Here is a 115,343-nt window from a genome sequence, read left to right as displayed (position 1 = left end):
TCTACAGGGCATGGCAACATTTTTTCCCCTGTTTTTTCCCCCTGGACGCTTGCGCGGCTGGGTGCTGCTGGGCGGGCTCGCGGCCACGCTGGTCGGGGCGTCGGCCCATGCGCAGGCCTTTGATTTCGATGAACTGACCCGGCTGGCCCAGACCCGCGCTGGCGAGCCCTTTCGCGCAAACAGCGACAAGCTCCCCCCCGCACTTGCCAACATCACTTACGACCAGCTGCGCGACATCCGCTTCAAAACCGACCGCTCCGTCTGGCGCGCTGAAAAGCTGCCCTTTGAAGCCCAGTTCTTCCATCTGGGCCTGTACCAGACCGAGCCGGTCCGCATCCACGAGATCACCCCGAACGGCACCGTGCGCCACCTGCCTTACAGCGGCGCCGATTTCGACTACGGCAAGAACACCTTTGACCCGAAGCCCTGGGGCGATCTGGGCCACGCGGGCTTCCGGCTGCACTACCCGCTCAACAACAATGCCTACAAAGACGAACTGATCGTCTTTCAGGGCGCCAGCTACTTCCGCGCCCTGGGTGCGGGCCAGCAGTACGGCCTGTCGGCCCGCGGCCTGGCCATCGACACCGTGGGCGGCACCGGCGAGGAGTTTCCGCGGTTCACCGAATTCTGGATCCAGCGCCCCGCTGTCAACGCCAGCGAAGTGACCGTGCTGGCCCTGCTGGAATCGCCGCGCGCCACCGGCGCTTACCGGTTCGTGGTGCGCCCGGGCCAGCAGACGACCACCACGGTGAACGCCCGCGTGTTCCTGCGCAAGGGCGCCAACGCAGTCAACACGCTGGGCATCGCGCCGCTGACCAGCATGTTCCTCTCGGGCGAGAACCAGCCCATGGCGGGCGATTTCCGTCCTGAAGTGCACGACTCCGACGGCCTGATGATGGTCACCGGCCAGGGTGAGTGGCTATGGCGCCCACTGCAGCGCCCCCAAGCGCCGGTGGTGAGCTCTTTCAGCATGACCGATCCGCGCGGTTTCGGCCTGATGCAGCGCGACCGCCGTTTTGCCAGCTACGAGGACGTGGAAGCGCACTACGAGCGCCGCCCCAGCGCCTGGATCAAGCCCCTGGGGCAGTGGGGTGCCGGCCGAGTGGAGCTGGTGCAGTTGCCCACGCCGGACGAAACCCACGACAACATCGTCGCGTACTGGGTGCCGGCGAGGTTGCCCGCGCCCGGCCAACCGCTGGAGCTGAGCTATGAACTGGCCTGGCAAGGCGAAGCGCAACAACGCCCACCATCGTCCTGGGTCACCCAAACGCGCCGGGGCTATGGCTACACCAAGCTCACACCCGAAGAACAGAAGGCCCAGCCCCAGTACGTGCTCGATTTCGCCGGACCCGCGCTGGATGCCCTACCAGCCGACGCCGAGGTGCGTGCGATGGTCAGCGCCGATGCCAACGGCCGCCTGCTCGAAACCCTCGCCTACCCCAACCCCGCCACGCGCTCATGGCGCGTGAGCCTGCGTGTGCAACGCATCGACCCCACCAAGCCGGTCGAACTGCGCGCCTTCCTCCAACACCAGAACGACACAGTGAGCGAAACATGGACACATCTGCTGCTACCCGAATGAGCGCCGCGCCGGGCCGCCCCCAAGCAAGCTCGCACCAGAACGCGTCACATGGAGGCACATCAATGAATGCCGAACCCATCTCGATCCTCCCGGCGCGCAGCCTGCTGCGCGAAGACCGCCACCCCAACGCATTCACCGCACCGCCGCTGAATCGCGGCTCCATGGTGCCCCGACCCTGGCGTGGCTTCTGGAACAGCGTCGGCACCTCCCTGCTCAGCACGGCCAGCCGACTGCTCCCGCCCCGCACACCAGCGGTGCCAGACACCACCGTTCCAGAAAGCTGGGAGCGCGCCGCCAACCGTCGCCGCGGTGTGTTCGCGCTGCTCACGCTGCTCACCACCGCCTTCGCCACGGTCTTGTTCGCACAATCCCAACCCGTGCACGACAACGCCTGGCTGCAATACGGTCAACTGGCGTTGTTCGCGGTGCTCTCGGCCTGGGTGGTCACCGGCTTCGTCACCGCCGTCATGGGTTTCTGGGTCACGCTGCGCGGCGACGCGCACACGCTCACTGCGGCGTCGGTGCGCGACCACGCCATGAACCCCGATGCCCGCACCGCGATCATCATGCCCATCTGCAACGAAGATGTGGCCACGGTGTTTGCCGGCCTGCGCGCCACCTGTGAGTCGCTCGCGGCCACAGGGCACAACAAGCAGTTTGATGTGTTTGTGCTGTCGGACAGCTACGATCCCGCCATCGCTGCCGCCGAGCGCGCCGCCTGGGAACGCCTGCGTGGCGACCTGGCAGCACAAACCGATCTGCCGCCCATCGAGGTCTACTACCGCCTGCGCACGCGCCGCACCCACCGCAAGGCCGGTAACGTGGCCGATTTCTGCCGCCGCTGGGGCAAGGACTACCGCTACATGGTGGTGCTCGATGCCGACAGTGTCATGAGCGGAAGTTGCCTGGTCTCGATGGTCAAGCTGATGGAAGCCAACCCCAAGGCCGGCATCGTGCAGACGGCCACGCAGGCCATTGGCCACGCCACTCTGCACGCCCGCGCGCAGCAGTTCGCCTCCCGCGTCACCGGTCGCCTCTTCACGCTGGGCATGCAGTTCTGGCAACTCGGAGAGTCGCACTACTGGGGCCACAACGCCATCATCCGCGTCGAACCCTTCATGAAGCACTGTGCCCTCGCGCCCATCAAGGGCACGGGTGGCATGTCGGGCGGCATCATGTCGCACGATTTCGTTGAGGCCGCGCTGATGCGCCGCGCCGGTTACCACGTGTGGCTGGTGTCCGACCTCACCGGCAGCTACGAGCAGCAGCCGCCTGATCTGCTGAGCGAACTGCAGCGTGACCGCCGCTGGTGCCAGGGCAACCTGCAGAACTCGCGCCTGATGGCCGAACCCGGTATCCATCGCGTGCACCGCGCCATGTTCGTCATTGGCGCCATGTCCTACCTGTCCGCTCCCATCTGGCTGGCCTTCATGACATTCGGCACAGCCCTCTGGGTGAGCAACACCAGCGTGGTGCCGCAGTGGAGCGCCATCCCCGCCGAGATTCGTACGCTGTGGGTCTGGACACTGTGCATGCTGTTCATGCCTCGCGTGCTGGGTTTGCTGGCGGTGTTCCTCAAAGGCGGCCAGAAGGCGTTTGGCGGCACGGGCGCCCTGCTGGGCAGCGCTGCCATGGAAACCGTGCTGGCCATGCTGCAGGCCCCTGTGCGCATGCTCGCTCATTCGCTCTTCGTGCTCACGGCCATCACCGGCATCAAGCTCGACTGGAAATCGCCACCCCGCGAAGCCTCCGGCATTTCATGGGGAACCGCCGTCACCCGCCTCGCGCCCATGACCTTGATCGTCGTTCTGTTGGGCGTTGGTGTGGCCCTGCTCAACGTCTACGCCTTGCTGTGGCTGGTGCCCATCGCGCTGCCGCTGTTGCTGGCGGTGCCGATCACGGTGATGACCAGCCATGTGACGCTGGGAGAGCGCATGCGTTCGCTGGGCGTGCTGCTGATTCCTGAAGAGTCGTGGTCCCCCGCCGTGCTGCGCCGGGCCTGGCGCCATGCCGCTCGGTTGGCCATGCCCCAGGTCGCCTGAACGCTGAGCACTGCGACCTGAGCGAGATACCGACCCGCTGAGGCAGCGGGCGGCTTCAGAGATTGGGCGTTTTTCGGAGGAACGAAAGACGCTCAGCCTCTCAGATAGCGTTCGTCCGACCAGGTGGCCAGGTATTTCGGCGCAAACGCTACGCCAATGGCAGCGAACATGCCCGTGAGAAAAGCGTCGCCCCAGGCCATCAGCCAGCGGGCCACCAGCGCCTGTTCCAGGGCCACGCCGTCCACCTGATGGTGGGTCCACTCAAACAGCGCACCGGCCAGAAACACCACCAGCGCGGTGCCCAGAAAGCCGCGGCCCAAGGTATAGACAAAAATATTCGAAGGCAACCAGCGCCGGATCAAAGCGCCCAGGCCCAGGGCCAGCGTGGCAGGCAACAGCCCCACCCACACCCATTGCGTCAATGCAGCGTACCCGTCCGACGGACCCAGCCCCCACACCACAAGCGCGACCACGGCCAGCACGGGCACAGCCAGTGGCCAGCCCAGGGCCAGCACCAGCAAGCAGGCGCCAGAGAACTGGACCGGCAAGCCATTCGGCAGGAACTGCGGCAGCAGCCACAACATGGGCAGCAGCACCACGGCCGCCAGGGCGGGTGTCAGCAGCGGGCCCTGCAACATGCGCCAGGGCCGCAATGCCAGCGCAGTGGCCATGCACAGCAGGCCAATGGCAATTTCGAGGATCATCAGCATGGTGGGCCCATTTTCGCCACCCTCAGTAGATCCGGCCTGCGAAAGATCAAGCCATGATCCTGGGAACTGACGCTTCCAGGCGGATCACCCCATGCCGGGCAGCTTGGGCATGCCTTTCATGCCCCCCATGCGCTTGATCATCTTCATCATGCCACCGCCCTTCATCTTCCTCATCATGCCCTGCATCTGCTCGAACTCCTTGAGCAGGCGGTTGACTTCCTGAACGTGCACGCCGGCGCCGGCAGCGATGCGGCGCTTGCGTGTGGCTTTGATGATGTCCGGGCGGGTGCGCTCCTTGAGCGTCATGCTGCAGATGATGCCTTCCTTGCGCTTGATGTCTTTCTCGGCGCGGTTCATGTCGACCTCGCTGGCCTTGGCCGCCATGGCGCCTGGCAGCTTGTCCATCAGGCTGGAGAGGCCCCCCATCTGTTTCATCTGGCGGATCTGATCCAGAAAGTCGTTCAGGTCGAAGCCCTCACCGCTCTTGACCTTGGCGGCCAGCTTCTGCGCGGCAGCCATGTCCACGCCGGCCGTGACCTGTTCGACCAGGGCCACGATGTCGCCCATGCCCAGGATGCGCCCCGCATGGCGTTCGGCATCAAACACCTCCAGTCCGTCGATCTTTTCGGAGATACCGGCAAACTTGATCGGCGCACCCGTGATGGCCCTCACCGACAAGGCGGCACCACCTCGCGAGTCGCCGTCGGTCTTGGTCAGGATGATGCCGGTGAGAGGCAGGGCTTCCTTGAACGCCTTCGCGGTGTTGATCGCATCCTGACCCTGCATGGCGTCGACCACAAACAAGGTCTCCACCGGATCCAGCGCGGCGTGCAGCTCCTTGATCTCGCGCATCAGCGCCTCGTCGATCGCAAGGCGACCGGCGGTGTCAACCAGCAGCACATCAAAATAGTGCTTGCGGGCGTAGTCGATGGCTGCGCGGGCAATGTCCACCGGCTTCTGATCCGCGGTGCTGGGGAACCATTCCGCCCCCGCCTGCGCGCTCACCATTTTGAGCTGTTCGATGGCCGCCGGACGGTAGACGTCGCCCGAGACGGTGAGCACCTTTTTCTTGCGCTTCTCGATCAGGTGTTTGGCCAGCTTGGCGGTGGTGGTCGTCTTGCCCGCGCCCTGCAGGCCCGCCATCAGGATCACCGCCGGTGGTTGCGCGGCCAGATTGATGTCTGCCACGCCAGCGCCCATGAGAGCCGCCAACTCGCGGTTGACGATGCCCACCATGGCCTGCCCAGGCGTCAGCGAACCCACCACCTCCTGTCCCAAGGCCTTCTCCTTGACCTTGGCAATGAAGTCGCGCACCACGGGCAGTGCCACATCGGCTTCCAGCAGTGCCATGCGCACCTCGCGCATCATGTCGGTGACATTGCTTTCGGTGATGCGGGCCTGGCCGCGCATTTCCTTGACGATGCGTGAGAGACGTTCGGAGAGGGCTGATGCCATGGTGCACTCGGGTGAGGGGGACAGACGCACCGCAAGAGCGGCTGGAAATGGGGCAGATTGACCAGTATTTCTCACAAACAGGTGTACCGGCCGGCAACGGCATTCGTAACAAGGCCGTTAAACTGTGCGGATGATTTTAGCTGTGCAACCCGCACGCGCGCGGGTGGTGGTGCCCGGTTCATGAACCTGCTGCCCACCCTCATGTCGAACCCGTCCGCCGCCCTGCTCTCGTCGGTGGCGGCCTTGTCGTACGCCGTGCTGGCCTGGGCCCACCAGAGAATGACACCGGCACAGGTGCGCGGCCTGCTGGCCACCGCATGGCTTCTTCACCTGGTGGTGCTGGTGCAGGGCTTGTTCACTCAACCCGTTCGATTTGGTTTTGCTCCGGCCATCTCCATCACCGCCTGGCTGGTGCTGACCGTCTACGTGGTGGAAAGCCGACTCTATCCACAATTGCGTGCGCGATGGACCCTGGCCGCCCTCGGTACCCTGGCGGTGCTGCTGGCCTTGATCTTCCCCGGTTCGCCTTACCCTGCCCTTCGTTCCGCCTGGCTGCCCCTGCACTGGGCCCTGGGCATCGCCTCCTATGGCCTGATTGCCGCCGCCGTGGTCCACGCCTGGCTGATGCAACGCGCGGAGGCCGCCATGCGTCAGGGCCACGCCACCGAGTCCACCATGCCCCTGCTGATGCTGGAGCGACTCACCTTCCGGTTCGTCGCAGCGGGTTTTGCCCTGCTGAGCGCCACCCTGCTCGCCGGGGGATGGTTCTCTGCCATGTTGCACCACGAATGGGTATGGGAGCACAAGACGGTGTTCTCCGTGCTGGCGTGGCTGACCATGGGTGTCTTGCTCCTGGGACGCTGGCGCCTGGGCTGGCGCGGGCGAACCGCCGTTCGGACCATCTACCTGGGCGCCGGTTTTCTGCTGCTGGGCTATGTCGGATCCCGCTTCGTGCTTGAAGTGGTGCTCCACCGCGCCTGAAACATCCCTTCCATGAAATACCTGCTCGTTCTGGCCGTGGTCCTGGTCGCCATCTACATCTGGCGGAACAACCGGCTCAAGGGCGACGATCCTCCAATCGCACAGCCGGAAAAACGATCGCGCAAGCTCGCGCCCCCCACCGTGATGGTCGCCTGCCTGCACTGCGGCACCCATCTCCCTGAGAGCGAAGCCGTCAAGGGTCGGCGCGGGGCCTATTGCTGCACCGAGCATCGCCAGTTAAGCGAAAGCAGTCAGGCATGACACCCTTGGGCCCAGGCTAGGATGAACAGCCCCCACGCTCACTTGGTTCGCTACCCCCCCGAGGGGGCGCGTCAATGCCTTCGGGCGGCCGGGCCTCACTGAAATGAAACGCCCCTGCGCCGCTTCGCGTCACCCCCTCAAGCGGGCGGCACTGGCCGTCCGGCAAAGCCGGTCCGGCGGTGTCCCTGAATGGGACCGTTTCATGCGTCGCGGGTCGCGCGCTGCACGGTGGAGCAACTGACATGGCACGGAACACCCATTCCCATTTCGCGCCGTCCTGGTTTTCGGTTTTCGAAACCGGCAGTTCGCATGGGCGCGAGCAGCAACTGAGGGCCTTCGTCCGGCTGTGGAGCGCGTTCATGCGCGCACGTGTCTTCATTGCTGGGGTGTTGCTGGCGCTGCAAGCGTTCGTGCTGCTCACCAAAGCAGGCGGCCCGGACTGGCTGGTGGCACTGTGTGCCGCGTACCTTTGCGCCACCCTGGCGGTGTTGCTCTGGTCACGGCCGATCGATCATGGCCAGGTGTTTCGTCTGCAATGGGTATTGACCATCGGTGTCGATATGGTGGTGTTTGCACTGCTGCAATACTTCCAGCAAGCCAGCCTCAACTACACGCCGCTGTTTGCCCTGCCGGTGCTGCTGGCATCCATCCTGGGGCCTTTGACGCTGGGCCTGGCCACCGCCGCCAGCGTGGCCTTGTACCTGCTCGGTGAAGCTTGGCTCAGCGCACCTTTGCTCAGCGAAGTTTCCACAGCGCGCTTTCTCCAGGCAGGCCTGACAGGCACCGGGTTCTTCCTTGTCGCGGTGCTGGCCAATCAGCTCGCCATCCGGCTGGCGAAGGAAGAGGCCCTGGCGCAAAGCAGCCAGGTGGCCGCCCGCAACCAGGCCGAGGTCAACGAACTGATCATCGAAAGCCTGACCGAGGGCGTGCTGGTGGCCGATCCGCATGGCGTCGTGCGCAGCGCCAATCCCGCCGCGCTGGCGATGCTGCTGGGCGAGGGACATTCCAGTGCCACGCGACTCCTGCTCTCCGTGAAAGAGAGCTGGGCGGGGTTGTCCCATCTGGTGAACGAGACCTTCGTGCTGGGTCAGCCGCTTCAATCGGAGATCACGCTTGACATCGACGAACTCACGACGCACCGACTGTATGCGCGCACACGACTCACTGTGCAGGGGGGCCGGGGCCGAGGCCTTTGCGTCGTGTTTCTTGAGGATCTGCGTGAGGTGGAAGCGCGCGTGCGAACCGAAAAGCTGGCGTCGATGGGCCGGATGTCGGCCGCGGTTGCACACGAGATCCGCAACCCGCTGTCGGCCATCACGCAGGCCAATGCCTTGCTCGACGAAGAGGTGCAAGGCCCGAGTCAGAAGAAGCTCACGCAGATGATCGAGCACAACGCCCAACGGCTTTCCCGCATCGTCGATGACATTCTCAATGTCGCACGGGCCCAGCCCAGTCAGATCGAAGGCCTGATCCCTTCGCTCCCGCTGGACGCCTCCATCCGCTACATCACACAGGAATGGTCGCGCCAGAACCCCTCGCGCGGCGTGCTGGGCGTGCATACCCACGCGCCGGCAGCCCACGTGGGCTTTGACCCCGAGCATCTGCGCAGGCTGTTGGTCAACCTGCTCGACAACGCGATGCGGCACGCCAGCGGCCAGCCCTCGTCGATCCGCGTCATTTCGCAACCCAGTGGCAACGACCGCGTGCGCCTGTCGGTCTGGAGCGACGGCGCACCGCTGGAGGCCGGGGTGCTCAAACATCTGTTCGAGCCTTTCTTCTCTTCAGAGAGCCGGTCCAGCGGACTGGGGCTCTACATCTGCCGCGAGCTCTGCGAGCGGTACGGTGCGCACATCGCCTACCAGCGCACGCGGCTCGACCAGCGCGATGGCAACGAGTTCTATGTGATCATAGCCGCCTCGAATGGACAGACCCGCCAACCTGTCCAACAGAACCTGGCCTATGCGCCGGGGGACTCCATTCCGTCCATGACAAGGCCCGGGCCGCTTCGCGGTGCCACCTGACAGGCCCACCCACCCTACCGCCCAGAATGACTGCGCCACCCATTGCTTCGGTCCTCGTTGTGGACGATGAGCCCGACCTTCGGACCCTCTACGAACTGACCCTGCTGCGCGAAGGTCATGAGGTGACTTCGGCGCCCGACCTGGAGCAGGCCCGAGAGTGGCTGGCGCAGAAGCACTTCGACGTGCTGATCACCGACATGCGCCTGCCCGACGGCCTGGGACTGGAGCTGTTGCGCGAGCTGGCAGCGTCTCAGCGCACCGAAAAGAGCATCGTCATCACGGCACATGGGTCTGCCGAGAATGCGGTGGAGGCACTGAAGCTCGGCGCCTTCGACTACCTGACGAAACCGGTGGATCTCAAGCAGTTGCGGGCCGCCGTGACCGCCGCCCTGCAAAGCCAGCGCCACCCGCCGGCCGCGATGCTCGATCGCACCGCAGCCGCCCGGCACCCGGACGACAGGCTGAATGCCCTGGCACTCTCGAGTTCGCCGCTGCCACCCGCAGGCGTGCGTTCTTTGCAGCGCATCGTCGGCAGCGCACCCAGCATCGTGCAGATCAAGTCGCGCATTGAAAAGGTGGCCACCAGCATGGCGCCCGTGCTCATCATGGGCGAGTCCGGCACCGGCAAGGAACTGGTGGCGCGCGCCGTGCACGAATGCAGCCACCGCGCAAGCGGCCCCTTTGTGGCGGTCAATTGCGGCGCCATCCCTGAAAACCTCATCGAAGCCGAGTTCTTTGGCGCACGCAAGGGCGCCTACACCGGCGCCACGCAAGACCGCGAGGGCTACTTTCAGGCCGCCAAAGGAGGCACACTTTTTCTCGATGAAATCGGCGACCTGCCCATCGCCATGCAGGCCAAGCTGCTGCGCGTCATTCAGGAGCGCCGCGTGCGTCCGCTGGGTGGCGTGCAGGAAAGCGCCGTGGATGTGCGTCTGGTGAGTGCGACCCATCGCGACCTCTCGGCACTGGTCCAGACCAGTCAGTTCCGACAGGATCTTTTCTACCGGCTGAACGTCATCGAGTTGCGCACGCCAGCCTTGCGTGAACGCCGCGAAGACTTGCCCGATCTGGCCCGTGCACTGATGAGGCGCATTTGCAAGGAGAGTGGACAACCAGCGCCCGAGCTGTCGGACCGTGCCCTGTCGTGGCTGCAAACAAGGGCCTTGCCCGGCAACGTGCGTGAACTGGAAAACCTGCTGCAGCGCGCCCTGGCGCTCAGCAGCGGCGATGCCATCGAACCCAGCGATTTTGGTGATCTTGAATCGGCCCCGCCCGATGTGCCGGCCGATACCGCGACACAAACCCTTTCGGCGCAACCCGCTTCTTCACCAGACACATCGCCGCCACCGGTCGACATCCCCAACGATCTGCAGACCTACCTGGACGAACAGGAGCGACAGGTGTTGCTCAAGGCTTTGAGAGAGTGCGACTACAACCGCACGGCGGCCGCTGCGCGCCTGGGTCTGAACCTGCGGCAGATGCGCTACCGCATCCAGCGCCTGGGACTCAACATCTCCGACGACAACGATGGTGCTTGAGACGCCGATCAGCGGGCGATGGCAAGGCGGCTGGCTTGAGGGCGTCCGCCACTGCCCTTCGCCCAACTTCGGTCCACGTCCCGCCCATGCGCTGATCGATCTGATCGTTGTGCATTCGATCAGCCTGCCGCCTGGCCAGTACGGCGGCCCCGAAGTGGAGCAGCTGTTCACCAACCAACTTGACTGGCAGGCCCACCCCTACTTTGAACAGATCCGGGGCGCCGAGGTATCGGCACATTTTTTCATTCGACGCGACGGCACACTGGTGCAGTTTGTCGATACCGATCAGCGCGCCTGGCATGCTGGTGCGTCCCACTGGTGCGGGCGCGACAACCGCAACGACGACTCGATCGGCGTCGAGCTCGAAGGGCTCGAAGGCGACATGTTCGAGGCACCTCAGTACGCTGCACTGACCGAGCTGTGCCAGGCCCTGGCCCAGCGCTACCCGATCGCCCACGTGGCAGGGCATGAACACATTGCCCCCGGCCGCAAATGCGACCCAGGGCCGGGCTTTGACTGGGCGCAACTCCAGCAGGGACTTGGCTGGCCCATCGGGTGTTTCCCTGATGTCACACTCGGCGGATCCGGCACACAGGGCTGAACGGAAAAGCCACACCACTTCTTTGACGCGGTCACCACGTCAACAACCGCGCGGTCTTTGAAGGCCTTTTGCGCTGAGAGCCGCAGTTCAGCAGGGCTTCAGTTGAGAAGTTCAAGCCCGTGAGGCGCCTGCGGCGGCTTGGGAAAATCGTCCCGTCGCTGGTCGAAGCCTGGTGCCCCCGCCGAAGAAAGGGAGACAGGGGACGAACGAACAAAAAAACCACCGAACACTACCGGTAGTGGCTTGAACCACACCCGCACACCAGATATAGTGTGCGCTGCGCCACGCCAGCCGAGTTGTTTTACACCACTTCGCATCCACCGCCGCACATTCCGCAGCTGGGCAGCGCACCGAACCGGACCAGGAACCGGCATGCCGCTACCGCTCGACCAGAACGGGCGCCCCAGCGCCCGGACACACAAAACAATCGAAAGAGGAACCATGCAGACCACATCATCTTCCACCACCCAGCCTTCCATCTCTGCCAGCCTGGCTGCACCGGTTTCACCCAAACCTTCAACGGGCTCGGCCAATGCCGCCTACAGCCATTACCAGATCATTCGCCGCAACGGCGCTGTGGTGTCCTTTGAACCCAGCAAGATCGCCGTGGCGCTGATGAAGGCTTTCCTGGCCGTGCATGGCACCCAGGGCGCGGCGTCTGCCAGCGTGCGCGAGACGGTCGACGCCCTCACCCAAACCGTGGTGAAGGCCCTGGTTCGTTCGCGTCCGGGCGGTGGCACCTTTCATATTGAAGATGTGCAAGACCACGTGGAACTCGGCCTGATGCGCAGCGGCCACCATGAAGTGGCCCGTGCCTACGTGCTGTACCGCGAGCGCCGCACGCAGGAGCGCGCCCACCAGGCGAAACCGGCCGTCGCAGAGGTGGAACTGCACGTGATCGATGGTGGCCAGCGCGTGCCGCTGGACCTGAACCGCCTTCAGCACCTGATCGAAGACGCCTGCAAGGGCCTGGGCAACGACGTCAAGGCAGACCCCATCGTCGCCGAAACCAAGCGCAACCTGTACGACGGCGTGCCGATCGAAGAGGTCTACAAGGCCTCGATCCTGGCCGCGCGCACGCTGATCGAAAAAGACCCCGACTACACCTACGCCACCGCGCGCCTGTTGCTGCACACCATCGTCAAGGAAGTGATCGGTGAAGAAGTGCCGTCCAGCGAAATGGGTGCGCGCTACGCCGAATACTTTCCGCAGTTCATCAAAAAAGGTGTGCAGAACGAACTGCTCGACGAGAAGCTGCAGCAGTTCGACCTGGCACGACTGGGCGCCGCACTCAAGCCCGAGCGCGACCTGCAGTTCGACTACCTCGGTCTGCAGACCCTGTACGACCGCTATTTCCTGCACGTGCGCAAGAGCCGCATCGAATTGCCACAGGCCTTCTTCATGCGCGTGGCCATGGGCCTGTCGCTCAATGAGATCGACCGCGAAGCCCGCGCCATCGAGTTCTACGAAGTGCTCTCCTCGTTCGACTTCATGTCGTCCACCCCCACGCTGTTCAACAGCGGCACGCTGCGCTCGCAGCTCTCCAGCTGCTACCTCACCACCGTGCCCGACGATCTCGACGGCATCTACGAGTCCATCAAGGAAAACGCGCTGCTGTCCAAATTCGCCGGCGGCCTGGGCAACGACTGGACCCGCGTGCGCGCGCTCGGCGCCCACATCAAGGGCACCAACGGCGAGTCGCAAGGCGTGGTGCCGTTCCTGAAGGTGGTCAACGACACCGCTGTGGCGGTGAACCAGGGCGGCAAGCGCAAGGGCGCGGTCTGCACCTACCTGGAAACCTGGCACCTCGACATCGAAGAGTTCCTGGAGCTGCGCAAGAACACTGGCGACGACCGCCGCCGCACGCACGACATGAACACGGCGAACTGGATCCCCGACCTGTTCATGAAGCGCGTGATGGAGAAGGGCGAGTGGAGCCTGTTCTCGCCCAACGACGTGCCCGACCTGCACGACCGCTTCGGTGCCGACTTCGAACGCGCCTACGTGGCCTATGAAGAAAGGGCCGCACGCGGCGAGATCAAGCCCTACCGCAAGGTGCCCGCCACCGACCTGTGGCGGAAGATGCTCTCGATGCTGTTCGAGACCGGCCACCCCTGGATCACGTTCAAGGACGCCTGCAACGTGCGCTCACCGCAGCAGCACGCGGGCGTGGTGCACAGCTCCAACCTCTGCACCGAAATCACGCTCAACACCAGCGACACCGAAACCGCCGTCTGCAACCTGGGCTCGATCAATCTGCTGCAGCACGTCAAGGACGGTGACATCGACCGCGAGAAGCTGCAGAAGACGATCACCACGGCGATGCGCATGCTCGACAACGTGATCGACATCAACTACTACGCGGTGAAGAAGGCGCGTGACTCCAACATGCGCCACCGTCCGGTGGGCCTGGGTGTGATGGGCTTCCAGGATGCACTCTACGAACTGCGCATTCCTTATGCTTCCAGCGAGGCGGTGGCCTTTGCCGACCGTTCCATGGAAGCCGTCTGCTACTACGCCTACTGGGCGTCGACCGAACTGGCGCGCGAGCGCGGCAAGTACGCCAGCTTCAAGGGCTCGTTGTGGGACCAGGGCATCCTGCCGCTGGACACCCTGCAGATGTTGAGCACCGAGCGCGGTGGCTATGTCGATGTGGACCGCTCCAGCACCATGGACTGGAATGCGCTGCGCGACAAGATCGCTGTCGACGGCATGCGCAACTCCAACTGCGTGGCCATCGCCCCCACCGCCACCATCTCCAACATCATCGGCGTGGACGCTTCCATCGAGCCCTGCTTCGGCAACCTCTCGGTCAAGTCCAACCTCTCCGGCGAGTTCACCGTGATCAACGGCTACCTCGTGAAAGACCTGAAGCGCCTCGGCCTTTGGGACGACGTGATGGTCATGGACCTCAAGCACTTCGACGGATCGCTGCGCCCCATCGACCGCGTACCGCAAGACGTGAAGGCGTTGTATGCCACCGCATTCGAAGTCGAACCGCTGTGGCTGGTGGAAGCCGCGGCGCGTCGTCAGAAGTGGATCGACCAGGCACAGAGCCTGAACATCTACATGGCGGGCGCATCGGGCAAGAAACTCGACGACACCTACAAACTCGCATGGTTGCGTGGCCTCAAGACCACCTACTACCTGCGCACCACCTCGGCCACACAGGCAGAGAAATCAACGGGCCGCACGGGTCAACTCAACGCAGTGGCAGTGGGCGGAAGCGATGCATCGATGCACGCACCTGAAGCGACCTATGCACCTGTTGAAGCTGCGACCGATGTGAAGTTCTGTGCGATTGACGATCCCGGATGTGAAGCCTGCCAGTGATTGCGCTGCGCATTGCGCGATGCTTTGCGGTGTCGAACATCGCGCATTCGATGCGACACCGCAACACAAAACCATCAATGAGTGCATGAGTCCTTTGCTTTTCATGCTGACACTTCGATAATCCGATGAATTGGACACCACTATGTTGACCTGGGACGAACAAGTCACTCCCTCCTCGAAGCCCGCCCCTCTTCCACTTGCATCTGCTGTGCCGGGTGTGCAAGCGTCACTGTCAGGTGCGGTCCCCTCCTCTTCCCCTTCCGAAGTCAAGGCCTCACCGGCTTCTGGCGCGCGTCGTGTCAACGCGGCCGACAAACGCATCATCAACGGCCAGACCGACGTCAACCAGCTGGTGCCGTTCAAGTACAAGTGGGCCTGGGAAAAATACCTCGCCACCTGCGCCAACCACTGGATGCCGCAGGAAGTGAACATGAGCCGGGACATTGCACTCTGGAAAGACCCGAACGGTCTGACCGAAGACGAGCGCCGCATCGTCAAACGCAACCTCGGCTTCTTCGTCACCGCCGACTCGCTGGCCGCCAACAACATCGTGCTGGGTACCTACCGCCACATCACCGCGCCCGAGTGCCGTCAATTTCTGTTGCGCCAGGCGTTCGAAGAAGCGATCCACACGCACGCGTACCAGTACATCGTGGAGTCGCTCGGTCTGGACGAGTCCGAGATCTTCAACGCCTACAACGAAGTCCAGTCGATCCGCGACAAGGACCAGTTCCTGATCCCCTTCATCGAAGCGATCATGGACCCGAACTTCCACACCGGCACGCCCGAGACCGACCAGCGCCTGCTCAAGAGCCTGATCGTTTTTGCCTGCCTGATGGAAGGCCTGTTCTTCTATGTGGGCTTCACGCAGATCCTGGCGCTGGGTCGCCAGAACAAGATGACCGGTGCCGCCGAGCAGTACCAGTACATCCTGCGCGATGAATCCATGCACTGCAACTTCGGCATCGACCTGATCAATGCGATCAAGATGGAGAACCCGTTGCTGTGGACGGCCGAGTTCAAGGCCGAGATCAAAGAACTGTTCCTCAAGGCCGTGGAGCTGGAATACCGCTATGCCGAAGACACCATGCCGCGCGGCGTGCTGGGCATGAACGCTTCCATGTTCAAGGGCTACCTGCGCTACATCGCCAACCGGCGCGCCACGCAGATTGGCCTCGAGCCCATGTTCCCCAACGAAGAAAATCCGTTCCCCTGGATGAGCGAGATGATCGACCTCAAGAAGGAACGCAATTTTTTCGAAACCCGTGTCATTGAGTACCAGACAGGCGGCGCCCTGTCCTGGGACTGAACCCCTTCCACCGGGGCTTAACGCAGTCACTCACCATCACATGTGTCTTCAACATTCAAAACCCTGCACTCGGCGCACTGGCGTCCGCGGCAGGGTTTTGTCACTGAATTCAGCGCCTTGGCGTCGTTCGTGGATGCATCCACTGGACCCCAGGGCTTTGAATCATTTCGTGGGCGAACGTGCTCATGAAGTGCTCTTTGCAACTTGATCAAGGAGAAAATAATGGCAACTGCGAAAAAAGCCCCGGCCAAAAAGGCCGTCGTGAAGAAAGCCGCACCGGCTAAGAAAGCTGCACCAGCGAAGAAAGCTGCACCGGCTAAGAAGGCTGCACCAGCGAAGAAAGCTGCACCGGCTAAGAAGGCTGCACCAGCGAAGAAAGCCGCACCGGCTAAGAAGGCTGCACCAGCGAAGAAAGCCGCACCGGCTAAGAAGGCCGCACCGGCTAAGAAGGCTGCACCGGCGAAGAAAGCCGCACCGGCTAAGAAGGCTGCACCAGCGAAGAAAGCTGCACCAGCGAAGAAGGCCGCACCGGCTAAGAAGGCCGCACCGGCTAAGAAGGCTGCACCAGCGAAGAAGGCTGCACCTGCCAAGAAAGCTGCGCCCGCCAAGAAGGCCGCACCTGTGAAAAAGGCAGCCCCAGCAAAAAAAGCTGAGCCGGCCAAGAAGCCGGCAGCCCCTGCGGCCCCTCCAGCACAAACGAAGCTGAACCCTCAGGCTGCCTGGCCGTTTCCTACGTCCAGCAAGCCCTGAAGATCTTCATCTGAAGTGCAATGGCCCGGCGCGCAAGCGTCGGGCTTTTTTTGTTTATAGGCTGTAGTTCTGGCCACCCCTGCTGGCGATCTTCAGCGCCCCCATGCGGTTGCCCAGTTCAACGCACTGCTGCATCGACCAGCCCTGTTCAATGCCGTGCAGCAGCGCCGCACGGAACGCGTCGCCGCAACCCGTGGGGTCGAGCACCGCGGTCGCCTTCACCCCTGGCACCAGCGTTTTCTGACCATCCGCCCAGACTTCGCAACCCTGTTCGCCCAGCGTGACCACAAGTCCCCGAACCTGTTCGGCAATGCCCTCCAGACTGAGTCCGGTGCGATCGGTCAGCATCTTGGCTTCGTAGTCGTTCACCGTGACCCAGCTCGCCAGCTCAATGAAACCCCGCAGCTCTTCGCCATTGAACATGGGCAGGCCCTGGCCTGGATCAAACACAAAAGGAATGCCCGCATCGTGCAACTGCCTGGAATGAACCAGCATCGCGTCGCGGCCATCCGGTGCGACGATGGCCACGGCAATGTCGGTGCGGGATGGCACCGGGTTCAGGTGCGCGCTGGACATTGCCCCGGGATGAAAGGCGGTGATCTGATTGTTGTCGAGATCGGTCATGATCATCGCTTGCGCGGTGTAGCTGTCTTCCACGCGCTGCACATGGGCCGTGTCGACGCCCAGCCCCGCCAGCCGCTCCAGATAGTCTTGCCCGTCGCTGCCCATGGCTGCCAAGGGCACCGCCTGCGCGCCGAGCTGGCGAAGACCATAGGCGATGTTGCCGGCACAACCACCGAATTCGCGACGCAAACCGGGCACCAGAAAGGACACATTGAGGATGTGCAACTGGCTGGGCAGTATCTGTTCGGCAAAGCGCCCTTCATAGGTCATGATGGTGTCGAACGCGAGAGAGCCGCAAACAAGAATGGCCATGAGGAATTCCAGATTCAGGGATAAAAAACCAGTGCGCGGTAGCCCGCCATTGGCAACGAATCGCCAACGGCGATGGACAGGCGCAGGCTGACGGACAAGGAACTGCCTGCGGCCAGCAATTCGGGTACCGCCGGCAAATCTTTCGGCAGAAACACCCGGCGAGAAATGACGTTGTCGCCAGCGTCGGTCAGACTCAGTTCCAGCGCCGGCGTGGCCACGCTGATGGGCGCGGTGTTCTTGAGCACCAGATCAAAGGAATAGAAGTTGCCCAGCCGCCGAACCAGCGCCGTACTATCGATCACGATCGCATCGATGCGTTGGACCGGTGCCAGCGTGCAACCCAGTGCGCTACACAAGGCCTGGAAGGTGGGCTGCAGTCCTGGCTTCCAGGCCACCAGGCGGTTGCGTTCAAACAAGGCCCACTGCGCTACCAGCAGGCTGGCCAGCAACAACACCGAACCGGCGAGCAGGGCACGCATGCCGGGTGTTTGCCAATAGGCACGACGCCGTGCCTGCAGGATGAACTCCGGTTCCGCAGGCGGCGGTGGCTCCACCTCTTCTTTTTCTTTTTCTTTTTCTGCTTCGCCCACCACTGCCGCAGGCGGCACAGGGGTTTTTGACACCGCGGGCGACAGAACCGGCTCGCCGCCGTCGGTTGAAGGCGACTGCGAAGGAGCAGGTGAAGGCGGTGCAGCAGGCGGCGCTTCTTGCCCCTTGGCTTTCACCATGGAGCGTTTCAACCTGAAGTCAGGTTGCGCAGCTTCTGATTTCGGCTCTTCGCCGCTTGCCTTGGCGGCAAAGCGCTGCAGCTCCGTCAAAAAATCGGCTTCTCCCGCCTCCGGGTTGTCCTGCACAGCACCCGATGAAACTGGGGGATCACTCGGTCCCACCATGGTGGACGTCGGCCCACGCCTGGGTGGCGAACCGGGCACCCTTCTGGGCGCTGCGCCTGCGGAGGGCGGCGGCATCTGTTCAGAGGTTTTGGCGGTTCCCCCCTCCAGGGGCGCTGGCATGGTGACATCAAATGGGTCGCCGCCACCGGCAGGCGACTTGATCGGGTCATCCGCACGAAGGCCGTTTGCTGGCGGTCTTGCCGCCGGCGGGTCGATCGGTGATCGGCGCTGGATCAGCCCTGCCTTCGAGGGCGTGGCATCACCCGAAACACCTGTGGCAACGCCGACCTGGGTCCGCTGCTCTCGCCGGATGAATCGATCCGTTCTCAGCGTTGAGGGCGCTTCGGGCAATTCCACATCCACGCCCGTACCATCCGTGGCAGACGGTGCACTGGGCGGCGTGGCCGGCGGTGGGGGTGGCGCGGAAACGGGCGGTCGAGCGAGGTCCGGCGCGCTGGCGGGAGGCACCCAGGTTTCGAGGTGCAAGGTGGCGTCAAAGACATCGGCGCAGTGGCCACAACGCACCCAGCCATCGGAAATCTTGAGTTGGTCAGGGACGACCCGGAACATCGTTCCGCAAGCAGGACAGCGAGTGGTGTAACTCATGCTCCGATTATTGCAGCCGGCTGCGGCCTGACCAGGTCAACCGGGGCAGCCACTGCTTTCAGCGTTTGGCTGCGGTCATGAGGATCCAGCCCTCTTCCTCGTCACTGACTTCAAGCGCCACCCAAGGCGCGTACGCGTCGCGCAGCTCATCGGCCTGGCGAGCAAGAATGCCGGCCAGCACAAGCTGACCGCCCCCCTCAGCCACATGGGCACAGAGCAAGGGGGCCAGCACTTTGAGCGGGGTGGCCAGAATGTTGGCCAGTACCAGATCAAACACGCCATGGGCCAGGTCCGGCAGACCCGCTTGCAGTGTCACATGGTTGGCGGCTGCATTGAGTCGGGTGGCTTCCACGGCAGCCGGATCGATGTCAACCGCCACGATGTCACTTGCACCAAACTTGGCGGCACCGATGGCCAGAATGCCAGAGCCACAGCCGTAGTCCAGCACACGGCGCGCGGTCTGGTCGCGTTGCGCGGTCCAGCGCAGGCACATGCGGGTGGTGGGGTGCGTTCCCGTCCCAAACGCCAGCCCTGGATCGAGGCGAATCACTTGCTGCGCCGCGGCCGGAGGTTCATGCCAGCTCGGCACGATCCAGAACGTGGGCGTGATTTCAACCGGTTCAAACTGGGATTGCGTCAGACGCACCCAGTCCTGTTCGGCGACGCTTTGCACGCCCAGCGTCTGGCAACCGACAAAGAAGTCCTGCAGGGCCAACAGTCGGGCGGCATCGCGGGCCGCCGCTTCCTCGGAGAACAAGGCAACCACGCGGGATCGTTGCCAACCGTCCTTGGGTGGCGGCATGCCCGGCTCTCCGAACAAGGCCGACTCTGCGGGCGTCAGGGCATCTGCGTCTTCGACCGATACGCTGAGCGCGTCGAGCGCGTCCAGTGCATCGCTGACAGACTCGACCGCCGATTCCGGGACCAGCAAAACCAGTTCAAACAGGGACGCCATGAATCAAGCTCGAGGAAGATGTCAAATCAGGCGAGCTGCCATTCCAGCTGGCAAAGCGCCACGGGCACGTCACCAGACATCTCAGCGATCACGCTGAGACAACCACTCTTCCAAATAATGGATGTTGGTTCCGCCGGTCACGAAATTGGCGTCCACCATCAATTCCCTGTGCAGGGGAATGTTGGTCTTGATGCCTTCGATCACGGTTTCCGCCAACGCGGTGCGCATGCGCGCCAGGGCCTGCTCCCGGGTGTCGCCGTGCACGATGATCTTGCCGATCATGGAGTCGTAGTTCGGCGGCACGAAGTAGTTGGTGTAGGCATGCGAATCCACACGCACGCCCGGACCGCCCGGTGCATGCCAGGTGGTGATGCGACCCGGTGAAGGCGTGAACTTGTACGCGTCCTCGGCATTGATCCGGCATTCAATGGCATGGCCACGCAGCTGGATCTGACGCTGGGTGAACGGCAGCTTCTCGCCCGCGGCCACGGCGATCTGCGTGCGCACGATGTCCACGCCGGAAATCCACTCGGTGACGGGGTGCTCCACCTGGACGCGCGTGTTCATCTCGATGAAATAGAACTCGCCGTTCTCGTAGAGGAATTCGAAAGTGCCCGCTCCCCGGTAGCCGATCTTCTTGCAGGCCGTGGCGCAACGGTCACCGATCTTCTCGATCAGGCGGCGCGGAATGCCGGGTGCGGGTGCTTCTTCGATGACCTTCTGGTGACGCCGCTGCATGGAGCAGTCGCGCTCGCCCAGGTACACCGCGTTGCGGTGCGTGTCGGCCAGGATCTGGATCTCGATGTGGCGAGGGTTCTGGAGAAACTTCTCCATGTACACCTCGGGGTTGCCGAACGCAGCACCGGCCTCGGCCTTGGTGGTCTGCACGGCGTGCAACAGCGCGGCTTCGGTGTGCACCACGCGCATGCCGCGCCCACCGCCGCCGCCAGCGGCCTTGATGATCACCGGGTAGCCCACCGCTTTGGCGGTGCGCTTGATCACCACGGGATCGTCCGGCAGGGCGCCTTCGGAGCCGGGCACACAGGGCACGCCGGCGCGGATCATGGCCTGCTTGGCCGAAACCTTGTCGCCCATCAGGCGAATGGACTCAGGGGTGGGTCCGATGAAGGTGAACCCGCTGCGCTCCACCCGCTCGGCAAAGTCGGCGTTTTCAGACAGGAAGCCGTAGCCCGGGTGAATGGCTTCGGCATCGGTCACCTCGGCCGCCGAGATGATGGCAGGCATGTTGAGGTAGCTGTGCGTGCTCGATGCCGGACCAATGCAGACCGCCTCGTCGGCCAGACGCACGTACTTGGCATCACGGTCGGCTTCGGAATACACCATCACCGCCTTGATGCCCATTTCCCGGCAGGCACGCTGCACCCTCAAGGCGATTTCGCCACGGTTGGCGATCAGGATTTTCTTGAACATGGGCTCCCAGCCGGTTATTCGATCACGTAAAGAGGCTGGCCGTATTCGACAGCTTGCCCGTTTTCCACCAGGATCTGGGTCACGGTGCCAGACTTGTCGGCCTCGATTTCGTTGAGGATCTTCATCGCTTCAACAATGCAGATGGTCTCGCCTTCCTTGATCGAATCGCCGATTTCGACAAACGGCTTGGCACCGGGGCTGGAAGCGCGGTAAAAGGTACCCACCATGGGCGACTTGACGGTGTGGCCCTGCGGCTGGACAGGGGGTGCCGCCACTTCAACAGCGGGTGCCGCCGGCACGGGTGCGCTGGGTGCTGTGGCTGGGGCAGGCGCCATGGTGTAGGTCACGGGGGCCGCGGCACTGGCAGGCGGACTCTTCACAATCCTGACCTTGCCTTCGGCTTCGGTAATCTCAAGCTCGGACACGTTCGATTCCGACACCAGATCGATCAGGGTCTTGAGTTTTCTTAAATCCATGGTATCTCCAACGAAAATCGCTCAAGTCGACTTAAGTTCTCCTATTTACCAACGGAAAAACCTGCCAACCCGAAAAAGGTGTCGCAGTGTACACGATGACACAATGATCGGCACCATCTGAATCGACCGGGCGTCGGACGACGCCCTCCAAGGCAAAGCTCAATATTTCAGCACTTTTCGCCCGGTTTCACCGACTTTCACAGCAAGTTGATGAAAAACTGGCATCTGGGCACAAAGCCCTGGCTCACATCAGTTGCGCCCACAGCTTCAGGTCCGCCTGCGACACCTGACCGATCTTGCGATGGGCAACCTGCCCCGCTTCATCAAACACCACGGTAAAAGGCAGGCCGCCCGTCAGGTTGCCCAGCGAACGGCTGAGTTCCGTGCCCGCGAACCCGGCCATGCCGACGGGGAAACTCAGCGGCAGCTGTTGAAGGAATTTGCGCACCGCGCCGGCTTGGTCCACCGCCAGACCAAGCACCTGCCAGCCCTTGGCCGCCTGATTGGCATGGAAGGCATTCAGCAGCGGCAGTTCCTCCACACAGGGCGGACACCACGTGGCCCAGAAATTCACGAGCAGGGGGCGACCACGCCAATCCGCCAGCCGCACAGTCTCGCCCGAAGGCCCATCGAACTGGGCACCCCAGAACGCCACCTCAGCATCTGACGCCACCGCCGCTGGATGGAACCGCCACCAGGCCACACCTGCGCCCGCGCCCAGCGCCCCTACCCCCACCGCTGCGGTCAACAAGTATCTGCGTCGCAGGCTCATGGGACCATCCTCGCCAAGCGGTCCAACCTTGGAGTGCTCTGGAGCTGCGCTCATGCTTCGACCTCACCCGACGGCGTGGCCAACAGGCTGCGCACCGCCGCAGCGTCACCACGCGGTTTTCTGCCTTCCGTATCGGGGCGCAACGCACCGCGCAGGTCATCAAGATCGTGCACCATCAGATGCACCAGCACCCACTGCGCCAATGCGTCGCACCGGGTGCGCAAAGTGAGCGCCTGCACCGGTTCACCGCTTCGGCCGGTGGCCATGCCCGGGTGGTAGTCCACCCGATGGTCAAGCAGCGCCCATTCGGCCTCCTTGGGGTCGTCGCAAAAAAGGTGCAGGTGGATGTCGCTGTGGCGTGTCGCCCAGCCATGCCAGGCCGCCCCCGACAAGTGGGGGCGAAAACGGGACAACCGATCCATCCAAACCAAGGCGGTTTCGCGCAATGCCCGCAGTTCTTCGGCCTGTGATTCCGAGCAGAACACGGCAATGTACTCGCGCACGGCCGCCTCCATGCTCGCGTTGTCGGGCATGGCCGTGCGCACGCCCAAGCCCATCTGCTTGATCGCCCGGCGTTTGGCCGCCGCAAAGTCCAGCCCTTCTTCCACCACCATGCGCGCGGCCACGGCTGCAATTTCTTCGAGGGGATCTGCTCGATGAATGTTCATGGGTCCATTGTGCCCGCTGATGGATTCAGGACGTGCCGATCCGACCACAGGCCCTATTGAAGGCGCGCCCTAGAATCTCGCCCATGCATATACATATCCTGGGCATTTGCGGCACTTTCATGGGCGGCCTGGCCGCTCTGGCGCGGGAGGCCGGGCATCGCGTCACTGGCTGTGACAGCGCGGTCTACCCCCCCATGAGTGACCAGCTTCAGGCCCTGGGCATCGATCTGATGGAAGGCTATGGCGCCGATCAACTGGCCCTGCAGCCTGACATGTACGTGGTGGGCAATGTGGTCAGCAGAGCCCGTCTGCCAGACGGTACGCCGAAATTCCCCTTGATGGAAGCCATTCTGGAGAGCGGAGCACCTTACACCAGCGGGCCACAGTGGCTGGCAGACCACGTGCTGCAGGGCAGGCACGTGCTGGCGGTGGCCGGCACGCATGGCAAGACCACCACCACAGCCATGTTGACATGGATACTGGAATGTGCCGGACTTGAGCCGGGCTTTCTCGTGGGTGGCGTGCCACTGAATTTCGGCGTATCGGCCAGGCTGGGGGATGTGGCCCCCACGCTCCCCGCTACGCGTGGTTCGCTGCCCCCCGAGGGGGCTGTTTCGCCTTGGGGCGGCCCGGCGGCGAAACGTGCCTCCATGCCGCTGTTCGTGATCGAGGCAGACGAATACGACACGGCCTTCTTCGACAAACGCAGCAAATTTGTCCACTACCGGCCGCGAACCGCCATCCTGAACAACCTAGAGTTCGATCATGCAGACATCTTCGACGATCTGACGGCAATCGAACGGCAATTCCACCACTTGGTGCGCACTGTGCCAGGCTCCGGGATGCTGGTGGTGAACGGGCTGGAGGAAAGCCTGGACCGCGTGCTGCACATGGGCCACTGGAGCAGGGTTCACACCTTCGGCTCCACCGTCAGCGACTTCACGGCCCAGGGCGAACCGCATGCTTTTGACGTGCTGCTCCGGGGAAAGAAAGTGGCCCGGGTGGAGTGGGGCCTCACTGGCGTGCACAACCAGCTCAATGCGCTGGCCGCCATCGCGGCAGCCAGTCATGTGGGCGTGGCACCAGACGCTGCGGCCCTTGCCTTGCACCGATTCGAGAACGTGCGCCGTCGCATGGAAGTGCGCGGCTCAGTGGTCTGCCCAGGTGGTGGTGCCATCACCGTCTATGACGACTTCGCCCACCACCCCACCGCCATCAGGACGACCCTGGATGGTCTGCGCCGCCACCTGGGAGAAAGCCAGGCCGGCGGTGGCCGCATCCTTGCCGTGTTCGAGCCGCGCAGCAACACCATGAAACTGGGCACCATCAAGTCGCAGTTGCCGTGGAGCCTGGAACAGGCCGATCTGGCCTTCTGTCATGCGGGGGGGCTCGACTGGAACGCCGCCGACACCCTGCTTCCCTTGGGAAGTCGTGCTCAAGTGGCTTCAGACATTCCCACCCTGGTGAGCCAGATTGTCGCCTCGGCCCAGCCGGGCGATCACATCGTCTGCATGAGCAACGGCGGGTTTGGCGGCGTGCACCAATTGCTGCTGAATGCGCTGGCGAAGAAGACCTGACCCAGACAGTTCCACTCTGGGCTCTGCCTGATCACCCTTCAACAGGCTCAGGAAGGACCAATGGCGTCGCCCCATCGAGCGGGAGCCAAAACACCGCGGGGAGATCCCAAAGCCCTTCCGAAGCGTAGTGCTCCCGTCCAGAGATACCGTCGGGCCGGCTTTGCCGGACGACTGGTATCGCCCCCTTCAGGGGGTAGCGCGAAGCGCTGCGGGGGTGTCTCTAGTCAGTACGCCAGCGCCTGTGCTTTCACGTCCACCGTGACCGCTGGCTTGCCCAGTGCGGCACTTGCCGCGCGGGCAAACGCCATGGCCCAGGCCCGATGCGCCATGTCACGGAACCGTTCTTCCCCGGCGGCCTGCGCCACACACAGAATCTTGTCAGCCGTGAGCACTTTGCCGGTCGGCCGAATGGGATCGCAACCAAAGAAGTTGAATTGATCGTCGAGCCAGGTGCGCGCCAGCTCATGGGGCATCGGCTGCACCTCATCCAGATCGAAACGGTAGGTGGCGGGCTCGCCCCAGGTCACTGTGAATTGACTTCGCATGCTGATGCTCCTCGAAAAAGTGCCTTGGCGTTCGACCACCTGCTCATGGATTGTGACGCCGGTCGGGCCCCATGCCAATCCTGGACCCACAGACCATGCACAGCCACCCTGCAGGCCGGATGGCAATCGTGTCGCGCTACCCCGATGCGACGCTGATCAGGCTGAACGTCACCCTAATACGGCATCTTCAGGTACCGATGCTCGTTCGGACCTGGCGCCACCGCGCGCAGAGGCGAATGTCTCGTGTCCTTCAATATGCTGGACAAAGCGGCCATCTCCGAAATTTCCGGACGCGAGTGCGCCACGGTTTCGGGAGAGCTCTTGTCAAAATGCAGCGCCACCAGAGCCCGCCGCGCTGTGAGCTCGGCACGACGCGCACTCTCCGGATCGGTGGTCAGCCCGCCACCGTAGTAGAGGGCGGTGGCGCATTGCTCGATCTCCACATCCTTCACATCCATGCGAGCCCGCATCTCCTCCAGGGTGCCGGGCCTGACCATCAGCTCACGCATGAAGCGAAGGTGAGATTCTTCAAACCACCGGGCCGGTACACGGGGAACCCGACGCAGGTAGATCGTGCGTTCGCGATAGCGCGCTGGCAGCACCTGGCGCACCGTGCGCACGGCAAACGTCCACAACACCCGGTGCAGCGACAAGCGCATGAATGAAGGAGGAATGTCATGCGAGGGGGTCGCGGCCGCCACCCAACGCACCATGTCCAGGTCGATCGGTCTGGCGGGCGTGTGGAGACCCACCAGACCTCGATCCATGTCGATCACCGCGATCAGTTTTTCTTCCTGCAGGAGGTGCACAACGCCTCTGGGAAACTCGCGCATGCGCTCGACCAGCAGCGCGCCCAAGGCGAACTGGGTACGCAGCGGGCGCAGCCAGGCTTCGAACCGCTGCAACCGCTGGCGCACACTGCCTTCATCGGAAGCATCAAAAAACTCGGCGGACGCAAAGCCTTCGGGCAACGGGGTGGAAAAGGCCAGCGGCCGGTCAACTTCAGCCCGATTCAGGGTGAACTGCTGCCCAGACTCGTGAGCGTGATTGATCACCAGAGCGTCTCTCCCCAGCACCTCCACCGACTGGCCACAGATCATCCATGCATCGGCGCTGTGCGGATCGCACACGGACCACAGCGGCCAGCCTGGCTGATGCTGCGCTATCCAGCGCTTCATGCGCTCAATATCTGCCCCGGAGAAGCCAAGCAATCCGAGCCGAAGTACCGGCTGTTCCACATCCACTCCAAAAAACGATAGCCTATTGACGCACAAGCTCTCAGCGTCCTGGAAGGACACAGAGCACGCCTCAGGATAACGACTTCAACCGGTTCCCAACACACATTTCGACACATCCGATCCATTGATCGTGAAATTCCGCACGTTCATGCAGCGCGACAAACCGTCCCCATTTCATCCCTTGTTCTGCCGGGCAGTCTGCACCGATTTTGAGAGCACGTCGAGCGCTTGCAATGAGTCTTCCCAGCCCAGGCAGGCGTCGGTGATGCTCTGCCCATAGGTCAGCTTGGCCATATCGTCCTTGCCGGGCGTGAACTTCTGCGCCCCTGCCTCGATGTGGCTTTCAATCATCACGCCGAACACGCTGCGTGACCCTGCAGCGATCTGCCCGGCGATGTCGCGCGCCACCTCCAACTGCTTCTCGTGCTGCTTGCTGCTGTTGGCATGGCTGCAGTCCACCATCAGGCGGGTGGGCAACTTGGCCGCTTCCAGTTCCTTGACCGACGCAGCCACGCTCGCCGCATCGTAATTGGGCGATTTGCCCCCGCGCAAGATCACGTGGCAGTCTTTGTTGCCACTGGTCTGGACGATGGCCACCTGACCATTCTTGTGCACCGACAGGAAATGGTGCCCGCGCGCAGCCGCCTGAATCGCGTCGGTGGCGATTTTGATGTTGCCATCGGTGCCATTCTTGAAGCCGATCGGTGCCGACAGGCCCGAGGCCAGCTCACGGTGAACCTGGCTTTCGGTGGTGCGGGCGCCAATGGCTCCCCAGGAGATCAGGTCACCGATGTACTGGGGCGAGATCACGTCCAGGAACTCACTGCCGGCAGGCAAGCCCTGACGGTTGATCTCGATCAGCAACTGGCGTGCGATGCGCAGACCCTCGTCAATGCGGAAACTCTCATCGAGGTAGGGGTCGTTGATCAGCCCTTTCCAGCCGACGGTGGTCCGGGGCTTTTCAAAGTACACCCGCATGACGATTTCCAGCGTGTCGGCGTACTTGTCGCGCAGCGGTTTCAGGCGGCGCGCGTAGTCGAGGGCTGCAGCGGGATCGTGAATGGAGCACGGGCCGATCACCACCAGAAGGCGATCGTCCTTGCCATGGAGCATGTCGTGAATGCGGCGCCGGGTCCGGCTGATCAGGCCTTCCACCGGGGTACCGCCAATCGGGAAGAAGCGGATCAAATGTTCGGGAGGGGGCAGCACGGTGATGTCCTTGATGCGTTCGTCGTCGGTCTGGCTGGTTTTGTCGACTGGACGGGCATGCCAGGCATCGCTGCTGACGGGGGCATTTTTTGCGGTCATCAATGGGCTCCTGAGGTCGGTTGGGCTGAAAAACAGGTGGCGAAAAAAAACCGCCGGGCTTGGTGCTCCGGCGGTTTGATCGAGATTCGGTGATGCGCTTACAGCCTCGCCTCTCGTCCGCCGGGGACTGAGAACCAAAAGTAAAAGGCAAAAAAGGCGAAACGCGAAGTCATGGGGTCGAAATGTAGCACAGGCAGGCACAAGCTCCGCAGAACCGGCTTGCAAGGCCTGCCTCCGGCGCGAGGTGCCTCATTCCAGAGATACCGTGGAACCGGCTATGCCGGGCCACTGGTGTCGCCCCCTTGAGGGGGTGACGCGCTGCAAGCGCGGCGCGGGGGTGGGCCACAGGTTATGCGGTTCCGCCCACAGTAAGCCCGTCGATGCGCAAGGTTGGCTGACCCACGCCCACCGGCACGCTTTGACCTTCTTTGCCGCAGGTGCCCACGCCGCTGTCCAGGCGCATGTCGTTGCCGATCATGCTCACGCGGGTGAGCGAATCAGGCCCGTTGCCCACCAGCGTGGCTCCCTTGACCGGGTACTGGATCTGACCGTTTTCTACCCAATAAGCCTGACTGGCGGAGAACACGAACTTGCCGGAGGTGATGTCCACCTGTCCACCGCCGAAGTTGGTGGCATAAAGGCCTTTCTTGATGCTGGCCACGATTTCTTCGGGGGCCTTGTCACCGCCGAGCATGTAGGTGTTGGTCATGCGAGGCATGGGCACATGGGCATAGCTCTCGCGGCGGCCGTTGCCGGTGGGCTTCACACCCATCAGGCGCGCGTTCATGGCGTCCTGGATATAGCCCCGCAGAATGCCATCCTCGATCAGCACATTCTTCTGCGAGGTGTGACCTTCGTCGTCCACATTGAGCGAACCGCGTCGGTCGGCGATGGTGCCGTCGTCGAGCACGGTCACGCCCTTGGCGGCCACGCGCTGGCCGATGCGGCCTGCAAAAGCGCTGGAACCCTTGCGATTGAAGTCGCCTTCCAGGCCATGCCCCACGGCCTCATGCAACAGAATGCCCGGCCAGCCGGAACCCAGCACCACCACCATTTCCCCGGCCGGCGCAGGGCGCGCATCAAGGTTGGTGAGCGCATTGGCCACGGCTTCGTCCACATAGGACTGCACCATGGCATCGTCAAAATAGTCCAGCCCGAAGCGACCACCGCCACCCGAGGAGCCGACTTCGCGGCGCCCCTTTTGTTCGGCGATCACCGTGACCGACAGGCGGATCAGCGGGCGCACGTCGGCGGCCAGGGTGCCGTCGGCCCGGGCCACCAGCACCACATCGTGCTCGGCTGCCAGGCCGGCCATGACCTGCACAACGCGGGGATCCTTCGCCTTGGCCAGGCGCTCGACTTTCTCCAGCAGCGCGACCTTGGCGGTGCTGTCCATGGTGCCGATCGGGTCCAGGCCGGGGTAAAGCGAGCGCGATTTCGACACCTTGACCGCAGGCACGCGCACCTTGCGACCCTGGCCCTGAGCAGAGATGGTGCGCACGGTGTGCGCCGCATCAATCAGGGAATCCCAGGACAGGTCGTCGGAATAGGCAAAAGCGGTCTTTTCGCCGCTGACCGCACGCACGCCCACGCCCTGGTCGATGCTGAAGCTGCCGGTCTTGACGATGCCCTCCTCCAGGCTCCAGCCCTCGCTGCGGGTGGTCTGGAAATAGAGGTCGGCGTCATCCACCCCGTGAGACATGATCTCCCCCAGCGCTCGCTGCAGGTGAGAGGGCGTCAGGCCAAACGGATCCAGCAGGGCGCTCTGGGCGGTGGCAAGGCGGGCAAGGGTGGGTTCGCGTGAAATCATGCGCCCATTGTAAGAAGGACCTGCTGTGCGCATCGCAAACATGGTTTTGTCGATGGCGCCTCGCAAGGTCACTCTCAGCTCAATCGCCTGGACCCGATTTCGCTGCCTGTCGCAGCCACTGCAGCAAGGCAGCATCGTCCAGCCCCCCAAGTCCGGCGGCACTGGCCTGGGCAAATACAGCAGCGGCTTTTGCCCCCAGCGGCCCCGCGAAGCCGACATGCTGAGCGGCCCGCACCGCCAGGCGGGTGTCTTTCTCCAGCAGCGTGACATGGGCCCTGGGGGCCAGATCATCAGCAATGGCGCGGCGCATGCGGTCGGTGCCGATCCAGCTCTGTCCGCTCGACTGCTCGATCACATCCAGCGTCAGCGAGGCATCCAGGCCCATGCGCTCTGCCAGTGCGAGGGCTTCGGCCGCACCCACCAGGTTGATGCCTGCCAGCAGATTGTTGACCAGCTTGGTGCGAGCCGCATCGCCCACCCGCTCGCTGATGCGAAATACCCTGGAAGACAAGGCGCTCAGCAACGGCTCATGCTGCTTCAACAAGGCGTCCTTGCCGGCGACCATGAGGCTCATGCTGCCGTCACGCGCCCGCGCGGGGCCCCCTGACATCGGCGCATCAATGCAGGCGATGCCCAGTGCCCCCAGCTGCTGGGCGAACGCCTCGACATCATCGGGGGCAAGGGTGGGGCACATCAGGACCACCTGCCCTGGTCGCATGGCCCTCGCAGCGCCGGTCGGGCTAAACAGCACCGCATTCGTCTGCACGGCGTCAACCACGCAGACGATCAGAACGCCGTCTTCTTCCAGCAGGGTCGCCGCCGCATGCGGGCTGCCGGCCCCTTGTGCACCGGTCTTCAAGGCCCGCTGCTGCCTGTCCGGATCAATGTCGCATGCCACGACGGGCCAGGACTGGTCACAAAGGCGGCCCACCATGCCGCCACCCATGTTGCCAGCGCCGATCACCGCCACCCTGGGCTGGACAAGGCTCATGGGCACGCTCACGTCTGCATCAGCCGCTTGGAGCGGGCAATCGACATCAGCATGCCCAAGCCGACGCCCAACGTGACCATGGCCGTGCCGCCGTAGCTCACGAAGGGCAGCGGCACCCCCACGACCGGCAGGATGCCACTGACCATGCCCATGTTGACGAAGGCATAGACGAAGATGTTGAGGGTGAGCGCCCCCGCCAACAAACGGGTGAACAGCGTGGGGGCATCCAGCGCAATCATCAAGCCGCGCACGATCAGGAAGATGAACCCGGTCATCAGCGCCAACGTGCCCAAAAGACCAAACTCTTCGGAAAAAGCGGCATAGATGAAATCTGTGGTGCGCTCCGGGATGAACTCCAGGTGGGTCTGTGTGCCCTGCATGAAGCCTTTGCCCCAGATGCCTCCGGAACCAATGGCGATCATGCCCTGGATGATGTGAAAACCTTTGCCCAACGGGTCCTGGAAAGGGTCGAGCAATGTGCAGACGCGAATGCGCTGGTATTCCCGGAGCACCTTCCAGTCCACGCCTGGCGCGCACCACTGCTCCTCCATCAGGATCAGCGTCACCACGCCTACAGCCCCCAGGACCAGCGGGGGCAGGATCAGCTTCCAGCTCAGCCCGGCGAAAAAAATCACGAAGATGCCGGAGGCCACGACCAGCAGTGCCGTGCCCAGATCGGGCTGCTTCAGGATCAAGGCCGCTGGCACGCCGAGCAGGACAAACGCCACCAGGAAGTCGATCGGCTTGAGCTGCCCTTCGCGGCGCTGGAACCACCAAGCCAGCATCAGCGGCATGGCAATTTTCAGCAGCTCGCTGGGCTGGATCACCACACCCACATTGAGCCAGCGCTGCGCGCCCTTGCGTTCAATGCCGAACAGTTCCACACCCACCAGAAGTGCCAGACCGATAAAGTACAGCGGGATGGCCAGCGACATCAGACGCTGTGGAGGCACCTGAGCCACCAGGAACAGCACGCCCATCGCAATCAGCATGTTGCGACCATGTGCGGCAAAGCGTTCACCATGGTCGAAACCCACCGAGTACATCGTGACCAGTCCCGCGCCTGCCATGATCAGAATGCCCAGCAGCAGCGGCATGTCAAAGCCCTGAAAAATCGGCGCAATGCGCTGAAGCAGGGAAGGTTTGTCGAATACGGCGGCCATGGTCTGCCATTATCCTTTGCCCGATGAGCCCAAGCACCGCCCCCACCACACATCTGCTCTACCTTCACGGTTTTCGGTCGTCGCCCCTGTCCATGAAAGCGACCAAGGTGGGCAACCGGGTGCAAAACGAGCACCCGGAGGTCGTCTGGTGGTGCCCTCAATTGCCCCCTTCCCCCAAGGACGCCATGGCTTTGGTGATGGACGGCACCAGTTCATGGCCACGCCAGCGCACAGCGGTGGTGGGATCTTCGCTGGGTGGCTTTTATGCCCGATGGTTTGCCTTGCAAGCCGGCTGCCGGGCCGCGTTGCTCAATCCGGCCGCCTTTCCCGCACGCGACCTGGCCAGGTACATCGGTGAACAAACCACTTGGCAAAACCCGGAAGAGCGGTTTTTCTTTCAGCCGGGCTACATCGACGAGCTGGTCAGCCTCGAAGCCGACATCCATCGCCTCGCGTCCTTGCAACCGCAGCAATTCGCCCTCGTTGCCAAGGGCGACGAGGTGCTGGACTGGCGGGAAATGCAGGCTTTCTGCGCTGGCGGCGCCATTCACTTGCTCGAAGGCGGCGACCACGCCGTCAGCGATTTCGACGATCACATCGATGCGCTGTTCGGCTTCCTGAACCTGTTGCGCCCTGGGCAGGCCTTGGCTGGCACGCCCCCCTTGGCAGACTGAATGAGCGGCGCCAACGCTTCACGGGCTCTTCATTTCCTCGTGGGACAATCGCCGGATGCATATTCTGTTCGACGAGGCCGGCAAACTTCTGACCGGTCGCCTGCTCTCTGAAGCAGAGAGTTCCCTGCAGGTAGAGCTGGATTCGGGCAAGCGGGTCAAGGTCAAGACCGCCAACGCGCTGCTCCGCTTCGAGAAGCCTGCGCCCACGCAGTTGATGGCCGCTGCCGGTTCCCTGGCTGACAGCATGGAGCTGGAGCTGGCCTATGAGTTCGCCCCGGAAGACGAATTTGGCTTCGCCGATCTGGCACGGGAGTATTTCAGCGCCAGCGCGGGCACTTCCGAACAGGTCGCTGCCCTGCTCTGCCTGCAAGCGGCGCCCCACTATTTCCGCCGGGCTGGCAAAGGGCGCTACAAGAAGGCGGCGCCAGAAATCGTGGCCCAGGCCCTTGCCGCCATTGAGAAAAAGAAACAGGTGCAGGCGCAGATCGAGGCTTGGGCGGGCGAACTCGCCGCCGGCACCTGCCCGGCGCCGGTGCGCCAGCAGCTCTACAAGATCCTCTTCAAACCCGACAAGAACGCACCCGAGTACAAGGCCGTGGTCGACGCTGCCCGCAGCACCCACACCGCACCCCTGACCTTGCTGCACAACGCAGGTGCCATAGAAAGCGCGTACCAGTTCCACTGGCAGCGTTTCCTGTTTGACCAGTTTCCAAAAGGCACCGGCTTCCCCCAGCTGCAGGCACCCGCCATCGCCGATGAACTGCCCCTGGCCACCGTGCAGGCCTTTTCCATCGACGACTCGCACACCACCGAGATCGACGACGCGCTGTCGCTGCAGGGCCTGGGCAGCGGATCGGTGACGCTGGGCATTCACATCGCGGCGCCGGGCCTGGCCGTTCTGCCCGAGAGCGCCATCGACCAGGTCGCCCGCTCGCGCCTGTCGACCGTCTACATGCCAGGGCACAAGATCACCATGCTGCCCGACGACGTGGTGCAGGCCTACACCCTGATGGCCGGGCGGGATTGTCCGGCGGTGTCGCTCTACGTGACGCTGGATGAAGCCACGCTGGAGGTTCGCGAAAGCCGCACCGCGCTCGAACGCGTGCCGATTGCATTGAACCTGCGTCACGACCAGCTCGACGATGTGATCACCGAGGCCTGGCTGGGCGGTGAAACGCCTGTGCATGCGCCGCCGACGGAGATTGCCGCACTGCAGCCCACCCTGGCCTTCCTGTTCCGACTGGCCCGTCACCTCAAGGCGCAGCGCGAGGTGGTGCGTGGCAAACCCGAAAACTTCAACCGCCCCGACTACACCTTCCGCCTCGAAGGCGTGACCGGTGACGAACCCAGAGGCGATGAGCGCGTACAGATCGGCACCCGAAAGCGCGGTGCGCCGCTGGACCTGATGGTGGCCGAAGCCATGATTCTGGCCAACAGCACCTGGGGCCAGTGGCTGGCCGAATGCGGTGTGCCGGGCATCTACCGGAGCCAGGCCAGCCTGATGCCGGGCGTGAAGGTGCGCATGGGCACCAAGGCGCAACCGCACGCCGGCATTGGCGTGAAGAGCTATGCCTGGAGCACGTCCCCCCTGCGCCGCTACGTCGATCTGGTCAACCAGTGGCAGATCATTGCCTGCGCCCGGCACGGTCGCACCGCTGCGCTGGCGGCCCCCTTCAAGCCCAAGGACGCCAATCTCTTTTCCATCATCAGTGGATTCGACGCCGCCTATTCGGCCTACAACGGCTTTCAGAACGGTATGGAGCGCTACTGGACACTGAAGTACCTGCAGCAGAACAACCAGAGCGAACTCACGGCCACGCTGGTTCGCGACAACCTGGTTCGCGCGGACACCCTGCCCCTGGTTTTCCCGGCGATGGGTACCGAGAACCTGCCGCGCGGCGCCCATGTGCGCGTTCGCCTGGGGGCGGTCGATGAGATCTCCCTGGAAGTCTCTGGCACCGTGATCGAACGCCTGGATCTGCCGGTGGACGAACTGGATGACGCCGCCAGCGACGAGTCCGACGGTGACGACGAGGGTCTGGCCGCGCCCTTGGCGCTGGCGATCAGCGTGGACGAAGCGGACACGGAAGAAACCACGATTGCAAGCGCAACGGCATCGCCGCCCGTCGGCGACGGACATTGAGCGAACACCCCCACAGCTTGCGGATAATGGCCCCGTGAAAACCGCGTTGACGTTCCTGAAGCAACTCAGCACACTGCAGGTGGCACTGGCGGTGTCTGTCGCGGTGCATGCCGCATTGCTGACCGTTCGCTTTGTGAACCCGGAAGGCTTCAATCGGGTGTTCCAGGACACGCCGCTCGAGGTCATTCTGGTCAATGCCCGCAGCGATGAGCGCCCCGAGAAAGCCACGGCCATTGCCCAGGCCTCTCTGGCCGGTGGCGGCGACGCCGAGCGCGGTCGGGCCACATCACCTTTGCCCCCTTCCACTGTGGCCCGGCTCGGTGACAACCCCGACGAAGACGAGCGGCGCATCGAAGCGCTCAAGCAGCAACAGAACCAGATCCTGGCCCAGGTTCGCAAACAGCTCGCCAGCATGCCGCCGCCCGACCTCCAGGCCGTCAACACGAGCCAGGAGTCGATCGAGCGCGAGCAAAAGCGCCGCGCGCTGATCAAGATCCTGGCTGAAATCGAGAAGCGCATCAGCGAAGAGAATGCGCGGCCCAAGAAGCGCTACATCAGCCCGGCCACGCGGGAAGAGGTCTATGCGATCTACTACGACGAGCTGCGCCGCAAGATCGAGGACCGTGGTACCACCAATTTCCCCGTGGCTGCAGGGCGCAAACTCTATGGCGAACTGACCATGGTCATCACGGTCAACCACACGGGCGACGTGCTGGACACGGAGGTGGCGCAGGGTTCAGGCAACAGCACCCTGGACCGCAGGGCCGAAGCCATTGTGCGAAGTCTGGCTTTTGGCCGTTTCAACGATGCCATGCGCCGCCAGGCCGATCAGATCGTCGTGGTCTCCCGTTTTCGTTTCACACGCGACGAAACGCTGAGAACCCAGATGTCCAGCCAGTGAGCGCCTGCCCATGAAGCCGGTTCTGCGCTGGTTGATGTGGGTGCTGCTCGCAGGCGTGGCGCTGCAGCTCTTTTTCGTCCTGCGCATCGCCCTCATGGTCGTGATCGATCCGCAAAGCACCGCCTTCATGCGCTCGGAAGCCTGGCGCATCGGCACAACCAGCCTGCGCGATGACAAAAAGCACTGGCGCTGGTCCCAACGCTGGGTCGATGGTGACCAGATCAGCACCAACCTCAAACGCGCGGTGATCGCGTCGGAAGACGCGGGGTTCCTGGAGCATGGCGGGGTCGACTGGGCCGCCATCGAGTCGGCCTGGCGAAAGAACGCGCGTCGCCAGCAACAAGCCGCTCAACGCAAGACGCCGTCACCACGGGCACCCAAGGTCATCGGCGGCTCGACCATCACCCAGCAACTCGCCAAGAACCTGCTGCTTTCGGGTGAGCGACAGATGCTGCGCAAGGGTCAGGAACTGGTGCTGGCGCTGATGCTGGAAACCTTCCTGAGCAAAGAACGCATCCTGGAGATCTACCTCAACAGCGTGGAATGGGGTGAAGGCGTGTTCGGTGCCGAAGCCGCGGCACAGCGTTACTTCAAGAAGCCGGCAAGCAAGCTCAGTGCGCACGAGGCCGCGCGCCTGGCCGTCATGCTGCCCTCACCCAAGTTCTTTGAAACCCGACAAGGTTCGGCCTACCTCGCTGGTCGCACATCGACGATCGTGGCGCGGATGGGCGCGGTGGGCCTACCATGACCCCCCTGGACATGCGCCCCCCTGCGCCGCCATGCGGCTTCCCCCCAGGGCGACGACACTTGAGAACGTATTCACGGGTTCCGTGGGGTCGCGCAAGTGACCGGGCGGGATGGGCTGCAAGGCGCAAAACGCAGCCGGGCTGGTGGCCCGGCGAGGCTTTGCAACGCCGCAGACCGCCCGCTCGGGCACTTGCCCTTCGGGTTGGGACGAAATCGGGCGATTTGCCCACCAAACCCCTTGCATGGGCAGCAGCCCATGCGGCGTGGTGTTGGCGGTCAACTCATCCCGATTGCGTCCCAACGCGACCCCACGGAACCCGTGAATACGTTCTTGAGCCGGGCAAAGCCCTTTCCTCGGTGTCTCTGGATTTGGCTCTCCCGCACTCGCTGGGCTTCCTCTACGTCGAGTCGCTCCCTACCGGGAATCCCCTATGAAGTTCGGGGCTGGCGTCATGAGTGTTTTTCTGCTGGGCCTGGTGCGTCTGCTCACGGGGGCCCAGGCGCGTTGGCATGGGTGCCCGCCCAAGGCGGAACAGCGCATTTATTTCGCCAACCACCAGAGCCATGCCGATCTGGTGCTGATCTGGGCGGCGCTGCCACAGGAGTTGCGCAGCATCACACGACCGATTGCCGCCAAGGATTACTGGACAGGGTCCCGGTTCAAGCGCTGGATCACGACCGAGGTGTTCAATGCGGTGTATGTGGAGCGCGAACGCAAGGGTGAAGAAGATCCGCTGCAGCCGCTGATCAACGCGCTGGAAAGTGGTGACTCCCTGATTCTGTTTCCCGAAGGCACACGGGGTTTTGCCGAGGACCCCCAGCCGTTCAAGTCGGGCATTTACAACCTCGCTAAGCGCTTTCCCGACGTGGTGCTGGTGCCCGCCTGGATCCACAACGTGCAGCGCGTGATGCCCAAGGGGGAGGTCGTGCCTGTGCCGGTGTTGTGCTCGGTCACCTTCGGTGAACCAATCCGGCTGGAAGCGGACGAAGACCGTCCGGCCTTTCTGGTGCGCGCACGGGAGGCGGTCGTGGCGCTGAGGGAGGTCTGATGGGCAGCTTTCTGCGCAGTCTGTCACCGGAACAGCAGGTCAGCCTGCTTTTTGTGGTGTTGTTTGGCTTGCTGATGCTCGCCAGCGCCGTGAGCGTGCTGCTCTCCCTTCGCGAGCGTCGCGCCACTTCGCCGCTCAGCGATGACCGCCTCTACCAGCATCGCGACAACCAGGCCTTGTTGCGCAGCTCCTGGCTGATGATGCTGGTGTTCTGGGTGGCCTGGGCGGCCGGCGACGGGGTGGCCATTGTGCTGTTTGGCCTGGTGTCGTTTCTGATCCTGCGCGAGTTCATCAGCCTCTCGCCCACGCGGCGCGGCGATCATCGCAGCCTGGTAATGGCTTTTTTCCTGGTCCTGCCGATGCAGTACGGTCTGGTCTGGACCGAGCACTTCAATCTGTTCACCGTGTTTGTGCCGGTGTACGTGTTCCTGGCGATTCCGGTGGTGAGCGCGCTGGGCAACGACCCCGAACGGTTCCTGGAGCGCAACGCGAAGCTGCAATGGGGCATCATGGTGTGCGTCTACGGCATGAGCCACGTGCCCGCGCTGATGCTGCTGAACTTCCCGCGTTTCGAAGGCAAGAATGCGTTTCTGGTGTTGTTCCTGGTGCTCGTGGTGCAGACCTGTATGCTGGTGCAGCATGTGGCCGCCCGCCGCCAGGGCACGCCCGCGGCGCCGGCCATCAGCGAGACCTTTCGCTGGAGCAGCTGGGGCATCGGCCTGCTGGCGGGCGGCCTGCTGGGGGCTGCACTGGCCGGGTTCACGCCCTTCAAACCGCTCGCTGCCATGGGCATGGCTCTGGTGGCCTGCGTGGCCGGCTCGTTGGGGCACCTGGTCATGAAGGCCATCAAGCGCGACCGCGGCGTCACCCACTGGGGTTCTGCCGGACGCTCCGTCACGGGCGCCAGCGGCCTGCTCGATCGTGTGGATGCGCTGTGCTTTGCGGCACCGGTGTTCTTCCACTCGGTGCGCTGGACCTTCGGTCTCTAAGAACATGCGAATTCTTGGCATCGACCCTGGCCTGCAGTGCACCGGTTTCGGCGTGATCGACACCGACGGCGCCAACCTGCACTACGTGGCCAGCGGCACCATACAGACCAGCCCCAAGGATGGTGCCTTGTTGCCTGCGCGACTGAAAGTGCTGTTCGACGGCATCTCCGAGGTGGTGGCGCGCTACCAGCCTGAAGTGTCGGCCTGCGAAATCGTGTTCGTGAACGTCAACCCCCAGGCCACCCTGCTGCTGGGTCAGGCGCGTGGTGCCTGTCTGACCGCCCTGGTGGCCAACCACCTGCCCGTGGCCGAGTACACCGCCCTGCAGCTCAAGAAGGCCGTGGTGGGCTACGGCAAGGCGGCCAAACCGCAGGTGCAGGAAATGGTGAAGCGGCTGCTGAAGCTGCCGGGCCTGCCCGGCAAGGATGCGGCCGATGCATTGGGCCTGGCCATCACACACGCCCAGGTCAGCCGCACCATGCTGGCGATCAACAAGGTTTCGCCGCTGCAGGCGCGTACGCATGCTGCCTACCGCGACGGAAGGAGCTATTGACCCTCCCCCCGCGCCGCCTTCGGCGTCACCCCCACCCCCTGAGGGGGGCGATACCAGAGGCCCGGCAAAGCCGGTTCCTCGGTATCTCTGGATAGAGGCATTTCGCGCCGGAGGCTTTGGCCCACCCCCGCGCCGCTTCGCGTCACCCCCTTGTAGGGGGCGATACCAGAGGCCCGGCAAAGCCGGTTCCTCGGTATCTCTGGATAGAAGCATTTCGCGCCGGAAAAGGATCCCTACACCAGCCGTTCCAGTATCAGGACGCCGAAGAAGCCGAGCGCGGCGATGACTGTCCACTTCAGGATCACCAGGCCCCACTGGCGGAATTTCGCCTGACCTGTGCCCATGTAGAACGCGAAGCACACGCCTGCCGCGATCAGCAGCAGGAAAACGGTGACCCGGAACAGCAGCATCAGAAAACCTCAGGGCGCATGCCCGAGGTCACCATGCCGGAGCCAACTGGGCGAAGCCCGACGGGGCTTCGCGCTCGCGTTCGAAGCTCACCACCTCGTAGGCGTCGGGTTGTTTCAGCAGTTCGCGCAGCAACAGGTTGTTCATGGCATGGCCGCTGCGGAACGCGCTGTAGGCGGCCAGCAGGGGCTTGCCGATGACGTACAGGTCGCCGATCGCATCCAGGATCTTGTGCTTAACGAACTCGTCCTGGTAACGCAGGCCGTCTGAATTGAGCACCTTCACATCGTCCATGACGATCGCGTTGTCCAGGCCACCGCCCAGGCCCAAGCCACGCGAACGCATCATTTCCACCTCTTTTGTGAACCCGAAGGTGCGCGCTCGTGCGATTTCCCGGGTGTAGCGACCACTGCCAAAATCGAATTCGAAGCTCTGTCCCGTGGAAGTGATGGCCGGGTGATCGAACTCGATCTCGAAACGCAATTTGTAGCCATGAAAGGGGTCGAATCGCGCCCACTTGCCGGTTCGGCCTTCACCTTCACGCACTTCGACCGGTTTGATCACGCGAATGAATCGCTTGGGCGCGTTCTGCATCACGATGCCGGCGCTCTGTAGCAGGTATACGAAAGACGCCGACGACCCGTCCAGAATGGGCACTTCTTCGGCCGTGATGTCGACATACAGGTTGTCCAGCCCCAGACCGGAGCAGGCACTCATCAGATGCTCAATCGTCTGGACTTTTGCTCCGCCTTTGGAGATGGTCGAGGCCAGGCGCGTGTCGGTCACCGATTCAGCATTCACCGGAATGTCCACCGGTTCCGGCAAGTCGACACGGCGAAACACGATGCCGGTGTCGGGCGCTGCTGGCCGAAGGGTGAGTTCCACCCGCTGGCCGCTGTGCAGGCCGACACCCACCGCCTTGGTGAGGGATTTGAGGGTGCGTTGCGCAATCATCCTGCGATTTTAGTTTTCATGGCGGTTTCGTGCTCACCAGGAAAGCTATCCCGGCAATATGCATGCCCAAAACGGGGACACCTGGATTGATGGGATGGAAAGCGTAGCGAGCAGCCCGTCCTCAGGCGCGAGATTTCAAATCCAGAACACCGCGGAACCGGCTTTGCCGGGCCGCAGGTGTTGCCCCCCTGGGGGAGGCGCCGCAGGCGCTTCGGGGGGAGTCGATCAATCGGCTTGTTTGCGCAGGAAGGCCGGGATCTCGAAATCGTCCATGCCACCCGATGCCAGCGCGTCCACCTTGGCGGCCGCCTGGGTGCGGTTGGTGCGCCACACGCTGGGCACCGCCATGGAGTGGTAGTCGGGCTGGCCGTGAGCGCCTGGGCCGTCCACCGCTGCGTTGACGGTGGGTACGTGGAACGGCACGTTGTCGGTACCGGTGCGCAACACCTGCAGCGGAGGGGCCGTGCGGCGCGCGCCCTGGCGGGACAGGCCAGTGGCCACCACGGTGACGCGCATTTCGTCGCCCAGGCTGTCGTCGTAGGCAGCACCATAGATCACATGCGCTTCGGGCGAAGCGTAGGCGCGGATGGTGTTCATGGCCAGCTTGGATTCCGACAGCTTGAGCGAGCCCTTGGCTGCGGTCACCAACACCAGCACGCCCTTGGCGCCGGAAAGGTCGATGCCTTCGAGCAGCGGGCAGGCCACGGCCTGTTCGGCAGCAATGCGGGCCCGGTCCGGGCCAGCGGCGGTGGCCGTGCCCATCATGGCTTTGCCGGGTTCGCCCATCACCGTGCGCACGTCTTCGAAGTCGACGTTGACGTTGCCGTACTCGTTGATGATTTCGGCAATGCCGCCCACGGCGTTTTTGAGCACGTCGTTGGCGTGGGCGAAGGCTTCGTCCTGGGTGACTTCGTCGCCCAGCACTTCCTGCAGCTTCTCGTTGAGCACCACGATCAGACTGTCCACGTTGGCTTCGAGTTCGGCCAGGCCGTTGTCGGCGTTGGTCATTCGGCGGCCGCCTTCCCAATCAAACGGCTTGGTGACCACCCCCACGGTCAGGATGCCCATTTCCTTGGCCACGCGGGCGATCACGGGGGCCGCGCCGGTGCCGGTACCGCCACCCATGCCGGCGGTGATGAAGAGCATGTGCGCACCGGCGATGGCGGAGCGGATGTCGTCCACCGCCTGCTCGGCCGCGTCACGACCCTTTTCAGGCTTGCTGCCGGCGCCCAGACCGCTGGTGCCCAGCTGGATGGTCTTGTGGGCCGCGCTGCGCGTGAGGGCTTGCGCATCGGTGTTGGCGCAGATGAATTCCACGCCCTGAACGGTACGCGAAATCATGTGCTCGACTGCGTTGCCGCCGCCGCCACCGACGCCGATCACCTTGATCTGGGTGCCCTGGTTGAATTCTTCGACTTCGATCATTTCGATGCTCATGGTGTGCTCCTGGTGCAGTTGCTTTTCGGGTTGCCGCCGGGGCGGCGATTTCTGAATCTGGAAATACAAGGGAAAGGGGTTGGTCTCATCCTGGGGGGCCCGTGTGTTTGACGCAGCGTTGTCGTCGCCGTCGTCGAGTGCCCGGGTCGCCCCGTGGGGGGTCGCGCGGAGCGTGGCGGGGGATATTCATCAGAAGGTCCCCACAAACCAGTTCTTCACCCGTTCCAGTGCGCTTTGCACGGAACCCGCTTTTTGTGCCACTTTGTGCCCGCGCACGCGGGCCAGGCGGGCTTCTTCCAACAGTCCCATCACCGTGGCGGCGCGTGTCTGCATCACCATGTCGGACAACGCGCTGGCGTAATTCGGTACACCACGGCGAACCGGCTTGAGGAAAATGTCTTCGCCAAGTTCCACCATGCCCGGCATGACGGCGCTTCCGCCGGTGAGCACGATGCCTGAGGACAACACCTCTTCATGGCCTGAATCGCGCACCACCTGCTGCACCAGCGAGAAGATTTCTTCCACACGCGGTTCGATGACGCCGGCCAAGGCCTGCCGACTCAGCATGCGCGGCCCGCGATCGCCCAGCCCGGGCACCTCCACCTGGGTGTCGGGATCGGCCAGCAGTTGTTTGGCGCAACCGGACTCGACCTTGATGTCTTCGGCGTCCTTGGTGGGCGTGCGCAAGGCCATGGCGATGTCGCTGGTGATCAGGTCCCCCGCAATCGGAATCACCGCCGTGTGACGAATGGCACCGCCGGCAAAGATGGCCACGTCGGTGGTGCCCGCGCCGATGTCCACCAACGCCACGCCCAGTTCCTTTTCATCGTCGGTGAGGATGGCCTGGCTGGACGCCAGCGGATTGAGCATGAGCTGATCCACTTCCAGCCCGCAGCGGCGCACACACTTGATGATGTTCTCGGCCGCGCTCTGCGCACCGGTGACGATGTGCACCTTGGCTTCCAGGCGGATGCCACTCATGCCGATCGGCTCTTTCACTTCCTGGCCGTCGATCACGAACTCCTGCGGCTCCACCAGCAGCAGGCGCTGGTCGGTGGAGATGTTGATGGCCTTGGCGGTTTCGATGACGCGCGCCACATCGGCGGCCGTGACCTCGCGGTCCTTGATGGCGACCATGCCACTGCTGTTGATGCCCCGGATGTGGCTGCCGGTGATGCCGGTGTAGACCCGCGCGATGCGGCAGTCGGCCATCAGCTCGGCCTCTTTCAGCGCGGCCTGGATGCTTTGCACCGTGGCGTCGATGTTCACCACCACGCCGCGCTTGAGCCCGTGGCTGGCCGATACCCCGAGCCCGGCGAGCTTGAGTTGGCCATTGGACTGAACCTCGGCGACCACCACCATGATTTTGGCGGTGCCGATGTCGAGTCCGACCACCAGATCCTTGTATTCCTTGGCCATGATTGCTACTTGGTTACCTTGTGTTTTGTGTTGAGCCAGGGGCGCCGCCGTCCAACGTGGTGACGCCTCGCAGCCGCAGCGCATAACCATTGGGGTAACGCAGGTCCACCGCCTGCAATTCACCCGGGTAGCGCTGGGTCAGTTGATTGAGCGTGCCGGTGAAGCGGCGTGTGCGTTCGATAAGGTTGTCCGGCGTGCCGCGCCCCAGCTCCATCCGGGCGCCGTTGTCGAGATGGGCACTCCAGTTGCCGCGTTCGTTGAGTTCGAGCCGCTCCAGGCTCAGTTCCATGCGGGCAAGTTCATTGTTGAGCTTCTGGTAAAGCCCCCACACCAGGGCCGCCTGAGGCAGAGGCCCGGCAAGCTCGGGCAGGTTGTCGCTGTCGTCCGGACTGGCTTCGAACACCTCGCCGTGCAGATTGACCAGTTGACCCGAGCCGGCTTGGCCCCACCAGGCAACGGCTTGGTGTTCTTCCAGAGTGACACGAAGGCGGTTGGGGAATTCACGCTGAACGATCGCCGTTCGCACCCATGGCACCGATTCGAACAACTGGCGCACCTGCTGCAGGTCCACCGTGAGGAAACTGGTGTTCACCCGCGACCGCAGGGCGTTGGTCAACTGCGCCTTCAGCGACACGGCGTTCTGGTGCGCCACATCTCCGTGCACCGAAATGCCCTGAATCGTCCAGCCAGGGTGACGAACGACCCAGTTGCCCACCATGACCAGGCACAGGACAGCAAACACCACCGCCATGGCGCGGGTGGCCATTTGCATGAGTTTGATGTCGAGTGGCAGGTCGGTTTTCACTCAGGTCTCCTGGGTGGGCGCCGGGTTGTCGAGTGCGGCGTTGGCCAGCACCGACACGCACAGGTCTTCGTAGGACATGCCGGTGGCACGGGCCGACATGGGCACCAGGGAATGGCCCGTCATGCCCGGCGAGGTGTTGATTTCAAGCAGATAGGGTTTGCGCGTGGCCGCATCGATCATCACGTCGGCACGTGCCCAGCCACGGCAGTCCAGCGCGAGGTAGGCCTTGAGCACCAGCGCCTGAATCGCGGCTTCTTCGGCCTCGGGCAGACCACTGGGCACCAGGTACTGGGTGTCGTCGGTGAAGTACTTGTTCTGGTAGTCGTAGTTGCCTTCTGGCGCCACGATGCGGATCACGGGCAGGGCCCTGGCCTGCGCGCCGGTACCCAGCACCGGGCAGGTGACCTCGTCCCCAGCCACGAACTGTTCGCACATCACATGGGGGTCCTGCTTCGCAGCCAGCGCGTAAGCGGCAGCACATTGGGCCGCATCGGTGACCTTGGTCAGGCCCAGCGTGGAGCCCTCGCGCACCGGCTTGACGATCATGGGCGAACCCAGCGCTTTGAACGCCGCTTCGGCTTCTGCGGCACTGTGCACCTGGCGCCAGACCGGGGTGGGCAGGCCTTCGGCCAGCCAGATGCGCTTGGTCATGAGCTTGTCCATGGCCACGGCGGACGCCATCACACCCGGGCCGGTGTAGGGAATGCCCAGCAATTCGAGTGCGCCCTGCACCGTGCCGTCTTCGCCCAGTCGCCCATGCAACGCAATGAAACAGCGCGCAAAACCTTCGCGACGCAGGTCGTCCATCGCTCGCTCGGCCGGATCGAAGCCGTGTGCGTCCACGCCCTTGGACTGCAGCGCAGCCAGCACGCCCGTACCCGACATCAACGACACCTCGCGCTCGGCCGAGCGGCCACCCATCAACACGGCCACCTTGCCCAATGACTTCGGGTCTATCGACATGTTTTCCTTTGTGCTCATGTGCTTTGCTCCCCGGCCAGTTCGATCACCCGACCCGCCACCGTCCCCACCGTGCCCGCACCCATGCACAGGACCACATCGCCATCGCGTGCGTTGTCGAGCACTGCCTGGGGCATGGCGGCGATGTCGTCCACAAACACCGGCTCCAGCTTGCCGGCCACGCGCAGGGCGCGAGCCAGTGAGCGGCCATCTGCGGCCACGATGGGCGCTTCGCCTGCGGCGTACACCTCGGCCAGCAGCACCGCATCGGCCTGGTTGATCACCTTCACAAAATCTTCGAAGCAGTCGCGGGTGCGGGTGTAGCGGTGTGGCTGAAAGGCCAGCACCAGGCGACGACCCGGGTAAGCACCTCGCGCCGCTGCGAGCGTGGCGGCCATCTCCACCGGGTGATGCCCGTAGTCGTCGACCACGGTGCAACTGCCACCGAAAGGCAACACCGCCTCGCCGTGGCGCTGGAAGCGGCGACCCACACCCTTGAATTCCGCCAGCGCCTTCAGCATGGCGGCATCTTCCACGCCAAGCTCCACGGCAATGCCGATGGCCGCCAGCGCATTGAGCACGTTGTGGTCACCGGGGAGGTTGAGCACCACATCGAGGTCCGGCAACTCCACACCGTTGCGGCGTTGAACCGTGAAATGCATCTGGGTGCCGACCGCGCGCACATTGAGGGCCCTCACCTGGGCATCCTCGGAAAATCCGTAGCTGGTGATGGGGCGCGCAATCTGGGGCAGCAGTTCGCGGATGGTGGGGTCGTCCACGCACACCACGGCGGCGCCGTAAAACGGCATGCGGTGCAGGAACTCCACAAACGCGGCCTTCAGCCGACCAAAATCATGGCCGTAGGTGTCCATGTGGTCGGCGTCGATGTTGGTGACCACCGAAATCACGGGCAACAGGTTGAGGAACGATGCGTCCGACTCGTCGGCCTCGACCACGATGTACTCGCCTGAACCCAGCTGCGCGTTGGCACCTGCGCTGTTGAGGCGGCCACCGATCACGAAGGTTGGGTCCATGTTGGCGGCGGCCAGCACGCTGGCCACCAGGCTGGTGGTGGTGGTCTTGCCATGCGTGCCCGCAATGGCCACGCCCTTTTTCATGCGCATGAGTTCGGCCAGCATGACAGCACGCGGCACCACCGGCACCAGCTTGGCGTGCGCGGCCACCACTTCGGGGTTGTCTTCTTTCACCGCCGTGGAAGTCACGATGGCGTCTGCGCCTTCGATGTGTGCCGCCTCATGGCCTATGAACACCTGGGCGCCCAGCGCCACCAGCCGACGCGTGACCGTGCTCTCGCCCAGATCGCTGCCTGAGATCTGGTAACCCTGGTTCAGCAGCACCTCGGCAATGCCGCTCATGCCGGCACCGCCGATGCCGACAAAGTGGATATGGCGAATGGCATGTTTCATGTTTTTTGCCCTTTCACCAAGGACTCACAGGCGGCCACCACGGCCGCCACTGCATCGGTCTTTTCCATCTGTTTCGCTTTGTTGGCCATCTCCATCAACTGCGACCGTGTCGCGGTCTGAAGGGTCTGGGCCAGAGATTGAGGCGTGAACTGAGGTTGCGGCACCAGCCATGCGGCGCCTGCATCCACAAGGAACCTGGCGTTGGTGGTCTGGTGGTCGTCCACCGCTGCGGGAAAGGGCACAAAGAGGGCCGCGGCGCCGACCGCAGCGATTTCTGTCACGGTGCTGGCGCCGGCCCGACAGACCACCAGGTCGGCGTCGGCAATGGCTTGTGCGGTGTCGTCGATGAAGGGCGTGAGTTCGGCCAGAACGCCTGCAGCAATGTAGTTCGCGCGCAGTTCGTCAATCTGCTTTTCGCCGCTTTGGTGAAGCACTTGCGGGCGTTTGCTGAGGGGCAGCAAAGCCAAGGCCTTGGGCACGGTGTCGTTGAGCGCTTTGGCACCTAGGCTGCCACCCACGACCAGCAGGCGCAGCGGGCCGCTGCGCTCCCCGAATCGCTGAGCCGGTGCAGGCTGTTGCAGAAACGGCGTGCGCAGCGGATTGCCCACCCACTGTGCCTTGGTGAGCACGCCCGGAAAGGCGGTGAAGATGCGGTCGGCCACGGAGGCGAGCACCTTGTTGGCCATGCCGGCCACAGAGTTTTGTTCGTGCAGCACCAGCGGCTTGCCGGCCAGCACGGCCATCATGCCCCCAGGGAAGCTGATGTAGCCACCCAGGCCCAGCACCACGTCGGGCTTGACCCGCCGCACCACCGCCAGCGCTTGCCAGAAGGCACGCAGCAATCGCAGGGGCAGCAGCGCGAGCGTGATCACGCCCTTGCCCCGCACACCGCCGAAGTCGATGGTCTCCACAGGGAATCCGCGCGGCGGCACGAGGCGGCTTTCCATGCTCCCGGGCGATCCGAGCCAATGCACGCGCCAGCCCTTCTCGCGCAGGGCTTCTGCCACCGCCAGACCGGGAAAGATGTGCCCGCCGGTACCACCAGCCATGACCAGAGCGCAAGGTTGGCCACTCATGTCCTGCCTCCCCGCATCATCTGGCGGTTCTCGTAGTCAACCCGCAGCACGATGGCAATGGCCACAAGGTTCATCAGTACAGCCGATCCGCCGTAGCTCATCAGCGGCAGCGTCAGGCCCTTGGTCGGCAAGGCGCCCAGGTTCACGCCGATGTTGATGAAGGCCTGGAAGCCGATCCACAGGCCCACGCCTTGTGCGACCAACCCTGCGAAGACCTGATCGAGCGCGATCGCCTGGCGGCCGATGTGCATGATCCGGCGGGTGAGCCACATGAACAGGCCGATCACGATCAGCACGCCCAGCAAGCCGAATTCTTCGCCGAGCACCGCCAGGAGAAAGTCGGTGTGCGCTTCGGGCAGCCAGTGCAGCTTCTCCACGCTGCCACCGAGGCCGACACCGAAAATTTCTCCCCGGCCGAATGCGATCAGGGAATGCGACAACTGGTAGCCCTTGCTCAGCGCGTGCTCAACGCTCCACGGGTCGAGGTAGGCAAAGATGCGCTCACGCCGCCAGTCGCTCATCATGACCATCAGCGCAAACGCCCCCACCACCACCAGCGCGATCAGGAAGAACATGCGCGCGTTCACGCCCCCCAGGAACAGGATGCCCATGGCGATGACCACGATCACCATGAAGGCGCCCATGTCCGGTTCGGCCAACAGCAGCATGCCCACCACCGCCACCGCCACCGCCATGGGCGCAACGGCACGGAAGAACCGCTCTTTCACCTCCATGCGCCGCACCATGTAGTCGGCGGCATACAGCAGCACCGCCAGCTTGGCCAACTCGGAGGGCTGAAAGTTCATGATGCCCACCGAAATCCAGCGGCGTGCCCCATTGACCCCTTTGCCAACGAATGGGAACAGCACCAGCACGAGCAACACCAGCGCAAACGCGAACAGCCAAGGTGCCGCACGCTCCCATGTCTTCATGGGGAACTGGAAGGCCATGATGGCGGCCACCACGCCGATCATCATGAACAGGCCGTGCCTGGCCACAAAGTGGGTGTGGGTGTAGTTGGAAAAGCGGGGGTTGTCCGGCAGCGCGATCGATGCCGAATACACCATGACCAGGCCCCAGGCCAGCAGGCTCACCACCACCCACAGCAGTGGCTGATCAAAACCCAGTTCGCGGACCGCCAGGTTGCGCGAGCCCGAGTAGGTGCGGTTGGACAGACGCACCGGGATGCCATCGGTCGATCCGCCGCCCGCCAACGCTCCGGCCAGGTCGCGACCCAGCAGACGACCCAGCAGGGAAGGCTTTTCGATTGGCTTGGCGGTAGAGCGCTTGCGTGAGGTGGCCATCAGGGGTTGCCCTCCAGGCTCACACCTTGTTCATGGGCAAGGTCGGTCACGGCGTCCACGAACACGCGGGCCCGGTGGATGTAGTTGTCGAACATGTCCAGGCTGGCACAGGCTGGCGACATCAGCACCGCATCCCCTGGGCGGGCATGCGCCGCAGCCAGGCGAACCGCTTCGGGCAGCGTGGAGGCGTCCAGCACAGGCAACTGGGCCTGTGCCATGGCGTCGCCCATCTGCGCACGGATCAGGGGTGCATCGCGCCCGATCAGCACCACCGCACGGGCATGGCGGGCCAGGGGTGCGGCCAGCGGTGCAAAGTTCTGACCCTTGCCATCGCCGCCCAGGATCACCACCAGGGTTCTTTCTGCGCCCAGCCCCACCACCGCAGCGAGGGTGGCACCTACGTTGGTGCCTTTGCTGTCGTCGAAGTACTCGATGTCATGGATGATGGCCACCGCCTCCACCCGGTGGGGTTCGCCCCGGTACTCACGCAGGCCGTGCAACATGGGCCCCAGGGCTGCACCTGCGGAGGTGGCGAGGGCCAGGGCGGCCAGGGCATTGGATGCGTTGTGTCTGCCCCGGATGCGCAGCGCTTCCACGGGCATCAGCCGCTGGAAGTAGATCTCTTCGGCTTCGTCTGCCGCGCGGCCGCGTTTGCGTGTTTCATCCAGGGCGAGCGCACGCACCAGCCACTCCATGCCGTTGACCGATTCAATGCCCCAATCCATCGGTCGCGTGGGGGCGTCTGTGCCAAAGGTGGCAAACGGACGCGCTGGCTGCTGGCGGTTGCGTCCGCCCACCTTCACGGTCACAAGGCCCGGCTGCATGGCCATGACCTGCGCGTCGTTCCGGTTGAGCAGCATGAGGGCATGGGTGCCGAACACGTTGGCCTTGGCCTGCCCATAGGCGGCTTGTGAGCCGTGCCAGTCGAGGTGGTCTTCGCTCAGATTGAGCACCGTGCCCGCGGTGGGCACGCTGTCCCACGCGCCGCCGGACACGCCGTCCAGTTGGAAGCTGGAGAGTTCGATCACCCAGACAGCTGGCAGGTGTTTCGGTTGCTCGGGTTCGATCGGCGGCGGTTCCAGCTGGGTCGGTCCATCGTCTTCTTCGTCGGGCTCGTCGGATGGCGCGTCTTCGCTGGCTTCGGCGTTTTCGTCCTCAGCTTGCTCGGGCAACCCATCCGTCTGCAACTCAGCGTCCGGTGCATCGGGCGTTTGTACCGACGAGGCTTGATCCCCTTGCGCCTCTTCGGCCGCGCTGGCGTCTTCTTCGGCCTGCGCCACCGCTTCCTTGTCGATGGCCGTAGACAGCACGTCCAGCAGGCTGGGCCCGATGTTGCCGGCGGTGGCCACCTGCACGCCCGCGCGTTGCAACAACAGGCTGGTCAGCGCCGTCACAGTGGTTTTGCCGTTGGTGCCGGTGATGGCCAGCACCTTGGGGCGGTAGGGCAGGCGCTCCCGTTGGGACAAGGCTTGCAGCGCCTGAGCAAACAGATCGAGTTCGCCCACCACGGGCACGCCTCGGGTTTCGGCCCACTCGCGCACCGTCTGCAACTGACCGGGCGCCAGGCCCGGGCTGCGCGCCACCAGGGTCCATTCGCCACGGGCCAGCAGGCTCTCATCCAGCGCACCCCATACGAAGTTTGCTTGCGGGCATTCGCTGGTCAAGATTTCAAGCTGAGGCGGTTGCTCACGGGTGTCGGCCACCGTCACGCGCGCACCCTGGCGCAGGCACCAGCGCGCCATCGCCAGGCCGGAAAGGCCCAGGCCCAGGACGAGCACGTGTTGGTCTTGAAGGTGGTTCATCGCAACTTCAGGGTGGACAGACCCACCAGACACAGGAGCATGGTGATGATCCAGAAACGAACGACGACCTGCGTCTCCTTCCAGCCCTTTTTCTCGAAGTGGTGGTGCAGCGGCGCCATCTGGAACAGACGGCGGCCCTGTCCAAAGCGGCGTTTGGTGTACTTGAAGTACGACACCTGCAACATGACCGAAAGCGCTTCCACCACGAAGATGCCGCCCATGATGGCCAGCACGATTTCCTGGCGCACGATGACCGCGATCGTGCCCAGCGCGCCGCCCAGTGCCAGGGCACCCACGTCGCCCATGAACACCTGGGCCGGATGTGTGTTGAACCAGAGGAAGGCCAGGCCGGCGCCGGCCATGGCAGCACAGAAGATCAGCAACTCGCCTGCGCCCGGAATGTGTGGCACCAGCAGGTAGCGCGAGAACACGGCATTGCCGGTCACGTAGGCGAAGATGCCGAGCGCCGAGCCCACCATGACCACTGGCATGATGGCCAGGCCGTCCAGGCCATCGGTGAGGTTGACCGCGTTGCTGGAGCCCACGATCACGAGGTAGGTCATGACCACGAAACCGAACACGCCCAGCGGGTAGCTGATTTCCTTGAAGAACGGCACCAGCAAACCGGCCTGGGGCGGCAGGTCCACCGTGAAGCCCGAGGCCACCCAGTTGTAGGCAAGCTGCAGCACCCGCAGGTTGTTCGTCTCCGACACGCTGAACACCAGGTAGAACGCCGCCACCAGCCCGATCACCGACTGCCAGAAATACTTCTCACGCGACCGCATGCCTTCCGGGTCCTTGCGCACCACCTTGCGCCAGTCGTCCACCCAGCCAATGGCGCCAAAACCAAGGGTGACCACCAGCACGATCCAGACGAACCGGTTCGACAGGTCAAACCAGAGCAAGGTCGACAAGGCAATGGAGAAAAGAATGAGGACGCCGCCCATGGTGGGTGTGCCGCCTTTGCTGAGGTGGGTCTGCATCGCGTATTCGCGAATCGGTTGCCCGATCTTCAGCGCGGCGAGGCGTCGAATCACAAACGGCCCGGCCACCAGACCCACCAGCAACGCCGTCATGGCCGCCATCACGGCGCGGAAGGTCAGGTACTGGAACACGCGCAAGAACCCGAATTCCGGCGAGAGGGTCTGAAGCCATGTGGACAGACTAAGCAGCATGGGGGTTGTCCTTGTTGTTGTGTTGCGCTTTCTCGTCCATCGCTGCCAGGGCATGGACCACCCGCTCCATGCCCATGAACCTGGAACCCTTGACCAGTACGCTGCGCAGCCCCGGTGAGCCGGCACCCGGATTCACCAACTCGACCACGTGCGCCGCCAGTTGAGCCACATCCGGCCAAAGTGTGGGAGCCGATTCGCCCGCAGCGTTCAAGGCGGCCGCAGCCTGCGCCATCCATTCACCCACCACGTGCACCTTGTCCACACCGCGCGAGGCGGCGTAGCGCAGCACTTCGGTATGGAATGCCAGCCCCTGGTCGCCCACTTCGCCCATGTCGCCCAGCACCAGCAGACGCGGGCCAGGCAGTTCTGCCAGCACATCCACCGCCGCGCGCATGGAATCCGGGTTGGCGTTGTAGGTGTCGTCGATCAGCGTGACTGCGCCGGCAGGCAATTGCAGTGACAGCGCGCGCGAGCGGCCGCCCACGGGCTCGAAGACGCTCAAGCCTTTGGCGATGGTGGGCAGGTCCACCCCGGCGGCGAAGGCGCAGGCTGCCGCGGCCAGGGCATTGCGTACGTTGTGCCGCCCGGCAATGCGCAAGCTGCACGACGCCACGCTGCCATCAATCGCGATCGAAAGCTGCCAGGCGCCCTCTTCCCACACCACGCTCTGAACTTGCACGTCAGCCGCTGCATCGTTGTCGCTGAAAGTGAGGGTGCGCCTTGCACCAGCCAGACCACGCCACAGCGGCGTGAACGCATCGTCGGACGGAAAGACCGCCACCCCGCTGGCAGGCAGTGAGGACAACACGCTGCCGTTCTCCCGGGCCACGGCTTCCACGCTGGACATGAACTCCAGATGCTCACGCTGCGCGTTGTTGACCAGGGCCACGGTGGGTTGTGCGATGGCGGCGAGTTCGGCGATTTCCCCGGGATGGTTCATGCCCAGCTCGACAACCGACAAACGGTGACCTGCATGGAGTCGCAGCAGCGTGAGCGGTACGCCGATGTCGTTGTTGAAGTTGCCCTGCGTGGCGTGTGCCGCATCGCCTGCTGCCGCTCGCAGGATGGCCGCGATCATCTGCGTGACGGTGGTCTTGCCGTTGCTGCCTGTCACGGCGATCAGGGGCAAGGGGAACTGGGCGCGCCACAGTCGCGCCAGCTCACCCAGCGCGCGTCGCGTGTCGGGCACTTCCACACCGGGCAGGCCGGCGCTGGCAAGCCCTTGATGCGCCAGCGCCGCCACCGCGCCGGCGGCCTTGGCCTGGGGGAGAAAATCGTGCGCATCGAAACGCTCGCCCTTGAGCGCCACGAACAGGTCGCCGGCGCGCAGACTGCGCGTGTCCGAGTGCACGCGAGCGATGGGCACATCGACAAGGCCCACGGCACGTGCATCGGAGAGCTGCGTCAGGAGCTGTGCCACCGTCTTCATGCCTGGCTCCCTTCGATGCAGCGGAGCCGATCGTTCAGCGCCAGCCGTGCGTGGCTCACATCGGAAAACGGGCGCTTGACACCTTGCACATCCTGGTAGTCCTCATGACCCTTGCCCGCCACCAGCACCACGTCCTGGGGCCGAGCTTGAGCGACGGCGTGGGCAATGGCCTGGGAGCGATCGACCAGCAGCGAAGCGTCTTGTGGACGGGAGAGCCCTGCGGCCATGTCGCGCAGAATGCGTTCAGGGTTTTCGCTGCGCGGGTTGTCGCTGGTCAGCACCGCGTGCTGCGCCTCGCGCTCTGCCACCGCAGCCATCAGCGGACGCTTGCTGCGGTCGCGGTCGCCACCACAGCCGATCACCACCCAGAGCGCACCGTTCCGCTGCTGCACCACCGGCTGGAGCGCCTGCAGGGCCTTTTCAAGTGCATCGGGTGTGTGGGCATAGTCCACCAGCACCCAGGGAAGCAGCGAAGCGTCACCGTCTGGTGCCACGGGTTGCATGCGCCCAGGCACCGGGGAAAGAACCGCGCAGGCAGCGACAGCACGGGCCAAAGGCACACCCAGCGCCCGGGCCGAAGCGAGCACACCCAGCAGGTTGCTCACGTTGTATTCACCCACCACTGGCAGACTGAGCTGGTGCGCAGCGATTTCGTTGCCAGACACATCCCTTTCCACCACTTCCCACTGCATTCCATGGCGGGTATGCACCAGGTCTCTGGCAAACAGTCTGGCCGTGTCGGCAACAGGCCCGGAGCCGACGGCGATCGTCCACAAATCGAGAGAGCGCTGACCCAGCGTGACGGCCAATTCGCTGCCACGCACATCGTCCAGGTTCACGACAGCGGCCGCCAGACCGGGCCAGTCAAACAGCATGGCCTTGGCCGCCCAGTAAGAAGGCATATCGCCATGAAAGTCGAGATGGTCCTGGGTGAAGTTCGTGAACACCGCCACCTTGATCTGCGTGCCGTTGAGCCGCCCTTCGACCAGGCCGATGGACGAGGCTTCGATGGCGCAGGCCTTCACGCCTTCGCTGACAAACTCGCGCAGCTGTTGCTGCAGGCGCATCGGATCGGGCGTGGTCAAGCCGGTGGACACCAGAGCGGCCGAACCAGCGTCATCGACAGTGGTGGGTACGCGGCCCATGCCCAGGGTGCCGACCATGGCGCAATCATGTCCGCATGCGCTGAGCAACTGCGCCATCCACCACGCGGACGATGTTTTGCCGTTGGTGCCGGTGATCGCGATCACGTCGAGTTGCGCACTGGGCATCTGGCAGAACGCACTCGCAATGGGGCCTGCCAGCGCCTTGAGGCCGGCCACCGCGGCGATCGGCGCCTGATCGTCGAGATCAAAGGCGGCCACGCCGTCGCGCTCCACCACAACGGCCGACGCTCCCGCATCGAGCGCGGCGCGAACAAACTGCCGGCCATCCTGCGCGGCCCCAGGCCAGGCAACGAATCCATCACCCGGCCGGATCTGGCGGCTGTCGCAAGACAGCGCACCCTGCACACGATCGTGCAACCATTGCGTCACGAACTGGGGTGTGTCGAAGCTTTGCATCAGAACGACTCCTCCACCACTTCGGCCACGATCTGGGGTTTCACATCCATGTCGGGCTGCACGCCCAGAATGCGCAAGGTGTGTTGCACCGTTTCGCTGAACACGGGCGCCGCCACGACACCGCCGTAGTAGTGGCCATTGCGGGGTTCATCGATCATCACCGCCACCACGATGCGGGGCGCCTCAACCGGCGCCAGTCCCACGAAGAAGCTGCGGTACTTCTTGTCGGCGTAGCCCTTGCCCTCCTGCTTGCGCGCGGTACCGGTTTTCCCTCCCACCGAATAGCCCATGGTCTGCGCCCGGGTCGAAGTCCCCCCGGGTTGGGCAGACAAGGCCAGCATAGAACGCACCGCTCCTGCGCTTTTCTTGCTGAACACGCGAATGCCGGCCGTCGGCTCGTCGGTTTTGACCAAGGTCACCGGGATGAGTTCGCCATCGCGCGCGAAGATCGTGTAAGCCTGCGCCAGTTGGAACAGGGAGGCCGATACCCCGTAGCCGTAGCTCATGGTGGCCTGTTCGATGGGGCGCCAGGTCTTGTAGGGGCGCAGACGGCCGGTCACCGCACCCGGAAACGGCAGCTGCGGCTTCTGCCCGAAGCCGGCCTGCGCATAGGCCTCCCACATGTCACGCGGCGACATCTGCATCGCCATCTTGACCGTGCCCACGTTGCTGGACTTCTGAATCACCTGACTGACCGTCAGCACGCCGTTGTCCTTGTTGTCCCGAATCGTGGCGCCGCCGATCTGCATGCGGCCCGGCGCCGTCTGAATCGGCGTGCCGGGTCCAACCAGGCCTTTTTCCATCGCGAGCGCGGCGATGAAGGGCTTCATCGTGGAACCGGGTTCAAAACTGTCGGTCAGCACCCGGTTACGCAACTGCTCACCACTGAGGTTGATCCGGCGATTGGGGTTGAAGCTCGGGTAGTTGGCCAGTGCCAGCACCTCTCCGGTCTGCGTGTCGAGCACCACCACACTGCCGGCCCGCGCCTTGTTCGCCTGCACCGCTTCGCGCAGCTTCTGGTAGGCAAAGAACTGGATCTTGCTGTCAATGGAGAGCTGCAGGTCGGGCCCGTCCACAGGCGGCACCACGTCCCGCACATCTTCCACCACCCGGCCCAGACGGTCCTTGATCACCCGGCGCGAGCCTGCCCGACCAGACAGTTGCTGGTTGAACGCCAGCTCCACGCCTTCTTGCCCACGGTCTTCCACATTGGTGAACCCCACCACATGCGCTGCCGCTTCGCCTTCCGGATACTGGCGCTTGTATTCGCGACGCTGGTAGATCCCCTTGATGCCCAGGGCGGCGATTTCCCTGGCGATCGGATCGTCCACCTGGCGCTTGACCCAGACAAAGGTCTTGTCTTCACTGGCCAGGCGTTTGCGCACCTCTGCCAGCGGCATGTCCAGCAGCTTGGCCAAATCCCGAATCTTCGGGTCGCTCTTGTCCACGTCTTCCGGAATGGCCCAGATACTTTGCGCCACCACGCTGGAGGCGAGGATGAGGCCATTGCGATCCAGCACCCTGCCACGGTTCGCGGGCAATTCCAGCGTGCGGGCGTAGCGCACCTCGCCCTGGCGCTGAAAGAAGTCGTTGCCAAAGACCTGCACATAGGCGGCGCGGGCACCCAGGCCCACGAACGCAACCGCCAGGCCGGCGACGATGAATTTGCTGCGCCAGACCGGCGTCTTGCTCGCCAGCAGCGGACTCGCGCTGTAGTTGATGCTGCGACTCATGGCCGCGCCCCCTGAACGCCAGGATCCGGCGTTGCCAGCGTCTCAGGCACCACGACGTACTGCGTGATGCCGGGCGTCACCGGTCGCATCTGAAGCTGGCGGGTGGCCAGTTGCTGCACACGTGCCGAGGTGGCCTGGGCGCGCCGCTGCACGACGAGCTGCTCGTATTCCACGTTGAGCTGGCGGGATTGCGAGTGAGCGCGGTCCAGCGCTGTGTACAGGCGACGAGACTCGTATTGGGTGTGCACGAGGTAAAACGCACTGACCAACACCGCCGCCAACAGAACGAGATTCAACCGGATCATGCCGGTGCCTCTGTGCGTTCGGCCACGCGCATGACCGCGCTGCGGGAGCGCGCGTTGCCCTGCACCTCGGCCTCGCTGGGTTTGACGCGTCGGACATGGCGCAGCGCCATGGGTGCAGGCTCTGCAAACGGCACGCGCCGGTCCACCACGGCACGCGAGTGGCGCGCCATGAACTGTTTGACCATGCGGTCTTCCAGCGAATGGAAGCTGATCACGACCAATTGTCCTCCGGGACGAAGCACTTGCAGACTGGCCTCTAGCGCTTGTTGCAGCTCTTCAAGCTCGGCGTTGATGAAAATCCGAAAAGCCTGAAATGTGCGCGTTGCAGGGTCCTTGCCCGGCTCGCGGGTTTTGACCGCGCCAGCCACGACTTCGGCCAGCTCGAGGGTGGTTCGAAAAGGGCCCCGTTCCTGTCGGCGACGATCAATCGCCTTTGCAATCGGTTGAGCAAACCGTTCTTCGCCATATTCACGGATGACCTCCGACAGGGTTGAAATTTCGGCCGTTTCGAGCCACTGCGCCACGCTCTGACCACGCGTGGTGTCCATGCGCATGTCCAGCGGACCATCGCGACGAAAAGAAAAACCCCTCTCGGGGTCGTCGATCTGAGGAGAGCTCACACCCAGGTCCAGCAACACCCCGTCCGCACTCGCATGCCCCAGTTCGCCCAGGTGGCAGAAACCCTGATGCCGGATGGCAAAGCGGCCATCGCTGGCCGCCAGTTGGTGTGCATCTGCCACCGCCTGCGGGTCCTTGTCGAAAGCCGTGAGTCGCCCCTGGGCAGAGAGGTTTTGCAGGATCAGGCGCGAATGCCCCCCGCGCCCGTAGGTCGCGTCGACATAGTGTCCGTCGGGGTTGATCGCAAGCGCTTCCACAGCTTCGTTCAACAGGACGGTTTGATGATTCCATGCGTCTTGCACCATGACCTTCAAAAAGAAAAGTCCTTCAAGACATCCGGCATCTCGGCCTTCATGGCCTCGGCTTCCTTCTCCGCGTAAGTAGCGGCATCCCACAATTCCAGAAACGAACCCATGCCCAGAAGAAGTGCGTCCTTGGTGATGCCGGCCGCCTGGCGCAGTTCGGGCGAAATCAGTATCCGCCCCGCCCCGTCCATCTCCAGATCCATCGCATTGCCCAGAAACAGGCGTTTCATCCATTGCGCACTCATGGGCATCGACGCAAATTGGCTACGGAACTCCTCCCAAGCTGGCTGGGGGAAAATCATCAAACAGCCATGAGGGTGCTTGGTGACAGTCAGGGGGCTGCCATCCACGCTCAAAGCCGCACGATGCCGCGTGGGCACGGAGAGCCGGCCCTTGGCATCGAGACTGAGAGAGGAAGCACCCTGGAACACTGAAATCAATCCTTGAATGACACTTTTCACCACTTAATTGCACTTTTTCCCACTTTATCAGGATTTCTCCGCCACGCAATGGTCGGCGCTCCATATTTTTGTAATGAAATCAACCACTTAGAGGCGAAACCAGAAGCTATCGCGCTCAAAAATGCAGCAAAAGCAAGCACTTACAACCGTCTCTGCATGTGTTGCCTCAGAAATCCCCCCCGCTGACAAATTTGTAAAGACAAGTCATCAAGCGGCTGGGCTGCACGAGGGCCGCTGATCCCCTCGGGCAAAAAAAAACCGCACCATCCATCAGATGGGGCGGTTTGGGCAAAGAGGGTGAACGTTCAGAGGATGTAGCGCGACAGGTCCTCGTTGCGGCTCAGTTCGCCCAGTCGGCCGTCCACGTAGGCTGCATCAACTGTAATGGTCTGCCCCTGCAAACGGGCCGCATCAAAGCTGACTTCGTCCAGCAAATGCTCCATCACCGTGGACAGGCGGCGCGCACCAATGTTCTCGGTGCGCTCGTTCACATCACAGGCAATCTGGGCCAGGCGCCGAATTCCCTCGGCATCAAATTCCAGCGTCACCCCTTCGGTGGACAGCAAGGCCTGGTACTGGCGCACCAGCGAAGCGTGGGTCTGTGTGAGGATGGCTTCAAAGTCATCGACAGACAGCGACTGAAGCTCCACCCGAATCGGAAAGCGCCCCTGCAACTCCGGTATCAGGTCGCTGGGCTTGGACAGGTGGAAGGCGCCGCTGGCAATGAACAGGATGTGATCGGTCTTGACCATGCCGTATTTGGTGGTCACGGTCGTGCCCTCGACCAAGGGCAGCAGGTCACGCTGCACACCCTGGCGTGACACATCGGCCCCGCCTGCGTCACTGCGCGAAGCCACCTTGTCGATCTCATCAATGAAGACGATGCCGTTTTGCTCTGCGTTGTGCAGGGCGCGGGTCTTGATCTCTTCCTCGTTGACCAGCTTGCCCGCTTCTTCCTCGATCAGCAGCTTCATGGCCTCAGCGATCTTGAGCTTGCGCACCTGGCGCTTGCCCGCACCGATCTGGCTGAACATGCCCCGCAACTGCTCGGCCATTTCTTCCATGCCCGACGGCCCCATGATTTCCATGGTCGGGCGCGCTTCGGCCAGGTCGATTTCAATTTCCCGATCGTCAAGCGATCCTTCCCGCAGCTTCTTGCGAAACGTCTGGCGCGCGGTGCTTTCCGGTGTGGGAGCAATGGCGCCCGCATTCTCTGCAGCGCTGCCACGCGGTGGCGGAATCAGCGCATCCAGGATGCGCTCTTCCGCCGCGTCTTCTGCGCGGGAACGCAGCTTTTTCATTTCCTGTTCGCGCGTCTGCTTGACCGCGATTTCAGCCAGATCGCGGATGATGGCGTCCACGTCCTTGCCCACATAGCCCACTTCGGTGAATTTGGTGGCTTCCACCTTGATGAAAGGCGCATCGGCCAGACGGGCGAGTCGGCGGGCGATCTCGGTCTTGCCCACGCCCGTGGGGCCGATCATGAGAATGTTCTTGGGCGTGATCTCAGCCCGCAGCTTTTCGTCCACCTGCTGACGGCGCCAACGGTTGCGCAAGGCGATGGCGACCGCTCGCTTGGCTGCCTTTTGACCAATGATGAAACGGTCCAGTTCGGAGACGATCTCCTGAGGCGTCATGGAGGACATGGGAGTAGGTAGGAGTGAAAGAGGCCGCAGCGCGGCGTCAATGAAGGGGATCGAAACGGGATCCGGTGGGCTGGCTCCGGGCGCCCAGGCGACGCACAGGCAGACAACACCTCACAGAGTTTCGACGGTGTGATTCATGTTGGTGTAGATGCACAGCTCGCCAGCGATGCCGAGTGACTTCCGCACGACATCTTCAGCACTGAGCTCGGTGTGGTCAATCAGGGCCTTGGCGGCCGCCTGCGCATAGGCACCGCCCGAACCAATCGCCACGATGCCGTGTTCGGGTTCGAGCACATCCCCGTTGCCAGTGATGATCAGCGAGGCCGTCTTGTCGGCCACGGCCAGCATGGCTTCGAGTCGCCGCAACACCCGATCGGTGCGCCAGTCGCGCGTGAGCTCGATGGCCGCACGCACCAGGTGCCCTTGATGCTTTTCCAGTTTGGCCTCAAATCGTTCAAAAAGCGTGAACGCATCGGCCGTGGCCCCTGCAAAACCGGCAAGCACCTGGTCGCGGTACAACTTGCGAACTTTGCGCGCCGTGCCCTTGACCACGATGTGCCCGAGAGTGACCTGCCCGTCGCCGCCGATGGCGACCTGCACCCCGTCAGGGGTCTGTCGGCGGACGCAAACAATGGTGGTTCCGTGAAATGATTCCATAGCGGTAAGAAGTGGGGGTGATCGGATGGATCTCAAGCTCGGAAGAGGATCAGGGCCAGTCGTCAAGAGCACCGCAGAAACGATCTTCGACATGCTCGGGCCAGGAACCTGCGCTACCCCCTTGGGGGTTGACACCGCAAGTGGCACGGGCGATCAGTCGTTGCGAAGAACCACTTTGGCGTACTCGGTGATACCGATCACGTGGAAAAAAGCCGAAACCAGACGGTGCGCGTCGACGAACTGCACCGCTCTCCCCTCGGCATGGTGACCCGACACCCAGTTCAACAGGGTACCGGCGGCGGAGAAATCCACCCGGATGAGATTCCGGCAGGAAATGATCATCACATCGGCCCCTTTCAGGCGCCGTTCCAGTGCTTCGAGCGTGGCTTGCGGATCGCCCCGGATCTCGCCTGACAACTCCACCAGACCCAGCTGGTTGAATTCCGAGTTCTGGCTGTCCTGGACCGAATCTCCCGGATAACCAGAGGCCACCTGCTCCATCTGCACCTCTCCCAGCACCGATTGACCGCTCTCGTCGACTTTCTGGTTCACTGAGCGGTAGTGGCACCGGGGCTGCTCCCACCCAGGGGGAGAAACCTCGTAGGTCACGCAGAAGTCCAGTGCGGTGAGCTCGAATTCATCGGCCCGGTTCATGACACGCAACACCGCCAGGCGCAGCTCCCACCAGAGTTGCTCCACATCACGGCGGCCAGAGGGTGTCAGGTCCTTGAGCAGGTCGCGCAAATTCGAAGCGCCCAGGAAGCGCAACTCCACTTCCTGGTCACCCCAGAGCGTGAACACGCCGAGCAAGGCCTTTGCCGCTTTGACATCCATGGCTTCGATCTGTGACCAGTCCAGCACCCACGGTTGTTGCACCCGCAACAGCACATTCTGCAAGGTGCCCACCGCGTGTGCATCGACCTCGGCATCGCACACCCAGGCAGCCCGACCAGAATTCGCTGACGGTGTGTACTTCTTTCCCGACAGCTTGCTGACCATGTCGGGCATGTCAAACCACTGGGGTGCAGACCGGCTAAATCGATTGACGAAATCGACAGCCTGGCTCTCAAAAGGCGCCATCTGCCCTGTGGCCCGGTAGAGGTCGAAAAGCGCGAGCCAGTCTTCTTGTTGCTCGACCCGGGCACCGCCCTCACCCAGCACCTCCAGCAGCCCCTGCTCGGCCCCGGTGTCGTCCCCATTGGCAAAACGAATGGCGGCCTCTTCCACCTCGGGGTCCTGCACGATCTCCTGCACATCCAGCGCAAAAAAGTGTGACGCGGAAAATGCTTGACTGGCACCAGATCCGCTGTTCGATTTGGCAGGCGCCATCAATCCGGTTCTGGCAGACGAAGAAGATGGAGGTCCCAGCTTTTCCTGGGCCATGGGCTCACTGTCGCGGCTGTGTATTGCCGCCTCAGGTGGAGGCACGACCGGCGCGGCAGGCTGCTTCGCGGGCGGCGAACCAGCAACCACCGGATCCAGCCCTGCATTGCCTGTCGCCAGGTGCGCCGGTTCTGTTTCCTTGTATTGCTGGCGCTTGCGAAGGTCTTCAGGATCGGGTGCCGCCTTCGATGTGGGGTGGCCGGCCAGCTCCTGGCGCGCACTGCCGACGGCGTTACCGCCACTGCTGAGGCTGGAGGAGCCTGTGGCCGATGAATCGGGCCCCTTGGTCTTCCACCACTGCATCGACATCTGGGCTTCGATCTCATCGATCTTCTTCAAGGTCATGGCCCGATCGTCCGGCTTGGACGGCAGGCTGCTCTGGAAGAAGGAAGGACGAACGCCCGGTCCTTCGGCACCCGAAGCCTCACGGCTTCGAATCTTTCGCAGCATGTCGAATTCGCGCTTGCGCACGAAGTCGTTGCGGCGCTTGCGCTCGATCATTTCCTTGAGCGCGGCTTTGCTGTATTCACTTTCGCGATCGGCAGACCGCGTGTCCAGATCCGACCAGCTGGTGGTCGGATGCCGGACAAACTTCACCACCTTGGACAAAAAGCCGCCGTTGGAATCGTCCTTGGCCATGTCAGGTGAAAAAGGTTGAGCGGATGGAAGACGCGTGACGCGAATACAAAATCAGTCGCCAAACATCTTTTGCTTGAGCTCGCGTCGCTGCTGGGCTTCCAGCGAAAGGCTGGCGGTGGGACGCGCCATCAGACGGCCCACGCCGATGGCTTCGCCGGTTTCTTCACAGTAACCATAGTCGCCCGAGTCGATGCGGGCAATGGCCTGCTCGATTTTTTTCAGAAGCTTACGCTCGCGGTCACGCGTGCGCAATTCAAGCGCATGCTCTTCTTCGATCGTCGCCCGGTCCGCCGGGTCGGGCACAACCACAGTGTCTTCGCGCAAGTGCTCAGTGGTCTCACCGGCATTGGCCAGCATGTCTTCCTTGAGCTGGGTGAGCTTGAGGCGGAAGAACGCGAGCTGAACATCGTTCATGTACTCGCTGTCGGGCATGGCCTGCACGTCCTGGTCCGTCAACTTGTCGACAGACAGGTTTTTCCAGTTGTTGGCCCGCTTGGGGTCCTTCTGGATGGATGAGGGCACGGGAGGGGTCATTACGGCACGTTCGTTCATGGTGGAAAAGGTCGCCTTGGCGGCATCGGGAGCGTGGGTGGGGACCACCGCAGCCTGTGTCATCTGCTCCATCATCACCTTTTTGGCAGCGCGCTTGCCCAAGGGTCGGGGCGTGGGTTCGATCGGGGCAGGCGCAGCAGCGGCTTTGGCGGGCGCGGTTGCGCGTTTAGGGGTCGGTGATGGCACAGGTGGTTGGGTCGGTACGGAAGATTTTGAGGCCACCACGGGTGGGCTGGATGGCTTTTGAGGAACCGACTTCGAGGCACTGGAGGATTTGGGCGGCGCCTTGACCGCGGCCTTGCCTGATGCCTTGGCAGCGGACTTGGCAGACACTGCCTTGGCCGCTGATTTGGGGATCACTTTTGCCGCGGTCTTGACTGCTGTCTTGGCAGCGGCCTTGACCACGGTCTTGGCAGCTACCTTCTTGGCTGGCGATTCTTTTGCGCGCGCGCTCTTGCCGGTTGCCGCTGACGATGCCGGCAACTTGGCGGCCTTCGCTTTGGCGGGAGACGTCAGCTTGGCGCCCGTTTTGCCTGTGGACGAGGCTGCGGACGGACGACCCTTGGCCCCCGACGCGCTCGGCTGGGCGGTTTTGGCTGTCCTGGTGGCCGGGGCTTTCACAACGGGTCTCCTCTCAGATCCTGACGATGCTCGGTCTTCGGGCTGGTGGGATGCTGAGACCGGGGTCTTTCGCGCCACACCGCTGGCCGGACGGGCCGGCGATGACGTTGTTATACCTGCTTTGGAATGGCGCTTGCTCGTGGGCGCCACCCGACCAGGCTGGTCTGCAATCTTGGGGCGCGATTGTAACGAAGCCGCGTCTTGCGAGGGCGACGCGTTACCGGCAGGAAAACCCAATCGTTGGAGAAGCGAGACAAACAGCACGTTCAGCCCTGGTTCGTTCGGTGATTTCCAGCAGCCTGCGTGATGTCAGACCAGCGACTGATCAAGTCCCTGGACCAGAATGTCCTTGGGAAGATCCAGTCCAATGAACACCATCTTGCTGGTCCGGGGTTCGCCTTCGGCCCAAGCGGGTCCGAGATCGCTGCCCATCAGTTGATGCACGCCCTGGAAGATCACCTTGCGGTCGGTGCCTTCCATGTCCAGCACCCCCTTGTAGCGCAGCATGCGCGGGCCATATACCTGCACGATGGCGCCAAGGAAGTCTTCGAGCTTGGCCGGGTTGAACGGCCGGGTGGCCCGGTAGACAAAGCTCTTCACGTCGTCATCGTGGTGGTGGTGGTGCCCGTGTGAACCGTCGCCATGTTGGTGGGACGGGTGGTCACAGTGCTCACCATGGTCGTGGTCGTGGTCGTGGTCGTGGTCGTGGTGAGCATGGTCATGCTCCTCATCCGCCTTGAGGAGGAAGTCGGGATCGATGTCGAGCTTGGCGTTGAGGTTGAAGCCGCGCAGGTCGAACACATCCTTGATGGCCACTTCACCAAAATGCACCGGGTGCATGGGGGCGCGCGGATTCATGTGTTTGAGTCGGTGAATCAGGGCATCGACTTCGTCGGGCGCCACCAGATCCGCCTTGCTGATGAACACCTGGTCGGCGAAACCCACCTGGCGCCGGGCCTCCTGGCGGTCGTTCAGTTGCTGCGCCGCATGTTTGGCATCGACCAGGGTGATGATCGCATCGAGCAGGTACTGCTCGGCGACCTCGTCGTCCATGAAGAAAGTCTGGGCCACCGGGCCAGGATCGGCGAGTCCGGTGGTCTCGATCACCACGCGTTCGAAATCCAGCTCGCCCTTGCGTTTCTTCTGCGCCAGGTCCTGCAGCGTGGCACGCAGGTCGTCACGGATGGTGCAGCAGATGCAGCCATTGCTCATCTGGATGATGTTCTCCTGGGTGTCGGCCACCAGGATCTCGTTGTCGATGTTCTCTTCGCCGAACTCGTTCTCGATCACCGCGATTTTCTGGCCATGGGCCTCGCTGAGCACGCGCTTGAGCAGCGTGGTCTTTCCGGAACCCAGAAAGCCGGTGAGGATGGTCGCAGGAATCAGGGACATGGCAGGCGGCGTTCAGAGAGGCAAATAGGACAGTGCGCAGCCGGGGAGTGTATTCGACAAGCCCCGCCGCTGGAGGGCCCATTCGCATGGCCTCACGAAAGAAACGGACAGACCGATTTGACGGTGCTTGTCAGTGAACCCGGCGGCGGGGCGCGAGGCCAGCCCCAGAGGGCGCAGCGGGGTGCTCAGGGGCGCAAGTAGACAAAACCTTCACGCGCTTGCAACCTGGCCACTTCGGCCACGCCGGATGGAACGATCTTGGCCTCCATGGCCACTTTCGCTGGATCGATCTTGCGTGCCACGAGGGTGTTGTTGCACACAAGAAATTCGACTCCTTTGGCCGCGAGGTCACCGATGGCGCCGGCGAACGACTGGTCCATCTGGTTGGTGGCGCCATCGAGCAGGAAGTCGATGCCGAGACCGTGTGTCACCACCACGATCTTGGCTGTAGGGTCTGCCGCCAGATGGTTTCGAATGTTGTTGACTGCCCGGGAGGCCTGAGGAATGCCTTCACTCATGTGATAGACGACCTTGATGGCCTCCTGCGCCTGAGCCTGCGCCGAGGTGGCCAGCACCGCAACCACACAAAGGGATTTGAAGAACGCCAGCAGTTTGCACATGGGAAAGCTCCGAAAAATTGAAACGTAATAACTTGCTTATGAATGGATTATGGTCAGTCAGGCGTCACCGACCAGCGGGATTACCCCCGTCCTGGAACTCGGTTTCACATTGAAACCCGGCTGCTAAGGATGGCGAGGCTTGTCCGGCGGGGCCGGCGATCGCGCATCCGCTGCCACGTCGGCAGCATCGCTGACCGCCGGCCCCGAAGCCCTCTTGCCTTGGGCCAGCGCACGTGGATGAGACGCATCGTAGACCTTGGCCAGATGCTGGAAGTCCAGCCGGGTGTAGACCTGCGTGGTGCTGATGCTGGCGTGACCCAGCAGCTCCTGCACCGCCCGGAGGTCACCACTGGATTGCAGCACATGGCTGGCAAAGGAGTGGCGCAGCATGTGCGGGTGAACCGGTGTGGCGAGGCCGGCAAGCCGGGAGCGGCGCTTGAGGCGCACGCGAATGTGCTGCGGCGTCAGGCGCTGTCCCCTGGCGCCGACGAACAGCGCCTGCGCATCGACCGCATGCGGGCCCAGCCAGGCCTGGCGTGCCTCCAGCCACGAGGCCAGCGCCTGCAACGCGGCGCGCCCCACCGGCACACTTCGGCGCTTGGCGCCCTTGCCCAGCACGTGGGCTTCGCCGTCCTGCACGTCGACCCAACCCTTTGCACCCGGCCCGGCCCGTACATCCAGCCCGACCAGTTCGCCAATGCGCAGCCCACAGCCATAGAGCAATTCGGTGATGCACCGATCGCGCGCCTCCAGCGCCGGCGAGTCGGCTTCGGCCACGTAGGTTGCCAGCTGCACCGATTCATCCACGCCCAGTGCCTTGGGCAGCGGCTTGCCTGCCTTGGGCGCACGCACATCCTGCACCGGGTTGTGATCCATCAGGCCTTGTCGTCCCATCCAGAGGTACAGGCCACGCCAGCCCGAGAGAATCAGCGCGATGCCTCGGGGGCTGCGCCCGGCGCTGTGCATCTGGGCCACCCAGCGCCGGATGTGGGTGTTCTGCACCTCCTTCAACGACAGCCCGGCTTCCGCCACCTTGGCGATCAGCTTTTCCAGATCCAGCGCGTAGAGTGCCATCGTGCGCTCGGCAAGGCGTTTTTCCACCCGTGCATGGGACAGGTAGGCCGCTACCAGTTGGGCGTCGCTTTCGGTGTGGCTCACAGGATCAAGGCCTGAGGGCAAGTCGACAAAAATCAATCCAGCTGTGGCTCGACCACCGGGCGCAACCTGGAGAGCGCCGCACTCGTCAGCTCACCGATGCGCTCCAGGAAGTCGGTGCCCATGTCGGAGGCAAAACGCTGCGCGTCGGGCGACGCCAGCACCAGCAGACCAAAGGCCTGAGGCGCCATGCCCGCGCGCAACGGGATCAGTGCCAGCGAAGCCGCCGTCGACGGATCAAACAACCACTGCGCTGCCTCCAGGCCGGGGTTGGCGCCGCAGTAAGGCAGCGTCAATGAAGAAGCGAATGCCTTCACATCGTCGCTGGCGCCTTGCGCAAACGCTTCATGCTCGAATTCGGGCGACACGCCCCATACCTTGATCGCCACCTGCGGCACCAGAAACTGCGCTGCAATCTCGCGCGAAATGACCTCGGGCAGATCGCGCGACTCACGGGTCAGCAGCAGTTCCCGCGTCCAGCGTTGCAGCTTGTCGGCAATCGTCGTGTTCTCCTGACCGTGACGGATCATTTCGGCCGCCTTGAGCTCAAGGCCGCGGATCTTTTCGCGCAGCATTTCGGCCTGGCGTTCCTGCAGGCTCACGGCGCGGTGGCCGTGCGGGCTGGTCAGTTGCACCGCCGCCAGCAGACTGGCATGGCGCTCGAAGAAGTCTGGCGTGTTGGCCAGGTAGTCGGCGATGTCGTCTTCGGTGATGGGCGGAATGGGGTTGTGCATCATGAATCTTTCTGTTTTGCGCCCTGCGTCGGCGCACGGCGATGGCGTGGAAGGTCAATCGACATCGGGTACGTCGACTTCGCCCTCAAAAACGGTGGTGGCCGGACCGGTCATCAGCACCGGCGCGGTGTGGGTGGCATCGTCCTGCCAGGCAATGGTGAGCACGCCGCCATGGGTCTGCACGTCCACCTCGTTGTCGAGCAGCCCCAGGCGAATGCCAGCGACCACCGCTGCGCAGGCGCCCGTGCCGCAGGCCAGTGTTTCACCCGTGCCGCGCTCAAACACCCTGAGGCGAACATGGCTGCGATCCACCACCTGGAGAAAGCCGGCATTCACACGCGCCGGAAAGCGCGGGTGGTTTTCAATCTGTGGCCCCCATTCCCGCACCGGCGCGGTGTCCACGTCGTCCACCAGCATCACCGCATGCGGATTGCCCATGGACAGCACCGACACCAGAACCTGACGGTCCGTGGTCAGTTGCAGCGGCCATTGTTCCCACGCACCCCGGGTCTGCGGATCCAGATCCTGGCTGTTGAACGGGATACGGCCCAGCTCAAATGTCGGCGGGCCCATGTCGACCGTGACACGGCCATCGTCGTTGAGCCTCAGACTGAGTTCACCTTGCTGCACCTTCACGCGCACGGGGTTGCGGTCGGTCAGACCCTTGTCACGCACATAGCGCACGAAACAACGCGCACCGTTGCCGCAGTGCTCAACCTCACCGCCGTCAGCGTTGTGGATGATGTACTCAAAATCCAGACCGGGTCCGGGCGATGGGCGCACGGTCAGTATCTGGTCGGCACCGACGCCGAAATGCCGGTCGGCCAGCCAGCGGTATTGGGCCTTGCTCAGCCCCAGCGCGCCGCGCGTCTCGTCCAGCACGACAAAGTCGTTGCCTGCGCCCTGCATTTTGGTGAACCGGATGTGCATGAACGAATTATCCGTCCACATCGGTGCTCCCTGCCCAGGGGCGGCGCCAAGCCCTGGCGCGCCTCACAGCGGTGCAGATGCACCGCAACGGCTCTCGCCAGGCACACAGCCGTTTGATTGCGCACAAAGTCAGTGCTTTTTTGTATGCAATTTGTTCAGAAACGCATACAAAACAGCTGGCACAGTTGATGCAACAGGGCTGTCATGGATGACCAGACGCCCCCGCCCGCCGCCATCGAACTCATTGCGCTGACCAAGCGCTACGCCCAGGGCAGCGTGGCGGTGGACAGCATTGACCTGAAGATCGCAGCCAACAGCTACTGCTGCCTGCTCGGCCCTTCAGGCTGCGGCAAGAGCACCACGCTGCGCATGATCGCCGGGCACGAGAACACCACCAGCGGCGACATCCTGCTTGAGAACCGCAACATCACCTCCCTGCCAGCCGCTGCGCGCGGAACGGCCATGATGTTCCAGAGCTTCGCGCTGTTCCCGCACCTCTCTGCGCTGGACAACGTGGCCTTCAGCCTGAAGATGAAAGGGGTGGACAAGGTCACCCGCCACCGCCAGGCGCAGGACCTGCTGGAGCGTGTGGCCATGGGGCACCTGGCGCAACGCAAACCGGGCGAACTCTCTGGCGGCCAGCAGCAGCGCGTGGCGCTGGCGCGAGCACTCATCACCCAGCCCCGCGTGCTGCTGCTGGACGAGCCGCTCTCGGCACTCGACCCCTTTCTGCGCATCCAGATGCGCGCCGAACTGCGCCACTGGCAGAAGGAACTGGGCCTGACCTTCATCCACGTCACCCATTCGCAGGAAGAGGCCATGGCCCTGGCCGACACCATGGTGGTGATGAACCACGGCCGCATCGAACAGGTCGGCTCGCCGCACGCTGTCTACAACCGCCCGGCCAGCGAATTCGTGGCGCGCTTCATGGGCGGGCACAACGTGCTCGACACCACCAGCGGCAAGGTCGCCGTGCGCAACGATCACATCCGTCTCGCACCGGCCGAAGGCGCTGGCTGGCCTGCCACCGTCAGCGATGTCGAGTACCAGGGCAGCTACGTGCTGCTGGGCCTGCGGCTGGACCAGGCAGCAGCCAGCGACAAGGTGTCCGTGATGTTGGCCGAGGCCGACTTCGTGCAGGCCCCCTACCACCCGGGCGACCGCGTCGGCCTGACCTGGGCACCCGAGCAGGCCCACAGCTTCGGCGCCGCCTGACACACCCCTTCTTTCTGAATTCCTTCCCCGTTCCAACCACAGCCACAGGAGCATCACCATGTCCGACCCGATCGATCCCATTTCCGCCGCGCCCGTCACGGGCCTCTCGCGCCGCAGCCTGCTGCAAGGCACCGCTGGCATGGCAGGCATCCTGGCCACCGGCATTTCGCCGGCCATCGCACAGGAAAAAATCACCCTGCGCTACCTGGGCACTGCGGTGAACCAGGACAAGGCCATTGGCGAGAAGTTCGAAAAGGACACCGGCATCAAGATCCAGTATGTGGCCGTGACCACCGACGACGTGACCAAGCGCGCCGTGACCGCGCCGAACAGCTTCGACCTGATCGACACCGAGTACTTCTCGCTCAAGAAGATCGTGCCCACCGGCAACCTCAAGGGCATCGACGTCAAGAAGATCAAGAACGCCGACAAGATCACCCCGCTGTTCACCACCGGCAGCGTGGCCGGCAAGGCCGTGGGCGACCAGGGCACGGCGCCCAAGAAGGTGATCTTCCTCGAGGGTGAAACGAGCAAGGTGTTCGCCAAATCACCGACGCAGTTCATGTCGTTGATCCCCACCGTGTACAACGCCGACACGCTGGGCATTCGCCCCGACCTGATCAAGCGCCCCATCGGATCCTGGGCCGAACTGCTGAACCCCGAATTCAAGGGCAAGGCGGCGATCCTGAACATCCCCAGCATCGGCATCATGGACGCCGCCATGGTGGTGGAAGCCATGGGCCTCTACAAGTACCCCGACAAGGGCAACATGACGAAGGCCGAGATCGATCTCACGATCAAGACCCTCATCGAAGCCAAGAAGGCCGGCCAGTTCCGCGCGCTTTGGAAGGACTTCAACGAGTCGGTCAGCCTGATGGCGTCGGGCGAGGTGGTGATCCAGTCCATGTGGAGCCCGGCCGTGACCGCCGTGCGCACCAAGGGCATCGACTGCAACTTCCAGCCATTGAAAGAGGGCTACCGCGCCTGGGCCGCCGGCTTCGGCTTGCCCGCCACACTCAAGGGCCGCAAGCTCGACGGTGCCTACGAATTCATCAACTGGTTCCTCGACGGCTGGGCCGGCGCCTACCTGAACCGCCAGGGCTACTACAGCGCCGTGCTCGACACCGCCAAGGCCAAGATGGAAGCCTACGAATGGGCCTACTGGATGGAAGGAAAACCCGCCACACAGGACATCAAGAGCCCGAACGGCGACGTGCTGGCCAAGGCTGGCGCGGTGCGCGACGGCGGCAGCTACGAGGCGCGCATGGGTGGCATCGCCTGCTGGAATGCGGTGATGGATGAGAACGAGTACATGGTGAGGAAGTGGAACGAGTTCGTCGCTGCGTGACGAACTCTGCCCCCCGCGCCGCCTGCGGCGTCACCCCCCGAAGGGGGGCGCCACTGGCGGCCCGGCAAAGCCGGTTCCGCGGTGGCCTGGAGGGGGCTTCGCTACGCTCGCCGCGAAGTCTCGCTCCACGCTCGCTTTCTTCCCTTGATTGGTTCTCTCCATGAGCAGCACATCCACTTCGATCGCGGCGCCTGTCGCCGACAGCCCGAACCGCACGCTGCACGCCTGGTGGCAGGCGGCGCCGTTCACGCTGGTGTTTGTGCTGTTCTTCCTCATTCCGCTGGGGCTGATCGTGATGGTCAGTTTCTGGGACTTCAACGAGTACGAGCTGTTGCCGGCGTTCACGCTGCGCAACTACTTCGCCATTTTTGAAGGCTGCTCCACGCTCACCGATCACGGCGACTTCTGTGTGTCGCTCTCCACCTATCTGTCCACGCTGAAATTCAGTTTTCTGGTCTGGCTGATCACCCTGGTGCTGGGGTTTGCGGTGGCGTATTTCCTGGCCTTCCATGTGCGTTCGCCGGGCATGCAGACGGCGCTGTTCGTGCTGTGCACCGTGCCGTTCTGGACGTCGAACGTGATCCGCATGATTTCCTGGGTGCCGCTGCTCGGTCGCAACGGTCTGGTCAATCAGACGCTGCAAGGCATCGGCCTGATCGAGACGCCGATCGAGTGGCTGCTGTTCTCCGACTTCTCGGTGGTGCTGGCCTTCGTGCACCTCTACACCATGTTCATGATCGTGCCCATCTTCAACAGCATGATGCGTATCGACCGCAGCCTGCTCGAAGCGGCCAATGACGCCGGTGCCAGCAGCTGGCAGACGCTGTGGAACGTGATCGTGCCGCTGTGCAAGACCGGCATCATCATCGGCTCGATCTTCGTCATCACCATCGTCATGGGCGATTTCGTGACCATCGGCGTCATGGGTGGCCAGCAGATCGCCTCGGTCGGCAAGATCATCCAGGTGCAGACCAGCTACCTGCAGTTCCCGCTGGCCGCTGCCAACGCGGTGATCCTGCTCGCGGTCGTGCTCATGATCATCTGGGGCCTGACGCGGCTCGTGGACATTCGCAGGGAACTCTGACCATGGCCCATTCTTCCGATTCGCGCACCCCGGGCTTTTGGCCGCTGGTCATCGTGTTCGCGCTCTTCGTGCTGTTCATGTACGGCCCGATGTTCGTGATCTTCGTGCTCTCGTTTCAGGGTCCGGAAGGCGGCCTCACGTTTCCGCTGCGCGGCATGTCGCTGCACTGGTTCCGCCAGCTGGCCGAGGGCCTGGGCACGGTGGACATCGGCGCGGCCTTCCTGCGTTCGCTCATGCTGGGCGGTATCGTCATGCTGCTGACCGTGCTGCTCTCGGTGCTGGCCGGGCTGGCGTTTCGCAAGAAGCTCGGCGGCGGCAACGCCTTGTTCTACGTCACCGTGGCCAGCCTGATCATGCCGTCCATCATCGTGTCGCTGGGCATCGGCCTGCAGTTCCGCCTGCTTGACGGCGGCCTCAAGTGGCTGCTCGAAGCGGTGGGCGCCACCAGCACGCTGGAGGAATACGGCACCGCGCTCGGCCTGTTCACTTCCGCACTGGGGGCCCACCTCACCTGGACCCTGCCGTTTGGCCTGCTGATCATGTTCGCGGTGTTCAACCGCTTCAACCCGGCGTATGAAGAAGCCGCGCGCGACCTCGGCGCCACGCCCTGGCAGACCTTCCGCCACGTGGTGCTGCCGTTGATCGGTCCCTCGGTGGTGGGCATCGGCATGTTCGGCTTCACGCTCAGCTGGGACGAGATCGCCCGCACCTCGCAAGCGATTGGCGACGTCAACACCCTGCCGCTGGAACTGCAGGGCCTGACCGCCACCGTCACCACGCCGGCCATCTACGCCCTGGGCACCGTGACCACCGTGGTGTCGTTTGCGGTGATTGGTGTCACGGTGGGCGTGGCCATGCTACTGAAAAAGCGATGACCCCCCTGCGCCGCTTCGCGTCTTCCCCCCTCAGGAGGGGGGACCACACCCGTGGCCGGGCAAAGCCCGTTCCACGGTGTGCGCTGGACCGTGGCGCCCGAGAATGCCCCCTATGACGAAGCCGAAGGCTCCCCCCGCCACGACCATGACGCCGCTATCCGATCAGGATATCTACGAGCGCATGGTCTCGGCCATCCTCGACCACCGGCTGCCACCCGGCACCAAGCTGGTGGAAGACCGTCTGGCCGAGGCCTTCGGCGTTTCCCGCACGCGCATCCGCCCGGTGCTGGTGCGGCTCGCCAACGAGCAGGTGGTCACCCTCACACCCAACCGCGGCGCGTCCATCGCCCAGCCCAGCGAACAGGAGGCGCGCGAGGTGTTCGAGGTGCGGCGCATGATCGAGCCCACCCTGGTAGAGCGCTTCATCACCTCTGCCACCACGGCCAATATCCAGTCCCTCACCCGTTGCATCCGCGACGAAGAAGCCGCACGCGCCGCAGGCGACATGCGCCGCGCCATCCGCCTTTCGGGCGACTTCCACCTGCACATCGCCGATCACGCCGGCCACGCCACGCTCGGCCGCGTCCTGCGTGAGCTGGTCTCGCGCACCTCGCTCATCCTCATGACCTACAGCGCACCGCACCACCTGGCACGCGAAGACGCCACCGCTTGCGGCTGCCAGGAACACCGCGCCCTGCTCTCGGCCATCAAGCTGCGAGACCCACGCGAGGCCGCGCGCCTGATGCGGGAGCATCTGGAACGGCTGGAGTCGCAGCTGAGTTTTGCGCCCACGCGAGAAAGCGCGACGGACCTGATGCAACTGTTCAGTTGAATATGAAGCAGTTGCTGGTCATCAACCCCAACACATCGAAGCGCGTGAGCGCGCTGCTCCAAACCCACGTGCAGGCCGCTGCCGGTCTGCATGTGCAGGTCCGTACCGTGACCGCGCGTTTCGGCGCGCCCTACATCGCCGACGAAGCCAGCTATGCCGTGGCCGCCCACGCCGCGCTCGACGCCTGGGCCGCCACGTTGGCCGGCCCCGATCCCCGGCCCGACGCGGTGTTGATCGGCTGCTTCGGCGACCCTGGCCTGATGGCGCTGCGCGAATCGAGCCCGGCACCGGTCACCGGCCTGGCCGAGGCCGCCTTCATCGAAGCCGCGCGCCACGGCCGCTACGCCATCGTCACCGGCGGTGAGCGCTGGGGTCCCATGCTGCAGCGTCTCGCACAGGCACTGGGGCAGGCGCAGCAACTCGCCGGCATCCACACCGTGGTGCCCACCGGGGCACAGCTCGCTGCCGACCCGGCCGCCGCCCACCGCCTGCTGGCCCAGGCCTGCCGCGACGCGGCCCACCAGTTGGGTGTGCAGGCCGTGATCCTCGGCGGCGCAGGCCTGGCCGGCATGGCGGCCGCCATCCAGAGCGATGTGCCGGTGCCGGTGATCGACAGCGTCACCGCCGGCACGCACTGGGCGCTTCGCACGCCGCCGCTGCCGCCGGCGCGCAATACCCCGGGGTTCGACATCGCCTGGCAGGGCCTGTCGCCCGAGATGCTGGCACTGGCCCCGGCCGACTGATTCCACCAGGGCGACAGCGCCCGCAAGGCGACCGCAGCACAATGCGGCCATGGTTCGATCATCCCAACTCCTCCACCCCGCCCGCACGCCCGCTGCCGTGCGCCCCGCCGCCACCGTGCTGCTGCTGCGCGACGGCCCTCAAGGCGTCGAAGTGCTGATGACCCGCCGCTCGATGACGGCCAGCTTTGCGCCCGGCGCCTACGTGTTCCCCGGCGGGGGCATCGACGCCGCTGACGCGCAGACACACAGCCAGTCCACCCGCCGCGCCACGCAAAGCGATCTGCACCTCACACAGGCCATTGCCGCCATCCGCGAGAGTTTCGAGGAGCTTGGCATCCTGCTCGCGCGCCGCAGCGATGGCTCGTCGCTGGCCACGGCCGAGATCGCAGCGCTCGATCGCCAGGTCCCGTTTGCCGCCCAATGCGCGGAACAAGGACTCACGCTCGCCGGCGCCGACGTCTTTGTGCTCGCGCACTGGATCACCGACCGCGACCTGCCGCGACGCTTCGATGTGCCCTTTCTGGTCGCGCGCATGCCTGAAGGCCAGGAACCCGTGGCCGATGAGTCCGAGCAGTTCGAACCGGTCTGGGTGCGGCCGGCCGACGCGCTGGCACGCCACGCGGCGGGCGGCTTCTTCATCATCTTCCCGACCGTGCGCACGCTGGAGCGGCTGCAGGCGTACGAGAAGGTGGACGATGTTCTGAATGCCTGTGCGGTCAACGACGAACCCTTGTTCACCAGTTGCCCGCGCGCCGGCCTGATGAATGGCCACGAGTCGCGCCACATGGAACACGAGCAGCCCTTTGGTGAGCTCGCACTGGTCAGCCCGCACGGGCAGATCGTGCACGAGCTGGCCTGGCAGACCGAGCGCCCGGTGCCGCTGCTCAGGAACGTGCAACGGCTCACCGCACCCAATCCCGGCTTCATGACCGGCCCGGGCACCAACAGCTACCTGGTGGGGGACCCGGTCAGCGGCCACATCGCCATCGATCCTGGCCCGGACATCCCGGAACACATCGAACGCCTCTGGCACGCTGCGGGAGGCAACATCCGCGCCATCGTCTGCACCCACTCCCACCCCGACCATTCGCCGGGCGCATCGCGGCTGCAAACTTTGTGCGCGGAAAAACCGCCCATCCTTGGCCTGCCCAGCGCGCCCACCTCCCGCGAAAACAGCCGTTTCACACCCGACCGTGCGCTGGCCGACGGGGAACACCTCGTCTTGCATGGCCAGGACGGCACCACGCACACGCTGCAGGTCGTGAACACCCCCGGCCACGCCGCCAACCACCTGTGCCTGCTGCTGGAGGAAGACGGCCTGCTGTTCAGTGGCGACCACATCCTCAACGGCAGCACCACGGTGATCGATCCTCCCGACGGCAACATGGGCGCCTACCTCGACTCGCTCGACAAGCTCGACCAACTCTGCGCACAACATGGTGTGGAATTCATCCTGCCTGCGCACGGCTACGTATTGGGCGATCTGAAGCGAACCGCTGATAACCCGAGCGCACCGGAACACGGCGGCGCCCGCGCGGCGATTGCGCATCTGAAAGCCCACCGCCTCGCGCGCGAAGCCAAAGTGGCCCGCGCCATGCAACACCAACCCGAAGGCACGATGGATGACTGGGTGAAGCTGGCCTACGACGACGTGCCCGAACGCCTGTGGCCGGTGGCCAAGCGCTCGCTACTGGCTCACGTGGAGCGCATCCAGAGCCTGGGTGGTTTCAATCTCTGAACAAACAGGAGGACGTATGCGCCTGGCACTGGTATCCGACATCCACGGCAATCTGGCCGCCCTGGAGGCCGTCATGCAAGACATCGAACGCCGCCAGGTGCATCAGGTTATCAACCTGGGCGACACCCTCAGCGGACCTTTGCTGCCGCTAGAAACCGCCCGTCGCCTGAGCACCCTGCCCTGGCTGCATGTCGCGGGCAACCACGAGCGGCAGGTCCTGCGCCTGCCCCTGCCGCGCCAGAACCCTTCTGACGCCTACACCAGCGGCCAACTGGCCGAGACTGACAAGGCCTGGCTGGCCAGCCACGCGGACCCCTGCGACCTCCGATTGCACCAGGGAACCCTTTGGCCCGACCGGCTGGGCAGTGATGTGGCCCTGTGCCATGGCAGCCCACGCAGCGACATCGAATACCTGCTGGAGACGCCGGCGGGCGAAGCCGCCCGGTTGGCGACACCCGCCGAAATCGAAGAACGGCTGGACGACCGCATTCCACCGCACATCGGTCTGCTCGCCTGCGGGCACACCCACGTGCCCAGGTCTGTGAGGCTTGGCCGTGGCTTGTTGATCGTCAACCCGGGCAGCGTGGGCCTGCCCGCCTACGACGACGACCATCCGTACCCGCTGTCGAATTACCACCGCATCGAAACCGGCAGCCCGGACGCGCGTTATGCGGTGGTCGAGAAGCGCCACGGGCGCTGGAACTGCGACCTGATCAGCGTGCCGTACGACCATGAGTCCATGGCCTTGCTGGCCGATCAACGAGAACGCCCCGACTGGACGTACGCCCTGCGCACGGGCTGCATGCCGCGCGCCTGAGCAAGATAAAGATAGTGTGAAGCGCACCGTTACGCCGGATTCTGTGCACCGGGGTTTCCCCCGGTGTGACCGCCATTCATCTGGGCCGAGGGTCACCCACCCGGCTCGGTGCTACCTACCCGCCAACTCCGCGGAACCACGTCAACGCTGGCCTATTTGGTATTGCTGCGCGTAGAGATTGCCCGTTTCACCCGAACTGAATCGGCTCGTCTCTGTTGCTCTGATCCTCACCTTAGGGCCTTCGGAGCGAACTCCTCAAGCTTGTCGGTGGAGAGGTGTTACCTCCTACGCTGTCCTGTGCAGTCCGGACGTTCCTCCAGCACACCCTTTCGGGATGTCGTGCCAGCGGCGGTCTGGTGCGCTTCACGGGGGTAATTATCCTCTGAGAGGCTGAGCGACTTTCGCTCATGCCCGAAAAACACTCAGCCTCTGACTCACACCAGCCGCTCGATGCTTCGGAATCGCCACACGAGCCGGTAGTACGCCGACTGCAGGACCAGCATGGCCAGGTAGGCGATCGGGAACGCCATCCAGACGCCCGGCAGGCCAAGACGAATGTCCAGCAGGTAGGCCACCGGCAGTTGCACGCAGAGGATGCAGAAAATGGAAATCGCCATCGGTACCAGCACCACGCCGCTGGCCCGCATGATGCCACCCACCACCGCCTGGAAGCCGAACAGCAACAAGCTCCAGAGCATGATGTGAAGCAGTTGCTCAGCCTGCAGACGCACACTGGAGTCGGTGAGGAAGAGGCCAAGCAGGTGGTGCGACAGCGCATACCCCAGCAGCACCAGACTGCCGGTGAGCGCCAGGTTGAGCCACAGGCCGGTGCGCAGGATCGGGCTCAGCCGCTCGACCCTGCCCGCGCCGATGGACTGCGCAGCGAGGATGGACGCGGTGATTGCGATCGACAGCGCAGGGAACTGCACATAATTCACGATCTGCGTCACCGCACCGTACGCCGCCGTGGCTTGCGAACCATGGCCGTTCACCAGCGAAAGAATGATCAGCTCCGACATCGAGATCACCACCATCTGCAAACCGGTGGGCAGGCCGATGCGCATCACCTTGCCGAGGATCACGCGGTCCAGTCGCAGCGCACCCAGCAGTTCGGCGTCGAAGGCCAGCACATGCCGGCGCCGGTTGAGGCGCCAAACCAGGAAGCCCAGTGCGGCTGCATAAGACACCAGGCCCGCGTAGGCCGCGCTCTGGATGCCCAGTGGAGGCAGGCCCAGCCATCCCTTGATGAGCGCCGGCGTGAGCAGCAGGCCCAGCACGGTGGACAGCAGCAGGGCCACCAGCGGCGAAACGGTGTCGCTCACCCCGCGCAGCAACTGCGTGAACACGATGAACACCAGCAGCAACGGCATGATGAGCAGCATCACGCGTGCGTAGGCCACGGCGTCGTCGAGCACGTCTGGTGGCGTGCCCAGGGCCTGCATGGCTTGCCGCGCAAACACCAGGCCAACCACCGCGGCCACCAGACCGATCAGCGCGCTCAGCACCAGCGCCGTGCCGGCAATGGCCTTGACCTTGCCTGGCTCGCGCGCACCCCATGCCTGGCCAATGAGCACCGAGGCGCCCGCACCGATGCCGATCACGAGCGAGATGAAGAAGAACACGATGGGGAACATGCCGGAGACCGCCGCGAGCGCGTGGGTGCCCAGCATCTGGCCGATGTAGATGCCATTGATGGTGCCCGACAGCCCTTGCAGGATGTTGGACAGCACCATGGGCACGAGGAAAACGAGGTAGACCCGCCAGAGCGGGCCTGGGGCAGTGGCTTGCATGGAATAACGATCCGTGGCGATCAAGGATGGGTCGGGGCGTCGCCGTCGACCTTGAAGGCGTCACGCGCGAGCCAGGCCAGGTGCGCCTGCACGTCTGGCGGCCAGTGCGCGATGCGGTTCGCGAAGGCCTGGCCGTCGTGCCCGAACAAGGCCCGGGACGCCTCTTCGAAACCCTCGTACCCGCCAGCGAGGGCGCTCATGAATCGGTAGGTGCGCTCTTTGGCCTGCCGCGCGCCATCACGCCCGGCGTGGTTGCGGCGCGCGTCTTCCACCAGGCGTCGCAGCGCTGCCGAGGCACCCCCCGGTTGTTGCGACAGCCATTCCCAATGGCGCGGCAGCAGGGTCACTTCACGCGCCACCACGCCCATGCGGGGTCTTCCCACCTGGGGCGGCGCCGCCGCTGCCGGGGCTGCACCAGCCTGCGGACTGTCAGATGGCACGGGTGGGTAGCCTGCCGGCCAGGGGTGATCGACCTGGGCGCCGGTGCTGTCGTCGAACACCAGCAGGCCACCGGCCGAAAGATCCAGTGCGGCGAGTGCGCGCGCGACCTCGTCGTAAGTACCGAAGGCCACGCGGCGGGCGCCAAGAAACGCCGTGCAGGCGGGTGGGGATGTTGTCGTCATGGCGCGAATTATACCCGGGTTTAATATTTTTACCCGGGTTATTTTTAGGGGAACGGCCAAGCCTGATGCGCATTGGCGACAATACGCGGGCTCCTCCGTCTTCTGCTTGATCAACACAAGCCCCACGACAATGATCCGCCTCTCAGAACTCAAGCTGCCCTTGACCGAGCTGCCCGCCGAACACCGGCGCGCCGCCGACGCTCCCGCCGAAACCGATCTCGACCGCACCCCGGCACCCCACCCTGTGGAAGCGTTGACCCGCTTGGCCGCACAGAAGCTGGGCATTCCTGCCGAGGCCATCCAGGCCTTGCAGGTGTTCAAGCGCAGCTTCGATGCGCGCAAGGCCGACCTGCTGGCGGTCTACATCGTGGACGTGTCGCTGGTGGACCCTTCGGCGGAACAAGCCTTGCTTGAGCGGCACCAGAACGACGCGCACATCCTGGCCACGCCGGACATGACCTGGCAGGCCCCGGTGCACGCCCCGGCTGAATGGCCCGCCGATGAAAGCGACCGACCAGTGGTGGTGGGACTCGGGCCTTGCGGCCTGTTTGCGGCGCTGGCGCTGGCGCAAATGGGTCTGCGGCCGATCGTGCTCGAACGCGGCAAGCCGGTCCGTCAGCGCACCAAGGACACCTGGGGTCTTTGGCGTCATGGCGTGCTCGACCCGGAAAGCAATGTGCAATACGGCGAAGGTGGTGCCGGCCTGTTTTCAGACGGCAAGCTCTACAGCCAGATCAAGGACCCGCGCTTCCTGGGTCGCAAGGTGATGCAGGAATTCGTGGAAGCCGGTGCGCCGGCCGAAATCCTGTACGCCGCCCACCCCCACATTGGCACCTTCAAACTGGTCAAGGTCGTGGAGGCCATGCGCGAGAAGATCGTGGCGCTGGGGGGCGAGATCCGGTTCCAGCACCGCGTGTGCAACGTTCAATTGAGCGCATCAAACGGAACACAACGGGTGACCGGACTCACCTTGCAGCGACTGGACACCCACGAAGTGCTTGAAATGCCGGTGAAGCGGGTGGTACTGGCGCTGGGCCACAGCGCGCGTGACGCCTTTGCCATGCTGTTCGACGCCGGCGTGTACATGGAAGCCAAGCCGTTTTCGGTGGGCTTTCGCATCGAACACCCCCAGAGCGTCATTGACCGCGCGCGCTGGGGCCGCCATGCGGGCCACCCCCTGCTGGGTGCGGCCGACTACAAGCTGGTGCACCACGCCAAAAATGGCCGCGCCGTCTACAGTTTCTGCATGTGCCCGGGCGGCACGGTGGTGGCGGCCACGTCGGAAGCCGGCCGGGTGGTCACCAACGGCATGAGCCAGTATTCGCGCAACGAGCGCAACGCCAACGCCGGCATGGTGGTGGGGATTGAGCCTCGCGACTTTCCGCAGTCGTTCCCGCAAGACGCGCCGTTATGGACCGCCGCTTTCGGGGAGGCCGACGGCCTTCGCTACGCCGCGCAGGCCAAAGCCTTGGCCTCCACTGGCAAGACCCACCCCTTGGCTGGGGTGGTGATGCAGCGGCAACTGGAGGCCCGCGCCTTCGAACTGGGTGGTGGCACCTACGAAGCGCCCGGGCAAACCGTGGGGGATTTCATCGCGGGGCAGGCCTCCACCCAACTGGGCGCGGTGACACCCTCCTACCGGCCAGGCGTGAAGCTCATCGACCTTGCCCAGGCCCTGCCCGGCTACGCCATCGAGGCCATGGTGGAGGCGCTGCCGGTGTTCGGCCGAAAGATCAAGGGCTACGACATGGCAGACGCGGTGCTCACCGGCGTGGAAACACGCACCTCGTCGCCGCTGCGCATCACCCGGGGCAGCGACTACCAGAGCCTGAACACACAAGGCCTTTACCCCGCTGGCGAAGGTGCAGGTTATGCGGGGGGCATTCTCTCGGCCGGGGTCGACGGCATCAAGGTGGCGGAGGCACTGGCCAGTGCCCTGCCGGGCCTGTTGCGGGCCGGCGAAGCGGCTTGACATCGCGTTACAAGTCGCCAGGCAGCTTTACACAGGCGCCAAGGTCGATTGACATGAGGTGATCACGATAGAGGCTCCAACCAACCAGGAGCCCCGTCATGAAAACCTCGATCAAACCTGTTCTGATTCCCGTCCTTGCCGGCCTGATCGGTCTGAGCGCCAGCGGCCTTGCACAAGCCAAGCAGGATCGGGCCCGTGTGATCAGCAGCACACCCGTGGTGCAAAAAATCGCTGTGCCCCGCGACGTCTGCCATGACGAAACGGTCGTTGTGCCAGGTCGTAAGACCGGTGCCGGCGCGGTCATCGGCGGCATTGCCGGTGGCGCCATGGGCAATGCCATCGGTGACGGCAATGGCCGCGCCCTGGCCACGATGATCGGCCTGGTGGGTGGCGCCGTGGTGGGCAACCACATCGAAGCGCCCCGCCATGCCACCACCCAGGTGGTGCGCCACTGCAGCACCCAAACCCACTTTGAGCACCGCACCGTCGGCTACGACGTCGTCTACAAATACGCTGGCGTGAAGTACAAGGTGCAGATGCCGCAGGACCCAGGCCGCTATGTGAAGGTGAATGTGAACGTGACGCCTACCTACCCGGGCCGTCCTCAGCATGCCCATGGACAGCGCCACGTGATGCAGGCACAGGCCGCCACCCACGTGATGGTCGGCTCCCAGTACTACGCGGCGCAGCCAGAGATCCAGCCGGTGCACTACCAGGGTGGCCAGCGCAACTGGCGCTGAGCGAGAACTGGCAGAAGTTGACTTTCGCCGCCTGGACGCATCGAAATGAAGAAGGCGACCCTCGGGTCGCCTTCTTCATGGCCAGATCGGGTGCTCCGCAATCACCCGCCTTTCAGAGCTTCTGCAGTGCGTCGATGCGTTCTTCCATCGGTGGGTGGGTCGAAAACAGCTTGCCCAGTCCGCCGGAAATGCCCAGCGCTTGCATGGTTTTGGGTAGTTCGCCCGGCGTCAGGCCCCCAGACGAGCCAGGGCGTTGATCATGGGTTGCTTGCGACCCATCAGTTGAGCGGCACCGGCGTCGGCACGGAACTCGCGTTGACGGCTGAACCAGGCCACGATGATGGCGGCAAGAAAGCCCAGCACGATGTCCATCACGATGGTGGTCACGAAATAGCCGATACCGGGACCGCTGCTGTTGCTGTCGCCTCTGCGCAGAAAGCTGTCCACCGCATAGCCGATGACGCGGCTGAGGAACACCACAAAGGTGTTCATCACGCCCTGGATCAGCGTCATGGTGACCATGTCGCCGTTGGCCACGTGCGCGACTTCGTGGCCGATCACGGCCTCGACTTCTTCCCTGGTCATGCTCTGCAGCAGGCCCGTGGACACCGCGACCAGGGCGGAGTTCTTGAAAGCGCCAGTGGCGAAGGCATTGGGTGCACCGTCGTAGATGGCGACCTCGGGCATGCCGATGCCGGCCTTGTTGGCAAAGGTCTGCACGGTCTGCACGATCCAGGCCTCGTCGGCGTTCTGGGGCTGGTTGATCACGCGTGCGCCGGTGCTGAACTTGGCCATGGGCTTGCTGATCAGCAACGAGATGATCGCGCCACCAAAACCGATGACCAGCGAGAAGCCGGCCAGCGCCGTCATGTTCAGGCCGTTGGCGGTGAGGAAACGGTCCACGCCCAGGATGCGGGTGGTGATCAACAGCACCGCCATCACGGCGACGTTGGTCAGGACAAACAACAGGATGCGCTTCATGTTTTCTCCAAAAATGGCTGACGCCTGGGTTTCCCGGCATGGCTTGCGATCCGGAGCGTGCCAGCAAGGTTCCCATGCTCATCGGGGTCTCGGTACAAGCCTGCCCGGACGGGGCAGCGCATGATACCGAGAATCCAGTATGGGGTCAGGGCATGGGAAATCAAGCGGAATGCCTTGAATTTCAAGGCATTGCGCCGACGCGGCCGTGGCTGGAAGGCGCGGCGGACGAAACACCGACGAATCGTCATAAAACGCAGGCACGGCGTTGTCGGCCCACCAGCCCGGCACCCCCAGCACCGGCAAAGGCGTGAAGGGTTTGGTGGCCAGTTCGTCACGATCCAGGCGGCTTGCCAGCCACCTGTCCCAGTCGGCCAGATGGCTGCCCAGCGCCTCAGGCACCGCCTGGCGGTACACATGCGCAGTGATCGACTTGTACGGCTGCACCAGCTTCTCCAGCAGGGCGTGACCAAACAGCACCAGCCGGGCTTGCGGCCAGAGCGGACGCAATGTCACAAAGAGCCGCGGCCAGTCGCGTGCCAGCAGCGCCTGCCACAAGGGCTCCGGGGCCTGCAAAAGCGCGGCGTTTTCGTCAAACAGGGTCAGCGCGTCGCGCACCCTGCCCCGCACCGAGCCCACGCCCGCCGCAGCGATTTCAGCCCCCTGCATTTGGTTGAGCCTCTGTTTGGTGCATGGAAAACGCAGCCAGATCAACCCATTGAAGAAGTCGTGCAGGTTGTCGCGCGTGGGCACGCAGCCGGTTTCGAAGATGTGGCTTTCGTAGGCAACGCCTTGTGGCAGTTCGCCCTGGGAAACAAAGCGCAAAGGACGGGACGCCCCTGCAAACAGCCCAGGGCCTGCTAGTTCATTCAAGGCGTGGGGCAGGCTTGCCCCAGCAGCCACTCGCTGGGATACGGCCTCGCCATCGGGAGCCACCACCGAAAACCACTGCTGCCCCCAGTCGGGTTCCCTCGGCAAAGCCATTGCAGCTTCGCTGCCCGGTGGCATTTCGCCCGCTTTCACTGGACTTCAGGCCACCAGACGCCACGGCAGCGCCTCGCCCGAGCGCAGGGGTTTGAGTTCGGTTTCGCCAAAAGTGAAGCTGGCCGAAGGTGTCCAGCTTTCCTTGCGCAAGGTGATGGTGCCGGTGTTGCGCGGCAGGCCATAGAACGCCGGTCCGTTGAAGCTGGCAAAGGCTTCGAGCTTGTCGAGGGCGTTGGCGGCCTCGAACACCTCGGCGTACATCTCGATGGCGGCGTGGGCGGTGTAGCAGCCCGCGCAGCCGGTGGCGTGTTCCTTCAGGTGAGCCGGATGCGGCGCGCTGTCGGTGCCCAGAAAAAAGCGATCACCGCCGCCCGTGGCTGCGGCGACCAGGGCCTGGCGATGGGTTTCGCGTTTGAGCACCGGCAAGCAGTAGTAGTGCGGGCGGATGCCGCCGGCGAAGATGGCGTTGCGGTTGTACAGCAGATGGTGCGCGGTGATGGTGGCGCCCAGGAACCGATCGCCGTCGGCCACGTACTGGGCGGCTTCCCTCGTGGTGATGTGCTCCATCACGATCTTGAGTTCAGGGAAGTCGCGACGCAGTGGCGCCAGGTGCTGCTCGATGAACACCGCTTCACGGTCAAACAGATCGATCTCGGGCGAGGTGACCTCACCGTGCACCAGCAAAAGCACCCCGGCGCGCTGCATGGCTTCCAGGGTCTTGTAGGTCTTGCGGATGTCGGTCACGCCGGCATCGCTGTTGGTGGTGGCACCGGCCGGGTAGAGCTTGACCGCCACCACGCCCGCCTCTTTCGCCCGAGCAATCTCATCGGGCGGCAGGTTGTCGGTGAGGTAGAGCGTCATCAGCGGCTCGAACGCCATGCCCACCGGCACCGCAGCCCGGATGCGTTCGGCATAGGCCGTGGCCTGGGCCGCCGTGGTCACGGGAGGCTTCAGGTTGGGCATGATGATCGCGCGGCCAAATTGCGCTGCGGTGTGGGGCACCACGGTGCGCAGGGCATCGCCGTCACGCACATGCAGGTGCCAGTCGTCCGGGCGGGTGATGGTGAGGGTGTCGGGGGAGGAATGGGTGGGCATCCGCCGATTGTCTCAAACTGGCGAGAAAACCAACTCCAGTCCCAAACCGCTTCCGGCGCGAAGTGTCTTCAAACCAAGGGCAGCGAGGGACGGCTCCGCCGGCCCAAGCTGCCGTCCCCCTCCAAGCGCCGCAAAGCGGCGCGCCAGAGAGGGGGGAAGCCGCGTCAGCGGCGCAGGGGGGAGTCCCTTCTACGGCATCTGGTCCGTAGGGTATTTCCAGAGATCGCGCAGCAGGTAACTGGCGGGCAGGTTCAGCGCCACATTGCGCGGGGGGATCGGCTGCTCGAACCAGCGGCGGTAGATCTGCTGGATCTCGCCGCTGTAGATCATGCGCCGCATCTCGTCGTCGATGACTTTCTTGAAGGCGGGCTCGTCCTTGGGCAGCATGATGGCCAGCGGTTCGGTCGTCAGGAATTTCCCCACCACTTTCAGCGCCTTCGGGTCCGGCCGCCCTGCGGCCAGACCGAAGAGCAGCACGTCGTCCATGGCGAAGGCCTGGGCCCTGCCGTCCTCCACCATTTCCACCGCGCGTTCGTGGTCGTCGGCTTCAATGATGTCGAGTTTGAGCTGGCGCTCGAAATCCACCTTGCGAAGCGCCGCCAGGGGCGTGGTGTTGCGGGTGGAGACCGCGGCTTTCAAAGCCGGGTGATCGATGCGGTCGATCGGGCTGTCGGCCTTCACCAGCAACCGGGCGCCCGTGATGAAGTGCGGCACGGTGAACGCCACCTGCTGGCGCCGGGCAGCGTTGTTGGTGGTGGACCCGCATTCCATGTGGGCCCGGCCCTTCTCGATCGCTTCGATCCGGTTCGCGGGTGTGACCTGCAGGTAGCTCACATCGAGCCGATCCAGCGCCAACGACCGTTGCACCGCCTTGGCCAGCATCACACACACATCGAGCGCGTAACCCACGGGCCGCCCCTGGGGGTCCAGGTAAGAAAACGGCACGGACGACTCGCGGTGTGCCAGCACCAGCTTTTTCTCAGCCTTGATGCGATCCAGCAAGGCGCCCGTCTGGGCCTGCGCCAAAGAAAAAGCCGCAAGCAAGCTCGCGGCGACAAGCAGCGCACGAGCGCAGAAACCATGGGACATGAACAAGCTCCGTTGTGGTGAACCTCCCTGGTCAACCAGCCAGCCAGGCTGGATGGGCAGGGGGAGCTTAGGGAGTTAGCAATGCGTATGCCAATGCAGTTATGGCATGCCGCCATGCTGTCCGACTTTTGTCACGAAACCCGCCAAAACCCGCTGAGGAACCTTGACGGCGATCTGCTTGTATCAGGCCTTGTTGCGTGCCAGGTTCTCCGCCAGCCGGCTCCAGAACACCTGCACCGTGCGTTTGCCCTTCTGGTTGTCCAGTGGCCGGGCACGGTAGATGCGGATGTCGAGCTCGGCCTCCAGGCCACCGCCCGCAGACACCAGCTTCTTGGCACGCACTTCCTTGCGCACGGCGCTGGATGGCAGGAAGGCGATGCCATGACCCTCCAGCGCCATGGCCTTCAGGCCTTCGGCCATGTCGGTCTCGTAGATTCGGTCCAGATGAACGGGTGTGCCGCCCTGCTTCACCAACTGGTCCACCGCACGCCCCAGGTAGGCGCCCGGTGCGTACGCCAGGTAGGGCACCGGCTGACTGGCCGTGCCCGGGAGCATGTACAGGGGAGCCCCCTGCTCGTTGGGCCGCACATAGGGTGCCAGCAACTCACGTCCCAGGGGCAACATTTCATAGCGTTCAGCGTCCAGCCGGATCGGCTGGGCCGCGTGGTGGTAGGCGATCAATAGGTCGCAACTTCCCTCAACCAGGCGCATCACGGCATCGTGAACGTTGAGAGCAATCAGGCGGCTCTTGATGGGTCCGCTGATCTCGCGCAGGCCCGACAACCACGACGGAAAAAAGGTGAACGCCAGCGTGTGCGGCACTGCGAATTCGATCACGTCTTGCGCCGCAGCGGTGTGCGCCCGCATCATGGCTCGTGTGCTTTGCAGTGCCTGCAGCATCTCCAGTGCCTGGTCGTACAGCGTCTGCCCGGCCGGCGTGAGCCGGGTCGGGTACGACGAGCGATCAACCAAATCGGTGCCCGCCCAGGCTTCCAGCGACTGGATGCGCCGGGAGAAAGCGGGTTGTGTGACGTGTCGCAGCTGCGCCGAGCGGCTGAAACTGCGGGTTTCAGCAAGACTGACGAAATCTTCGAGCCATTTGGTTTCCATAAACGCGAATTGTGACACTCCCGCGTCGCTCCGCGCTCAGTGTCACTCCCCCAGGGGGCGATGCCAACACGCCTGAGGGGAAGTCAATCCAGAACAGCGCGGAACCGGCTTTGCCGGGCCGCTGCTGTTGCCCCCTTGGGGGGTGACGCCGAACGCGGCGCGGGGGGGCCAATCTTCAATCCGCCCCAGACTGCTGCAGCGCCCACATCCCCGCATAAATACCACCCGAAGACACCAGCTGCGCATGCCGCCCCCGCTCAACGATCTCGCCATTGACCAGCACCAGGATCTCATGCGCATCCACCACGGTCGACAGGCGGTGCGCAATCACCAGCGTGGTCTTGTTGCGGGCGGCGGACTTCAGTTCCGCCTGAATGGCACGCTCGTTGGCCGAATCCAGCGCGGAGGTGGCTTCGTCAAAGATCACGATGGGCGGGTTCTTGAGCAAGGTGCGGGCAATGGCCACACGCTGTTTTTCGCCGCCCGAGAGCTTCAAACCCCGCTCACCCACCATGGTGCGGTAACCCAGCGGCAGCTTTTCGATGAAGCTGTGGATGTGCGCCGCGCGGGCGGCCGCCACTGCCGCCTCGTGGCCGGCGTCGGGCTTGCCATAGAGGATGTTGTATTCGATGGTGTCGTTGAACAGCACCGTGTCCTGCGGCACGATGCCGATGGCTTGTCTTACGCTGGACTGGGTGACATCGCGAATGTCCTGGCCGTTGATGAGAATGCGGCCTGCGCCGTGGGGACCCGTGCCCTGTTGATTACCCACATCGTAAAAGCGGTAAAGCAGGCGCGCCAGGGTGGATTTGCCTGAACCGGACGGCCCGACCACGGCCACGGTTTTGCCGGGTGGGATCTCGAAACTCACGCCGTGCAGGATCTCGCGTGCCGGCTCGTAGGCGAATCGCACGCTCTCAAACTTCACTGCCGGCGGACCATCCAGCGCCAGCGGCTGGGCATCGGGCGCATCGGCAATTTCACGCTCCTTCTCCAGCAGCACGAACATCTTGTCCAGGTCGGTCAGGCTCTGCTTGATCTCGCGGTACAGCACCCCCAGGAAGCCCAGCGGAATGTAGAGCTGGATCATGAAGGCATTGACCATGACCAGGTCGCCCAGCGTCATCTCGCCGTCCACCACGCCTTGCGTGGCGCGCCAGAGCATGAGCACCAGGGCAATGGCGATCACCAGTTGCTGGCCCGCATTGAGCAAAGACAGCGTGGTCTGGCTCTTGATGCGGGCGCGGCGCAGCTTTTCCAGCGCTTCGTCGTAGCGGCTGGCCTCAAAGGCCTCGTTGTTGAAGTACTTGACCGTTTCATAGTTCAGCAACGAGTCGATGGCACGGGTCTGGCTGACCGATTCCAGCTCGTTCATCTGACGCCGGAACTTGGTGCGCCATTCGGTGACCACCACGGTGAAGCTCACGTACAGCACCAGCGCCACCAGCGTGATCCACACGTAGCCCATGTCGAACTTGGTGCCCAGCAACGCCAGCACCATGGTCACCTCGATGAGGGTGGGCACGATGCTGTAAAGCGAATACGAGATCAGCGACTGAACGCCGCGCGTGCCGCGCTCGATGTCACGCGTCATGCCGCCGGTCTGCCGCTCCAGATGAAAACGCAGGCTCAGGGCATGCAGATGACCAAACACCTCCAGCGCAATGCTGCGCGTGGCGCCTTCGGTGGCCTTGGCAAACACCAGCTCGCGCAATTCGGTGAACACACTGGTGGACAGGCGCAGGCCACCGTAAGCCAGCAGCAGGCCAAGGGGCACCACCAGCATCGATTCCACACTGCCGGGGCGGATGCTCATCGCGTCCACCAGTTCCTTGAGCAGCAGCGGCACGCTCACGTTGGCCATCTTGGCCGCCACCATGAACGCCAGCGCAAACACCACGCGCCATTTGTAGCGCCACAGGTAGGGCAGCAGGCGCGCCAGCGTGGCCCAGTCGGATCGGCCGGGCTTGCCGGTGGCGGGTGAATCGGGGCTGGCAGGCAACGGCTGTGAGACGGACGTGGGGCGCATGAACGAGAATGTGTGCTGTGAATGTGTTGTTGTTTCCAGATTGTGACCATGTCCACCGAATCAAGCCCGCGCCCCGAAAGTGCCCTGCCCCAGGACCGTGAACTGGTGCTCAAGGTCATTCCCATGCCCGCCGACACCAATGGCAATGGCGACATCTTTGGCGGCTGGGTCATGGCCCAGGTCGACCTGGCCGGCGCCGTGCTGCCGGCGCGCTACGTGCGCGGACGCATGGCCACGGTGGCGGTGAACCAGTTCATCTTCAAGCAGCCGGTGCGGGTGGGCGACATACTGAGCTTCTTCTCGCACGTCACGCGTGTGGGCAACACCTCCATCACGGTGCAGGTCGAAGTGTTCGCCGAACGCTTCTCGGCGCAAGGCCAGTACGTGAAGGTGACCGAGGCCAGCCTGACCTATGTGGCGATCGACAACGAAGGCCGGCCGCGACCGATTCCCAAAGACGGGTTGAACATTCCGGGTTTGGCAGCTTGACCGCGCGGTCTGCAGCGCCGCCAACGCCCGGTTCAGGCGCTTTGTTAGCATGCCGGCGTTGGCGCTGAGCAGCTTACCCGGCCAGCGGCATCGCACACTCCACCCACCAGGGTGGCCCCTCCGACATCCGCCAAGGGACATCCAGAATGAAACTTCGAAACACGCTTCCCGCCACGCTGGGCCTGTGCTTTGCCCTGCTCGGCAGCACCGCCCATGCCCAGGTGCCCGAACAGGGTTTTCTGTGCTGCAACATGCGCACGGATGGCAGCTGGATCAGCGACATCAACTACGAAGAGAGCGGCAAGCGCATCATCCCCTACGGCACACCACTGACGTTCAAAGGGTACGGGCGCAACCGGGTGGAAGTGGAAATGGAAGGCAAACGGCAGTGGCTGGGCAACGACTACAGCCGCGACCTGAGCAAGGAAGCCTTTGCCCAGCGCTACATCGTCGCGGCCGATCCCCGCACGGTGGTGGCCAAGGCGAGCCCGAAGGTGCGCCAGGCGATCGAGAGCGCGCGCATCACGCCGGGCATGACACGCGAGCAGGTGGCGATGGCTGTGGGCTACCCCGTCAGCAGCGAAAACCCGAACCTGGACGCGCCGCGCTGGCGCTACTGGTTGTGGAGCTACTCGCCTTTCACCGTGATCTTCAATGAGCAGGGGCGTGTGACCTCGGTGGAGACCGACGCGGACACGATGCTCAAGGTCTTTCTGAAGTAAGAAACCCCGCCGCGGCCCAATCGAGACACTGAGCCCTCGGCGAAATGCCTATCTGGCCAGCGCAGGCCGGGCGCTGCTCAGCGCGCGGCGGGTACGGTGGATTGCCCGGCCGCAGACCGGGCGTCCAGCACCGCCTGCGCCCATTCGACCGGGCGCTCCTGAGGCAGGTTGTGCCCTGCCCCATCGAAAACCCGATGCTCGTAGCGCCCGGTGAAATGTTCAGCGTGGTGGGCCGTGCCGCTGTTAACGCCATCGGCGCTGCCGTCGATGGCGATGGTGGGCACCCCGATGGGTGGCTGGGCGGTCAGGCGGGTTTCGATGTGGGCATAGGCCGGGTCGCCTGGCACCAGTCCGAACCGGTGGCGATAGGAGTGGATCACCACTTCGACGAAATCGTCGTTATTGAAGGCGGCGGCACTGCGCTCAAAGGTGGGCTCGTCAAAAGCCCAGCTGGGGGACCACATGCGCCATAACAACCGGGCAAGGCCTTTCCGGTTCCTCGCCAGGCCGCGCCGTCCGCGCTCGGCGTGGAAGTAGTACTGGTACCAGAGGGAGGCCTCGACTTCGGGTGCCGCCGGCTCCCAGGATCGGGGGATGTCCTGCAGGTTGTAGGCGTTGCCTGAAACCAGTGCGACGACGCGCTCCGGCCAGAGGGCCGCCACGATGCAGGCAGCTCGCCCGCCCCAGTCATAACCGGCCAGCACCGCGCGCTGCAGCCCCAGGGCGTCGAGCAAGGCCAGCAGATCGGCTGCCAGTGCGGCTTGCTCGCCAGAACGCGGCGTCTCCGGTGACAGGAACGCGGTCGGCCCGTAGCCACGCAAATAGGGCACGATGACCCGGGCACCAGCCGCCGTCAGCCTGGGCGCCACCTCGGCATAAGCGTGGATGTCGTAGGGGAAACCGTGACACAGAACACAGGGCCAGCCATCGGCGGGTCCCTGCTCCATGTAGCCAACGCGCAGCACGCCGGCTTCGATCGAGTGGATGGTCGGGATGATGGTCATGGTTCAAAAGCTCCCATCGGACTCAGGCGCTCCAGCGGGAACGCCAGCAGCGGTAGATGTGGTCGGCCAGCGCCTGGCTTCCCGCTTGGTACTGACGGGTGGCGGCGTTCATGTCTGCGGGTGATTGCACGCTGTCGGGGTGTTGAGCCACGGCTGCGGGGTACACATGGCCCGGCGAGGCCAGCCAGGTGCCGATTTTTTCTGGGGTGATTTCGATGTGGAACTGCATCGCCAGGTGGGGGCCGATGGCGAAGGCCTGGTGGGTGCAGGTGGCGGACGTGGACAGGTGTTCTGCGCCTTGGGGCAGGTCCACGAAGCTGTCGTAGTGCCATTGGTAAACCACCGCTTCACTCGCCTCACCCAGCCAGGTACGCGCTGCGTCGCTGTCTGCCATCTGGATGGGTAGCCAGCCCACCTCGGGTTGCGGCAGACGCTCCACCCGCCCGCCAAATGCGCGGGCCATGAGCTGGCCACCCAGGCAATGGCCAATGACCGGTATGCCCAATGTGTCGGCTTCGCGGATCAGGGCCTCGGCCTGGCGCAGCGTGGGGCGGTCGTCGTTGGCGCTCCACTCGCCACCCAGCACCGCGAGACCGCGAAAACCGCGCACAGAGTCGGGGTAGGCCTCGCCGGCCTCGGCGCACAGCACCTGCCACGACACGCCTTGCGCATCCAGCCACTGCCCCAGGTAGCCGGGTGCATCTTCCAGGGTGTGCTGCAGCACGAGCACTTCCGGCGGGTGGTCGTGGGGCGTGTTGCTGGATCGGTCATTCATCCGGCCCATGATACGAAGTCATCTGCGCATGGAGGGGCCAATGGGGGACGGCGCCGGGGAACCGCTCAGAACTGGCCGTGGCGCCCGGCCCCGCTGGCGAAGCGGCGCGCGCCCTCCAGGGCGTCGGGAATGCGCTCACGGCCCCGCGCCCACTCCTGCTGCAGGGCCTCCCCCATGGGCAGGTCCCACTGGCGGTAGGCACTCTCGCGGTCGGCTCGCAGGGTGGCTTGCGGGAACTTCGCCAGTTGCTGCGCCAGCGCCACAGCAGCTTCGCGCGCCTGGCCCGTGGGTACCACCCGGTTGGCCAGGCCGATGCGCTGCGCCTCTGCGGCCTCCACCTTGCGCCCGGTCAGGATCAGGTCCATCGCATGGCCCATGCCGATCAGTCGCGGCAGCCTCACCGTGCCACCGTCGATCAGCGGCACACCGAAACGGCGGCAGTAGACGCCGAAATAGGCGTCCGCCTCCATCAGCCGAAGATCGCACCACAGGGCGAGTTCCATGCCGCCAGCCACCGCAGCACCACTGATGGCGGCGATCACGGGTTTGCTCAAGCGCAACCTGCTGGGCCCCATGGGGCCGAGGGCCCGCGCATCGCTGGCAGCGAAGTCCAGTCCCTCAAGACCGCCGGTCTGCTCACCTTCGGCCAGCGCTGCGCCAAACTGCAGGTCCCAGCCGGCGCAAAAATGCCCGTTCGCACCGTGGAACACCGCCACCTTGGCAGCGGGGTCATCTTCAAAAGCCAGGAAGGCGGCGTGCAGGGCTTGGGCAGTGGGCGTGTCGACCGCGTTGCGCACCTCGGGTCGATCAAGGGTGACGATCCAGATCCCGTCGTCTCGCTTTTCGGTCATGACGCAGGCGGTATTCATGGGCTTGTTTCCCCTGGGTTCGTTTGCTGGCCCTCGCCCCACCACCCCACACGCGGGGTGTTCAAAGCCTGTTCCAGTTCGGCCTGCGTCACCTCAATCTCCAGCCGCAACAAGGCCCCCGCCATCGCCTTGCCCAGATTGTCTAGGCGCAGGTTGCGCGCGCCACCGCCTTGCAATGCGCCGCGTAGCACGAACTTGAGCGCCAGGATGTTGGGCAAGGCCCAGGCATCCACTTCGCCCGGCAGCCAGGACGCAAAGTGCGCCTGCACACGCGCTGGAGTGACCTCACGTGCCAACAAGGCGTATCCCGCTGCGTTCCATGCGAACAGCCCAAAGTCGACCCAGTCGGCCTTGTCGCCGCTGCGCGCGTGCGCGATACGCACCAGAGGGATGCGGACAGTGGCCGTGGGTGATCCACCATCAGATCGCCAGGAAACAGGCTCGGCACTGACGGTGTCCCGGGGTGCTGGCGGAGCGGCACTGGCCTCTGCTCTTGCGCTGACCGGCACGGCCACCGGCGCGGAACTGCCCAGCAGCTCGACTTTCACGCCGGCTTCCACCGCCTGCCGCGGCACCAGCGTGGGCCAGATACCCAGCAGTTCGCTGGTGTTGTGCAGCCCGCTGAAGCCGCAGGTGTAGGCCGGGCCGCTCAGGCCGATCCAGGGAAACAGCCGGCCAAAGCCGTCGGCAGCGGCCTTGCTGGGTGTGCGCAGCACAAGGCGCGTCCAGATTTCGTTCAGCTCGTGGAGCGCGGCCGTATCGGGCACAGGCGCAAGCGCACCATGGGCGGAATTCAGACCCGGGTATTCCACGAACAGCTCGTCAAACGGCACGCGCCTGTCCGCCAGTAGCGCGCGGATGGTGGCTTGGGCGGCCTGAGCCTTGTCCCAGGCGTCGGGCCACGAAAAACCCCAGGTCACCTCGGCCTTGTGGCCATCCCGGTAACCGGCCACCACCTTGAGCGTGCCGGTGGGGGCGCTGCCTCGTGCGCCGGTCAACCTCACCCGATCGCCACCCTCGTCGCTCAGCCGGATGTGCCCCATGTCGAGCACCACGTCCGGCGAAAAGTAGGCGTGCGGGTTGTGCACCTCGTACAGCAGTTGCTGGCGCACGGTGTCGACGTTGACACGCCCACCTGTGCCAGGCGCCTTGGTGATGAAGGCGGTGCCGTCCTCCCACACTTCTGCGATGGGGTAACCGATGTGGGCGAGATCGGGAATGGCCAGCCAGGCGCCCTGGCTGCCGAAGTTGCCCCCACTGCCCTGGCCGGAACACTCCAGCAGGTGCCCCACGGTGAGGCCTTGCGCCAGCCGGTTCAGATCGGTCTCGGTGGTGGCGTCTTCCAGCGTCCAGCCCAGGGCGTGCACCAGGGGCCCCAGGAACAGCGCCGCATCGGCCACACGGCCGGTGATGACGATGTCCGCCCCGGCCTCCAGCGCGCGCACGATGGGCGCAGCCCCCACGTAGGCGTTGGCGAACACCAGACGCTCGCGCACGGTGTCCACGGGGGAACCATTGAACAGATGGGCAAACGTGTCTGGCGGCGCCTCGGTGCTGAGCAGCTGGGGCAAGACATCGTCGCCAGAGACCACCGCCACACGGGCTTGCAGGCCCTTGGCGGCGAAGGCTGCCAACACGGCCTGTGCCGCACCGTGCGGATTCAGGCCGCCTGCGTTGCAGACGAAGCGCACACCGCGCGGCTGCATGAGCGGCCACAGGCGCAGCAGCATGGGCACCACGTCGCGCGCATAGCCCAGCGCCGGGTCGCGTTGCCGGTCTTTCTGCAGGATGGCGAGCGTGAGTTCGGCGAGGTGGTCGCTGGCGATGAACTGCACGTCACCCAGCTCAATGCTGGCCGCCACAGGCTCCCAGTTGTCACCGTAAAAACCGAGGCCTGAGCCGATGCGGATGGACTTCATGACGATTGGATGAAAGGGGAGCGTGCAGCATAGAACCTCGATCCATTTTTGCCAAGCACATGCTTTTCAAAAATCCACGTGCTGCGAGGTGCTCATTCACCATAGCCTGATGCTGGCACGTAAGCGACTCCTTTGGGGAGAACCCTAGCGTCAGTCTTGTGCAAGACAGCTATAAACACCGCACACCGTCTGGGTGACCTGCCACAAAGCCTGCAGCAGCCGCCGGGAGGATGAAGGCGCCAGACCACACAGGAGACATCGCGTGCAACTGCTGCAACTGCTCATCAGCGGCGTGGCCCAGGGCTGTATCTATGGCCTCATTGCCCTGGGTTTCGTGCTGATCTACAAGGCCACGGAGACGGTCAGTTTTGCCCAGGGCGATCTGATGATGGTGGGGGCTTTTGCTGGCCTGGCCACCATGACGGTACTGGGTTTCCCGTTCTGGTTGTCGGTGCCGGCGGCCATCATCGCGATGGGCCTGTTCGGCGTGGTGCTCGAACGCGTGGTGATCCGCCCCATTCTGGGGCAGCCGGCGTTTTCCATCGTGATGCTGACCATTGGTGTGGGCTACGTGCTGCGCGGCCTGATCACCATGATTCCCGACATCGGCACCGACACCCACACGCTGCCCGTGCCTTACGCCGGCGAGGTGATCCGCCTGGGTGCGCTGGTGCTCTCTGCAGAACAGGTGGTGGTGATCGGCGTCACCGTCGTGCTGTGTGCCGGCCTGTTTGCCATGTTCCGGTATTCCAAGCTCGGGATCGCCATGCAGGCAGCCTCGCAGAACCAGCTCGCAGCCTACTACATGGGCATTCCGGTCAAGCGGATCAACGGTCTGGTCTGGGGCCTGGCCGCAGCCGTGGCGGCGGTGGCCGGCCTGCTGCTTGCCCCCATCACCTTCGTACACGCCAACATGGGCTTCATCGGCCTCAAGGCCTTTCCGGCCGCGGTGGTGGGCGGCTTCGGCAGCCTGCCCGGGGCCATCGTCGGCGGTCTGATCATCGGCATCGTCGAAGCCCTGGCCGGGTTCTACCTGCCCGAAGGCTTCAAGGACATCGCGCCCTACATCGTGGTGCTGTTCATGCTGGTGCTCAAGCCCAACGGCCTCTTCGGCGAAAAACTAAGGAAAAAAGTATGAGGAAGCCGAGCAGCCACTTGAGCCGAGGTCACGTCAAGGGCTGCCGCGGAACCGGCTTTGCCGGGCCGCTGGCAGCGCCCCCCTCGGGGGGAGGCGCCAAAGGCGCTTCGGGGGGGAGTCGCTGACATGCGTTTTCTATTTAAGACCGACTACAACCAGGACATCCGCCTGGCCAAACATGGCGGCCATGTGTTCTGGTACGGGCTGCTGTGCCTGTTCATGGTGGCCGCGCCCTGGCTGGTGCAGGAGTACTGGCTGGCGCAGTTCACCTTCGTGCTGATCTACGCCATCGTGGGGCTGGGGCTGATGCTGCTGGCCGGGTTCACCGGTTTATTCTCGCTGGGCCATGCTGCGTTTCTGGGCGTGGGTGCTTACACGCAGGCCATCATGGTCAACGCCGGCTTTCCGTTTCCGCTGGCGCTCGCTTGTGCGGGGCTGCTGTCGGCGGCGGTGGGCATGGTGGTCGGCCTGCCGGCGCTGCGGGTCAAAGGCATCTACCTGGGCATGGCCACGCTGGCCTTCGGCTTCATTGTGGAAGAAGGCATGGCGCGCTGGGAGAGCGTGACCGGCGGCAATGCCGGCATGATGGTCAACTACCCAGCCCTGTTCGGCTGGGAGCTGGACACACCCACCGAGTTCTACTTCCTGTGCCTGCTTGTCACGGTGTTGTGCACGCTGGGCATCGTGAACCTGCTGCGCTCGTCCACCGGGCGGGCCTTCGTGGCCATTCGCGATTCCGAAATTTCGGCGCAGAGCATGGGCATTCACCTGGCGCGCTACAAGACGATGAGCTTTGCGCTTTCTGCCGCTCTGGCAGGCCTGGGCGGTGCGCTGTATGCGCACCAGATCCAGTTCCTCTCGCCTGACCAGTTCAGCCTGCTGCAGTCGGTGGACCTGCTGCTGATGATCGTGATCGGCGGTCTGGGGTCCATCCATGGCGCGTTCCTGGGCGCCATCTTCATCATCGTGATGCCGCAGCTGATCTCCATCGGCAAGGACTTCCTGCCCGCCGTGATTGCAGACGCCACCGGCCTCAAGGGGGTGGTCTACGGCGTGGTGCTGGTGGCCATCGTGCTGTTTGAACCCATGGGGCTCTATGGCCGCTGGCTCAAGATCCGCACCTACTTCCAGCTGTTCCCGTTCTACCGCAAGGGCATGTTCAAGCGGCAGAAATCGTTCCAGAAATCCGACAGACTGAAATGAACCACCCGAACATCCCAATCGAAGGACGGGCTCCTGTCCAGGGCGCCGTGGAACCGGCTTTGCCGGGCCACCAGCGCCGCCCCCTGGGGGGTGACGCCGCAGGCGGCGCGGGGGGGATCTTGCTTTCTGCGAACAACCTCAGCGTGCGCTTTGGCGGCGTGCTGGCGGTGAACAACGTGAGCTTCGACGTGAAGCGTGGCGAGGTGTTCACCCTGATCGGGCCCAACGGCGCCGGCAAGACCACGGTGTTCAACCTGATCAGCCGTATCTACACGCCCACTACAGGCCACATCGGCTATGCAGGCCCCGACGGCATGCTCAAGCTCACCGAGCAGCCGCCGCACAAGATCGCATCTCTCGGTATTGCGCGCACCTTCCAGAACATCGAGCTTTTTGAACACGCCACGGTTTTGCAGAACCTGCTGATCGGGCGCCACACGCACCGCAAGACCGGGCTTTGGAGCGAGCTGTTCTTCACCGGCAAGACGCGCGCTGCGGAGATCGAGGCGCGCGAGAAGGTGGAGCATGTGATCGAGCTGCTGGACCTGCAGCACCACCGCGAATCCATGGTGGCCGGCCTGCCGTATGGCGTGCGCAAGGTGGTGGAGCTGGCGCGAGCGCTGTGTACCGAGCCACAGTTGCTGCTACTGGACGAACCGTCTTCCGGCCTGAACGTGGAAGAGACCGACGACATGGCCTTCTGGATCACCGACATCAAGAACGAGCTCGGCATCACCGTGCTGATGGTGGAGCACGACATGTCGCTGGTGTCCAAGGTGTCCGACCGCGTGCTGGCCATGAGCATGGGCGAAGAACTGGCCACCGGCACACCGGCGCAGGTGCAGGCCCATCCCGGCGTGATCGAGGCCTACCTGGGGTCGGTGGACGATGTGTCCAACCTGCGCCGTGAGCACCAGAAGACTGCGAGGGTCACAGCATGACTGTTGCTACTTCTGATGCGCCGGTCCTCAAGCTGCTCAACGTCGAGAGCGCGTATGGCCCCATCAAGGCCATTCGTGGTGTGAGCCTGCAGGTGCGGCGCGGCGAAATTGCGACCGTGCTCGGCTCCAACGGTGCGGGCAAAACCACCATCCTGAAAACCATCAGCGGCATCATCGACCCGCGCAAGGGCAGCATCGAATTCAAGGGCGAGCCCATCACCGCGCAAGACCCGGCCTTCATCGTGCAGCAAGGCCTGAGCCATGTGCCCGAGGGACGCGAGGTGTTCCCGCTGCTGAGCGTGCGCGACAACCTGCTCATGGGCGCCTACACCCGCAAGGACCGCGATGGGGTGGCGCGCGACATCGAAGTGGTGTTCGGCTACTTCCCCATTCTGCGCGAGCGCGCCGCACAAGACGCCGGCCTGCTTTCCGGCGGGCAGCAGCAGATGCTGGCCATCAGCCGCGCGCTCATGGCCAACCCCGACCTGATCTTGCTCGACGAACCCAGCCTGGGCCTGAGCCCGAAGCTGACCAAGGAGATTTTCGAGATCGTGGTGCGCATCAACCGCGAGCGCGGCACCACCATCCTGCTGGTGGAGCAGAACGCCAACATGGCGCTCAATGCGTCCGACTATGGCTACGTGCTGGAGAACGGCCGCATCGTGATGGAAGACACCTGTGCCCGGCTGCGCGAGAAGGACGACATCAAGGAGTTCTACCTGGGCATGAAGGAAGAAGGCGTGCGGGCGGACCGGCGCTGGAAGAAAAAGAAAAATTGGAGATGAACATGACCCACCCCTGCGCCGCGCTTTCAGCGCGTCACCCCCTCAAAGGGGCAATGCCAGTGGCCCGGCAAAGCCGGTTCCACGGCATTCCCGGATCAAGTCGCGCCTCGCCGACAGTGGGTTTTGCATTCAGGGCACCGCGGAACCGGCTCTGCCGGGCCGCCAGTGCCGCCCCCTGGGGGGTGACGCCGAAGGCGGCGCGGGGGGGGCTATGAGCACACTCTGGGACTTATCCCATATCCAGCCGCAGCCCAACATCGTGATGCAGGGTGAGACCATCCCGGCCCTGTTCTGGAATGCTGCAAAGGCGCGCGGGCCGAATGTGTGGATGCGACAGAAGGACTTCGGCATCTGGCGCACCTGGACCTGGAACCAGACCGCCGAGGCGGTGCGCGAGATATCGCATGGTCTCATGGCGCTGGGCTTTGGTCCGAAGGAGACCGCGTCCATCCTCTCGAACACCAACATCGAATGGGTGCTGTGCGATCTGGCGGTGCTGAGCGCGGGCGGTGTGTCCAACGGCATCTACCCCACCGACGCTTCCGAGCAGGTGCAGTACCTGTGCGAAGACTCCGGCACCACGGTGCTGTTTGTGGAAGACGACGAACAGCTGGACAAGGCGCTGGTGGTGCGTGAGCAGTTGCCCAGGCTGCGCAAGATCGTGGTGTTCGACATGGAAGGCCTGCGCGACCTGGACGACCCGCAGGTGATCAGCCTGGACGCGCTGCGCGAACTGGGCCGCGAACATGCCCGCCAGCACCCGCAGTTGCTGGAGGAACGCGTCGCAGGCTGCCAGCCGGACGACCTGGCCATTCTGGTCTACACGTCCGGCACCACCGGCAAGCCCAAGGGCGCCATGCACAGCCACAAGGGGCTGGTCTACACCGTGCGTGGTTACAACACGCTGATCTCGCGCGACGAGAACGACGAGTGCATGTGTTTCCTGCCGCTGTGCCACATCGCCGAGCGCATGGGCGGCGAGTACTTCTCGCTCTACACCGGCGCCAAGCTCAATTTCGTGGAGAACCCGGAGACGGTGCCGGAAAACGTGCGAGAGATCGCGCCCACGGTGTTCACCGCCGTGCCGCGCGTGTGGGAGAAGTTCTATTCGGGCGTGATGATCGCGCTCAAGGAATCCGGCAAGCTGCAGCAGGCAGCCTACGGCTGGGCCATTGGCGTGGGCCAGCGTGTGGCTGACCTGGTGCTGGCCAAGCAGCCCGTTCCCGGCTCGCTCAGGTTGCAGTTCCATGTGGCTCGCACGCTGGTCCTCAACAACGTGCGCAAGCTCATCGGCATTCACAAGGCGCGCTTCCTGGTGACCGGTGCCGCGCCCATTTCGCCGGATCTGGTGCGCTGGTACATGGCGCTGGGCGTACCCATGCTGGAAGTCTGGGGCATGACCGAAACCTGCGGGGCCTCCACCGGCATCCCGGCCGAACGCATCAAGCCCGGCAGCATCGGCCCGGCCGCCAGTTACAACGAAGTGAAGCTGGACCCGGCCACTGGCGAGATCCTGGTGCGCGGGCCCAATGTGTTCATGGGCTACCTGAACCTGCCAGAGAAAACCGCCGAGACCATCGATGCCGATGGCTGGCTGCACACGGGCGATGTGGGCGTGGTCGATGAGGAAGGGTTTTTCCGCATCACCGACCGCATGAAAGACATCATCATCACCGCAGGGGGCAAGAACATCACGCCGAGTGAGCTGGAGAACGAACTGAAGTTCTCGCCCTACGTCACCGACGCGGTGGTGATCGGCGACAAGCGGGCCTACCTCACAGTGATCATCATGATCGACCAGGAGAACGTGGAGAAATTTGCGCAGGACAACGACGTGCCGTTTTCCAACTACGCCAGCCTGACCCGCTCAATCGAGGTGCAGCAGCTCATTCAGGAAGAAATCGACCGCGTGAACAAGAAGTTTGCCCGCGTGGAACAGATCAAGAAGTTCTTCCTGCTCGACACCCAGCTTTCGGCCGAAGACGAAGAACTCACGCCCACCATGAAGCTCAAACGCAAGCTGGTTGAAAAGAAGTATTCCCCGCAGATCGAGGCCATGTACAGCTGATCCTGCACGCATCTGCCACGCCACCACCCATCACCCGTTCACAACCAAGGAGACAAGTGCATGAAGACCAAACCGACACTGATCGCCGCCAGCTTGTTGCTGGCCAGCGCGACCGCCTTTGCCCAGACCCAGGGCGTCACCAAGGACGAGATCGTGCTGGGATCGATCCAGGATCTTTCCGGCCCTCTGGCGGGCTTCGGCAAGCAGGTGCGCTTCGGCATGATGCTGCGCGTGGACGAGGCCAATGAGCAGGGCGGCATCAATGGCCGCAAGATCAAGCTCAATGTGGAAGACTCCGGCTACGAGCCGCGCCGCGCCGTGCTGGCCGCGCAGAAGCTGGTCAACCAGGACAAGATCTTTGCCATGGTGGGCCACATCGGCACCGCGCAGAACATGGCCGCCATGCCGGTGCAGTTCCAGAAGAACGTGATCAACTTCTTCCCCGTGACCGCCGCGCGCGAAATGTACGAGCCCTTCCACAAGCTGAAGTACTCGTTCGCTGCCACCTACTACGACCAGATGAAGGCCGCCGTGCCACTGCTGGTGAAGGAAAAAGGCGCCAAGAAGGTCTGCACCATGTACCAGGACGACGAGTTCGGCCTGGAAGTGTTCCGCGGAGCCGAAGAGGGCCTGAAGTCCATGGGCATGCAGTTCGCCGAGGTCACCACCTTCAAGCGCGGTGCCACCGACTTCGCCTCGCAGATGCAGAAGCTGGCTTCTTCGCAATGCGATTTTGTGGTGCTGGGTACCATCATCCGCGAGACCATTGGCGGCATTGCCACGGCCAAGCGCCTGGGCTTCAACCCCACCTTCCTGGGTTCCAGCGCGGCCTACACCGACCTGATCCACAAGCTCGGCGGCCCTGCCATGGATGGCCTCTACGCCACCATGACCGTGCAGAACCCCTACCTGGACGCCGCATCGCAACCGATCCGCTTCTGGGCCAACAAGTACAAGACCAAGTTCAACGAAGACCCGACGGTGTTCTCGGTGTACGGCTACTCGCTGGTTGATTCCTTCCTGCGCGCCGCCAACAAGGCCGGCCCGAACCTGACCACCGACAGCTTCATCAAGGCCATGGACACCATGGTGATTCCACCGGACATGTTCGGCAGCTCCGAGATGACCTTCGGTCCACAGAAACGCCTGGGCAGCAATGCCACCCGTCTGTCGCAGTTGGAGAACGCGCGCTGGAAAGTGGTGTCAGACTATTTCAAGGTGAACTGAACCTCCAAGTCTTGTTCACTGCCGCCGGTGCGCAGGTGCCGGCGGCTTTTTTTTGCCCGTGACAGAGCGCATGCGCTAAGGTGCCCGCATGTCACCCACCCTTGCCGGCCTCCTGGCCGACACCCTGCTGGCGCTGCATGTGGCCATCGTGCTGTTCGTGGTCGGCCTGTTGCCGCTGGTGCTTGCCGGCGGCGCGCTTGGCTGGCGCTGGGTGCGCCACTACGGCCTGCGCCTGAGCCATCTGGGTCTGATGATCTTCATCGCCGCTCAGACCTGGCTGGGGCAGTTGTGCCCGCTCACCGTGTGGGAGCAGGCACTGCGGCGCACGGCGGGCCAGGGCAGCTACGGTGAGAGCTTCATCGAACACTGGCTGTCCAGGCTGCTGTACTGGGACGCACCCTGGTGGGTGTTCGTGGCGGCCTACACCGGGTTTGCTCTGGTGGTGATCATGGCTTGGTGGTGGGTGAAACCAGGGCGATGAGCGCCGGTTCGTGCGCCTCGCAGAATGCCATGGCCGACACCCCCTGCGGGCATTGCCAGAAGCGGCAATCAGGGCCCACGCAGGTAAGAATTCAACGCTTGGGCAGAAAATGCGTGCAAAAGCTTCCGTTTTTTGGTATCACTGCCACTTCGGTAGACCAATTTACTCAGGGGGTTTGCTTGATGCGCACGGTTTGTCTCCGTGGCAACAAGGAAGGTGGCCCCTTAAATGTCTTCCTGGCCCAGCAAGCCGAGCGGCGAAAAGCCGGCCTCACAAAGAGAGCGGGACCCAGGATCGATTGCGGGTGGTCTGACCGCGTCCTATGAAGAGGTGTTCGCACTCGTCCCCGTCGCGTGCGCCATCGTGCGCCTGTCCGACGGGCTGATCCTGGCGGTCAACGACGAATGGTGTGCGCTCGTGGGCATCCCGCGCGCCAGCGCCCTCGGCAACACCACGACGCAGCTCGGTCTGTGGCGAGACGACGAGCAGCGCAGCGCCTATCTGCCCCACCGGGATGACACCAGCCGCATCTATGTGCTGCGCGCTGCCAACGGCATGCGAAAGATGATTCGCATCCGCACGCGGGTGCTGCGCACGCCAGGCGCCGAGTTGCTGGTGACCAGTTTGACGGAGGTGTCTGAAGAGGCGGCCGTTCGCACCGACCTGCAACGCGCACTGGAGGAGCTGTCCCGGACCAACCTGGCACTGCGTGCGCGCATCGAGCTGCACCATGAAATCGAACTGCTCGCCCAGGTCGGCGCCTGGACCAATGAGGCAGGCAAAGAACAAGTCACCTGGAGCGAAGGGCTGCACGCGATCACCGGCTGGCCACGCCGATTCGCACTCGATAAAAAGACCGCTCGAAGCGGCATTCATCCCGACGACCTTCCGACCTGGCTGCAAGCCCGGGAGGCCATGGACGGCCGGTCGGTCGACTTCCGCTGGATCACCATGCAGGGCCAGACCCGCTGGCTGCGCAGCCGGATGGGGCGGTCCCGGGTACCTGGCAATCCCGAAACCGACTTTGGCGTGGTGCAGGACATCTCGGCAGAGATCGAGGCGCGACAGGCGCTTCAGGCGCAACTCGACCTGCTCAACGAGATTGCGCAGCGCGTGCCTGGCGTGATGTACCAGGTCCATCGGCGCCCCGACGGCCAGACCGAGGTGACGTTCCTCAGCGATCAGGCCGAGCAGATGCTGGAGCTCGGCCCGCACGAGCACAAGACCGATCCCCGTGCGCTGTTCGCTCGTGCCCACAGCGAAGATCTCCCCCGGCTTCTGAGCGACCTGGATCGATGCGCGTCCCTGGGTCTCAACCTGCGAGAGAACTACCGGGTTTGTCTGCCATCGGGCGCTGAGCGCTGGTTCCGGTTCGAGGCCTCACCGCGCAACGAACCCGATGGCTCGGTGCTGTGGCACGGCTATGTGGCCGACGTGACCGATGAACGCAACGCACGCGCGGCCATGGAGCGCCAGCAGCAGCTGCTGCAGGCCGTGAGCACGGCCATGAGCCTCTACATCAGCTCCGATGGCAAGACCGAGGTGTTCGGTCGCTTGCTGGAGAGCATCGGCGAGGTCGTCGGACCGACCGCCTCGTTCCTCGCCGAGACAACGGCATCGACCCACGGAGCGCTGGATCGCCCGACCCGCCTCGAAGGTGTCTTCATGGGCACCGCAGGCAGGCCGCAGCCGTTTCGCCTGGAGGATGCCCCCACCCTTGACCTGCTGGCGGGCGGAAGTGCGGTGGTGCTGCCGCCCAGCCACCCGTGTCACGCAGCGCTGCGGCAGGGGTCGCCCACGGACGATCCGCTGGTGCTGGTGCCCCTGCTGGCCCAGTTGGAGCTGATCGGACTCATCGGCCTGCAACACCCCGATCCGGACGCCGTGACCCGCGAACTGGGTTTCCTCGAACCGCTGATCCGCACAGCCGCGCAGATGCTGCTGGCCTGGCAGATTCAGAGCGAACGCGCCAGCACCTTGAAGCGGCTGGCCGAGACCTCCGAGCAGCTCACGACCCAGAGGCGGGCCTTGCAGGTCGTCCTGGACAGCATGGCGCAAGGCCTGGCCAAGCTCGATGCCAACGAGCGCATCTCCTTCTACAACCGCCGCATGGTGGAGCTGCTCGATGTGCCGGACGCCTTCATGGCCTCCGGACCCACCCACGCCCAGGTGGCGGAATTCCTGGCTCGCCGAGGCGATTTCGGTGAGGACTACGAGCTGGTGGATCCCGGCGCCCGGGCGTATGTTCAATCCCCCGGTGGTGTCGAAGCGCCAGAGGTTTATCTGCGAAAAACCCGGAGTGGCCGCTACCTTGAGGTGGGCACCCGTGCCTTGCCCGAGGGCGGCGCCATTCGCACCATCACCGACGTGACGCCTTACATGGCGACGCAACAGGAGCTCGCGGCCGAGCGGCAGCGGCTGGCCTGGATTCTGGAAGCCACACGAACCGGCACCTGGGAAAACCACATCGGCAGCGATGACCTCAAGATCAACAGCCGCTGGGCCGAGATGGTGGGCTACACACTCGACGAACTTGGCGAGGTGACGAACGCCACCTGGGAGCAGCTCGTCCACCCGGACGACCTAGTGTTAGCCGAAGCGGCCAGGAGCGACCACATTGCCGGACGGACCCCGTTCTATGAATGCGACATTCGCATGCGGCACAAGCAAGGGCACTGGGTCTGGATCAACACGCGGGGTCGCGTGCACCGGCGGGCCAGCGACGGCAAGCCGCTGTACATGTCCGGCACCCACATTGATATCTCCGACCGGGTGAAGGCTCAGGAGACGGTGAACAGGCTCAACGAGAACCTGGAGCGTCTGGTCGCCGACAGAACCCGGAACCTGGAGCGCACACTGCGCGACATGGAGGCGATCGCCTACTCCATCGCCCACGACCTGCGCACGCCGCTGCGCTCGGTCAACGGCTTCGCGGCCGTGCTGCTCGAAAGCGAAGCCAAGCGCTTGAGCGAAGCGGGTGCGGATTCCGTGGCCCGCATTGTGGGTTCATCTGCCCGCATGGGCCAGATGCTGACGGAAATGCTGGATGTGCTGGCGGTCGTCCGTGCGGAGATCAGCGGAGAGAACATCGACATGCACACCTTGGCCGTGTGCATCGAGCACGAACTGGGTCTGCGGGCAGCGGGCGTCGACCTGAGGCTCGATCCCGTACCCCATGCCATCGGCGATCAAAAGCTCATCAAGCAGGCGCTGCGCAACCTCATGGACAACGCGTGGAAGTACGCCCGCCATCGCGATCCACCGCGCGTACACCTGGGGTTTGATGCCGCACGCGGCGCCTACTTTGTTCGCGACAACGGCATCGGTTTCGACATGACCCAGGCCCCGAAGCTCTTCGGCCTGTTCCAGCGGCTGCATGGCGACCCCACCGTGCCCGGCCTGGGAATCGGCCTGGCCATCACGGCGCGGATCATCGAGCGCCACGGCGGCCGGATCTGGGCAGAGGCCACACCTGGAGAAGGCGCGACCTTCTGGTTCAGCCTGCCCATGGACGCCGGCCAGACCGGCATGCCAGACGCTGCGTGAACAAGGGTGGAGCAAGCAACGGGCGGACCGATCTGCCTTCCTTGAACGCGCCGGGTGACCACCTTCAAATCCTCGCATCGGTCGGGGACGAAGGCGGTGCAACTGACCCTGGGCCTCATATCCGACTATATTGATCGGCTATGGACAAAGCTACCACGACCCCCACCCCGCCCGGTCCCCGGACCTCCATCGACAAGCACAAGATCCGCTTCCTGTTGCTGGAGGGCATTCACCCCTCGGCGGTGGCGGTGCTGCGCGCGGCGGGCTACAGCCAGATCGAAAGCCTGCCAGGCGCCCTGCCGGACGATCAGCTCAAGGCCCGGATCGCCGACGCGCATTTCGTCGGCATCCGCTCGCGCACCCAGCTCACCGCCGAGGTGCTGAGCCACGCCCAGCGCCTCGCCGCCGTGGGCTGCTTCTGCATCGGCACCAACCAGGTGGACCTGAGCGCGGCGCGCGAGCGCGGCATCGCCGTATTCAACGCGCCGTTTTCCAACACCCGCTCGGTGGCCGAACTGGTGCTGGCCGAGGCCATCCTGCTGATGCGCGGCATCCCGGAAAAGAACGCCGTGGCGCACCGGGGTGGCTGGCTGAAATCGGCCAGCAACTCGTTCGAGATCCGCGGCAAGACGCTGGGCATCGTGGGCTACGGCGCCATCGGCACGCAGCTCTCCGTGCTGGCCGAAGCCCTGGGCATGCAGGTGGTGTTTTTTGACGTGGCCACGAAGCTGCCGCTGGGCAATGCCCGGGCACTCACCAGCCTGGACGAGCTCATGGCCACCGCCGACGTGGTGAGCCTGCACGTGCCCGAAACGCCGGCCACGCAATGGATGATCGGCGCGGCGCAACTCGCGCGCATGAAGCCCAGCGCCGTGCTCATCAACGCATCGCGCGGCACCGTGGTGCAGGTGGACGCACTGGCCAGCGCGCTGCGAAACCAGGCCCTGCTCGGCGCCGCGATCGACGTGTTTCCTGAAGAACCGCACAGCAACAAGGACACGTTCGAGTCACCGCTGCGTGGCCTGGACAACGTGATCCTCACGCCGCACATTGGCGGCTCCACGCTGGAAGCGCAGGAAAACATCGGCATCGAAGTGGCGGAAAAGCTGGTGAAGTACAGCGACAACGGCACCACCACCTCGGCCGTCAACTTCCCCGAAGTGGCTCTTCCCGCGCACGCCGGCAAACACCGGCTGCTGCACATCCACCGCAACGTGCCCGGCGTACTCTCCAGCATCAACCGCATCTTTTCCGACCACCAGATCAACATCGCCGCGCAGTACCTGCAGACGCGTGAAGACGTGGGCTACGTGGTGATGGACATCGACGCCGCGCATTCCGAGCTGGCCCTGGCCGAACTCGCGCGCGTGCCCGGCACCCTGCGCAGCCGCGTGCTGTTCTGAGCCGGCCAGCACACAACACGCACCCAGCACCGGGGTTTCATCCCAACAGCGCCATTCGGGCAGTCAAGTCTCGTTGACATACCCGCGCGCCTGGGCCTCCGTCTGATCTTCGAAGATCGCCATGGCAGTGCTCATGCGTTTGAACCCCAGCTTCTTGTAGAACGACTCTTTTCCCGGCACCGCGTAGAGAATGATCTTCCGGTGGCCGCGGGACATTTCCACCAGCTTGGCCACGATCTGTTTGCCAAGACCCAGACCTTGGTGGCTGGGCAGCAGTGCGACGTCGCAGATGTACGAGCAATCGACACCATCGGCCAGCGCCCTCCCGACGCCAACCAGCTGTTGTTCGTCGTAGACGAAACACGTGAACATGCTGTTCGTGAACGCGGTCTTCAAGCCGCTCGGACTTTTGCTGCCGAGTGGCGCTGCGTCATACAGCGCAGCGAGTTCATTCCAGTCGAGACCATCAATGGAATAGGACCAGATGAGTGGCACGTGGGGCTCCTGTGAAAGGGAAGAATTCAGGTCTGGGCGCAGACGTTGGGATCGTAGCCCAGGCCTTGCGATCTGCCTGCCCTGCCGGCTGGCGGGCACTGCACGTCAGACTTGAATCGCCCTTCCGAACAGGCGTGTGGCGATGCTAGCGATGCATCGCCACCTCGATGGCAATCAACACGAACAAGGTGATCCAGAGGCTGGTGCCAAGCATCAGCACCGAGGGGCGCCAGCCGGTTCTGGCCAGACCGCCCAGCGAGGTCTTCATGCCCAGCGCGGTCACACCCACCATCAGGCAGGCGTGAGAGCTTTCCTGCAGCGCCAGTTGCAAAGGCGCCGCCATCCATCCGGCCGACTGCACGCCCACCAGACCAATGAACAACAGAAGAAAAGCAGGCACGGGCAAATTGAACTTGCGTGGGGTGGGCGCGCTAGCGGCCTGAGAGGGCAGCCGTTTGACAACCATCGCAATCACGGCCACCACCCCTACCAGCAAGCCCACCCGCAACAGCTTGACGATGGAGGCCACGTCACCGGCTTCCGGGCCGAGCGAGTAGCCCGCCACCACCACCTGCGCCACGTCGTGAATGGTGCCGCCGATGAACAGGCCGGCCCATTGGGGCGGCAGCGCCAGGGCACTCGCGATCAGTGGGTAGACCAGCATCGCCACGGTGGACAACACGGTGGCGAGCACCACGGCGCTCATGGTGTTGCGTTCCCGGTGTTCGTCGTGGGGCAACACGGCTGCGATGGCGAGCGCAGCCGCCGCGCCGCAGATCGCGGTGGCACCACCGGCCAGCAAACCCATGCTCCAAGACTGCCGCAACAAACGCGCCACCAGCAAACCGCACAGCACCGTGCTGACCACCGCGGTCAACACAATGAGGCCGGTGATCCAGCCCAGATCCTGAATCTGGTCGACCGTGATGCGTGCGCCCAGCAGGCCAATGCCCAACCGCAGGATCACGCGCATGCAAGCGTCCACACCGGGTGCGGTGCGCGGGTCGTGACTCTGGTAGTGGAAGGCCGCGCCCATGAGCAGGCTGTACAGCATGGCTGGACCACCGTGTTTGGTGGACACGAGCGCAGCGGCCAGCGCAATCACCACACACAAGGCCACGCCCGGCCAGAGTTCCACCAAGCGGCTTGAGTGCGCGTTCCAAGTCTCCATGGTGCCGGAGCGCCACCCGGACCGCATGAAGCGGTGCCATCCAGGGACACCGCCGGGCCGGCTCTGCCGGACGGCCAGTGCCGACCCCTTGAGGGGGTGGCGCGAAGCGCCGCGGGGGTGTTTCATTTCTCCACGAAGGCGCGTTCGATTACATACTGACCGGGCTGGCTCATGTTGCCTTCGCGCAGGCCCAGCTTGTCGAGCAGGTCGCGGGTGTCGCGCAGCATTTCCGGGCTGCCGCAGAGCATGAAGCGGTCGTCGGATGTGCTCAGCGGCGGCAGGCCCAGGTCGTGCGGGAGGCGCCCGGTTTCCAGCAGCGTGGGGATGCGCCCCTGGTGGCGAAACGCCTCGCGCGTGACCGTGGGGTAGTACAGCAGCTTGGCCCGCGCCTGCTCGCCAAACCATTCGTTGCGGGGCAGGTCCTGAGTGATCAGGCGCTCGTAGGCGAGCTCGCTCACCTGCCGGCAGCCGTGCACCAGCACGATCCTGTCGAACAGCTCATACACGTCGGGGTCGCGGATCACGCTCATGAAAGGCGCCAGGCCCGTGCCGGTGGACAGCAGGTACAGATGGCGCCCGGGCGTGAGGTTCTGCGTGAGCAGGGTGCCTGAGGCCTTGCGGCCGACCAGCACCGTGTCGCCCACCTGGATGTGCTGCAGCCGCGAAGTGAGTGGCCCATCCGGCACCTTGATGCTCAGGAACTCCAGCGTCTCTTCGTAGTGCGGGCTCACCATGCTGTACGCGCGCAGCAAGGGCCTGCCATCGACCATGAGGCCGATCATGGCGAACTGGCCGCTCTGGTAGCGAAAGCCCGGGTCGCGGGTGGTGGTGAAGGAGAAGAGACGGTCGGTCCAGTGGTGAACCGTCAGCACTCGGGCTTCAAACAGATTGCTCATGATCGGCTTCCAATGCAATGAGTGAAAGTTCGCGCAGGTAGGGCCAGGGATAGATGCCGCGATCGTGCCCATCGTCAAAACACAGCTGCAGGCCAAACTCGCCCACCGGACGCAGCTCGGTCATGCGGGTGGTGACGGGCGACGTGAGGCCGAGGCCATCGCGCCGCAGCTTCACGCACGCAGCACAACGGCAGGCGCAGCGCAGCTCGCGCGCGCTCATGGAGGCCTGCAGACCGTCGCTCCAGACAATGTCAAGCCGGCCCGACGCCTGGTGGTGAACAATGTCCACCGGGTGCACGCTAGAGTCGTTCATGCAATGGACCCTCCCACACCCTGGGGCCCCATCTCCACGCTGAGACCGGCCAGACCGCCTTCCATGAGGTCGCCCCCCATGGCGGCCAGGCTCTCCTCGCGGATCAGCCCCTTGATGGTCTGCACCAGGGCGATGAATTCGGGTGTGGACGTCATCTCTGGTGTGCGTGGCCGGGGCAGGGGCACCACGATCTCGGCCTTCACGCGGCCCGGTCGTGCCGTCATCACATAGATGCGGTCCGACAGGAAGATGGCTTCGTCGATGTCGTGGGTGATGAACAGCACGGAGATGCGCAGGCGCTGCCACATGTTGGTGAGGATCTCCTGCATCACTACACGGGTCTGCGAATCCAGCGCACCAAAAGGTTCGTCCATCAGCAGCACCTGCGGGCTGGTGGAGAGCGCCCGCACAATGCCCACGCGCTGCTTCATGCCACCGGAGAGCTGGTCTGGGTAGTGGTTCTCGAAGTGCAGCAGGCCCGCCAGGCCCAGCAAGGTGCGAGCACGGGTCTCGCGTGCGCTGGGCGACACGCCCTGGATCTTCATGCCGAACTCGACGTTCTTGCGCACCGTCATCCAGGGAAACAGCGAGTACTGCTGAAACACCACGCCACGGTCGGCGCCAGGCTCTTCAATGCGCACGCCGTCCAGCCGGGCCTCGCCCGCACTGGGCTGCACAAAGCCCGCCGCCACGTTGAGCAGGCTCGACTTGCCGCAGCCTGATGGGCCGATGAGCGAGACGAATTCACCGGGCTGCACATGGATCGAGACCGAATCGACCGCCTGGACCACCGCACCCTTGACCTTGAACTGGATGGACACGTCCTGCATTTCGACGAGGCCGCACACGGCCGCTTCGGGTGTTGACATCACTGCATTCATTGGAATACCTTCGCTCTGCGAGCTGCGGTGCGAGCTTGCTTGGGAACGGCCCAGCGCGGCGCTCATGAGCGCCCTCCCGGTGAAGCCGATGACTGCCAAGGCATGGCGATGCGAGCGGCCTGGCGGATGGCGCTGCTGCACAGCAAGCCCAGGATGCCGATGGTGATCATGCCCAGCGCGATTTCGGGGTAGGAGATGAGCGAATACGCCTCCCAGGTGAAGTAGCCGATGCCGAACTGGCCCGAGATCATTTCTGCCGCAATCAAGGACACCCAGGCCACGCCCATGCCCACGGCCAGGCCGGTGAAGATGTGCGGCAAGGCGGCGGGCAGCACCACCTCAAACAGCAGCGTGGGTTCGCGCGCCCCTAGCGAGCGGGCGGCACGCAGCAGCACCGGGTCGATCGCTTCCACGCCATGGATGCTGTTGAGCAGGATGGGGAAGAAGGCGCCGAGGAAGGTGATGAACACGATGCTGACCTCGTTGCTCGGCCACAGCATGATGGACATGGGCACCCAGGCAATGGCCGGGATCGGGCGGAACACCTCCAGCGCCGGCATGCTGATCTGCCGGAACCACCGGTAGCGGCCGATCAGCATGCCCAGGCCGACGCCCAGTACCGCGGCAATGGCAAAGCCGTAGAGGATGCGGCGCACGCTGATGCCGATGTTGGTGACGAAGGTGGTCGACTGGTTGACCTCGATCACCTTGGCGAACACCTCTGCCGGGCTGGGGATGTTGCCGAAGCGCACATAGAAGTCGAGCCGGTAGTGCGTGGCCAGGTGCCAGGCCAGCAACACGCTGCCGATGGAGATCACGGCCATGATCCAGCCGGTCATCTGATCCCGCACCCAGGCGCCCAGAAGGCGCAGGCCTGCAGGGGTTCCGGACGGGGCCGCAGCGGCGGCTGCGGTGTCCGCAAGGGTTCGGGGCGTGCCCTGCCCTTTCGCGCTGGTCAGCGCGGTCACCGTGGCCCTGGCGGCCGGCGCCTCCAGCGGCTCGTCGGCGTGAGCGAGCGGTTTGGGGTTGTCAGGCACGTAACCCACTCGGTCACGGCTCACGTCAAGCAAGGAGGCGGCGCGCATGGCTTATTTCCCGCTCATGGCCAGGTCGCTGGCGGGCACCGCCATCGCGAGTGCTTCATCAAACGTGGCCAGCTTGCCGCCGCTTTGGGCAGCAAAGGTTTCTGCGTCTTTCTTCAGCAGAAAGGGCACCACCTCAGGGGCTTTGGGCTTGCTCAGGTTGACCGAATAGAACGCCTTGTCGGCAAACAGCTTGATGCCCAGCGCCTTGTCGAACAGGTAGGCCACCGTCACTTTCTTGCCTTCGGACTGGTACAGCCGGATCCCGGCCAGCAGGCAGGCGGGCGAACTCACGGGCACCAGGCCCGCACCTTCCAGCCAGATCTCACCCGCCTCCTTGGGATTGCTCACCATGCGGTTGCAGATGGGGTCTCGGCCCGTGATGTCGTAGTTGGCCAGCGTCTGCTTCTGTGCGTCGTAGTCTTCGCCGCGCTGCTTGAAGGCCTGGCGCACATAGGTCTCGTTGACCCAGGCGTTGATGTCGAATTCCTTCACGCGGCCCAGCTTGGACAGCACACCATGTGCGAGCTTGATGGTTTCAAGCCAGCGGGGCTTGATGGTGGGGTCCAGGGTGTGGATGCCGTTGGGCCCGAGGAACATGTAGCCCACTTCCTTTTCGATCTTGGTCCACTCTTCCACCTTCTGCATCGCCATGCTCGGGTTCTTGCGCACCCAGTCGTTGGCCTCCATCAGTGCCTTGATATAGGCGACCACGGCCTCGGGGTACGCGTCGGCAAAGTCCTTGCGGACCACCACGCCGTGAAAGGTGGGCACCTTGGTCTGCGCGCCGTCAAAGATCTTGCGGGCGAAGCCGCGGTAGGGCAGCAGGTCGGCGAAGGGCACGAAGTCGCCGTGGCCGTCGATCTTCTTTTCCTGCAGGTTGGTGGTGCCCACCTCGGGGCTCTGGCTCACAAGGTTCCAGTAGTCGTTGGGCCAGCCGCGTTCCTGCATGGCCTGCAGCATCATGCCGTGGGCGGCAGAGCCAAAAGGCACAGACACCGTCTTTCCCTTGAGGTCGGCCAGTTCGTAATAGGGGCTGTCCTTGTGCACCACCACGCCATTGCCTGAACCAAAGGCGTTGTAGGCAATGATCGCGACCAGTTGGGTTTCGTTGCCACGGCTCTGCTGGCCGGTGGCACCGTTCACCAGCAGCGGGTAGTCGCCCATCATCCCGATCTGCAGCTTGTTGGCCACCATGCCATTGGTGACCGGCGGGCCGGAGGTGAAGTTCTGCCAGTCGAGCTTCCAAGTGATGTTGGCGTACTTGCCGGTTTTGGGCAGGTGCTTTTCCAGCAGCTTGAGTTCCTTCAGCACGATGCCCCCGGTGACGGTGTTGGTGGTCGTGTTCTGCGTGCCGATGCCGATCGTGACTTCTTTCTTGGCTTGTGCCTGCGAGACCGAAGGCAGCAAGGCCAGGGCCATCAGCATGCCCATGGCAGGGCGCAGGAGGCGGCTGTTCCAGGGAGGGCGTGGGGTCAGTGTTTTAGCAGTCATGAGAATCTCCAGGTGAGTTGAACAATCCATCAATCAATCGGGATCCGGGGGCGTGGCCTGGTGTGCTCTCCCGCAAGTTGTTTGCGGGCCAGCACGCATGAGCTCACGCGGTTTCGCTCAGCAGACTGCGCTTGTCTTTGCGCTCGGCCCATTGCGCCGCGTCGGGCAGGGGCTCTTGTGTGGTGGTGATCACGGGCCACCTGGGTGCGAGCGCAGCGTTCAGCGCGACGTACTCCAGTTGGTCGGGGCTCAAATCCTTCTCTTCCAGAATGGCCTCCACCGGGCACTCGGGAATGCAGACGCCGCAGTCGATGCACACCTCGGGGTCGATCACCAGAAAGTTCGGCCCCTCGTGAAAGCAGTCCACCGGGCACACCGCCACGCAGTCGGTGTACTTGCAGCCGATGCAGGCTTCGGTGACGACGTGGGTCATGTCGCACCTCCCGCGCTGCCGTGCATCTGGATCGACGTGAGCGCGAGCTTGGCCAGCTTGCGCACGTCGGGGTCGCTGTCTTTCAAGGCGCGCTCCAGCGGGGCGATGGCGCGGGTGTCACCGATCTCGCCCAGCGCAATCACCGCCTCCTTGCGCAGGTTGCTCACGGCGTGGGTGGTGGCTTCCGCCAGCACCGGCACCGCGGCGGCGGCCTTGAGCTTGCCCAGGCTGCGCGCCGCCTTCACGCGCACCTGCCAGTAGGCGTCGTCCATGGCGCGGATGAGGTCTGGCACGCCCAGCGCGGAACGGGTCTTTGCAAAGGTGGTGGCGGCCTCTTCGCGCACTTGCCAGGCGCTGTCGACCAGGGCGCGGCTGAGCGCCGGGTGCACGCTCACGGCGGTGGATTCGCCGGCATAGCCCAGTGCCCCC

The 115,343-nt window shown here is 64.0% G+C and carries 100 protein-coding genes, 1 other RNA gene and 1 pseudogene (1 of these 102 only partly in view); 39 read left to right on the top strand and 63 right to left on the bottom strand.

Translation table 11 applies throughout. The annotated features are described in order from the left end of the window. Positions 1 to 10 precede the first annotated feature (10 nt). Both J2W49_RS10895 and mdoH read left to right on the top strand, forming a co-directional pair. Positions 11 to 1,582 carry a glucan biosynthesis protein G gene (locus J2W49_RS10895; protein WP_310315561.1) on the top strand — a complete coding sequence of 524 codons (1,572 nt, stop codon included), beginning with the start codon at positions 11 to 13 and terminating at the stop codon, positions 1,580 to 1,582. Positions 1,583 to 1,644: 62 nt separating this feature from the next. Next, positions 1,645 to 3,624 (top strand): glucans biosynthesis glucosyltransferase MdoH, encoded by a 1,980-nt coding sequence (gene mdoH / locus J2W49_RS10890; protein WP_310315559.1) that lies wholly within the window; start codon positions 1,645 to 1,647, stop codon positions 3,622 to 3,624. A gap of 92 nt (positions 3,625 to 3,716) precedes the next feature. Here mdoH and J2W49_RS10885 read toward each other — a convergent pair whose 3' ends face one another. Beyond that, positions 3,717 to 4,328, bottom strand: a complete 612-nt coding sequence (locus J2W49_RS10885) for a hypothetical protein (protein ID WP_310316305.1) — start codon at positions 4,326 to 4,328, stop codon at positions 3,717 to 3,719. A gap of 90 nt (positions 4,329 to 4,418) precedes the next feature. Further along, complete coding sequence (ffh, locus tag J2W49_RS10880) at positions 4,419 to 5,789, bottom strand: signal recognition particle protein (RefSeq protein ID WP_310315557.1); 1,371 nt, start codon at positions 5,787 to 5,789, stop codon at positions 4,419 to 4,421. 180 nt (positions 5,790 to 5,969) lie between these two features. Between ffh and J2W49_RS10875 the strand changes: the two genes are divergently transcribed. The 8 genes from J2W49_RS10875 to J2W49_RS10840 all read left to right on the top strand — a co-directional run bounded on the left by J2W49_RS10875 (position 5,970) and on the right by J2W49_RS10840 (position 16,583). Continuing rightward, the gene (locus tag J2W49_RS10875) at positions 5,970 to 6,770 is read left to right on the top strand and encodes a cytochrome C assembly family protein (protein WP_310315555.1); all 801 of its coding nucleotides are present in this window, start codon (positions 5,970 to 5,972) and stop codon (positions 6,768 to 6,770) included. Positions 6,771 to 6,782: 12 nt separating this feature from the next. Next, a complete protein-coding gene (locus tag J2W49_RS10870; RefSeq protein WP_310315553.1) occupies positions 6,783 to 7,031 on the top strand; it encodes a PP0621 family protein in 249 nt (82 codons plus the stop codon). Positions 7,032 to 7,273: 242 nt separating this feature from the next. Beyond that, a complete protein-coding gene (locus tag J2W49_RS10865; protein ID WP_310315551.1) occupies positions 7,274 to 9,052 on the top strand; it encodes a sensor histidine kinase in 1,779 nt (592 codons plus the stop codon). A gap of 26 nt (positions 9,053 to 9,078) precedes the next feature. After that, positions 9,079 to 10,590 (top strand): sigma-54-dependent transcriptional regulator, encoded by a 1,512-nt coding sequence (locus J2W49_RS10860; protein WP_310315549.1) that lies wholly within the window; start codon positions 9,079 to 9,081, stop codon positions 10,588 to 10,590. Then, positions 10,580 to 11,191 carry a 1,6-anhydro-N-acetylmuramyl-L-alanine amidase AmpD gene (gene ampD / locus J2W49_RS10855; RefSeq protein WP_310315547.1) on the top strand — a complete coding sequence of 204 codons (612 nt, stop codon included), beginning with the start codon at positions 10,580 to 10,582 and terminating at the stop codon, positions 11,189 to 11,191. The genes J2W49_RS10860 and ampD overlap by 11 nt, the downstream gene beginning before the upstream one ends. Positions 11,192 to 11,632: 441 nt before the next feature. After that, positions 11,633 to 14,524 (top strand): ribonucleoside-diphosphate reductase subunit alpha, encoded by a 2,892-nt coding sequence (locus tag J2W49_RS10850; RefSeq protein ID WP_310315545.1) that lies wholly within the window; start codon positions 11,633 to 11,635, stop codon positions 14,522 to 14,524. Between the two features lie 142 nt (positions 14,525 to 14,666). Then, positions 14,667 to 15,833 carry a ribonucleotide-diphosphate reductase subunit beta gene (locus tag J2W49_RS10845; RefSeq protein ID WP_310315543.1) on the top strand — a complete coding sequence of 389 codons (1,167 nt, stop codon included), beginning with the start codon at positions 14,667 to 14,669 and terminating at the stop codon, positions 15,831 to 15,833. A 222-nt stretch (positions 15,834 to 16,055) separates the two neighbouring features. Next, positions 16,056 to 16,583, top strand: coding sequence for a histone (locus tag J2W49_RS10840; protein ID WP_310316302.1), 528 nt, complete (start codon positions 16,056 to 16,058; stop codon positions 16,581 to 16,583). A gap of 54 nt (positions 16,584 to 16,637) precedes the next feature. Here J2W49_RS10840 and J2W49_RS10835 read toward each other — a convergent pair whose 3' ends face one another. From J2W49_RS10835 to J2W49_RS10805, 7 genes are all read right to left on the bottom strand, one after another. Next, on the bottom strand, positions 16,638 to 17,519 hold the full coding sequence (locus J2W49_RS10835; RefSeq protein WP_310315542.1) for a carbohydrate kinase family protein: 882 nt from the start codon (positions 17,517 to 17,519) through the stop codon (positions 16,638 to 16,640). A gap of 14 nt (positions 17,520 to 17,533) precedes the next feature. Next, positions 17,534 to 18,412, bottom strand: a complete 879-nt coding sequence (locus J2W49_RS10830; protein ID WP_310315541.1) for a DUF3426 domain-containing protein — start codon at positions 18,410 to 18,412, stop codon at positions 17,534 to 17,536. Positions 18,413 to 19,076: 664 nt separating this feature from the next. Then, positions 19,077 to 19,964, bottom strand: coding sequence for a 50S ribosomal protein L11 methyltransferase (gene prmA, locus J2W49_RS10825; protein ID WP_310316299.1), 888 nt, complete (start codon positions 19,962 to 19,964; stop codon positions 19,077 to 19,079). A gap of 90 nt (positions 19,965 to 20,054) precedes the next feature. Then, positions 20,055 to 21,404: an acetyl-CoA carboxylase biotin carboxylase subunit gene (gene accC, locus J2W49_RS10820; RefSeq protein WP_310315539.1), complete on the bottom strand. Its 1,350-nt coding sequence runs from the start codon at positions 21,402 to 21,404 to the stop codon at positions 20,055 to 20,057. A gap of 14 nt (positions 21,405 to 21,418) precedes the next feature. Continuing rightward, positions 21,419 to 21,880: an acetyl-CoA carboxylase biotin carboxyl carrier protein gene (accB, locus tag J2W49_RS10815; protein WP_310315537.1), complete on the bottom strand. Its 462-nt coding sequence runs from the start codon at positions 21,878 to 21,880 to the stop codon at positions 21,419 to 21,421. 244 nt (positions 21,881 to 22,124) lie between these two features. Continuing rightward, positions 22,125 to 22,652, bottom strand: a complete 528-nt coding sequence (locus J2W49_RS10810) for a TlpA disulfide reductase family protein (RefSeq protein WP_310315535.1) — start codon at positions 22,650 to 22,652, stop codon at positions 22,125 to 22,127. A 50-nt stretch (positions 22,653 to 22,702) separates the two neighbouring features. Continuing rightward, a complete protein-coding gene (locus J2W49_RS10805) occupies positions 22,703 to 23,320 on the bottom strand; it encodes a hypothetical protein (RefSeq protein WP_310315534.1) in 618 nt (205 codons plus the stop codon). An 83-nt stretch (positions 23,321 to 23,403) separates the two neighbouring features. Between J2W49_RS10805 and mpl the strand changes: the two genes are divergently transcribed. Further along, positions 23,404 to 24,897: a UDP-N-acetylmuramate:L-alanyl-gamma-D-glutamyl-meso-diaminopimelate ligase gene (gene mpl, locus J2W49_RS10800; RefSeq protein ID WP_310315533.1), complete on the top strand. Its 1,494-nt coding sequence runs from the start codon at positions 23,404 to 23,406 to the stop codon at positions 24,895 to 24,897. 224 nt (positions 24,898 to 25,121) lie between these two features. On the opposite strand, the gene J2W49_RS10795 is transcribed toward mpl, so the two are convergent. The 6 genes from J2W49_RS10795 to rodA form a co-directional block, all read right to left on the bottom strand. Continuing rightward, positions 25,122 to 25,442, bottom strand: coding sequence for a hypothetical protein (locus J2W49_RS10795; RefSeq protein WP_310315531.1), 321 nt, complete (start codon positions 25,440 to 25,442; stop codon positions 25,122 to 25,124). Positions 25,443 to 25,615: 173 nt separating this feature from the next. Beyond that, positions 25,616 to 26,620, bottom strand: coding sequence for a hypothetical protein (locus tag J2W49_RS10790; protein WP_310315529.1), 1,005 nt, complete (start codon positions 26,618 to 26,620; stop codon positions 25,616 to 25,618). Between the two features lie 234 nt (positions 26,621 to 26,854). Continuing rightward, positions 26,855 to 27,988 carry a 3-deoxy-7-phosphoheptulonate synthase gene (locus tag J2W49_RS10785; RefSeq protein WP_310315527.1) on the bottom strand — a complete coding sequence of 378 codons (1,134 nt, stop codon included), beginning with the start codon at positions 27,986 to 27,988 and terminating at the stop codon, positions 26,855 to 26,857. Positions 27,989 to 28,337: 349 nt separating this feature from the next. Next, positions 28,338 to 29,798 (bottom strand): metalloprotease TldD, encoded by a 1,461-nt coding sequence (gene tldD, locus J2W49_RS10780; RefSeq protein WP_310315525.1) that lies wholly within the window; start codon positions 29,796 to 29,798, stop codon positions 28,338 to 28,340. Positions 29,799 to 29,877: 79 nt separating this feature from the next. Next, positions 29,878 to 30,789 carry an NAD(P)-dependent oxidoreductase gene (locus J2W49_RS10775; RefSeq protein ID WP_310315523.1) on the bottom strand — a complete coding sequence of 304 codons (912 nt, stop codon included), beginning with the start codon at positions 30,787 to 30,789 and terminating at the stop codon, positions 29,878 to 29,880. Positions 30,790 to 30,797: 8 nt separating this feature from the next. Beyond that, positions 30,798 to 31,952: a rod shape-determining protein RodA gene (rodA, locus tag J2W49_RS10770; RefSeq protein ID WP_310315521.1), complete on the bottom strand. Its 1,155-nt coding sequence runs from the start codon at positions 31,950 to 31,952 to the stop codon at positions 30,798 to 30,800. Between the two features lie 23 nt (positions 31,953 to 31,975). Between rodA and J2W49_RS10765 the strand changes: the two genes are divergently transcribed. The 7 genes from J2W49_RS10765 (at position 31,976) to ruvC (ending at position 39,008) form a co-directional block, all read left to right on the top strand. Next, positions 31,976 to 32,626, top strand: a complete 651-nt coding sequence (locus J2W49_RS10765) for a YqiA/YcfP family alpha/beta fold hydrolase (protein ID WP_310315520.1) — start codon at positions 31,976 to 31,978, stop codon at positions 32,624 to 32,626. 55 nt (positions 32,627 to 32,681) lie between these two features. Beyond that, positions 32,682 to 34,769 (top strand): ribonuclease catalytic domain-containing protein, encoded by a 2,088-nt coding sequence (locus J2W49_RS10760; protein ID WP_310315518.1) that lies wholly within the window; start codon positions 32,682 to 32,684, stop codon positions 34,767 to 34,769. Between the two features lie 34 nt (positions 34,770 to 34,803). Further along, entirely contained in the window at positions 34,804 to 35,670 is an 867-nt protein-coding gene (locus J2W49_RS10755; protein WP_310315516.1) for an energy transducer TonB, read from the top strand. Positions 35,671 to 35,680: 10 nt separating this feature from the next. Continuing rightward, positions 35,681 to 36,418, top strand: coding sequence for a monofunctional biosynthetic peptidoglycan transglycosylase (mtgA, locus tag J2W49_RS10750; RefSeq protein ID WP_310315514.1), 738 nt, complete (start codon positions 35,681 to 35,683; stop codon positions 36,416 to 36,418). A gap of 451 nt (positions 36,419 to 36,869) precedes the next feature. Further along, positions 36,870 to 37,466, top strand: coding sequence for a lysophospholipid acyltransferase family protein (locus J2W49_RS10745; protein ID WP_310315512.1), 597 nt, complete (start codon positions 36,870 to 36,872; stop codon positions 37,464 to 37,466). Further along, positions 37,466 to 38,455, top strand: a complete 990-nt coding sequence (locus J2W49_RS10740; RefSeq protein ID WP_310315510.1) for a phosphatidate cytidylyltransferase — start codon at positions 37,466 to 37,468, stop codon at positions 38,453 to 38,455. Before J2W49_RS10745 ends, J2W49_RS10740 begins: the two co-directional genes overlap by 1 nt. Positions 38,456 to 38,459: 4 nt before the next feature. Further along, on the top strand, positions 38,460 to 39,008 hold the full coding sequence (gene ruvC, locus J2W49_RS10735) for a crossover junction endodeoxyribonuclease RuvC (protein ID WP_310315508.1): 549 nt from the start codon (positions 38,460 to 38,462) through the stop codon (positions 39,006 to 39,008). A gap of 233 nt (positions 39,009 to 39,241) precedes the next feature. Here ruvC and J2W49_RS10730 read toward each other — a convergent pair whose 3' ends face one another. The 26 genes from J2W49_RS10730 to dapF all read right to left on the bottom strand — a co-directional run bounded on the left by J2W49_RS10730 (position 39,242) and on the right by dapF (position 68,517). Further along, positions 39,242 to 39,418 carry a hypothetical protein gene (locus J2W49_RS10730; RefSeq protein ID WP_310315506.1) on the bottom strand — a complete coding sequence of 59 codons (177 nt, stop codon included), beginning with the start codon at positions 39,416 to 39,418 and terminating at the stop codon, positions 39,242 to 39,244. 28 nt (positions 39,419 to 39,446) lie between these two features. Beyond that, positions 39,447 to 40,370, bottom strand: coding sequence for a UDP-3-O-acyl-N-acetylglucosamine deacetylase (lpxC, locus tag J2W49_RS10725; RefSeq protein ID WP_310315505.1), 924 nt, complete (start codon positions 40,368 to 40,370; stop codon positions 39,447 to 39,449). Between the two features lie 225 nt (positions 40,371 to 40,595). Then, positions 40,596 to 41,807 (bottom strand): cell division protein FtsZ, encoded by a 1,212-nt coding sequence (gene ftsZ, locus J2W49_RS10720; RefSeq protein WP_310315503.1) that lies wholly within the window; start codon positions 41,805 to 41,807, stop codon positions 40,596 to 40,598. Between the two features lie 189 nt (positions 41,808 to 41,996). After that, the gene (ftsA, locus tag J2W49_RS10715) at positions 41,997 to 43,226 is read right to left on the bottom strand and encodes a cell division protein FtsA (RefSeq protein ID WP_310315501.1); all 1,230 of its coding nucleotides are present in this window, start codon (positions 43,224 to 43,226) and stop codon (positions 41,997 to 41,999) included. Between the two features lie 13 nt (positions 43,227 to 43,239). After that, complete coding sequence (locus tag J2W49_RS10710; protein WP_310315499.1) at positions 43,240 to 44,031, bottom strand: cell division protein FtsQ/DivIB; 792 nt, start codon at positions 44,029 to 44,031, stop codon at positions 43,240 to 43,242. Continuing rightward, on the bottom strand, positions 44,032 to 45,012 hold the full coding sequence (locus J2W49_RS10705; RefSeq protein ID WP_310315497.1) for a D-alanine--D-alanine ligase: 981 nt from the start codon (positions 45,010 to 45,012) through the stop codon (positions 44,032 to 44,034). It lies immediately after the preceding gene. Then, entirely contained in the window at positions 45,009 to 46,418 is a 1,410-nt protein-coding gene (murC, locus tag J2W49_RS10700) for a UDP-N-acetylmuramate--L-alanine ligase (RefSeq protein ID WP_310315495.1), read from the bottom strand. The genes J2W49_RS10705 and murC overlap by 4 nt, the downstream gene beginning before the upstream one ends. Then, positions 46,415 to 47,494 carry an undecaprenyldiphospho-muramoylpentapeptide beta-N-acetylglucosaminyltransferase gene (gene murG, locus J2W49_RS10695; protein ID WP_310315493.1) on the bottom strand — a complete coding sequence of 360 codons (1,080 nt, stop codon included), beginning with the start codon at positions 47,492 to 47,494 and terminating at the stop codon, positions 46,415 to 46,417. The genes murC and murG overlap by 4 nt, the downstream gene beginning before the upstream one ends. After that, on the bottom strand, positions 47,491 to 48,798 hold the full coding sequence (ftsW, locus tag J2W49_RS10690) for a putative lipid II flippase FtsW (protein WP_310315491.1): 1,308 nt from the start codon (positions 48,796 to 48,798) through the stop codon (positions 47,491 to 47,493). Before ftsW ends, murG begins: the two co-directional genes overlap by 4 nt. Then, on the bottom strand, positions 48,798 to 50,600 hold the full coding sequence (gene murD, locus J2W49_RS10685) for a UDP-N-acetylmuramoyl-L-alanine--D-glutamate ligase (protein ID WP_310315488.1): 1,803 nt from the start codon (positions 50,598 to 50,600) through the stop codon (positions 48,798 to 48,800). Before murD ends, ftsW begins: the two co-directional genes overlap by 1 nt. After that, positions 50,597 to 51,775, bottom strand: a complete 1,179-nt coding sequence (mraY, locus tag J2W49_RS10680) for a phospho-N-acetylmuramoyl-pentapeptide-transferase (RefSeq protein WP_310315487.1) — start codon at positions 51,773 to 51,775, stop codon at positions 50,597 to 50,599. Before mraY ends, murD begins: the two co-directional genes overlap by 4 nt. Next, the gene (locus J2W49_RS10675; protein WP_310315484.1) at positions 51,765 to 53,204 is read right to left on the bottom strand and encodes a UDP-N-acetylmuramoyl-tripeptide--D-alanyl-D-alanine ligase; all 1,440 of its coding nucleotides are present in this window, start codon (positions 53,202 to 53,204) and stop codon (positions 51,765 to 51,767) included. Before J2W49_RS10675 ends, mraY begins: the two co-directional genes overlap by 11 nt. Then, positions 53,201 to 54,766 (bottom strand): UDP-N-acetylmuramoyl-L-alanyl-D-glutamate--2,6-diaminopimelate ligase, encoded by a 1,566-nt coding sequence (locus J2W49_RS10670; RefSeq protein ID WP_310315482.1) that lies wholly within the window; start codon positions 54,764 to 54,766, stop codon positions 53,201 to 53,203. The genes J2W49_RS10675 and J2W49_RS10670 overlap by 4 nt, the downstream gene beginning before the upstream one ends. Next, positions 54,766 to 56,499, bottom strand: a complete 1,734-nt coding sequence (locus J2W49_RS10665; RefSeq protein WP_310315480.1) for a peptidoglycan D,D-transpeptidase FtsI family protein — start codon at positions 56,497 to 56,499, stop codon at positions 54,766 to 54,768. The genes J2W49_RS10670 and J2W49_RS10665 overlap by 1 nt, the downstream gene beginning before the upstream one ends. Continuing rightward, positions 56,496 to 56,804: a cell division protein FtsL gene (gene ftsL, locus J2W49_RS10660; RefSeq protein WP_310315479.1), complete on the bottom strand. Its 309-nt coding sequence runs from the start codon at positions 56,802 to 56,804 to the stop codon at positions 56,496 to 56,498. Before ftsL ends, J2W49_RS10665 begins: the two co-directional genes overlap by 4 nt. Further along, positions 56,801 to 57,727 (bottom strand): 16S rRNA (cytosine(1402)-N(4))-methyltransferase RsmH, encoded by a 927-nt coding sequence (gene rsmH / locus J2W49_RS10655; RefSeq protein ID WP_310316297.1) that lies wholly within the window; start codon positions 57,725 to 57,727, stop codon positions 56,801 to 56,803. The genes ftsL and rsmH overlap by 4 nt, the downstream gene beginning before the upstream one ends. 5 nt (positions 57,728 to 57,732) lie before the next feature. After that, on the bottom strand, positions 57,733 to 58,158 hold the full coding sequence (mraZ, locus tag J2W49_RS10650) for a division/cell wall cluster transcriptional repressor MraZ (RefSeq protein ID WP_310316294.1): 426 nt from the start codon (positions 58,156 to 58,158) through the stop codon (positions 57,733 to 57,735). 335 nt (positions 58,159 to 58,493) lie between these two features. Continuing rightward, positions 58,494 to 59,834 (bottom strand): ATP-dependent protease ATPase subunit HslU, encoded by a 1,341-nt coding sequence (gene hslU / locus J2W49_RS10645; RefSeq protein WP_310315478.1) that lies wholly within the window; start codon positions 59,832 to 59,834, stop codon positions 58,494 to 58,496. Between the two features lie 111 nt (positions 59,835 to 59,945). Further along, positions 59,946 to 60,491, bottom strand: a complete 546-nt coding sequence (hslV, locus tag J2W49_RS10640) for an ATP-dependent protease subunit HslV (RefSeq protein WP_310315476.1) — start codon at positions 60,489 to 60,491, stop codon at positions 59,946 to 59,948. A 153-nt stretch (positions 60,492 to 60,644) separates the two neighbouring features. Next, positions 60,645 to 62,513: an STAS domain-containing protein gene (locus tag J2W49_RS10635; RefSeq protein ID WP_310315474.1), complete on the bottom strand. Its 1,869-nt coding sequence runs from the start codon at positions 62,511 to 62,513 to the stop codon at positions 60,645 to 60,647. Positions 62,514 to 62,564: 51 nt separating this feature from the next. Next, a complete protein-coding gene (gene dksA, locus J2W49_RS10630; protein ID WP_310315473.1) occupies positions 62,565 to 63,686 on the bottom strand; it encodes an RNA polymerase-binding protein DksA in 1,122 nt (373 codons plus the stop codon). Between the two features lie 309 nt (positions 63,687 to 63,995). Next, on the bottom strand, positions 63,996 to 65,078 hold the full coding sequence (locus J2W49_RS10625; protein ID WP_310315471.1) for a CobW family GTP-binding protein: 1,083 nt from the start codon (positions 65,076 to 65,078) through the stop codon (positions 63,996 to 63,998). A 185-nt stretch (positions 65,079 to 65,263) separates the two neighbouring features. After that, positions 65,264 to 65,698, bottom strand: coding sequence for a DsrE family protein (locus J2W49_RS10620; RefSeq protein WP_310315469.1), 435 nt, complete (start codon positions 65,696 to 65,698; stop codon positions 65,264 to 65,266). A 123-nt stretch (positions 65,699 to 65,821) separates the two neighbouring features. Then, positions 65,822 to 66,877, bottom strand: coding sequence for a tyrosine recombinase XerC (locus J2W49_RS10615; protein WP_310315467.1), 1,056 nt, complete (start codon positions 66,875 to 66,877; stop codon positions 65,822 to 65,824). Between the two features lie 11 nt (positions 66,878 to 66,888). Beyond that, positions 66,889 to 67,587: a DUF484 family protein gene (locus J2W49_RS10610; RefSeq protein WP_310315466.1), complete on the bottom strand. Its 699-nt coding sequence runs from the start codon at positions 67,585 to 67,587 to the stop codon at positions 66,889 to 66,891. Positions 67,588 to 67,641: 54 nt separating this feature from the next. Beyond that, complete coding sequence (gene dapF, locus J2W49_RS10605) at positions 67,642 to 68,517, bottom strand: diaminopimelate epimerase (RefSeq protein WP_310315463.1); 876 nt, start codon at positions 68,515 to 68,517, stop codon at positions 67,642 to 67,644. Positions 68,518 to 68,721: 204 nt separating this feature from the next. On the opposite strand from dapF, the gene J2W49_RS10600 reads away from it, so the two are divergent. The 8 genes from J2W49_RS10600 to J2W49_RS10565 all read left to right on the top strand — a co-directional run bounded on the left by J2W49_RS10600 (position 68,722) and on the right by J2W49_RS10565 (position 77,169). Further along, positions 68,722 to 69,732, top strand: a complete 1,011-nt coding sequence (locus J2W49_RS10600) for an ABC transporter ATP-binding protein (protein WP_310315462.1) — start codon at positions 68,722 to 68,724, stop codon at positions 69,730 to 69,732. A 58-nt stretch (positions 69,733 to 69,790) separates the two neighbouring features. Further along, the gene (locus tag J2W49_RS10595) at positions 69,791 to 71,080 is read left to right on the top strand and encodes an ABC transporter substrate-binding protein (RefSeq protein ID WP_310315460.1); all 1,290 of its coding nucleotides are present in this window, start codon (positions 69,791 to 69,793) and stop codon (positions 71,078 to 71,080) included. 160 nt (positions 71,081 to 71,240) lie between these two features. Continuing rightward, a complete protein-coding gene (locus tag J2W49_RS10590; protein ID WP_310315458.1) occupies positions 71,241 to 72,164 on the top strand; it encodes an ABC transporter permease in 924 nt (307 codons plus the stop codon). Positions 72,165 to 72,166: 2 nt separating this feature from the next. Beyond that, a complete protein-coding gene (locus J2W49_RS10585) occupies positions 72,167 to 73,039 on the top strand; it encodes an ABC transporter permease (RefSeq protein WP_310315456.1) in 873 nt (290 codons plus the stop codon). A gap of 145 nt (positions 73,040 to 73,184) precedes the next feature. Beyond that, a complete protein-coding gene (locus J2W49_RS10580; protein WP_310315454.1) occupies positions 73,185 to 73,871 on the top strand; it encodes a GntR family transcriptional regulator in 687 nt (228 codons plus the stop codon). Positions 73,872 to 73,873: 2 nt separating this feature from the next. Beyond that, complete coding sequence (locus J2W49_RS10575) at positions 73,874 to 74,614, top strand: aspartate/glutamate racemase family protein (protein WP_310315452.1); 741 nt, start codon at positions 73,874 to 73,876, stop codon at positions 74,612 to 74,614. 49 nt (positions 74,615 to 74,663) lie between these two features. Further along, positions 74,664 to 76,352 (top strand): MBL fold metallo-hydrolase, encoded by a 1,689-nt coding sequence (locus J2W49_RS10570; protein ID WP_310315450.1) that lies wholly within the window; start codon positions 74,664 to 74,666, stop codon positions 76,350 to 76,352. Positions 76,353 to 76,368: 16 nt separating this feature from the next. Continuing rightward, positions 76,369 to 77,169 carry a metallophosphoesterase family protein gene (locus J2W49_RS10565; protein WP_310315448.1) on the top strand — a complete coding sequence of 267 codons (801 nt, stop codon included), beginning with the start codon at positions 76,369 to 76,371 and terminating at the stop codon, positions 77,167 to 77,169. 14 nt (positions 77,170 to 77,183) lie between these two features. Here J2W49_RS10565 and rnpB read toward each other — a convergent pair. The 3 genes from rnpB to J2W49_RS10550 all read right to left on the bottom strand — a co-directional run bounded on the left by rnpB (position 77,184) and on the right by J2W49_RS10550 (position 79,582). Beyond that, positions 77,184 to 77,534, bottom strand: an RNA gene (rnpB, locus tag J2W49_RS10560) — RNase P RNA component class A. 69 nt (positions 77,535 to 77,603) lie between these two features. Beyond that, positions 77,604 to 78,959, bottom strand: a complete 1,356-nt coding sequence (locus tag J2W49_RS10555; protein WP_310315445.1) for an MATE family efflux transporter — start codon at positions 78,957 to 78,959, stop codon at positions 77,604 to 77,606. Positions 78,960 to 78,979: 20 nt separating this feature from the next. Continuing rightward, on the bottom strand, positions 78,980 to 79,582 hold the full coding sequence (locus tag J2W49_RS10550; protein WP_310315443.1) for a DUF2239 family protein: 603 nt from the start codon (positions 79,580 to 79,582) through the stop codon (positions 78,980 to 78,982). A 130-nt stretch (positions 79,583 to 79,712) separates the two neighbouring features. Between J2W49_RS10550 and J2W49_RS10545 the strand changes: the two genes are divergently transcribed. Continuing rightward, positions 79,713 to 81,554 (top strand): NAD(P)/FAD-dependent oxidoreductase, encoded by a 1,842-nt coding sequence (locus tag J2W49_RS10545; protein WP_310315441.1) that lies wholly within the window; start codon positions 79,713 to 79,715, stop codon positions 81,552 to 81,554. Positions 81,555 to 81,652: 98 nt separating this feature from the next. Then, a complete protein-coding gene (locus J2W49_RS10540; protein ID WP_310315439.1) occupies positions 81,653 to 82,294 on the top strand; it encodes a glycine zipper 2TM domain-containing protein in 642 nt (213 codons plus the stop codon). Between the two features lie 112 nt (positions 82,295 to 82,406). On the opposite strand, the pseudogene htpX reads toward J2W49_RS10540, so the two are convergent. The 6 genes and pseudogenes from htpX to J2W49_RS10510 all read right to left on the bottom strand — a co-directional run bounded on the left by htpX (position 82,407) and on the right by J2W49_RS10510 (position 89,579). Then, positions 82,407 to 83,275, bottom strand: a pseudogene (gene htpX, locus J2W49_RS10535) (protease HtpX). Positions 83,276 to 83,353: 78 nt separating this feature from the next. Next, positions 83,354 to 84,145, bottom strand: coding sequence for a DUF3025 domain-containing protein (locus J2W49_RS10530; protein ID WP_405001009.1), 792 nt, complete (start codon positions 84,143 to 84,145; stop codon positions 83,354 to 83,356). 156 nt (positions 84,146 to 84,301) lie between these two features. Beyond that, positions 84,302 to 85,351 carry a dihydroorotase gene (gene pyrC, locus J2W49_RS10525; RefSeq protein ID WP_310315436.1) on the bottom strand — a complete coding sequence of 350 codons (1,050 nt, stop codon included), beginning with the start codon at positions 85,349 to 85,351 and terminating at the stop codon, positions 84,302 to 84,304. A gap of 189 nt (positions 85,352 to 85,540) precedes the next feature. Next, on the bottom strand, positions 85,541 to 86,440 hold the full coding sequence (locus J2W49_RS10520) for an amino acid ABC transporter substrate-binding protein (RefSeq protein ID WP_310315435.1): 900 nt from the start codon (positions 86,438 to 86,440) through the stop codon (positions 85,541 to 85,543). 183 nt (positions 86,441 to 86,623) lie between these two features. Next, a complete protein-coding gene (locus J2W49_RS10515) occupies positions 86,624 to 87,550 on the bottom strand; it encodes a LysR family transcriptional regulator (RefSeq protein ID WP_310315432.1) in 927 nt (308 codons plus the stop codon). Positions 87,551 to 87,725: 175 nt separating this feature from the next. Then, positions 87,726 to 89,579 carry an ABCB family ABC transporter ATP-binding protein/permease gene (locus tag J2W49_RS10510; protein ID WP_310315430.1) on the bottom strand — a complete coding sequence of 618 codons (1,854 nt, stop codon included), beginning with the start codon at positions 89,577 to 89,579 and terminating at the stop codon, positions 87,726 to 87,728. A gap of 48 nt (positions 89,580 to 89,627) precedes the next feature. Between J2W49_RS10510 and J2W49_RS10505 the strand changes: the two genes are divergently transcribed. Further along, positions 89,628 to 90,068, top strand: a complete 441-nt coding sequence (locus J2W49_RS10505) for an acyl-CoA thioesterase (protein ID WP_310315428.1) — start codon at positions 89,628 to 89,630, stop codon at positions 90,066 to 90,068. A gap of 146 nt (positions 90,069 to 90,214) precedes the next feature. Next, positions 90,215 to 90,790 (top strand): outer membrane protein assembly factor BamE domain-containing protein, encoded by a 576-nt coding sequence (bamE, locus tag J2W49_RS10500; protein WP_310315426.1) that lies wholly within the window; start codon positions 90,215 to 90,217, stop codon positions 90,788 to 90,790. Positions 90,791 to 90,867: 77 nt separating this feature from the next. On the opposite strand, the gene J2W49_RS10495 is transcribed toward bamE, so the two are convergent. The 4 genes from J2W49_RS10495 to J2W49_RS10480 all read right to left on the bottom strand — a co-directional run bounded on the left by J2W49_RS10495 (position 90,868) and on the right by J2W49_RS10480 (position 95,357). After that, positions 90,868 to 91,794 (bottom strand): alpha/beta fold hydrolase, encoded by a 927-nt coding sequence (locus tag J2W49_RS10495; RefSeq protein WP_310315424.1) that lies wholly within the window; start codon positions 91,792 to 91,794, stop codon positions 90,868 to 90,870. Positions 91,795 to 91,816: 22 nt separating this feature from the next. After that, on the bottom strand, positions 91,817 to 92,569 hold the full coding sequence (locus J2W49_RS10490) for a type 1 glutamine amidotransferase (RefSeq protein ID WP_310315422.1): 753 nt from the start codon (positions 92,567 to 92,569) through the stop codon (positions 91,817 to 91,819). Between the two features lie 65 nt (positions 92,570 to 92,634). Next, on the bottom strand, positions 92,635 to 93,438 hold the full coding sequence (locus J2W49_RS10485) for a crotonase/enoyl-CoA hydratase family protein (RefSeq protein WP_310315420.1): 804 nt from the start codon (positions 93,436 to 93,438) through the stop codon (positions 92,635 to 92,637). Then, positions 93,435 to 95,357, bottom strand: coding sequence for an acyclic terpene utilization AtuA family protein (locus J2W49_RS10480; protein ID WP_310315418.1), 1,923 nt, complete (start codon positions 95,355 to 95,357; stop codon positions 93,435 to 93,437). Before J2W49_RS10480 ends, J2W49_RS10485 begins: the two co-directional genes overlap by 4 nt. A 262-nt stretch (positions 95,358 to 95,619) precedes the next feature. Here J2W49_RS10480 and J2W49_RS10475 point away from each other — a divergent pair, with 262 nt between their 5' ends. The 9 genes from J2W49_RS10475 to serA all read left to right on the top strand — a co-directional run bounded on the left by J2W49_RS10475 (position 95,620) and on the right by serA (position 108,149). Further along, positions 95,620 to 96,495 (top strand): branched-chain amino acid ABC transporter permease, encoded by an 876-nt coding sequence (locus J2W49_RS10475; RefSeq protein ID WP_310315416.1) that lies wholly within the window; start codon positions 95,620 to 95,622, stop codon positions 96,493 to 96,495. A 126-nt stretch (positions 96,496 to 96,621) separates the two neighbouring features. After that, positions 96,622 to 97,698 (top strand): branched-chain amino acid ABC transporter permease, encoded by a 1,077-nt coding sequence (locus J2W49_RS10470; protein ID WP_310315414.1) that lies wholly within the window; start codon positions 96,622 to 96,624, stop codon positions 97,696 to 97,698. After that, on the top strand, positions 97,695 to 98,639 hold the full coding sequence (locus tag J2W49_RS10465; RefSeq protein ID WP_310315412.1) for an ABC transporter ATP-binding protein: 945 nt from the start codon (positions 97,695 to 97,697) through the stop codon (positions 98,637 to 98,639). The genes J2W49_RS10470 and J2W49_RS10465 overlap by 4 nt, the downstream gene beginning before the upstream one ends. Next, entirely contained in the window at positions 98,636 to 99,424 is a 789-nt protein-coding gene (locus tag J2W49_RS10460; protein WP_310315410.1) for an ABC transporter ATP-binding protein, read from the top strand. The genes J2W49_RS10465 and J2W49_RS10460 overlap by 4 nt, the downstream gene beginning before the upstream one ends. A 211-nt stretch (positions 99,425 to 99,635) precedes the next feature. After that, positions 99,636 to 101,492, top strand: coding sequence for an AMP-dependent synthetase/ligase (locus tag J2W49_RS10455; RefSeq protein WP_310315409.1), 1,857 nt, complete (start codon positions 99,636 to 99,638; stop codon positions 101,490 to 101,492). A gap of 60 nt (positions 101,493 to 101,552) precedes the next feature. Further along, on the top strand, positions 101,553 to 102,719 hold the full coding sequence (locus J2W49_RS10450; protein WP_310315407.1) for an ABC transporter substrate-binding protein: 1,167 nt from the start codon (positions 101,553 to 101,555) through the stop codon (positions 102,717 to 102,719). An 88-nt stretch (positions 102,720 to 102,807) separates the two neighbouring features. After that, the gene (locus J2W49_RS10445) at positions 102,808 to 103,200 is read left to right on the top strand and encodes a DUF2784 domain-containing protein (RefSeq protein WP_310315406.1); all 393 of its coding nucleotides are present in this window, start codon (positions 102,808 to 102,810) and stop codon (positions 103,198 to 103,200) included. 228 nt (positions 103,201 to 103,428) lie between these two features. Then, entirely contained in the window at positions 103,429 to 106,746 is a 3,318-nt protein-coding gene (locus J2W49_RS10440; protein ID WP_310315404.1) for a PAS domain-containing protein, read from the top strand. Between the two features lie 140 nt (positions 106,747 to 106,886). Further along, positions 106,887 to 108,149: a phosphoglycerate dehydrogenase gene (serA, locus tag J2W49_RS10435; protein WP_310315402.1), complete on the top strand. Its 1,263-nt coding sequence runs from the start codon at positions 106,887 to 106,889 to the stop codon at positions 108,147 to 108,149. A 63-nt stretch (positions 108,150 to 108,212) separates the two neighbouring features. Here the strand turns inward: serA and J2W49_RS10430 are convergent, their stop codons facing one another. From J2W49_RS10430 to J2W49_RS10390, 9 genes are all read right to left on the bottom strand, one after another. Next, complete coding sequence (locus tag J2W49_RS10430; RefSeq protein ID WP_310315400.1) at positions 108,213 to 108,644, bottom strand: GNAT family N-acetyltransferase; 432 nt, start codon at positions 108,642 to 108,644, stop codon at positions 108,213 to 108,215. A 145-nt stretch (positions 108,645 to 108,789) separates the two neighbouring features. Next, a complete protein-coding gene (locus J2W49_RS10425; protein ID WP_310315398.1) occupies positions 108,790 to 109,941 on the bottom strand; it encodes a YeiH family protein in 1,152 nt (383 codons plus the stop codon). Continuing rightward, entirely contained in the window at positions 109,938 to 110,711 is a 774-nt protein-coding gene (locus tag J2W49_RS10420; protein ID WP_310315396.1) for a ferredoxin--NADP reductase, read from the bottom strand. The genes J2W49_RS10425 and J2W49_RS10420 overlap by 4 nt, the downstream gene beginning before the upstream one ends. After that, entirely contained in the window at positions 110,695 to 111,024 is a 330-nt protein-coding gene (locus J2W49_RS10415) for a DUF971 domain-containing protein (protein WP_310315395.1), read from the bottom strand. Before J2W49_RS10415 ends, J2W49_RS10420 begins: the two co-directional genes overlap by 17 nt. Beyond that, positions 111,021 to 111,905, bottom strand: a complete 885-nt coding sequence (locus J2W49_RS10410; protein ID WP_310315393.1) for an ABC transporter ATP-binding protein — start codon at positions 111,903 to 111,905, stop codon at positions 111,021 to 111,023. The genes J2W49_RS10415 and J2W49_RS10410 overlap by 4 nt, the downstream gene beginning before the upstream one ends. Positions 111,906 to 111,967: 62 nt before the next feature. Next, positions 111,968 to 112,990, bottom strand: a complete 1,023-nt coding sequence (locus J2W49_RS10405) for an ABC transporter permease (RefSeq protein WP_310315390.1) — start codon at positions 112,988 to 112,990, stop codon at positions 111,968 to 111,970. A gap of 3 nt (positions 112,991 to 112,993) precedes the next feature. Beyond that, entirely contained in the window at positions 112,994 to 114,481 is a 1,488-nt protein-coding gene (locus J2W49_RS10400; protein WP_310315387.1) for an ABC transporter substrate-binding protein, read from the bottom strand. Between the two features lie 103 nt (positions 114,482 to 114,584). Beyond that, positions 114,585 to 114,914: a ferredoxin FdxA gene (gene fdxA / locus J2W49_RS10395; protein ID WP_310315384.1), complete on the bottom strand. Its 330-nt coding sequence runs from the start codon at positions 114,912 to 114,914 to the stop codon at positions 114,585 to 114,587. Then, on the bottom strand, positions 114,911 to 115,343 hold the end of the coding sequence (locus J2W49_RS10390; protein ID WP_310315381.1) for a HEAT repeat domain-containing protein. Its footprint extends 545 nt past the window's final position; 433 of the gene's 978 nt are visible here — the last part of the coding sequence; its start codon lies beyond the right edge, outside the window — the gene reads right to left on this strand; it ends in the stop codon at positions 114,911 to 114,913. The genes fdxA and J2W49_RS10390 overlap by 4 nt, the downstream gene beginning before the upstream one ends.

It is taken from the genome of Hydrogenophaga palleronii (assembly GCF_031457455.1).
Lineage (GTDB): Bacteria > Pseudomonadota > Gammaproteobacteria > Burkholderiales > Burkholderiaceae_C > Hydrogenophaga > Hydrogenophaga palleronii_A.
The sequence above is the reverse complement of the archived record's forward strand: the minus strand, read 5'-3'. Positions and strand labels throughout refer to the sequence as shown.

Bases quoted from the DNA above. Each gene is read 5' to 3' on its own strand.
- J2W49_RS10810 (WP_310315535.1), bottom strand. From the start codon at position 22,652: ATGAGCCTGCGACGCAGATACTTGTTGACCGCAGCGGTGGGGGTAGGG.
- J2W49_RS10580 (WP_310315454.1), top strand. From the start codon at position 73,185: ATGACGCCGCTATCCGATCAGGATATCTACGAGCGCATGGTCTCGGCC.
- J2W49_RS10670 (WP_310315482.1), bottom strand. From the start codon at position 54,766: ATGCAAAGCTTCGACACACCCCAGTTCGTGACGCAATGGTTGCACGAT.
- J2W49_RS10740 (WP_310315510.1), top strand. From the start codon at position 37,466: ATGGGCAGCTTTCTGCGCAGTCTGTCACCGGAACAGCAGGTCAGCCTG.
- J2W49_RS10490 (WP_310315422.1), bottom strand. From the start codon at position 92,569: ATGAATGACCGATCCAGCAACACGCCCCACGACCACCCGCCGGAAGTG.
- J2W49_RS10765 (WP_310315520.1), top strand. From the start codon at position 31,976: ATGAGCCCAAGCACCGCCCCCACCACACATCTGCTCTACCTTCACGGT.
- J2W49_RS10665 (WP_310315480.1), bottom strand. From the start codon at position 56,499: ATGAGTCGCAGCATCAACTACAGCGCGAGTCCGCTGCTGGCGAGCAAG.
- J2W49_RS10790 (WP_310315529.1), bottom strand. From the start codon at position 26,620: ATGAAGCGCTGGATAGCGCAGCATCAGCCAGGCTGGCCGCTGTGGTCC.
- J2W49_RS10870 (WP_310315553.1), top strand. From the start codon at position 6,783: ATGAAATACCTGCTCGTTCTGGCCGTGGTCCTGGTCGCCATCTACATC.
- J2W49_RS10570 (WP_310315450.1), top strand. From the start codon at position 74,664: ATGGTTCGATCATCCCAACTCCTCCACCCCGCCCGCACGCCCGCTGCC.
- tldD (WP_310315525.1), bottom strand. From the start codon at position 29,798: ATGATTTCACGCGAACCCACCCTTGCCCGCCTTGCCACCGCCCAGAGC.
- ftsZ (WP_310315503.1), bottom strand. From the start codon at position 41,807: ATGAGCATCGAAATGATCGAAGTCGAAGAATTCAACCAGGGCACCCAG.
- J2W49_RS10895 (WP_310315561.1), top strand. From the start codon at position 11: ATGGCAACATTTTTTCCCCTGTTTTTTCCCCCTGGACGCTTGCGCGGC.
- J2W49_RS10505 (WP_310315428.1), top strand. From the start codon at position 89,628: ATGTCCACCGAATCAAGCCCGCGCCCCGAAAGTGCCCTGCCCCAGGAC.
- J2W49_RS10625 (WP_310315471.1), bottom strand. From the start codon at position 65,078: ATGTCCCTGATTCCTGCGACCATCCTCACCGGCTTTCTGGGTTCCGGA.
- J2W49_RS10860 (WP_310315549.1), top strand. From the start codon at position 9,079: ATGACTGCGCCACCCATTGCTTCGGTCCTCGTTGTGGACGATGAGCCC.
- J2W49_RS10585 (WP_310315456.1), top strand. From the start codon at position 72,167: ATGGCCCATTCTTCCGATTCGCGCACCCCGGGCTTTTGGCCGCTGGTC.
- bamE (WP_310315426.1), top strand. From the start codon at position 90,215: ATGAAACTTCGAAACACGCTTCCCGCCACGCTGGGCCTGTGCTTTGCC.
- murD (WP_310315488.1), bottom strand. From the start codon at position 50,600: ATGAACCACCTTCAAGACCAACACGTGCTCGTCCTGGGCCTGGGCCTT.
- J2W49_RS10520 (WP_310315435.1), bottom strand. From the start codon at position 86,440: ATGTCCCATGGTTTCTGCGCTCGTGCGCTGCTTGTCGCCGCGAGCTTG.
- rsmH (WP_310316297.1), bottom strand. From the start codon at position 57,727: ATGGTGCAAGACGCATGGAATCATCAAACCGTCCTGTTGAACGAAGCT.
- J2W49_RS10440 (WP_310315404.1), top strand. From the start codon at position 103,429: ATGTCTTCCTGGCCCAGCAAGCCGAGCGGCGAAAAGCCGGCCTCACAA.
- J2W49_RS10460 (WP_310315410.1), top strand. From the start codon at position 98,636: ATGACTGTTGCTACTTCTGATGCGCCGGTCCTCAAGCTGCTCAACGTC.
- J2W49_RS10795 (WP_310315531.1), bottom strand. From the start codon at position 25,442: ATGCGAAGTCAATTCACAGTGACCTGGGGCGAGCCCGCCACCTACCGT.
- J2W49_RS10470 (WP_310315414.1), top strand. From the start codon at position 96,622: ATGCGTTTTCTATTTAAGACCGACTACAACCAGGACATCCGCCTGGCC.
- accC (WP_310315539.1), bottom strand. From the start codon at position 21,404: ATGTTCAAGAAAATCCTGATCGCCAACCGTGGCGAAATCGCCTTGAGG.
- mdoH (WP_310315559.1), top strand. From the start codon at position 1,645: ATGAATGCCGAACCCATCTCGATCCTCCCGGCGCGCAGCCTGCTGCGC.
- J2W49_RS10705 (WP_310315497.1), bottom strand. From the start codon at position 45,012: ATGAGCACAAAGGAAAACATGTCGATAGACCCGAAGTCATTGGGCAAG.
- J2W49_RS10745 (WP_310315512.1), top strand. From the start codon at position 36,870: ATGAGTGTTTTTCTGCTGGGCCTGGTGCGTCTGCTCACGGGGGCCCAG.
- mraY (WP_310315487.1), bottom strand. From the start codon at position 51,775: ATGCTGCTTAGTCTGTCCACATGGCTTCAGACCCTCTCGCCGGAATTC.
- murG (WP_310315493.1), bottom strand. From the start codon at position 47,494: ATGAGTGGCCAACCTTGCGCTCTGGTCATGGCTGGTGGTACCGGCGGG.
- J2W49_RS10555 (WP_310315445.1), bottom strand. From the start codon at position 78,959: ATGCAAGCCACTGCCCCAGGCCCGCTCTGGCGGGTCTACCTCGTTTTC.
- ftsA (WP_310315501.1), bottom strand. From the start codon at position 43,226: ATGGCCAAGGAATACAAGGATCTGGTGGTCGGACTCGACATCGGCACC.
- ffh (WP_310315557.1), bottom strand. From the start codon at position 5,789: ATGGCATCAGCCCTCTCCGAACGTCTCTCACGCATCGTCAAGGAAATG.
- J2W49_RS10510 (WP_310315430.1), bottom strand. From the start codon at position 89,579: ATGCGCCCCACGTCCGTCTCACAGCCGTTGCCTGCCAGCCCCGATTCA.
- J2W49_RS10675 (WP_310315484.1), bottom strand. From the start codon at position 53,204: ATGAAGACGGTGGCACAGCTCCTGACGCAGCTCTCCGATGCACGTGCC.
- J2W49_RS10830 (WP_310315541.1), bottom strand. From the start codon at position 18,412: ATGGTGGGACCGAGTGATCCCCCAGTTTCATCGGGTGCTGTGCAGGAC.
- J2W49_RS10495 (WP_310315424.1), bottom strand. From the start codon at position 91,794: ATGACCATCATCCCGACCATCCACTCGATCGAAGCCGGCGTGCTGCGC.
- J2W49_RS10405 (WP_310315390.1), bottom strand. From the start codon at position 112,990: ATGCGCGCCGCCTCCTTGCTTGACGTGAGCCGTGACCGAGTGGGTTAC.
- J2W49_RS10425 (WP_310315398.1), bottom strand. From the start codon at position 109,941: ATGAAACACCCCCGCGGCGCTTCGCGCCACCCCCTCAAGGGGTCGGCA.
- J2W49_RS10445 (WP_310315406.1), top strand. From the start codon at position 102,808: ATGTCACCCACCCTTGCCGGCCTCCTGGCCGACACCCTGCTGGCGCTG.
- hslV (WP_310315476.1), bottom strand. From the start codon at position 60,491: ATGGAATCATTTCACGGAACCACCATTGTTTGCGTCCGCCGACAGACC.
- J2W49_RS10635 (WP_310315474.1), bottom strand. From the start codon at position 62,513: ATGGCCAAGGACGATTCCAACGGCGGCTTTTTGTCCAAGGTGGTGAAG.
- J2W49_RS10865 (WP_310315551.1), top strand. From the start codon at position 7,274: ATGGCACGGAACACCCATTCCCATTTCGCGCCGTCCTGGTTTTCGGTT.
- J2W49_RS10420 (WP_310315396.1), bottom strand. From the start codon at position 110,711: ATGAGCAATCTGTTTGAAGCCCGAGTGCTGACGGTTCACCACTGGACC.
- J2W49_RS10540 (WP_310315439.1), top strand. From the start codon at position 81,653: ATGAAAACCTCGATCAAACCTGTTCTGATTCCCGTCCTTGCCGGCCTG.
- J2W49_RS10775 (WP_310315523.1), bottom strand. From the start codon at position 30,789: ATGAGCCTTGTCCAGCCCAGGGTGGCGGTGATCGGCGCTGGCAACATG.
- J2W49_RS10485 (WP_310315420.1), bottom strand. From the start codon at position 93,438: ATGAATACCGCCTGCGTCATGACCGAAAAGCGAGACGACGGGATCTGG.
- J2W49_RS10835 (WP_310315542.1), bottom strand. From the start codon at position 17,519: ATGGCCATTCTTGTTTGCGGCTCTCTCGCGTTCGACACCATCATGACC.
- murC (WP_310315495.1), bottom strand. From the start codon at position 46,418: ATGAAACATGCCATTCGCCATATCCACTTTGTCGGCATCGGCGGTGCC.
- rodA (WP_310315521.1), bottom strand. From the start codon at position 31,952: ATGGCCGCCGTATTCGACAAACCTTCCCTGCTTCAGCGCATTGCGCCG.
- dapF (WP_310315463.1), bottom strand. From the start codon at position 68,517: ATGCACATCCGGTTCACCAAAATGCAGGGCGCAGGCAACGACTTTGTC.
- J2W49_RS10450 (WP_310315407.1), top strand. From the start codon at position 101,553: ATGAAGACCAAACCGACACTGATCGCCGCCAGCTTGTTGCTGGCCAGC.
- J2W49_RS10620 (WP_310315469.1), bottom strand. From the start codon at position 65,698: ATGTGCAAACTGCTGGCGTTCTTCAAATCCCTTTGTGTGGTTGCGGTG.
- lpxC (WP_310315505.1), bottom strand. From the start codon at position 40,370: ATGATTGCGCAACGCACCCTCAAATCCCTCACCAAGGCGGTGGGTGTC.
- hslU (WP_310315478.1), bottom strand. From the start codon at position 59,834: ATGTCCTCCATGACGCCTCAGGAGATCGTCTCCGAACTGGACCGTTTC.
- J2W49_RS10610 (WP_310315466.1), bottom strand. From the start codon at position 67,587: ATGCACAACCCCATTCCGCCCATCACCGAAGACGACATCGCCGACTAC.
- J2W49_RS10590 (WP_310315458.1), top strand. From the start codon at position 71,241: ATGAGCAGCACATCCACTTCGATCGCGGCGCCTGTCGCCGACAGCCCG.
- J2W49_RS10805 (WP_310315534.1), bottom strand. From the start codon at position 23,320: ATGAACATTCATCGAGCAGATCCCCTCGAAGAAATTGCAGCCGTGGCC.
- J2W49_RS10515 (WP_310315432.1), bottom strand. From the start codon at position 87,550: ATGGAAACCAAATGGCTCGAAGATTTCGTCAGTCTTGCTGAAACCCGC.
- J2W49_RS10840 (WP_310316302.1), top strand. From the start codon at position 16,056: ATGGCAACTGCGAAAAAAGCCCCGGCCAAAAAGGCCGTCGTGAAGAAA.
- accB (WP_310315537.1), bottom strand. From the start codon at position 21,880: ATGGATTTAAGAAAACTCAAGACCCTGATCGATCTGGTGTCGGAATCG.
- J2W49_RS10730 (WP_310315506.1), bottom strand. From the start codon at position 39,418: ATGCTGCTGTTCCGGGTCACCGTTTTCCTGCTGCTGATCGCGGCAGGC.
- J2W49_RS10595 (WP_310315460.1), top strand. From the start codon at position 69,791: ATGTCCGACCCGATCGATCCCATTTCCGCCGCGCCCGTCACGGGCCTC.
- J2W49_RS10545 (WP_310315441.1), top strand. From the start codon at position 79,713: ATGATCCGCCTCTCAGAACTCAAGCTGCCCTTGACCGAGCTGCCCGCC.
- J2W49_RS10845 (WP_310315543.1), top strand. From the start codon at position 14,667: ATGTTGACCTGGGACGAACAAGTCACTCCCTCCTCGAAGCCCGCCCCT.
- J2W49_RS10480 (WP_310315418.1), bottom strand. From the start codon at position 95,357: ATGAAGTCCATCCGCATCGGCTCAGGCCTCGGTTTTTACGGTGACAAC.
- serA (WP_310315402.1), top strand. From the start codon at position 106,887: ATGGACAAAGCTACCACGACCCCCACCCCGCCCGGTCCCCGGACCTCC.
- J2W49_RS10785 (WP_310315527.1), bottom strand. From the start codon at position 27,988: ATGACCGCAAAAAATGCCCCCGTCAGCAGCGATGCCTGGCATGCCCGT.
- J2W49_RS10465 (WP_310315412.1), top strand. From the start codon at position 97,695: ATGAACCACCCGAACATCCCAATCGAAGGACGGGCTCCTGTCCAGGGC.
- J2W49_RS10455 (WP_310315409.1), top strand. From the start codon at position 99,636: ATGAGCACACTCTGGGACTTATCCCATATCCAGCCGCAGCCCAACATC.
- J2W49_RS10565 (WP_310315448.1), top strand. From the start codon at position 76,369: ATGCGCCTGGCACTGGTATCCGACATCCACGGCAATCTGGCCGCCCTG.
- ampD (WP_310315547.1), top strand. From the start codon at position 10,580: ATGGTGCTTGAGACGCCGATCAGCGGGCGATGGCAAGGCGGCTGGCTT.
- J2W49_RS10885 (WP_310316305.1), bottom strand. From the start codon at position 4,328: ATGATCCTCGAAATTGCCATTGGCCTGCTGTGCATGGCCACTGCGCTG.
- ftsW (WP_310315491.1), bottom strand. From the start codon at position 48,798: ATGGCCACCTCACGCAAGCGCTCTACCGCCAAGCCAATCGAAAAGCCT.
- J2W49_RS10400 (WP_310315387.1), bottom strand. From the start codon at position 114,481: ATGACTGCTAAAACACTGACCCCACGCCCTCCCTGGAACAGCCGCCTC.
- ftsL (WP_310315479.1), bottom strand. From the start codon at position 56,804: ATGATCCGGTTGAATCTCGTTCTGTTGGCGGCGGTGTTGGTCAGTGCG.
- J2W49_RS10415 (WP_310315395.1), bottom strand. From the start codon at position 111,024: ATGAACGACTCTAGCGTGCACCCGGTGGACATTGTTCACCACCAGGCG.
- J2W49_RS10875 (WP_310315555.1), top strand. From the start codon at position 5,970: ATGAACCTGCTGCCCACCCTCATGTCGAACCCGTCCGCCGCCCTGCTC.
- J2W49_RS10550 (WP_310315443.1), bottom strand. From the start codon at position 79,582: ATGACGACAACATCCCCACCCGCCTGCACGGCGTTTCTTGGCGCCCGC.
- pyrC (WP_310315436.1), bottom strand. From the start codon at position 85,351: ATGCCCACCCATTCCTCCCCCGACACCCTCACCATCACCCGCCCGGAC.
- mtgA (WP_310315514.1), top strand. From the start codon at position 35,681: ATGAAGCCGGTTCTGCGCTGGTTGATGTGGGTGCTGCTCGCAGGCGTG.
- J2W49_RS10410 (WP_310315393.1), bottom strand. From the start codon at position 111,905: ATGAATGCAGTGATGTCAACACCCGAAGCGGCCGTGTGCGGCCTCGTC.
- ruvC (WP_310315508.1), top strand. From the start codon at position 38,460: ATGCGAATTCTTGGCATCGACCCTGGCCTGCAGTGCACCGGTTTCGGC.
- J2W49_RS10575 (WP_310315452.1), top strand. From the start codon at position 73,874: ATGAAGCAGTTGCTGGTCATCAACCCCAACACATCGAAGCGCGTGAGC.
- J2W49_RS10760 (WP_310315518.1), top strand. From the start codon at position 32,682: ATGCATATTCTGTTCGACGAGGCCGGCAAACTTCTGACCGGTCGCCTG.
- mpl (WP_310315533.1), top strand. From the start codon at position 23,404: ATGCATATACATATCCTGGGCATTTGCGGCACTTTCATGGGCGGCCTG.
- J2W49_RS10600 (WP_310315462.1), top strand. From the start codon at position 68,722: ATGGATGACCAGACGCCCCCGCCCGCCGCCATCGAACTCATTGCGCTG.
- J2W49_RS10850 (WP_310315545.1), top strand. From the start codon at position 11,633: ATGCAGACCACATCATCTTCCACCACCCAGCCTTCCATCTCTGCCAGC.
- fdxA (WP_310315384.1), bottom strand. From the start codon at position 114,914: ATGACCCACGTCGTCACCGAAGCCTGCATCGGCTGCAAGTACACCGAC.